The 97182-nt window shown below is 50.2% G+C and carries 99 protein-coding genes and 2 pseudogenes (1 of these 101 cut by a window edge); 66 read left to right on the top strand and 35 right to left on the bottom strand.

The window, feature by feature from the left end:
• Positions 1-123 precede the first annotated feature (123 nt).
• The 3 genes and pseudogenes from GRH90_RS16485 to GRH90_RS16475 all read right to left on the bottom strand — a co-directional run.
• A pseudogene (locus tag GRH90_RS16485) lies at positions 124-363 on the bottom strand (MobC family replication-relaxation protein); the annotation flags it as partial.
• Between the two features lie 8 nt (positions 364-371).
• Positions 372-2246 (bottom strand): type IV secretory system conjugative DNA transfer family protein, encoded by a 1875-nt coding sequence (locus tag GRH90_RS16480; protein ID WP_162367044.1) that lies wholly within the window; start codon positions 2244-2246, stop codon positions 372-374.
• Between the two features lie 1387 nt (positions 2247-3633).
• The gene (locus tag GRH90_RS16475; protein ID WP_162367043.1) at positions 3634-5001 is read right to left on the bottom strand and encodes an MFS transporter; all 1368 of its coding nucleotides are present in this window, start codon (positions 4999-5001) and stop codon (positions 3634-3636) included.
• A gap of 103 nt (positions 5002-5104) precedes the next feature.
• Between GRH90_RS16475 and GRH90_RS16470 the strand changes: the two genes are divergently transcribed.
• Positions 5105-5992 carry a LysR family transcriptional regulator gene (locus GRH90_RS16470; protein WP_246236097.1) on the top strand — a complete coding sequence of 296 codons (888 nt, stop codon included), beginning with the start codon at positions 5105-5107 and terminating at the stop codon, positions 5990-5992.
• Positions 5993-6031: 39 nt separating this feature from the next.
• On the opposite strand, the gene GRH90_RS16465 is transcribed toward GRH90_RS16470, so the two are convergent.
• From GRH90_RS16465 to GRH90_RS25955, 7 genes are all read right to left on the bottom strand, one after another.
• Complete coding sequence (locus GRH90_RS16465; RefSeq protein ID WP_162367042.1) at positions 6032-6334, bottom strand: TrbM/KikA/MpfK family conjugal transfer protein; 303 nt, start codon at positions 6332-6334, stop codon at positions 6032-6034.
• Positions 6335-6417: 83 nt separating this feature from the next.
• Positions 6418-6819: a cag pathogenicity island Cag12 family protein gene (locus tag GRH90_RS16460; RefSeq protein WP_162367041.1), complete on the bottom strand. Its 402-nt coding sequence runs from the start codon at positions 6817-6819 to the stop codon at positions 6418-6420.
• Positions 6806-7834, bottom strand: coding sequence for a P-type DNA transfer ATPase VirB11 (gene virB11, locus GRH90_RS16455; RefSeq protein ID WP_162367040.1), 1029 nt, complete (start codon positions 7832-7834; stop codon positions 6806-6808). The genes GRH90_RS16460 and virB11 overlap by 14 nt, the downstream gene beginning before the upstream one ends.
• Positions 7824-9062 carry a VirB10/TraB/TrbI family type IV secretion system protein gene (virB10, locus tag GRH90_RS16450; RefSeq protein WP_162367039.1) on the bottom strand — a complete coding sequence of 413 codons (1239 nt, stop codon included), beginning with the start codon at positions 9060-9062 and terminating at the stop codon, positions 7824-7826. Before virB10 ends, virB11 begins: the two co-directional genes overlap by 11 nt.
• A complete protein-coding gene (gene virB9 / locus GRH90_RS16445) occupies positions 9059-9952 on the bottom strand; it encodes a P-type conjugative transfer protein VirB9 (protein ID WP_246236095.1) in 894 nt (297 codons plus the stop codon). The genes virB10 and virB9 overlap by 4 nt, the downstream gene beginning before the upstream one ends.
• Positions 9949-10632: a VirB8 family type IV secretion system protein gene (locus GRH90_RS16440; RefSeq protein ID WP_162367038.1), complete on the bottom strand. Its 684-nt coding sequence runs from the start codon at positions 10630-10632 to the stop codon at positions 9949-9951. The genes virB9 and GRH90_RS16440 overlap by 4 nt, the downstream gene beginning before the upstream one ends.
• Positions 10625-10765, bottom strand: a complete 141-nt coding sequence (locus GRH90_RS25955) for a hypothetical protein (RefSeq protein ID WP_178113174.1) — start codon at positions 10763-10765, stop codon at positions 10625-10627. Before GRH90_RS25955 ends, GRH90_RS16440 begins: the two co-directional genes overlap by 8 nt.
• Positions 10766-11374: 609 nt before the next feature.
• Here GRH90_RS25955 and GRH90_RS25950 point away from each other — a divergent pair.
• From GRH90_RS25950 to GRH90_RS16425, 4 genes are all read left to right on the top strand, one after another.
• Entirely contained in the window at positions 11375-11530 is a 156-nt protein-coding gene (locus tag GRH90_RS25950) for a hypothetical protein (RefSeq protein ID WP_178113173.1), read from the top strand.
• Between the two features lie 37 nt (positions 11531-11567).
• A complete protein-coding gene (locus GRH90_RS16435; RefSeq protein ID WP_162367037.1) occupies positions 11568-11876 on the top strand; it encodes a helix-turn-helix domain-containing protein in 309 nt (102 codons plus the stop codon).
• Positions 11854-12804: a reverse transcriptase family protein gene (locus GRH90_RS16430; RefSeq protein WP_162367036.1), complete on the top strand. Its 951-nt coding sequence runs from the start codon at positions 11854-11856 to the stop codon at positions 12802-12804. The genes GRH90_RS16435 and GRH90_RS16430 overlap by 23 nt, the downstream gene beginning before the upstream one ends.
• A 461-nt stretch (positions 12805-13265) precedes the next feature.
• A complete protein-coding gene (locus GRH90_RS16425) occupies positions 13266-14039 on the top strand; it encodes a hypothetical protein (protein WP_162367035.1) in 774 nt (257 codons plus the stop codon).
• 227 nt (positions 14040-14266) lie between these two features.
• On the opposite strand, the gene GRH90_RS16420 is transcribed toward GRH90_RS16425, so the two are convergent.
• The 20 genes and pseudogenes from GRH90_RS16420 to gatZ all read right to left on the bottom strand — a co-directional run bounded on the left by GRH90_RS16420 (position 14267) and on the right by gatZ (position 31540).
• Positions 14267-15022, bottom strand: coding sequence for a DUF2971 domain-containing protein (locus GRH90_RS16420; RefSeq protein ID WP_162367059.1), 756 nt, complete (start codon positions 15020-15022; stop codon positions 14267-14269).
• 283 nt (positions 15023-15305) lie between these two features.
• Positions 15306-16355, bottom strand: a complete 1050-nt coding sequence (locus GRH90_RS16415) for a TrbL/VirB6 family protein (RefSeq protein WP_162367034.1) — start codon at positions 16353-16355, stop codon at positions 15306-15308.
• 74 nt (positions 16356-16429) lie between these two features.
• Positions 16430-16705 (bottom strand): EexN family lipoprotein, encoded by a 276-nt coding sequence (locus GRH90_RS16410; protein WP_162367033.1) that lies wholly within the window; start codon positions 16703-16705, stop codon positions 16430-16432.
• Between the two features lie 11 nt (positions 16706-16716).
• Positions 16717-17436: pseudogene (locus GRH90_RS16405) on the bottom strand (TrbJ/VirB5 family protein).
• A 23-nt stretch (positions 17437-17459) separates the two neighbouring features.
• A complete protein-coding gene (locus tag GRH90_RS16400) occupies positions 17460-20207 on the bottom strand; it encodes a VirB4 family type IV secretion/conjugal transfer ATPase (protein WP_162367032.1) in 2748 nt (915 codons plus the stop codon).
• A gap of 9 nt (positions 20208-20216) precedes the next feature.
• Positions 20217-20498 (bottom strand): TrbC/VirB2 family protein, encoded by a 282-nt coding sequence (locus tag GRH90_RS16395; protein WP_136157281.1) that lies wholly within the window; start codon positions 20496-20498, stop codon positions 20217-20219.
• Entirely contained in the window at positions 20495-21124 is a 630-nt protein-coding gene (locus tag GRH90_RS16390) for a lytic transglycosylase domain-containing protein (RefSeq protein WP_162367031.1), read from the bottom strand. The genes GRH90_RS16395 and GRH90_RS16390 overlap by 4 nt, the downstream gene beginning before the upstream one ends.
• Before the next feature lie 136 nt (positions 21125-21260).
• Positions 21261-21482, bottom strand: coding sequence for a hypothetical protein (locus GRH90_RS16385; RefSeq protein WP_162367058.1), 222 nt, complete (start codon positions 21480-21482; stop codon positions 21261-21263).
• A gap of 443 nt (positions 21483-21925) precedes the next feature.
• Positions 21926-22135, bottom strand: coding sequence for a TraR/DksA family transcriptional regulator (locus GRH90_RS16380; RefSeq protein WP_162367030.1), 210 nt, complete (start codon positions 22133-22135; stop codon positions 21926-21928).
• The gene (locus tag GRH90_RS16375; RefSeq protein ID WP_178113172.1) at positions 22125-22709 is read right to left on the bottom strand and encodes a DUF2857 domain-containing protein; all 585 of its coding nucleotides are present in this window, start codon (positions 22707-22709) and stop codon (positions 22125-22127) included. Before GRH90_RS16375 ends, GRH90_RS16380 begins: the two co-directional genes overlap by 11 nt.
• Positions 22706-22933 carry a hypothetical protein gene (locus tag GRH90_RS16370; protein ID WP_162366865.1) on the bottom strand — a complete coding sequence of 76 codons (228 nt, stop codon included), beginning with the start codon at positions 22931-22933 and terminating at the stop codon, positions 22706-22708. Before GRH90_RS16370 ends, GRH90_RS16375 begins: the two co-directional genes overlap by 4 nt.
• Before the next feature lie 22 nt (positions 22934-22955).
• Positions 22956-23141 carry an AlpA family transcriptional regulator gene (locus GRH90_RS16365; RefSeq protein WP_162367029.1) on the bottom strand — a complete coding sequence of 62 codons (186 nt, stop codon included), beginning with the start codon at positions 23139-23141 and terminating at the stop codon, positions 22956-22958.
• A gap of 142 nt (positions 23142-23283) precedes the next feature.
• Positions 23284-24186: a hypothetical protein gene (locus tag GRH90_RS16360; protein WP_162367028.1), complete on the bottom strand. Its 903-nt coding sequence runs from the start codon at positions 24184-24186 to the stop codon at positions 23284-23286.
• A 356-nt stretch (positions 24187-24542) separates the two neighbouring features.
• On the bottom strand, positions 24543-25529 hold the full coding sequence (lacD, locus tag GRH90_RS16355; RefSeq protein WP_162367027.1) for a tagatose-bisphosphate aldolase: 987 nt from the start codon (positions 25527-25529) through the stop codon (positions 24543-24545).
• 38 nt (positions 25530-25567) lie between these two features.
• Complete coding sequence (locus tag GRH90_RS16350) at positions 25568-26515, bottom strand: hexose kinase (RefSeq protein ID WP_162367026.1); 948 nt, start codon at positions 26513-26515, stop codon at positions 25568-25570.
• A 474-nt stretch (positions 26516-26989) separates the two neighbouring features.
• Positions 26990-28039 (bottom strand): zinc-binding dehydrogenase, encoded by a 1050-nt coding sequence (locus GRH90_RS16345; protein WP_162367025.1) that lies wholly within the window; start codon positions 28037-28039, stop codon positions 26990-26992.
• A gap of 44 nt (positions 28040-28083) precedes the next feature.
• Positions 28084-29466, bottom strand: a complete 1383-nt coding sequence (locus GRH90_RS16340) for a PTS galactitol transporter subunit IIC (protein ID WP_162367024.1) — start codon at positions 29464-29466, stop codon at positions 28084-28086.
• Positions 29467-29470: 4 nt separating this feature from the next.
• Positions 29471-29755: a PTS galactitol transporter subunit IIB gene (gene gatB, locus GRH90_RS16335; RefSeq protein ID WP_162367023.1), complete on the bottom strand. Its 285-nt coding sequence runs from the start codon at positions 29753-29755 to the stop codon at positions 29471-29473.
• Positions 29756-29793: 38 nt separating this feature from the next.
• Positions 29794-30252 (bottom strand): PTS galactitol transporter subunit IIA, encoded by a 459-nt coding sequence (gatA, locus tag GRH90_RS16330; RefSeq protein ID WP_162367022.1) that lies wholly within the window; start codon positions 30250-30252, stop codon positions 29794-29796.
• On the bottom strand, positions 30245-31540 hold the full coding sequence (gene gatZ / locus GRH90_RS16325) for a tagatose-bisphosphate aldolase subunit GatZ (protein WP_162367021.1): 1296 nt from the start codon (positions 31538-31540) through the stop codon (positions 30245-30247). Before gatZ ends, gatA begins: the two co-directional genes overlap by 8 nt.
• Positions 31541-31836: 296 nt before the next feature.
• Between gatZ and GRH90_RS16320 the strand changes: the two genes are divergently transcribed.
• Complete coding sequence (locus tag GRH90_RS16320) at positions 31837-32616, top strand: DeoR/GlpR family DNA-binding transcription regulator (RefSeq protein WP_162367020.1); 780 nt, start codon at positions 31837-31839, stop codon at positions 32614-32616.
• 493 nt (positions 32617-33109) lie between these two features.
• Here the strand turns inward: GRH90_RS16320 and GRH90_RS16315 are convergent, their stop codons facing one another.
• Positions 33110-34375: a tyrosine-type recombinase/integrase gene (locus GRH90_RS16315; RefSeq protein WP_162367019.1), complete on the bottom strand. Its 1266-nt coding sequence runs from the start codon at positions 34373-34375 to the stop codon at positions 33110-33112.
• 289 nt (positions 34376-34664) lie between these two features.
• Here GRH90_RS16315 and GRH90_RS16310 point away from each other — a divergent pair, with 289 nt between their 5' ends.
• The 27 genes from GRH90_RS16310 (at position 34665) to pilV (ending at position 59615) form a co-directional block, all read left to right on the top strand.
• Positions 34665-35543, top strand: a complete 879-nt coding sequence (locus tag GRH90_RS16310; protein ID WP_162367018.1) for a ParA family protein — start codon at positions 34665-34667, stop codon at positions 35541-35543.
• Positions 35540-35950, top strand: coding sequence for a hypothetical protein (locus tag GRH90_RS16305; protein ID WP_162367017.1), 411 nt, complete (start codon positions 35540-35542; stop codon positions 35948-35950). Before GRH90_RS16310 ends, GRH90_RS16305 begins: the two co-directional genes overlap by 4 nt.
• Positions 35943-37310, top strand: coding sequence for an SPI-7-type island replicative DNA helicase (dnaB-PI, locus tag GRH90_RS16300; protein ID WP_162367016.1), 1368 nt, complete (start codon positions 35943-35945; stop codon positions 37308-37310). Before GRH90_RS16305 ends, dnaB-PI begins: the two co-directional genes overlap by 8 nt.
• Entirely contained in the window at positions 37307-39043 is a 1737-nt protein-coding gene (locus GRH90_RS16295; protein WP_162367015.1) for a ParB family protein, read from the top strand. The genes dnaB-PI and GRH90_RS16295 overlap by 4 nt, the downstream gene beginning before the upstream one ends.
• Positions 39027-39278 (top strand): TraR/DksA C4-type zinc finger protein, encoded by a 252-nt coding sequence (locus GRH90_RS16290; protein ID WP_218586257.1) that lies wholly within the window; start codon positions 39027-39029, stop codon positions 39276-39278. Before GRH90_RS16295 ends, GRH90_RS16290 begins: the two co-directional genes overlap by 17 nt.
• Positions 39268-40020: a DUF2786 domain-containing protein gene (locus GRH90_RS16285; protein ID WP_162367014.1), complete on the top strand. Its 753-nt coding sequence runs from the start codon at positions 39268-39270 to the stop codon at positions 40018-40020. The genes GRH90_RS16290 and GRH90_RS16285 overlap by 11 nt, the downstream gene beginning before the upstream one ends.
• Positions 40021-40107: 87 nt before the next feature.
• Positions 40108-40689 (top strand): DUF2857 domain-containing protein, encoded by a 582-nt coding sequence (locus GRH90_RS16280; protein ID WP_162367013.1) that lies wholly within the window; start codon positions 40108-40110, stop codon positions 40687-40689.
• Positions 40689-40919: a ParE family toxin-like protein gene (locus GRH90_RS16275; protein WP_162367012.1), complete on the top strand. Its 231-nt coding sequence runs from the start codon at positions 40689-40691 to the stop codon at positions 40917-40919. The genes GRH90_RS16280 and GRH90_RS16275 overlap by 1 nt, the downstream gene beginning before the upstream one ends.
• A gap of 108 nt (positions 40920-41027) precedes the next feature.
• Positions 41028-42275 (top strand): STY4528 family pathogenicity island replication protein, encoded by a 1248-nt coding sequence (locus GRH90_RS16270; RefSeq protein WP_162367011.1) that lies wholly within the window; start codon positions 41028-41030, stop codon positions 42273-42275.
• Positions 42276-42451: 176 nt separating this feature from the next.
• Complete coding sequence (locus GRH90_RS16265) at positions 42452-42718, top strand: type II toxin-antitoxin system RelB/DinJ family antitoxin (RefSeq protein ID WP_162367010.1); 267 nt, start codon at positions 42452-42454, stop codon at positions 42716-42718.
• A complete protein-coding gene (locus GRH90_RS16260; protein WP_162367009.1) occupies positions 42711-43019 on the top strand; it encodes a type II toxin-antitoxin system YafQ family toxin in 309 nt (102 codons plus the stop codon). Before GRH90_RS16265 ends, GRH90_RS16260 begins: the two co-directional genes overlap by 8 nt.
• A 400-nt stretch (positions 43020-43419) precedes the next feature.
• Positions 43420-44178, top strand: coding sequence for a PFL_4669 family integrating conjugative element protein (locus tag GRH90_RS16255; protein ID WP_162367008.1), 759 nt, complete (start codon positions 43420-43422; stop codon positions 44176-44178).
• Between the two features lie 11 nt (positions 44179-44189).
• Complete coding sequence (locus tag GRH90_RS16250; RefSeq protein WP_162367007.1) at positions 44190-46190, top strand: DNA topoisomerase III; 2001 nt, start codon at positions 44190-44192, stop codon at positions 46188-46190.
• A 634-nt stretch (positions 46191-46824) separates the two neighbouring features.
• The gene (locus GRH90_RS16245; protein WP_162367006.1) at positions 46825-47331 is read left to right on the top strand and encodes an STY4534 family ICE replication protein; all 507 of its coding nucleotides are present in this window, start codon (positions 46825-46827) and stop codon (positions 47329-47331) included.
• A gap of 78 nt (positions 47332-47409) precedes the next feature.
• Positions 47410-47958, top strand: a complete 549-nt coding sequence (locus GRH90_RS16240) for a single-stranded DNA-binding protein (RefSeq protein WP_162367055.1) — start codon at positions 47410-47412, stop codon at positions 47956-47958.
• Between the two features lie 90 nt (positions 47959-48048).
• Positions 48049-48480: a DUF29 domain-containing protein gene (locus GRH90_RS16235; RefSeq protein ID WP_162367005.1), complete on the top strand. Its 432-nt coding sequence runs from the start codon at positions 48049-48051 to the stop codon at positions 48478-48480.
• A gap of 151 nt (positions 48481-48631) precedes the next feature.
• Complete coding sequence (gene pilL2, locus GRH90_RS16230; RefSeq protein WP_162367004.1) at positions 48632-49855, top strand: PFGI-1 class ICE element type IV pilus protein PilL2; 1224 nt, start codon at positions 48632-48634, stop codon at positions 49853-49855.
• A gap of 1 nt (position 49856) precedes the next feature.
• Positions 49857-50294, top strand: a complete 438-nt coding sequence (gene pilM / locus GRH90_RS16225; RefSeq protein ID WP_162367003.1) for a type IV pilus biogenesis protein PilM — start codon at positions 49857-49859, stop codon at positions 50292-50294.
• Between the two features lie 11 nt (positions 50295-50305).
• Positions 50306-51997, top strand: a complete 1692-nt coding sequence (gene pilN / locus GRH90_RS16220; RefSeq protein WP_178113171.1) for a PilN family type IVB pilus formation outer membrane protein — start codon at positions 50306-50308, stop codon at positions 51995-51997.
• A 2-nt stretch (positions 51998-51999) separates the two neighbouring features.
• Complete coding sequence (gene pilO2, locus GRH90_RS16215; protein ID WP_162367002.1) at positions 52000-53283, top strand: type 4b pilus protein PilO2; 1284 nt, start codon at positions 52000-52002, stop codon at positions 53281-53283.
• On the top strand, positions 53270-53776 hold the full coding sequence (gene pilP / locus GRH90_RS16210; protein WP_162367001.1) for a type IV pilus biogenesis protein PilP: 507 nt from the start codon (positions 53270-53272) through the stop codon (positions 53774-53776). Before pilO2 ends, pilP begins: the two co-directional genes overlap by 14 nt.
• A gap of 9 nt (positions 53777-53785) precedes the next feature.
• The gene (locus tag GRH90_RS16205; protein ID WP_312857193.1) at positions 53786-55354 is read left to right on the top strand and encodes a GspE/PulE family protein; all 1569 of its coding nucleotides are present in this window, start codon (positions 53786-53788) and stop codon (positions 55352-55354) included.
• Entirely contained in the window at positions 55347-56459 is a 1113-nt protein-coding gene (locus GRH90_RS16200; protein WP_162366999.1) for a type II secretion system F family protein, read from the top strand. Before GRH90_RS16205 ends, GRH90_RS16200 begins: the two co-directional genes overlap by 8 nt.
• A gap of 10 nt (positions 56460-56469) precedes the next feature.
• A complete protein-coding gene (locus GRH90_RS16195; protein WP_162366998.1) occupies positions 56470-57054 on the top strand; it encodes a type 4 pilus major pilin in 585 nt (194 codons plus the stop codon).
• Between the two features lie 6 nt (positions 57055-57060).
• Entirely contained in the window at positions 57061-57537 is a 477-nt protein-coding gene (locus tag GRH90_RS16190) for a lytic transglycosylase domain-containing protein (RefSeq protein WP_162366997.1), read from the top strand.
• Positions 57534-58202, top strand: coding sequence for a prepilin peptidase (locus GRH90_RS16185; protein WP_162366996.1), 669 nt, complete (start codon positions 57534-57536; stop codon positions 58200-58202). The genes GRH90_RS16190 and GRH90_RS16185 overlap by 4 nt, the downstream gene beginning before the upstream one ends.
• Before the next feature lie 3 nt (positions 58203-58205).
• Positions 58206-59615: a shufflon system plasmid conjugative transfer pilus tip adhesin PilV gene (gene pilV, locus GRH90_RS16180; RefSeq protein WP_162366995.1), complete on the top strand. Its 1410-nt coding sequence runs from the start codon at positions 58206-58208 to the stop codon at positions 59613-59615.
• A 98-nt stretch (positions 59616-59713) separates the two neighbouring features.
• Here pilV and GRH90_RS16175 read toward each other — a convergent pair whose 3' ends face one another.
• Positions 59714-61726 carry an acyltransferase family protein gene (locus tag GRH90_RS16175; protein ID WP_162366994.1) on the bottom strand — a complete coding sequence of 671 codons (2013 nt, stop codon included), beginning with the start codon at positions 61724-61726 and terminating at the stop codon, positions 59714-59716.
• Positions 61727-61990: 264 nt separating this feature from the next.
• Between GRH90_RS16175 and GRH90_RS16170 the strand changes: the two genes are divergently transcribed.
• The 28 genes from GRH90_RS16170 to GRH90_RS16035 all read left to right on the top strand — a co-directional run bounded on the left by GRH90_RS16170 (position 61991) and on the right by GRH90_RS16035 (position 89430).
• Positions 61991-62827 (top strand): plasmid transfer protein, encoded by an 837-nt coding sequence (locus GRH90_RS16170; RefSeq protein ID WP_162366993.1) that lies wholly within the window; start codon positions 61991-61993, stop codon positions 62825-62827.
• A 9-nt stretch (positions 62828-62836) separates the two neighbouring features.
• Positions 62837-63583: a TIGR03759 family integrating conjugative element protein gene (locus tag GRH90_RS16165; RefSeq protein WP_162366992.1), complete on the top strand. Its 747-nt coding sequence runs from the start codon at positions 62837-62839 to the stop codon at positions 63581-63583.
• Positions 63584-63630: 47 nt separating this feature from the next.
• On the top strand, positions 63631-64191 hold the full coding sequence (locus tag GRH90_RS16160) for a transglycosylase SLT domain-containing protein (protein WP_246236109.1): 561 nt from the start codon (positions 63631-63633) through the stop codon (positions 64189-64191).
• On the top strand, positions 64188-64709 hold the full coding sequence (locus tag GRH90_RS16155; protein ID WP_162366990.1) for an integrating conjugative element protein: 522 nt from the start codon (positions 64188-64190) through the stop codon (positions 64707-64709). Before GRH90_RS16160 ends, GRH90_RS16155 begins: the two co-directional genes overlap by 4 nt.
• A complete protein-coding gene (locus GRH90_RS16150) occupies positions 64706-65293 on the top strand; it encodes a restriction endonuclease (protein ID WP_162366989.1) in 588 nt (195 codons plus the stop codon). Before GRH90_RS16155 ends, GRH90_RS16150 begins: the two co-directional genes overlap by 4 nt.
• A complete protein-coding gene (gene traD, locus GRH90_RS16145) occupies positions 65290-67410 on the top strand; it encodes a type IV conjugative transfer system coupling protein TraD (RefSeq protein WP_162366988.1) in 2121 nt (706 codons plus the stop codon). Before GRH90_RS16150 ends, traD begins: the two co-directional genes overlap by 4 nt.
• Positions 67410-68162, top strand: a complete 753-nt coding sequence (locus tag GRH90_RS16140) for a TIGR03747 family integrating conjugative element membrane protein (protein WP_162366987.1) — start codon at positions 67410-67412, stop codon at positions 68160-68162. The genes traD and GRH90_RS16140 overlap by 1 nt, the downstream gene beginning before the upstream one ends.
• Before the next feature lie 643 nt (positions 68163-68805).
• Positions 68806-71877 (top strand): anti-phage protein, encoded by a 3072-nt coding sequence (locus GRH90_RS16135; RefSeq protein WP_162366986.1) that lies wholly within the window; start codon positions 68806-68808, stop codon positions 71875-71877.
• A gap of 540 nt (positions 71878-72417) precedes the next feature.
• Positions 72418-72726: an integrative conjugative element protein, RAQPRD family gene (locus GRH90_RS16130; protein ID WP_162366985.1), complete on the top strand. Its 309-nt coding sequence runs from the start codon at positions 72418-72420 to the stop codon at positions 72724-72726.
• The gene (locus GRH90_RS16125) at positions 72726-72971 is read left to right on the top strand and encodes a TIGR03758 family integrating conjugative element protein (protein ID WP_162366984.1); all 246 of its coding nucleotides are present in this window, start codon (positions 72726-72728) and stop codon (positions 72969-72971) included. Before GRH90_RS16130 ends, GRH90_RS16125 begins: the two co-directional genes overlap by 1 nt.
• A 16-nt stretch (positions 72972-72987) precedes the next feature.
• Positions 72988-73350 carry a TIGR03745 family integrating conjugative element membrane protein gene (locus GRH90_RS16120; protein WP_246236093.1) on the top strand — a complete coding sequence of 121 codons (363 nt, stop codon included), beginning with the start codon at positions 72988-72990 and terminating at the stop codon, positions 73348-73350.
• A gap of 9 nt (positions 73351-73359) precedes the next feature.
• Complete coding sequence (locus GRH90_RS16115; RefSeq protein WP_162366982.1) at positions 73360-73734, top strand: TIGR03750 family conjugal transfer protein; 375 nt, start codon at positions 73360-73362, stop codon at positions 73732-73734.
• Positions 73731-74390: a PFL_4703 family integrating conjugative element protein gene (locus GRH90_RS16110; RefSeq protein WP_162366981.1), complete on the top strand. Its 660-nt coding sequence runs from the start codon at positions 73731-73733 to the stop codon at positions 74388-74390. The genes GRH90_RS16115 and GRH90_RS16110 overlap by 4 nt, the downstream gene beginning before the upstream one ends.
• Positions 74387-75277, top strand: a complete 891-nt coding sequence (locus GRH90_RS16105) for a TIGR03749 family integrating conjugative element protein (protein WP_162366980.1) — start codon at positions 74387-74389, stop codon at positions 75275-75277. Before GRH90_RS16110 ends, GRH90_RS16105 begins: the two co-directional genes overlap by 4 nt.
• Positions 75274-76815 (top strand): TIGR03752 family integrating conjugative element protein, encoded by a 1542-nt coding sequence (locus GRH90_RS16100; RefSeq protein WP_162366979.1) that lies wholly within the window; start codon positions 75274-75276, stop codon positions 76813-76815. The genes GRH90_RS16105 and GRH90_RS16100 overlap by 4 nt, the downstream gene beginning before the upstream one ends.
• Before the next feature lie 14 nt (positions 76816-76829).
• Positions 76830-77243, top strand: a complete 414-nt coding sequence (locus tag GRH90_RS16095) for a hypothetical protein (RefSeq protein WP_162366978.1) — start codon at positions 76830-76832, stop codon at positions 77241-77243.
• The gene (locus GRH90_RS16090) at positions 77230-77637 is read left to right on the top strand and encodes a TIGR03751 family conjugal transfer lipoprotein (RefSeq protein WP_162366977.1); all 408 of its coding nucleotides are present in this window, start codon (positions 77230-77232) and stop codon (positions 77635-77637) included. The genes GRH90_RS16095 and GRH90_RS16090 overlap by 14 nt, the downstream gene beginning before the upstream one ends.
• Positions 77634-80459, top strand: a complete 2826-nt coding sequence (locus GRH90_RS16085) for a conjugative transfer ATPase (RefSeq protein ID WP_376766089.1) — start codon at positions 77634-77636, stop codon at positions 80457-80459. Before GRH90_RS16090 ends, GRH90_RS16085 begins: the two co-directional genes overlap by 4 nt.
• Positions 80456-80854 (top strand): hypothetical protein, encoded by a 399-nt coding sequence (locus tag GRH90_RS16080; RefSeq protein WP_162366975.1) that lies wholly within the window; start codon positions 80456-80458, stop codon positions 80852-80854. Before GRH90_RS16085 ends, GRH90_RS16080 begins: the two co-directional genes overlap by 4 nt.
• A 157-nt stretch (positions 80855-81011) precedes the next feature.
• Positions 81012-81521: a TIR domain-containing protein gene (locus GRH90_RS16075; protein WP_162366974.1), complete on the top strand. Its 510-nt coding sequence runs from the start codon at positions 81012-81014 to the stop codon at positions 81519-81521.
• Between the two features lie 51 nt (positions 81522-81572).
• Entirely contained in the window at positions 81573-82376 is an 804-nt protein-coding gene (locus GRH90_RS16070; RefSeq protein WP_162366973.1) for a macro domain-containing protein, read from the top strand.
• The gene (locus GRH90_RS16065; protein ID WP_162366972.1) at positions 82376-82822 is read left to right on the top strand and encodes an HIT family protein; all 447 of its coding nucleotides are present in this window, start codon (positions 82376-82378) and stop codon (positions 82820-82822) included. Before GRH90_RS16070 ends, GRH90_RS16065 begins: the two co-directional genes overlap by 1 nt.
• 389 nt (positions 82823-83211) lie before the next feature.
• Complete coding sequence (locus GRH90_RS16060) at positions 83212-83616, top strand: TIGR03757 family integrating conjugative element protein (protein ID WP_162366971.1); 405 nt, start codon at positions 83212-83214, stop codon at positions 83614-83616.
• On the top strand, positions 83613-84587 hold the full coding sequence (locus tag GRH90_RS16055) for a TIGR03756 family integrating conjugative element protein (protein ID WP_162366970.1): 975 nt from the start codon (positions 83613-83615) through the stop codon (positions 84585-84587). Before GRH90_RS16060 ends, GRH90_RS16055 begins: the two co-directional genes overlap by 4 nt.
• Positions 84588-84598: 11 nt before the next feature.
• Positions 84599-86008 carry an integrating conjugative element protein gene (locus GRH90_RS16050; RefSeq protein WP_162366969.1) on the top strand — a complete coding sequence of 470 codons (1410 nt, stop codon included), beginning with the start codon at positions 84599-84601 and terminating at the stop codon, positions 86006-86008.
• Entirely contained in the window at positions 86005-86355 is a 351-nt protein-coding gene (locus GRH90_RS16045) for a hypothetical protein (RefSeq protein WP_162366968.1), read from the top strand. The genes GRH90_RS16050 and GRH90_RS16045 overlap by 4 nt, the downstream gene beginning before the upstream one ends.
• Before the next feature lie 10 nt (positions 86356-86365).
• Entirely contained in the window at positions 86366-87871 is a 1506-nt protein-coding gene (locus tag GRH90_RS16040) for a conjugal transfer protein TraG N-terminal domain-containing protein (protein ID WP_162366967.1), read from the top strand.
• 45 nt (positions 87872-87916) lie between these two features.
• Positions 87917-89430, top strand: a protein-coding gene (locus GRH90_RS16035) for an IS3 family transposase (protein ID WP_162366966.1) whose coding sequence is annotated in 2 segments (ribosomal slippage) — positions 87917-88370 and positions 88370-89430 — 1515 coding nt in all. Because the reading frame shifts where the segments join, the coding sequence is not laid out codon by codon here.
• 113 nt (positions 89431-89543) lie between these two features.
• On the opposite strand, the gene GRH90_RS16030 is transcribed toward GRH90_RS16035, so the two are convergent.
• A complete protein-coding gene (locus GRH90_RS16030; protein ID WP_162366965.1) occupies positions 89544-89804 on the bottom strand; it encodes a hypothetical protein in 261 nt (86 codons plus the stop codon).
• A gap of 353 nt (positions 89805-90157) precedes the next feature.
• The gene (locus GRH90_RS16025) at positions 90158-91279 is read right to left on the bottom strand and encodes a GPW/gp25 family protein (protein ID WP_162366964.1); all 1122 of its coding nucleotides are present in this window, start codon (positions 91277-91279) and stop codon (positions 90158-90160) included.
• A 915-nt stretch (positions 91280-92194) separates the two neighbouring features.
• Here GRH90_RS16025 and GRH90_RS16020 point away from each other — a divergent pair.
• On the top strand, positions 92195-93085 hold the full coding sequence (locus GRH90_RS16020; RefSeq protein WP_162366963.1) for an integrase domain-containing protein: 891 nt from the start codon (positions 92195-92197) through the stop codon (positions 93083-93085).
• 264 nt (positions 93086-93349) lie between these two features.
• On the opposite strand, the gene GRH90_RS16015 is transcribed toward GRH90_RS16020, so the two are convergent.
• Positions 93350-94675, bottom strand: a complete 1326-nt coding sequence (locus GRH90_RS16015; RefSeq protein ID WP_246236091.1) for a hypothetical protein — start codon at positions 94673-94675, stop codon at positions 93350-93352.
• A 716-nt stretch (positions 94676-95391) separates the two neighbouring features.
• On the opposite strand from GRH90_RS16015, the gene GRH90_RS16010 reads away from it, so the two are divergent.
• From GRH90_RS16010 to GRH90_RS15995, 4 genes are all read left to right on the top strand, one after another.
• A complete protein-coding gene (locus tag GRH90_RS16010) occupies positions 95392-95751 on the top strand; it encodes a hypothetical protein (protein ID WP_162366962.1) in 360 nt (119 codons plus the stop codon).
• 140 nt (positions 95752-95891) lie between these two features.
• Entirely contained in the window at positions 95892-96254 is a 363-nt protein-coding gene (locus tag GRH90_RS16005; RefSeq protein WP_162366961.1) for a hypothetical protein, read from the top strand.
• Between the two features lie 81 nt (positions 96255-96335).
• A complete protein-coding gene (locus tag GRH90_RS16000; protein ID WP_162366960.1) occupies positions 96336-96644 on the top strand; it encodes a hypothetical protein in 309 nt (102 codons plus the stop codon).
• A gap of 73 nt (positions 96645-96717) precedes the next feature.
• Positions 96718-97182: the 5' portion of a hypothetical protein gene (locus GRH90_RS15995; protein ID WP_162366959.1), read on the top strand. It continues 141 nt past the right edge of the window; 465 of the gene's 606 nt are visible here — the first part of the coding sequence; its start codon is at positions 96718-96720; the stop codon falls past the right edge of the window.

The following is a 97182-nucleotide window of genomic DNA, read 5'->3' as shown; positions in this document are numbered from 1 at the left end:
CTACGGGAGCCGTTACGCCAGTTGGTGGGCTTTTCCACAAATAGAGCTCTTTCTAAATGAGACGGAGCTCTAACCTACCCACCTTGGAACATAGATAACAGACGGCGCTGGCTTTACGCTTACGTCATTGGTTATTCCCCACAATGAAATTTTCATCGTCCGTGATTCCAGCACATGCTTTTGTATTAACCCCATGCCCTCGACTTTTGACAGCAGCGTATACAGCGATTTGTGATCCCTGAAGCCGAAAAGCAGCATCAGCGTTTTAAAATCGCTATAGGTTTCTTCTTTCAGAAAATTCAGCAGTCTCTTTATTTTCTCGCTGTTGCGTGCGGTGCGCTCGCTATGCGTAGCGATAAGCATTTAGCCTCCTAAAAATTGAGCAGGGACAGTTTTTCTTCTTCGTCAGGCGTCGGCTTTGTGGCTTTATTGTCTTCATCCGTGAAGAAAAGATCGGGCCGGGTTGTCATGATATTCGGCGTTGATGTTGTGGGTACGGGTGTTTTTTCTTCCTCGCTGAAATCCAGTGCGATTCTTACCGATGCTGCTGATGCGGCAATATCGGGGGAAATTGCAAAGATCTCAAGCTCACGTTTTTTCACCTTGATCGGTGAAATTAATGATGCTGACGGGAGTGTTTTTGTCGTAAAGATGAAGCTGACAAAATCAGGCAGATTTAGGATCATATTGCTGTCAATAAAGAAACGCTCCGCCTGTCTGATTGTGCGTTCACTGTCGATGGTCTCTGTCAGCACGGCATCGGTTTTCGCTTTGCGGACTTCATCATCGACTAATATGGTGCCTGACATTCTTGCCACCCATTCAGCCGTATCGGGGTCCATGACACGATAAACCAGTTTGAACTTGGCATTCTCAACAACTGCGCCGACAACGGCTTCACCCTTTAAATCTGCCGGGCAGTCTTTTAGATCGGCGACGGACTGATGCGCCATAATAATATGCACACCTTTATCCCTTGCCGCCCCCAGTCCTTCGAGTGCGGGTTTGGAAAGATGGTATTTCAGTTCATCAAGGAAGATGGCAATGGGGCGGGGGATATCATTTACCCGGTCACGCCGTTCAGCCAGCTGATAAAGACGCACCAGCAGCATTCGTTGTGCGGTAATAATCTTGCTGTTTCGCATGGAGCCGATGACATAACAGCAGCCACCCTCATCAAATATTTTATTCAGCGAAAATCCCGTCGGCGCGTTGATGGCATTTAATAATGCCAGTTCTTCAATCTTGCCGAAAAAAGCTTTGATGTTTTCCGTAATGCCCTGAACATACTCGCCGTTATAAATATCACGGACGGTTGAGTCTGGACGGTGACTGACGAATTGCGCCGCCATGCGTGCCGCCTTTCTGTCGTCAATGCGGTAAAAGTCAGATTCCTGGCCTTTTTCCGCCAGGCTGAAGCCGGCGACAAAAAGTTCTTCTAGTTCATCGGGGGTAATATATTCAATCAGGTTTAACTGGTATTGCTGTTTTCGCAGGTCGATTAAGGCAAAGGTTTTGCCTGCATCCTCACAGGCTTTCCGGTAAAGGTGCGGTGCCCACTCATCATCTTTGGGGTCCATGACAAAAACTCCTTCACCGGCCAGGATACTTTGATAAAGTAATATCCCGGTAGCCACCCCCTTACCGGCACCGGTTGTGCCGATAATATCCGCGTGTTGTCTTTGCCAGTCTTTTAATGGGAGGTACATCGGCAGTTTATCCCGGTCCATCCCGATAAAAATACCTTTGCTCAAGTCGATGTAATCCAGTGGATCATAATGCAACGTTTCCGGCAGTAACGATTTCACCGTGCGCACATCGGTGCGTAATTCCCGCTCAAGCGTTGACTTTTTGACGAGCCGTTTCTTTATTTTGTCCAATTCTGGCGTTAATACCCTACGCAGCAGAATATGGAAAATAAAACCCGCTACGGTAAAAGCAATCAGCACCGACCATGCCATAACGCGAATGCTGGCGACTATCCGGCCTTGATAAAGCCACTGAAAAATCCCGATAACAACCGGGGCCATCGTACCGAAAAGAAAACACAGCATGGCAAAAGCAATAATCAACTTTTGCCAGAACGGGGCTTTTTGCCGCTCATCGCTTTTCATCGACGCGAAAAACGGCATGGTCAGCCCCGATAGCAGAGCCAGCATCAGTTGATGCTGTTGCATAAAAGCAATGAAGGCCAGCGCGCCATTCACTATCGGCGACAGTGAAACGGCCAGCTTATTTAAGATCATCGTGCCTCCTTCGTCAGCCACTCACCCCAGCGCATCGCCCCATCAATTCGCCCCACGGTGTTGGGCGAAAAGGCGGGGCGAAAGCCTAGGGCTCGTGAGGTGGCCGCGTTGCGACCATGCGCCGGGAGGTAGACTTCCCGGCCCCGAACGGCGTGCGCCAGTTCAAGCGGGCTGGACGCCCTTATGAACTTGCGCATGGGGGTAATGTCGTGGCTGGACGCCGCGCCAAAACCCCCAAAGTCAACGGCGGCACACCGTCGCCCGCTACGCGCGACCACCCCCTTTGAGACGCCGTTTTTCGCCTATTTTTTCTTTTGTCCGTTCCGGCCAAGCGAAAAAATGGGAAAACGCCTTCAAAGAGGGTGGTCGCGCCACGCTACCGGCTTTTGGCCGGAGACTTAGCCGCGACGGTGTGCGGGGCTACGCCCCCCAAATAAACCGCTATCGTGGGCGATAGCTTTTCGCTCGCTGGGGCGGCGAAATTTATTCGGCTCCCCCCGGCCAGCTCGGTTCCCCTGGGGGTGAACGCTCGCCGGTGGGTTCGGGCGACGCAAATTAGCAATTTTTTTCAAAATTGAATTTACTCGCCTCACGACACTTGTTAAATCCTGCTTTCGCATGAATTAACAAGCCTAAAACCCATTTCTTTTTGTATTGCTATCATCTTTAGCAATCGATATGTTGATATATTGAAACTAACAATCTTCCAGATTGAATTTCAATATTTATAGTGCTTGAAACAAAAAACTAAATGCATTTTAAAATGAAAAGTATTTCAATGTATGAAGGTGTAATCCCTCTCTCACTTATATAAGAGATGTTTTTATATTAAAAATATGGTGTATATTTTTCTAATATTAATGAAAACAATCATTAATATAGAAACTTTATCTCATTTTTTTTAAGAAGTGGGAGCGGAACATTACTTGCGAGAAAGGTCTTTTCAATCGATGCTCTATGCTTTGCCCATGAAAATAACGGACCACTACTTTCCATTTTGCGTATTAGGCGCTGAAGTTATAAAAAAAGGTGGTCACACATAGTAAAGTTGTAAATAAGCATCACTTGGGAAATACTAAAAATTTTATTTAAAGAATGCCGGTATTGCCTTAAGCACCCGGCGCATTAAAAAGCTTAAAGAAAACGTCGGATTTTTCATTGTGTCATCTGCGAGTCTTAGAAAAAATCAAAAAATCTTGGCAAGATCACTAGCCCGATGTGGACACCTGATACCTCGTTAGTAATCTATTGAATGTGGGTAAGCGCCCTCGGCAAACTGATCCCCATAGGGGCGCATTTAAAGCAGCGACATAATGATAAAGTATGTGAATAAGGGCAATGAGCGGCAGCCGGGCTATCATAGCAAAACCAGCATAGCTTAAGTTCATTAAAGCTTTTGGCGCGACAGGGAAAGGGTTAATCCAATCCCGATTGCCAGCAAGAGATGAATCAGTGCCGATATTTCCATCAGTAACGTCAAAGGAGAGTCTGCCAGCGAAAATATCAAACCAGCCAGGGCAATGCCCACTAAAGAACCTGTCTGGCGAAATGCAGTATGGATTGCTGAGGCGGTGCCTGCTGTGTCCTGAGTTTTTCCTGATAGCACCGTTGCCGTCATTGGTGGTACGACAAATGCCACACCTCCAGCCAGTAACGCCATAGCGATAATCACCGCTAACGTGATCTGTCTGTCTAACGCAATCATTCCAGCGTATCCCACAGTGCCCATAAGGAGTCCCCCAATCATTTGCGTTTTCACGCCCCAGCGGGACATTAATCGTCCGGCAGAAAAATTGCCGACGAAGAGAAAAACCGCCAGCGGCAGAAGCGCCATCCCTGTCTGAAAAGGGGTATAGTGCCACTGTTTCTGTAAAACCAGACTGAGAGCATAAAGACTGCCAAAATAGCTGACGTTAATAAAAAAGCCGGTGATGTTAGCAAGATTGAAGGCACGACTGCGAAAAAAATATAACGGCAACATAGGTGAAGTGGTCCGACGTTCAACCGTGACAAATCCCGCCGCGCATAACAACGTTAACAGCGTGATAAAGGGCAACATACTTTGCGTCCACCCCTGCATCGGAAGTTCGATCAATACCCAACTGATACCTCCCAGCGTGGCGATCGCCAAAATCTGCCCGATCATATCCAGTCCTTTCGGGTTTTTCCTCGGGGAGCAGGGCAGTAGCCGGTAACCGGAATAGATCCCATATAACCCAATTGGCAGATTGATGAGAAAGATACTGCGCCAGCCCATACCGCTCACCAGGAAACCGCCGACTACCGGTCCCGCCGCTGCCGCAACCGATACAAGCCCGCCAAACATGCCTATCGCCCGTTGTCGCGATCCACTTTCCGGCCAGATAGCAGACAACAGAGAGAACGAGGCAGGAATAAAAAGTGCTGCACCAATTCCCTGAACCAGGCGCAGGGTAATTAATTCCAATATTGACCCGCTTGTACCACAGCCTGCTGATGCGCCGGTAAATAGGGCTATACCAAGTAGCCATATACGCCGGGCTCCAAAGCGGTCGGCCAATACGCCAGATGAAAGCATCAGACCAGAAAGCGACAGATTATAGGCGTCCACGGCCCAGGTTATCGCGGTAATTGAAGAATGGAACTCAGACTGAATGTTAATCGTGGCGATATTTATCACGTTGACATCAAGGATCGCCATAAACATACCGACGCATAGCGTTATCAAAAGAATCATTTGACGCTGAGTGTTTATGACTAAATCGGGTTGTGACATGGTTTTTAACCTGTTGGCGAAACATGGCTTTGAGTGTAAAAAGTAAGAGTAGGGTTGAAAACGCAGCGAAAATACGCGTAGGTGCAGCAAAAATGCAGAGGGGATGATGAACTGGGATAATACCCGTTACCTACTGGCGGTTGCCCGCACCGGTAGTTTGCGTGCCGCAGCCGCCAGTTTGGGGGTTGATCAGGCGACGGTAGCCCGTCGATTGCGCACGCTTGAGCAGGAGCTGAATGCCTCGTTATTCAGACGCTCACCAGAAGGCTATATGCTGACTGACAGCGGAAGAGAATTGCTGCCCGATATCGAGCAGATGGAAGTCATTGCTACTACTATCGAACACAAAAGTACCGGCATGAACGCCTCTTTATCAGGTAACGTCCATGTTGCCTCCACTGATTCACTGGCGCGGTGTTTTTTGCTGCCAGCTTTGTGTGAGCTCAGGCAAAGCTACCCCGATATTACGGTAAGGCTGACCACCTCTCCGGACATTATGGATATACGCCGCGGTGAAGCCGATCTGGCTATACGCAGTGCGCGGCCTTCAGATAACACTCTTATTATCCGCCGTCTGGCAACATTTAGGCTTGGCCTGTATGCCTCAGAAGACTATGTGTCCCGACGAGGACTACCGAAGCAGGGCAACGCTTTTTCTGGTCACGATTTAATTATGTTTCCTCAGGAGACTGTGCCTCAATATTGGCAGGTGCTGTGCGGAGAGCCTCTGACTGGGGGGCATATCGTGCTTGAAGCCAGCTCGCAGTGGATGTACATCGAAGCCCTTCGGCAAGGACTCGGCATTGGGATGATGGCCCGGGAAATGATGCAACGATGCTGCCCAGAATTGAAAAACGTTATGCCTACCCGAAGTGAATCTGCGGATATCTGGCTGGTCGCCAATCCCGATGTCTGGTCCGCAGGACGTGTTCAGGCAGTTATAGCGGCCATTAACAAAGCTTTTCATTGTGATGAACTCAGGGGAGTTTAATACCGCAATCTGGTGTCAGTGAACTGAGATGCTGTTCCGCTAACCGCGCAGACGGCCAAATTGACGGATGATCTGGCTGATGATATCCGGGTCCGCTGATTCGCATTCGAGCAGAAATGCTTTACGGGCATCGGCGGTGTGATCAGGAAGAAAACCGTGTTTGTTCTTTTTCACAATATCAAAGAAAGAATGTTCAGCAGAACTGCATTCTTTTCCTCCGCCGTTTCCTGTCGTTTTCCCGTACATACATAAAACGACTTCACAGGCATCGGCAGCCATCACAGTGGATGGCAATAACGGAGCAATACAGAGAAAAAATGCAGGCAGCATGATCGATTTCATGTTGATTACCTCTGGTTGGTAAGGATCTATTGAATGTTGGGTCGTAGGGAGGGGTATCTGGAAAACCTGGGATGTGGATAATGTTACCGATGTAACTCAATTTCGGTTGTATTGCAGGTCAGGCAATTATTCAGTTTTGGCTGGAAGGAAATGACGCCGGAGTAACCGTTTTTTCGTAGCCAGGCTTTCGCCCTGAAATAACGCTCACCTTCCGGTGTGTTAACGATAACCTGATTGGAATGTACCACGGCATACCAGAGATTCGGCGGGTAAACCGCATCAGGGTTGAAGGCCATGTTTATTGACCAGTGGCCATCGGCTGTGGGATACGGCAAAATAACTTGGTTCTCTGACCACTGTGGAAGACTTGTATTCATTTCCACGCCGGGTTTATCCCATTCGGGCTGAGCGGGCTCCTGTGGGGATGAACAGCCAGAAAGGATAACCATCACCGCGCTGGTTAAAAACAGGTCAATCGTTCGCATCGTTGAAGGTCTCCTTCATTTTATCCAGGTGAATATATTTGTAATAGATATCACCCATCCGGCGGATATCGCCGTGAATATCAATACTGACGATAATATCCACGCTTTTAAGCACCTTGCGCAGCAGCACCGCAAACGGGATATTCTGGCAATCAGGGTTTTCAAAACAGCGGTCAATAATGCCTTCAATACAGTCTTGCGGGCTGCCCGCATGCAGGGAGGTGATAAGTCCTTCATGACCGGAGCCGACGATTTTCAGCGCATCCCAGGCTTCCCTGCCACGAATTTCCGCCAGCAGAATTCGGTCCGGGTTCATCCGGTAATTGGCCCGGATAAGCCTGCCGGGCGTGACGATGGAGTCCTCCCCGGCATCCGCCGGATAAAACAGATGAACATAGTTGGTGTGGTGATAAAACTGGATTTCGGGGTTGTCTTCAATGGTGATGAGTCTCAGGTGTTGCGGTATATAATGCAGCAGCGTTTTCATATAGGTGGTTTTGCCAGACCCGGTTTCCCCCACAATGAATATCGTCCTGCCATACTCAACGGCCTTTTCAATAAAGCGGGGGACATCCCCGCTGGTATAATATCGGGCCAGTTCATCATCCTTACTTTCAGTCCGCTCCTTACCGGTCACCCGGTTATAAAAACCGGCATCAATCCAGGACTGATGCGTTTTCTGTTCGAATGACGGCTTGCGCAGCGTGATGGAAACTGTATTCCGCTCACAGGCCGGGGGAATAACGGCCTGAATACGTTCGCCGGATTCAAGGGTGGCGGAAAGAATGGGCGACGTATCATCCACGTTGTCCTCATTCCAGGAAGCCAGCGCTTTGGCAAAAGCGTAACACTGACGCAGCGTGACCGGGGAATCGTGCATCTGCCATTTACCTCGTATTTTGGTGTGGATCTCGCCGGGACGGTTAATGGCGATTTCGGTCAGACCCTCCAGCGGCAGGAAATCACCGAAAAGCTGATTTTTCATAAAATCGAGAGACAGGTTTTCAGTCGTCATACACCCCTCTCTGTTTTATACGCAGTCGATAGACGGAGGAAAAATCAATATCGGTGCCGGTCATGATGCTGATAACGTCGCCCTGGTTCAGATACATCGTGGGCGGGATATTGATGCTGTTCTCCAGCGTCGTTTTCGCCATTTCCGACGCGGCGGCGCGGGTGTTTTCGGTATAGTCGGTGTTGCGGTCTTTTCCCGGTGCTGAATCCGCCGCTGCCGCAGCCACATCCTGCACGGTGCTCAGCATTAGGGCATTACCGAAACGCGCCCAGAAATGGGTATCAATCCAGCCCGAAATACCTGCCTCACCCAGCGGGCCGGTGGCCCCGGTATCCGTGAGCGGAATTTGCAGACTGCCGGGCTCCGGCGTGCGTAACTCCGTCCAGATAACAAACATCCGGCTACGTCCGTGTTGCAACGCCCCGGCGCGGTAAACGCCCCTGGCGACGGTGCCCGCCGAGATCAGCTTTACATGGTTGCTGGCGCTGTAGACATCCTCGCTGATCAAGCACGAAATCGCGCCGCCCACATCGGAGACAAACCGCCGCATCATTGAGCAGGGGATATAGCGGTCAACCGGGATGTAGAGATCAGGATCGAGGTTCAGCCGCCTAACGCCGGTGACCTTAGCCACCCCCGGACTGTCATTGTTGCCACGGGTAACGGAGGCGGTTGCCTGACCGCCGGTCGTTCCCGCGCTGTCGCGTGGTTCGCTTCGGGTGGTTCTCGTATTTCCACTTTGAGCTGTCCCTGTGGCGTTGCTCAACCCGTCAGCTAGCGCCGTTACCTTGTTCAACGCGGGTGGTTTCGGTGGTGAGGATGGCGCGGCGTTTTGCGCCTGGTCCTTTTCCGTCGTTATTTCCGGTTTGTCCTGTCCGAACAGACCGAACGGATTGCTGTCCATGCCAAGGTTGGTTCGTGCATGTTGCCCCGCGCCGGTCGAAGGCGGTGGCGCGGTGTCGGCCTCCTTTTCGTCACCTTTTTTCAGCCCCCCGAGCAAGCGATCGCCGCCGAGCGCCAAAGCAATCAGTAAGGCCACGCTAATCAGGCAGACCAGCAGCGTCCGGCGACCGGATGTTTTTCGAAAGCGGGTCACTTCGGGCTGACCGGGAGGCGTTTTTTGTTCCGACTCCGGGCTCGCCATCGCCAACCGGGCGCGCTCGCGGGCCTCTGACTCCAGCTCTGCTGTGGTTTTTTCTGTTGCTTCTGAAAAGGATGGGTCTGTCATTTGGCCTCCAGAGTGACGGCGGGTGACACGGTGTCACCACTGGCGACCGTGGCTTGCCCGTATGCTGCGTTTTCAATCCCGACCACGGCATTGCCGTAGCGCAGTACCAGGCGCGGCGACAACATCCGTACCACCATCACGGTGTAATTGCCCTGGCTGACAATTCTGGGCGTGACAGCCTGCTCCTGACCGTTAACCCTCAGAAAGGGAGAGGGCAGGATTTTGACCGGTGAAAAGCCGATATAGGTAAAGCGACCATCATCGTAAGTGAAGTCCGGCGCTATGGACGCTGAGCCTGCCGCCACACGTTTGGTATAGCGCCAGTTACGGGGTGTGGTGGCCTGTTTAAATGCCGCTGCGATCTGCTGCTTTTCCTGCGTTTCGCGCAGCATTTTCAACCGGGTCGCGCTGGCAGCGTCTGATTGCCGGCGGACCTCATCCGGATAGCGATAGCGGATAACGAATGCCTGCGAGGGCGAGTCGTTATCCAGCACGTTCAGCTCCAGGCTGTAATCTCGTTTTGACGTCACGACAAAGAGGTTGGTTTTCCAGTCTTTCGCGGTCGGGAGAAATACCTGACTGACGTTATTGCCGCTGGCGTCCGTCACTGGCTGGGTAATGGGGTTCGGGCTGACGCCCACCCGGTTATCGCTGCGGGTCACCGTCCAGCCTTTGGGAAAGCCCGCCTGCGCATCAATAACCTCCTCATCATCGTCGAACAGCAGCGTGGTGAGGTAGCCGGGGCGGGTATTGACGACCGTGGCGTTCTGGCTGTTGTAAGTAACGTTCTGCATCCGGCTGTCCCAGGTACTTCCACGCGGCATGGCGGCCCCCCAGGACACGCATGACGCCAGGATAAGGGTAAGGCCCAGACTTTTTTTCAGCATCATTCAGTCCTCAATTCTTTATCGCGCTGGTAGCTGGTGACGATGAAGCCCATCGGGTTCATTTCACGCTGGCTGTCGGTGAGTTGTTTGCGGGGGAGGTAGCGGTACGTCAGGCGAATATTCCAGACATCCGTTTTGACCGAGTTATCCGCAATGCGGCGAATGGTGCGTCTGATGCGCAATGTCGCCAGATGGTCGGGCGCTGTGGCGGAGGCGTGAACGTTGGAAATAATGTCAATATAAACGACATATTCCGCTTTATTGAAAATGACATCCGGTGCCTGGTCGCTGTTAAACCCGTCCAGATAATCTTTATTCACGCTGTTGCTGTTAAATAACTGCACATCGTCATAATCGCGCTGGAGCGAAAAATAGTTATACCCTTCGCGGAGCTTGACGTAGTTTGCCGCTAAGGCATGCGCCAGAGATTCTTCAGAAGAAATATCCCGCTCTTTTATGCGGGTCATATATTCATAACGTCCGGTCTGTTTATCCACCGACCACAACTCAATTTCAGTGGTTTTCAGTGGCAGCAGGATAATCAGGGCCACAATGGCCATCGCGGCAAGAATAAAACCGACCGCTGCCATCAGCCAAGCAACCTTTTTTTCACGCGCATCCTTTTCCAGAATGACGGTTTCAAACGTTCGGGACGACGCAAGGACTTTTTCTGCTTCAGACATGGCTTGTCAGCTCCTGGATGATGGCCGGAGTGTTCACCGGTTGTGGTTCGCCGGATACCGGCGGGAGGGTGACGTTATGCTGTGTGCAGCCCATGAGTGCGCACAGCATCAGAAGGAAAATGCTGAGTTTCATATCAGGCCTCTTTATTTAACGGATGCAGTGGCGTCAGTGTTATCGCCACGACGCGATACGAATTCGGATGTGATGAGCGGGGAAGAGATTAGGTGTAGTAACCCATCCTCGATGTGACAGTTTCTAGTTGTGAGCGTAAATCTAATTTGACAGTCGACACCGTGCCATAGGCAGACACGATTAACCTAAGGGTGCGTGATTAGCGGGAAGCAGGTTAGGCAGGTCGACTTGGTTATTCATTATTGTTATTATTGCTAAGTTCTTATAAAAAAAAGGTATACATTATTTTAGTTAAGCGAAGCGTGAAACTTGCTAGTATCTGATCATTGGTTAGTTAGTGAGATATACCGCCATCAATTGGGTTAATAGCCCGAGGAAAGCTTTGTGCTTTCTACCATTTATCCCGCGCAACGCCCCTGTCGGCTGTGGTGTCCTCGGAAAGCTGGGTCATCGTAGAGTAGGTGGTATGGCGCATGGGTATTCGAAGCATTGGGCGACCAATGCTTCGTGGAGCTGGGAGCTAGTGCTGTTCAATCTCATCCTTATGAGGGCGAACTCCGGTGTTTAAGTGGGCGATCGTTCACACATCGGGGGCATAAGGAGAAAGTCATGCTTAATGATAAAGTAACCAACGAACAGCAGGCACAGAGCAAGTCAAACCGGAAAAAGTGGATGGGTTATGCTTGGGAGGCGTTCAAATGGGGTATTCGACTATTTGACCTAATCACAAGATTAATCGATTACTTTGAAGGGGGCGATCTGTAATGTGCCCTCCCTCGTTTCAATTAGTAAGGAGTTGCGGGTGCTACATAGAGCTCTACGTCTTGTAAGGCAATATCACAACGAATCTATCGTTGGGTTATCTATTGCACTAAACATCCCGAAAGAAACAATAGCGCAACTTGAAAGTGGTGAGTCGTCTCCGTCTGTTGATGTACTCCAGCGTTACTCTTCTCATTTTGACATCCCTGTGCCTTCATTTGTTTTTTTTTCTGAAACACTTGGTACTCAAGGACGCTTATCTAAACGACTACGTTTAAACTTGGCTGGTAAAGTATTGGATGTATTAGAATGGGCGAGCAAAAAAAATGAAAAAACGGAAAAAGCTTAAAATCTCCACTAAAAATAAAAGTTATAGCCTTAATGATTCTCCTTTTTTTATGCTCAAAAGCAAAAAAAAATTAGCGACATTACTTGGCATCACAATTTCTGATTTGTCTTTGTTAAAAAAAGATGACGAGAATTATTCTATTTTTGAACAGCTCTCCAAGAAGGGAAAACCTAGAAAAATACAAAAACCCTTAGATGCCTTGGATATTGTACACACCAGAATAGCTAGCCTGTTATCAAGAATTGCTTTACCAGAGTATTTACACTCAGGTAAAAAAGGTCGTTCGAATATCACAAATGCTCATGCTCATTTGAATACATCAAAAACGATGACAAGCGATATTAAGGCATTTTTCCCATCGACGACACGACATATGATTTTCTCATTTTATTTTTCGGTAATGAAAATGTCGTCGGATGTGGCTGATGTTTTATCACATATATGTACGTGTTATGGACAACTCCCAACAGGCAGTCGGATTAGTATGCCATTAGCTTTTTTCGCTAACTCTCGTATGTTTGACGAGCTAAATGCTCTGTGCAACACGTTAAAAGTAAAAATGACGGTATATGTGGATGACCTGACCTTCTCAGGGGATAATGTAAATCGTTTATTTTGTTCGGTTGTGAGAAGAATTATATACAAACACGGACATATAATGCATCCAACCAAGACGAAACTCTACAGCGAATACATGCCAAAATTAGTGACGGGTGTTATTGTTACTGCTGGGTGTATGAAAGTGAGAAATGAACAACATCGTTTAATGGCTCGCGATATTGAGTATTGGATGTTGATTAAAGATGCAGATAGAGCAAGAGAAACATCGGTGGTAAAAACTTTATTTGGTCGATTGCATTCAATGGGAGTCATTGAGCCACGCTATAAATCAAAGGTGTTAACTTTGAAAATGAATACGGCAATATAAGTATTTATATTCGAAAATAGTTCTTTGTATCTAACATATACTGGCACCTATTGGTAATCTGGGTGTAATCAGATCTGACAGTCGGTTCAGCGCCCAGGCTGTGTGAAAACGTTTTGGTAGCAGAAACTGCCAAATACAGAGCTGAAAACCGCGCTCATACGTAAAATTCGGCCCTGACTAACCAGTCGATCAATTTCAGATTTTGCGTAGTCGCGCGCACTTTAGTTTTTGGTCAGGGTTTTCATACAGCCAGCGCCAGAAGCTGACGTTGCTAACATCACTGATGTATTATCTAATGGGGAGCAGGTCACTATGACGATAAGAAACAGAGGCGACTTGCCGTAGAATATTGGGTTTTTGGTTTTATAAAACTGCTCATAAATGGCACAATCATCTATACAGGTTTCTGTTTTATAGAGTCATTTATTGACTCATCAGATAAAAAATATTGGAGAAGAAGCATGAACATTCGCTCCTATCTGGAAAGATTTGAAAAGCAAAAGTCTCCAAATCGCATCAGCCTAAATTTTGAAAATGCAATTAAGTACAACATGTACTCGGTCTACATTACTGCTCCGGATACAGGCGAACAGTTCCTGTTTGAGGACTACCAAAACGACACGATACTGGCTAAAAAGTGGAGCGAAGAAGAAGAAGTATTTAAAGACATGGTTCAACTAAATCCGGATGATTATACGGCTGACTCGTTCTCCGGAATTTATTACTATAAAGCACATGAGGCTGCGTTTTCTAATCTCAGGGACATAACTTTCCTGAAGGTGTCGTGGTATCAGATAAAAGTAAATTTGGATAACTGGAGAAAGGCAAGGCAAAAGCATCAATACCGAATGGAAAGTCATAATGTCAAACAACAGATGGATGTGCTTAAAGCAGTGGTGGATTTGTACATGCAAGCAAACTCAGATGACCCAATTCATTTCGTTTCGATAATGACAAAACTGCACAGTTCGTTATGGTTCTATCATGACAATCGTAACCAGATGAAAAAAGAAGTAGAGCTATACCTCAGCGCCTTTGTCAGTAACGGCAATTTATCTACAACGGATAGATCAACTTACAAACCTACAGGCACAGCCATCTTAACTCTGCAAAATAGCTTTACCGAGCAAAGAAAGTACTACGAAACTAAGTACATTCAATGGGGAATGCTCACAACGGCTATATTTTCGTTTATTGCTGCGGCTATGAGTGCATACGGAACACTACATCACTAAACGAGACTAGCATTACAGGTTCGCATAAGAATGTTATGGTGAATTAGTTTAATTCTGAACTGCTTCTCATATTCAAAATTAATAATATTTTTAATGCAATATAACTGTTTTGAATATGTGAGACTAATTCCGCTTTTCGCTGAAAACAGCCTAAAGTTCTTTTGAAAAATCCTAACATGTCATCCCCCATCCATAACATCAACCGGTTATAAAGTTAATTTACCAGTTTATACATCCCCTTGGAAATAACCGTTTTTTTTCAAAGGTATCTTTTTCAACGAATAAGTATCTTGAGATAGTCCCATCTTGCTTACTCTGATATCAGTGTCTATTAATTCACTTACGTAATCTTGGAGTTGAACTGGTGCTCGGCAGCCTATCACTATTTCTTTAATTAAAGATTTATCGAACTTCTTTATACCCCACTTATCCGTAACAATCCTAAATTCCTTTTCATATGCCCACGGTAAGCCTTTATGGAGAAACATAGCCACAGCGAAATTCTCTAAAGTTTCGGTGAAGTAATTGAAGCCTGGAACAGCCTGACTATAATTGACGTCACCAAAGACTGCATAATCCTCTATACAATCTGCAATGCTGTCATCAAAACCTATGCAGAAGCCTGTATGAGAACGGGCGTAGTGCGACCACATGAGATAGTTATCACTATCCCTTGTTAAGCAAATTGTACCGTTTTGAGTAAGATAGATTTCTCTGGTGGAATACCCCACATACCATTGAGCATGTTCGTCAAAACTGTTATACCAATTTTTAAAATCTGTCTCTGTATGGGTGGGGTGGTCTGAAAAATATTTTTTCTTTACAACGTCAGGTTCAGCATCAAAACTAAATATTATTTTAAACTCTGCCGGATCATTAAAAGTGATGGGCTTGCTTGCAAATATAGTGCCTTTTTCAACAAAGCATTTTAAATATTCTATAACCTGCTCAATACTCTCATGACCTACATATTTATAAAGCATTTTCACATCCATTCATTGTAATTTGAGGTAAATATTTTTTGGAGTTTCAGACAGGCCGCAACCTGATAAGCAAACGTGGATTTACTGGACTACCCTTTGTGCAGCCTACCACAATGGCATTAGTCAGTGGAGAGTTTCATTGTAGCGGTCAATCTAGACATCTCCAAACCGTTCCTGCTAAGAATTTATTTTGTCCTATCTCGCTCTTAGCAGCCTGTCAGGTCTAGTCATGCTCTGCTATTGGAAAGTGTCGGGTTGAGTGGTGGCTTAATCCAGATAGGGGTTAGCGGTTACGCTGCTGATTAAAACGTTTCATATTCTCGATAGCGGCGGCGCGTTTTTGCCATGCAGAGAGGGCTTTGCCGGTGCCGACGGCGATGAGTTTGCCTGTCGCTCCGGCAGCACTGACACCGCCTTTCGCCGCTAGTTTGGCTCCGGCTGCTCCGACCTTCATCGCCGGTTTGGCTGCGTCAGAGGATTTTTTTACCAGTCCGCCCAGTCCGCCCAGTCCACTCATCACCGCGCCCTGTAATGTGGCCTGGACGGCTGCGCCACTCAGCGCACTGGCAATCTTCGCGGAGAAATAAACGACAACTCCCGACGCGATCCCGGCCAGCAAACATTGCGCCGCCAGCGTCACCATATTGCTATTGCTGGATGTGCCTATAGAGGCATCCAGTATTTTATTCAGGTAATTGATGGCGATCCTGATGGATAAGGCAGAGAACATTATCGTCAATATCGCCGTAAAAATGGTTTTTAGCCAGTTATCAAACATGGGTTTCAGGAAACCGTACAGCAGACAGAAAATAAACAGAGGTGCAGTTGTGGTCATTAACAGTAGGGTGATTTCGGCGAGCAGGTTGACAAACGTTGCGGCGAGTAAAAGCACGATTGCGCCACCCCATACCAGCACTTCGGCGAACCCCCCGCTCAATTGGACATAAGTGGAGGTATCCAGATTAAACAATGTCTGCCCCAGCGTCTGCGCCTTCTCCCATACGGTATCGAGCAGGACCCAGACATTATCATCGCCGCTTACTCCATCCTTAAGTCCTTCGATGGCCGCAATCACGGCATCCAGCCAGCTATCGCGATTTAGTACAAAGGTGGTAATGAGTAACATCCGGCCCACATCCCAGACGACATCTTCAACCGGGGTCTGTAATTTTCCTCCCAGCGTCTGATATCCCCGATAAACGATGAATAAGGTGAATGAGCTGACAACTATAATGCTTATCATCGAGCCGTAGGTGGAAGACTGACCTTCTAAAACGGCGTTGAGTCCATCCATGATGTTTTTGTCCATGCCAACAAAAATACCACCGGACATAATGCCTCGCTTGATACAGTAATGGACAGGGAATAAAAAACAGGGAAGCGTCCCTGTTTTTACTGGCGGGGATATTACTCGGTAACGGATTTTATTTTTTTAGCTTCCAGCTGGAACAGTGCTTCGAATTTTTCCTTTATCCCTGGCTTGCCTATTTGCGCGTACATAATGGCTGCCCTGTGGGCAAATTCGCAATTATCACTCGCCTCGCCATCTTTAAGACATTTTGTATAGACTGTATATGTCTCATCTGGATGTTGTTTATACCAGGCTTCGGACTTTGTCTCTTTACAACCGGATAATGCGATGACGCCTGAGGCGACGAATAAGGTTAATAAGGATCTAGACATTTTTAAGCTCCCTATATAGTGTTCAGATCAGCAACCGGTGCTGTTAATTGCTGCTGCTCAAAGGCTTTCTGTCTCTGCTGCTCCAGCAGTTTTGTTCGCTGTTCAGACTGCTTGACTGACATCTCCCACTGGCTGGTCAGCGCATTTAATTGTACGCTTTTGGCCGCTACGGCGTTAGCCAGGTCCTGGGACTCTTTCGAGTCCTGCGCGTTGGTTATGCGGTCAGATAAGTCTGATATATCGCAGAGTGTGCTGTTGATCCTGTTTTCCACATCGCTGGTGTCCTCAATGGACACCGCCTGATTGAGAACGATTTGTTTGCAGCTTGCCAGGTAACTCTGTGACGTGCTGGACTGATTGCAGACATCGAAAGATTGGTATTTATTGTAAAGGTTTTGCAGTTCAGATGAATATGAACCGCTCTGGTTCGTGAGCAGGTCATCCAGCGAAATGCCATTCTTGCGCAAAGCATCAATATCGGTTTTCAGGCTTTTGGCATCGCTGAGGAAACCCTGAATATCCCGCACGCCCGTCGCCGTGGCTAATTGTTGCTTATAGGCGTTAAGCTCGCTTTTATAGTGCGTCACCGTTTCTTCCCATTACTTGAGCTTTTCAGTCCACTGGGTAATGGATTCCGCATTCTGCACGGCATCGAAAACCGGTATTCCGGCGCTTATCGCTTGGGTGGAAATAAACAACGATAACGCCAGGATGTTATATCGGGTGCGCATTGATTTTATCTCCGGTGTGAATGTTATATTGCTTGTTCAAGAAATGACGCTTTCCATTCCTCAGGCGTCATGCCGTCCTGATAAAGGGCGTCAAATATTTTTAGGTTGTCTTCACTCCCGCTCAGCAGTTTGGTGATTTTCCCGAGACCCGACAGGTCCATTTTTGCCATCGACACAAACGGTCGGGTTTCGCCGGCTCGCAGGGGCGTTTTCAGTACCACCATGTAGTGCTCGCCCGGATCAAGATTGCGCACGATGTCATACACGCTGTCCGGCACTTTCATTTTTTCCACGTAATCCGCATGGCTGGCCTTCGGGTTGGCGAGGAATATTTGTGTGCCGCACTGCTCAATGATTGCCGGGGCGATGGGATGCTTAACGATTTCATCGGGCGACTGGGTGGCGGGGACAAAGATGCCGTTGAGCTTGCGAATGACTTTAAGCATATTGAGCGAGAACCGGGAAAACTCGACGTCGGCCAGCCACTTCCAGAATTCGTCCATAAACATCACCAGACGGCGTCCGTCCAGCAGGCTGGTCACGCGGTACAACAGGTAAAAGGTGATGGGGCCGCGGATGTCGTCGTCATCCAGGAATTCTGTGCTGTCGATACCGAAGTTATCGATATCGCTGATAGTGAAGGTATCTTCTTCGTTATCAAATACCCAGCCGAATTCGCCACCCTGCGCCCACTGTTTCAGCCGGATGCGCAGCCCGTTGGTCCGGGCGTCTTTGGTCGGCGGCTCCGGCAGCACTTCCAGTAGTCGGGTAATACCATAACGGCGGTATTCCGGCGGGTAGTCCAGCATGATGGTATCCACGGCGGTGCTGATACGCTCTTCGTCGCGTGGGTCGAGCGGCTTGCCGTTACGGCGACACAGCATCCTGACCAGCCGTTTAATAAAGCTGATGTTTCGCCGGCTCGGCGCCAGTGAAAACGGATTAAACCCGCTGGGGACGCCGGTCCGGATGCGGAAGTAACGCCCGCCCATCTGGCGGATTGACATCTCTGCCGCCCGGTCCTTGTCAAAATAAACGGTGGTCAGCCGTTTAATCGTGGCGGACGCGGCAAACGTCGCCGGGTTGCGGTACTTCTGCATCAATTGTTGCATCATCGCCATCAGCAGCGTCTTGCCTGACCCCGTTTTGCCGATAATCGCCGTATTGCCCGGCGTTTTTTCATTGAAATCATTCCGCCCGGCCTGACTGTCGTGCAGGTTCAGGTAATAACCGCCGCCGCCCGGTGACGTCAGGATGGCGATGGCCTCACCCCAGGGATTGCCGTCCCGTTTACGAGGATGGAAGTTATGCAGGCTCGCCATATCGGCAAAGTTCTGGCTGCTGACCGCAACCAGCCGGGGGCGTAGCGTGTACGCCCCCGGCAGTTGCGCGAGGTACGCGGCGGGTAACGATAGGGTGGACAGGGCCGTCATGATGCCGAGGTCGGCAAAGGGCTGGGCCAGCGCATTGGTGTCTTTTACCACCTGGTCGGCGCTGTCTGAAGATACCAGCAGGGAAAAGTGGTATTTCCCGCACGAGATATGCCCGGATTGGAGCAGGTCACGCAAGACAATCAGTTCTTCGCGCTGCGAAAGGGCGTCATCATCCGCTGAGTTCAGGCGCTTTTCCGCCAGCCGGATGTGATTTTGCGCTTCATCCCGCGCCATGCAGGTAAAGGATTGCGTCAGCACATACTCGCTTTCAGCATACAGCAGCGCATCCAGTAACCCCGTATGGGTTTGGGGCGAGTAGTCCTTGATTTCCAGACTGCGGAAAAAACGGGAGCCGCCGACCGTTTGGCACTCGGCGGTATCGGTGCTAAAGAAAACATCCGGTGTGCTGAGCGTGTTGTAAAACGGTGAGCGGGTCACCGCCACCTTCTGCCATTTGCCGGTCATCAGACGGTGATAAAAAGACAGTTGCGAGGAATACACCCGTCCTTTTTCTTCATAAACGCCTAATGGCGTTGCCATATAGCGGGATAGGGCGGACGTCAGCGCCTCCTGATGCTCTAGCATCGCTTTCAGGGCGTCATCCAGCGCGGCGTGCCTTTTCCCGACCGGCTGTCTCTTCATGACCTTTTTCTCAAGCCGCGAGAACGGTGCATAACAGACGGTGAAAAACAGCCGGTGCCGCCAGAACGGCTTATCCTTTATCGGCCGATAATAACGCGCTGATACTTCATCCGAAAAGGGAATACCCGAATGGGCCTCAAACGCATCCCGGTATTGCTCCCGAATGCGGTGAATATAGAAAGTGACCGGCAGTCCTTCATACGAACGAATAACATTGTTGAGATGGGTGGACAGAAAGGTCAGGTGGTGTTCATCCTCGCATTCAAATACGGCTCCAGCCAGCTCCCAGGTGGCAACCAGGTCGCCATGGCGGTTCCTTATCACCTGGGGGTGAATATGCGAGGAATACGGAATGTATTTATCCAGCGTGATGCGCTCGTTTAACTTCATCTTAGTGGTGAACTCCGAAATATCGACGGCATCATAGCGGTTGGCCAGCATGGCGTTCGCGCCGTAATGCCGGTTGGTGGCAAACCGGCCACGGGTTTTAAACGCCAGCCAGAGCAGACCGAAATAATGGATATCCGTTCGCGCTTTGGCTTTCATTTCTATCCAGGCCGGTATGAGCAGCAATGCCAGGTAATAGCTGAGATAGACCGACAGCAGGACGATAGTCCCGCTGACGATAACGAACGGCACGATGGGAATGCCCATGATGGCGGCGGGGCGCGTCAGCGCCTTGTTCAACGTGGTCATTCGTTCCTCCTACGCCGCCCAGTAGGCCCCGAAGCCCGAGGCGCCGACAATCAGGATGGCGCCAATAATGACGTTACGCATGTCAGAAAGACTCTTGCCGTCGAAAAGCACCTTGTAACCAATCCACATGGTGGCCAGCGTGATGGTGACGGCGGCCAGCCCCAGCAGACCGGTGGAGGTGTTGCTCAGCGTATCGCTGGCTTTATCAAATCCGCTGTCCGCCGCCAGCACGCGGGAAGCGGGTAACAGGTAAGCGACCGCAGGCCAGTATTGACGTTTTTGCATGGTCATTTCTCCTCTAGAGCAGGGACGAGTAAATCGCCGCGAATAACGGCGTTGGGGTAGCGCAGGGAAGTCAGAATCGACGGGGTTGTATCGGCCATGTCACCGCGCAGGACGGTGGCGGGATAACGCATCTCCGGCCCCGCTTTTACGGCGGCATGGCGTGGTTTATCTTCCTGTGTCGACGGGACGACGTAGCCGATACGCTGCACATAGCTGGACTGGTTAAAGGCAGACTCCGGCTGTTGGCCGGTATCGAAATTGCCGGAGTAGTAGCAACTGAGCGCGCGTTTCAGAGAGCCGCCCCGCCGGTAACAGTCGGTGAGGATGCGCTCAAAGACGGAAAGATTGGTGCAGGGGTCAAGCAGGTCACCGGCGGTCACGCCGTAATGGCGGAAATTGGTGCTGGTGAATTGCATCAACCCGACCGAATAGCGGCGGCCCTGTGCCGCCAGCCGTTTGACGACGCGAAGAGCGTCTGCCCTGTTATCGGGCTGGTGAGAAATAACGCCTTTGCGGCCGTGGAGGCGCTCATTCTTCGGCACAATTTCAGCGATGGCGTAAGGGTTAAAACCTGATTCGACGCGGGCGACATCGAACGACGTGGACGGATGAACGCTGGCGGCGCACTGCATGGCCGCCGCCAGAAAGGCAGTGGGTAAAGCATGGTGGCCTCGGTAAAAAAAGCCAGGCAAAGTGCACAGCTATCTGATGTGCAATGCCGGGTGAAGGAAGAAAAACGTAGGGATGTGGGGTGATCCTGTTCCGGTGTTAGCCGGGCTGAATTTCCTGCGGTGTATCGCTATCGTCTCTGGGCTCAAGGAGGACCAGCTTGCCGGAAACGGCGATACCGGGCGTCAGCACAATGTTAAGACCGGGTTTGCCGTTATGAGCAAACGCCACGCCGACTTTTGTCCAGTACGTGGTTTTTTCACCCAGTGGATCAGGTTGGCTTTCCTGTGTGACATACACGTTATAAGTGGGTTTTCGCATCTCATTTTCCTTGAATGAAAACAGCCGTGGATTAAATAAGTGAATCACATCCCGATCCTGCATTCCGATTTCAACGGGTCAGCGAGGACATTCAGCGGCACCCTGAATTGTGGTTACGTGACAGCCCGACCCATGTTGTCAAAGAGCGAATACCCGGCCCGGACGAATAAACGTCCATAAGGCCTGCCAGCGAATGATGGCGTGGTCAGGGTGCGCTTTCTGATTCAGGTGGGTAACAATAAAATCAAACGGGAAAATAAAAAGAAAAACAGCGGGAAATTAATGGTGTTTGGATTTGATTTAATACTTGAGTGAAGGGGTTGTCTGAAATATTCTGGCGGATTTATTTGTATTTAAATCAATGAAAACAGGTATGGTAATTTAGGCAGATAATAAAAAGCGTGCGGATAAGAATATCGCTCCGCACGCAAGGCGTCGTATTCTCAGCGTTGACGGCGTTCGAGTACTGTCTGGCATTCAATACAGGTTGTCACGCCCGGCAAAGTCTGACGCCGCTTATCGGGAATGGACTTACCACACAGGCGACAGTAGGGCAATGATGGCGTTGCAGTTGATTTGAAACGGTTCTGTTCAATCATGTCCTCCAGACGCTGTTCATTAAATTCCTGATCGCGATCGATTTCATCCGGCATGCGATGCCCTCCTGTCCGACGCTTCTTTTTCGCAAAGCGTGATACGGTTACAGATAGCGGTGAGGGACGGACCATCCTGCGGTGAGGACAACTCTTCAGTGATCTGCATCATGACATCCAGCGCGTCGAGCGATGCGATATTTCCCGGATGGCGTTTCTGCCATCGTCGCCAGATCTCGGCATCGGTCTCTTCATCTGGTATGGGCGTCCGGCCATGAGGGATAATGATCCCCAGCAACCGGCGACGGATACAGACTTCATTGGAGGTGAGGCCAAAATACTGGTTCAGCAGCGCAATCGAACCGCCCAGCGCCATGGCCCGGTTAATCTGTTGCTGGCGCTGAACTTCCTGACGCGACAATGCCAGGATCTGGTGTAAAGCGTCATGATGGACAGTGACAGCCATAAACTGCGCTGATGCCCGGCTGATGATAAACAGCTCATCCAGTGACAGCTGATTGAGGGCGTTCATTTCGTCGAAAGTGAAACCCAGCGCTTCGCAGTGACGAATGTTGCCTTCCTTAAGGGCATGCAGGGCGTCGGTTAATACGGCGTAATTCAGGGATGGGATCATAATGGCGCCTCCTCCCCCTGTTTTTCGTGAAGTTGCCGCAAACGGGTGATCCAATGGGATTCACTAGTACGTAGGAATTTTTTCGCAGGATAAACAGACCCGCGGTTTTTGATTAATGCCCTGATTTCACCGCCATCAGCCTTACGGATGATTTCGGAGTTAAACTCAAAAACCATTTGCGGGTTCGGACTGACAGGCAAAAGTGTGCCGTGATTACCTTTCATAATCATTCTCTCTCAAACGGTTTCAGCGGTTGGTCAATTTCAGGTTAATCCATTCATCAATCTCAGATTCGAGCCAGGCTACACTGACCGGGCCAATTTTAATTGAACGGGGAAAGATGCCGTTGTTCATATACAGGTAGATCTGTGAGCGTTTCAGACCGGTTTTTTCTTCAACCTGCTTTAGACGTAATAACTGATGAGATGTCACGGTTTCCTCCTATGGCAGAAATGGGATATGATCGGAGAGAACAAAAAAACACAGACAAGGGCGGAGAGAAAGTTGATAAGCCCGTATTACGGGTTTTAGAGTACTTAATACGGACTTTCAGAACGAATGGGGAAATGCCATTTTAATTTGATGCCGAAACGGAAGTGGGTGAGCCGCGCTTAAGTGCGGTTTTCAGTGTGTCGCCGCTCAACCGATCGGTAATGCCCTCGTCAGATGCCCATTGCTCGAAAATGGAAAGCAGCTTATAAGGTTGTCTGATTAACGGGCTTATAGCTTCATTATGTTTGCATGCAAGCCAGAACAAGCGCGATAAAGGTGAGGATATCCGTGTTGCGGATATAGGGCTGATCTTACCTATTGTGGGCATATTCAGTAATTTCTCAAGTTCCGCATACCGGATGACAAAACAAGAGTCCTTCGGTAAGTCATGAATAGGAAAATAGCCTTTTTGGTTATAATCATACACTCCATGTAGTGAATTTTTTTTATAAATACCAGATGAGATATTTTTAGGCAATCTTAGGACTTGCTGTTTTATTCTTTCCTGCCATGTAAGCTTTTCGAAAACCTGAAACATTTCTCCAGATTGGATGACTGAAATGCCGTAATTTATATCATTTGCTCCGGTTATGGGTAGTGGTATGCTAAGGGAACGAGCGAGTAAACGCTGAACTAAAACATATTCATACCCTGTCAACATTGTGTCAATAATCTGCTGAGCAGGGGAGATATATTCACCTTTAGTACTGACGATTAAATTCCGCTCACTTAGAAAACAGTTTTTGTCAAGAAAACAAAGTCGGTGGATAAATGAATTTTTTGCCGACCTAAATTTCACTTTATGGTCTGACATTCGAACTTTTTGTAAAACTATCGGGGACTGAAAATAGATTGAAAGATAAATGCTTCCATATAAGGCGTGGCGATATATGTCTCTGTTTTTTAATTTTGTGCTCGTTAGTTCATTCGCTAATCCAACGGCCTCTTGTATCGTAACCCATTCTGGCATATTGTTTTTTTGCATAATATTATCTCTTTTTACATGGTTGAATATCCTATGATATAATCTGAAGTTGAGTTTGTTACTTGCGGTAACTGCAAACTTATGCTAGTTAAAATTATAATCAGACTGTGTGATACATTTCGATGTCAACAAGTTGCTGGCTGTTTTGTAATGCGCACTTTTCATAATTCTCTATAGTTAATAGTTAAGATATTTTCTGTTCCCGTCCAATTATTTGGTCAAACCATTCATCACGGTTTTAACTTGTCTCATATTCTGATCAGAAAATTTTTCTGGAGGAGATCAAAAATAACGAGGCTGAATTACAACGGCCTTCAAATCTAGAAGACCGTCAGAGCTATCTTGCGAATATGAGGCTATACCTTATCAAACCAAGAAGATGCAGTTTCTTTTAAAACCTCATTAAGTTCATTAATGTTCTTCTTGCCTTGTGTCTGCAACCATTCTCTAGCAGCTTCTTCTCCCTTTGTGATTGCCGGCTCGACCGCTTTAGCCCACGTAGCTCGTCCACACAGTACACCGTTGAAAGTTGAACCAGAGGTTTTTGCAAAACGAAGAGTCTGCTGAAAAAGATCGGCACTTACTCCAGCACTTAAAAAGATGAAAGGTAATCGCGTTGATTCAGATTGTTCTTTGAAATATTTTTCAGCTTCTGATTTTGTATAAACCAAATCATTATCTTCCGTATATCCTTCAACAAAATTCATATTAACCGGAACTTCAACTTTTAGTACATCTACACCGTACTGTGACTTTGAAAATTCTTTTATCATTTCATTGACTTTATGAGGCTTCACTTTTGCATATGCTTTACTACTTGTGTCTGCATTTAAGGCATCATACGATATTAACTCGAGATAAAATGGAATATCTTCAGCAGTACACTCAGATCCCAAACGTTCAATAAAAGCATGTTTTTGGTCATTAATTTTCTGGCTTTCATCGATATCATAATAAAGTAAAAACTTGACTGCATCTGCACCGGCTTCCTTCAAACGTTTGGCAGACCATATATTCAGCAAATCTGGAAGGCGCCCTTGCTTACTGGCATCATAACCTGTTTTTTCGTATGCCAATAGTAGACCTGCATCGCTGTCCCTGGCAGCAGCTGCAGGCAAACCATATTCTGGGTCAAGAAGAATAGAGGAAGCATAAGGAGTAAGTTCTTTTGATACTAAAGTTTTGAAATCGATAATGTCTTTATCTTCAGCACCTTGCGGCTTGAAAACGCCGATCATTTTTTTTAATGCACCACGCTGGTCTATTGCCAATGCGGCTATAATGCCTGATTCGTTCGATAGTCTCAGCATAGCTTTCTTTTTTTGTTCACTTAATTTGGTCATGTTTATTATTCCTCTTTGCTTAAGGAGTATATATAATGTTATCTTGTGAAATATGGGTAAACCTTTACTTGACTAAAAATATCCGTGTATTTAATCATATTGATATAACCTGTTTTAGCCTCCATTGCATTCAAAATTCCAAATGCCATGGCTCTTTTTAAAGTATTTTCCGGCGTTTCAATGTTATTAATGCCAATTGCTAAACCTGCAACTGTGGCATCACCTGAACCAACAGGATTAATTACCTTAATTTTTGGAATCGCCACAGCAAAATAATGGCCGCCAACTTTTGCAAAGGCGCCTTCCTTACCAAGTGAAACAACAATCCAAGGAATCTCGTACAAACTTTTATGAGTGTCAATCATTTCTACAAAACTTTTTATTGAACCAGTATCTAAAGACATTCCCGTGAGTTGTTCTATTTCTTCTTTGTTTGGTTTTATTAGATACGGAAGCCATGGTCCACTTGTTGCTATTTCTAGACATTTACCAGAACAATCAAGTAGTACTTTCTTGTTTTTTTTATTGGAGATATCAATCAACTTCCTATAAAAATCCTTTTCTAGCCCGGATGGAAGGCTGCCCGAAATGGTAATGACCTTGGCAATGTCCGTTAGAACTGAAAATTTACTTATAAAGGCAGTCCCCTCTTCTACAGAAATAGTAGGCCCTTGCTCAAGGATTTCAGTTTGATTCCCTTCATGTAGTATTGCAATGCAATTTCTTGATTCCTGCGCTATATCGAAAAACTGATGTTTTATGTTAATAGCATCCAGCCTTTTAACTATATAATCACCTAAAACACCACCTATAAGACCAGTTGCTATTACCTCTTCCTGAGCTTGCTTTATCACTCTCGTTACATTGAGCCCCTTTCCTCCGGCCTCTTTTCTAACATTAGCTATCCGATTGACTGAGTTGATCTTTAGGATTTCTAATGGATAAGAAATATCTACAGAGGGATTCATTGTTACTGTAAGTATCATTTTCTCCACCTATTAGGGAAAATTTCTATTTCATTCAGCTGTTAAATAATTGAATATGAATCAGAAGAATGTATTTTATCAATAAATAATTCCGCCTTATTTTTATTGATGCAGCGCAAATGGTTTAGACAACTATGATAATTATATTACGATGCATAATAAGTTAATCGTCTCTGAAAAAATTAACATTAATTTTTATGGTAACTTTTATCTCAAAACTAGACAAATCTGGCGTCGTCTAAAATTAGATTTTAAACTCATTCAAATGTCAGGATTATCAGGTTATTATTTGTCGGATGTTAGCCTTTGATGCATAAGAAAGCCTACTATCAACACATTGTAATATACGTTGATAGCTCATATAACATAATGAAAGTTAGAGCCTGACCAATATATTTTCTGTTTTTAAACCACCAATTTTTATGACTATATTGACATCGAGAACCACCATGAATTGCATTATTATTCCACTTATTACTCTTGAGAAAAATCAAGAACAATCTTTCCGTTCATTGGATTACCTTGCAGCGCATCCACCGCCTCAACATATTCTTGAGGAGATCCCTTGATAGCAATAAGAGACGGCAGGTCAATCTTACCTTGCATAAATAGTTGTGTTGCTTGCTTCCATTCAACGCCTGGCCATTGACCAGAATAGTTCATCCAGCTCCCCAAAATACGAAGCTCCATACGTAAGATCAAACCAAATGTGTCGCTTTTGAGGTTCAAATCCTGATGCAACGTGCCAATTAGACCAATCTGTGCTTGAGGCCCAGCAATTTTAATCGCCAGTTCAACTGTTTGAGGGCTTCCGGCAGTTTCAAGTATGAGCTGGTCAAAACGGCGCTCGTCTAAAGAGCTCTTAATTACATCCGTGGTCATTTCTGCACTGTTATAAACATAATCAGCAACTAACTTTTTCGAAAGCTCTAGACGTTCTGGATTTATATCAATAGCAGTGACGGACCGTGCACCTAATGCCTTTGCACATTGCATGGCGAGTAAACCAATCGTACCTGCCCCGATAATTATTACTTCCTTGTCTTTACAACCCCCGGCCAATTGTATTGTGTGAAGGCTGACCGTCATCGGTTCAAAGAATGCACCTTCTGTTGGAGTTGTTCCTTCTGGTAAGCGGAAGAGATTTTTGTATGGAACAACGATATATTCACAATTGCCGCCATTACTACGTGAACCGATAAACTGATAGTTTTTGCACTGGGACCACAACTGCCGATGACACTCCGAACAATTGAAGCAGGGTTGTAATGGCACACATGAAACCAGATCATTAATATTAAGATCGGTGACATTTGCTCCCATCTTTTTTATCCGGCCACTAAATTCATGACCTAATGTAATTGGATAAAAATGCGCACCATTGTGAAATATTCTAGGAATATCTGAACCACATAGACCAGAACAACTTACTTCTACCAATACATCATCACCATGAGTAATTTGAGGCAACGGTTTTTCTTCAAGCGTAACGCTGCCCCCAGCGTTTATAACGACAGATTTCATTATTTGTAACTCCGAATTGAGATGGGGGGTATTCCCCCCATCAATTATTTAATCAAAATTTTACTTTCAGGTAAATTAGCTGCTGTTTCTGAAGTTTCTTCTGGAGCTTGACGTGCTCGCCGCCAAGTCAGGAGCACGGCTAGCAGATAAATTATGCCAATCACGGCCAATGCCGTAACGTTTTGCCAAGTCAATAATTGAATTAACAGATAGGTGATAGGTGATCCACCCTGATCCATTGATGCAACCATTCCACCGGCTTTAAGCGATCCAGCATTGGCAGCCAACTGGGTATGTAGTCCGATGGTCTGCGTGGCAATCCAAAGGGTCATACTCATGATAACAATGCCGGAAATCAAAGTACGGAACAAATTCCCCTTATGGACGGCTACAGCCATAGCAACAAAGAAACCAATCGTTGCGAGATCTCCAAACGGTAGGACTTTATTACCAGGCAATAATACGGCGATTAAAATAGTTAATGGAATAAAAATCAAACTGGCGGATATCACCGAGGTATTTCCAAGGAGTAATGCAGGATCAAGACCAATCAAAAAATCTTGGCCAGCAAACTTTGCCTGCAGGCGTTTTCGGGCGTGCTTAGCGATCGGGTTAAGTCCGTCCATGATAGGCTTAATAACGCGTGGCATCAGAAGCATAACTGCAGCCGTTTTCACCGCCAGTTGCAATACACCTTTTGCGTCATAATGCGCGAGTAACCCGATGATAATGCCTACGATAAATCCAACAGTGACAGGTTCGCCAAATGGACCAAAGCGCTTTTGCACATCATCTGCGCTCAAATGAATGCGACGCAAGCCAGGTATTTTCTCAATGATGTAATCAACCAGTACCGCAATGGGGCCCATATAGGCAGAGGTGCCATGAGGAACGGCTATGCCGTCCAAGCCAAAGAAATTTCTCGTATCACGAGAAAACCAATCCCCTAACTTGTAGGCAAAGGCTGCATGAACCACAACTCCCAGGATACCCAACCAGTAAGACCCGGTCGCCAGGTGAACCAACGCACCCGTGAATGTCATGTGCCAAATGTTCCATATGTCAACGTTGACAACCCGTGTCATACGCGTTATCAGCATTAAGATATTGACACCGATAGCGACAGGGATAGCGATAAGGGCAATTTGTGAAGCCCAAGTCATTGGCGATGACCCTGGCCAACCGATGTCGATGACTTCAAGGCCAATTTGAAAGTTTGCGGCCATTGCTTTAGCCGCAGGCCCAATGGAGTCAAGCATCAAGCCGATAACGAGACCGATACCGACAAAACCAATACCTATGTGGAGACCGGATTTGAACGCATCTCCAACCTTCATTCTCAGGCAAATCGAGAAGAAGATGATTACGATAGGCAGCATGACTGTCGGACCAAGATCGAGGATATAACGCATAATTTCTGTGAACATACGATTACCTCTGGAGGATAGTCAGGATTTCTTGCCGTAAAACATCAATGCCGACACCAGAAATAAATGGCATGCCATGAACGACAGGAATATCACCGTACTCACGATCAATACGGGCCGTCGTGCAGATTAAATCGACTCCATCAATATATGTTTCTATTTCATTGATGCGACACTGCACTATTTCAAGGATAATTCCGTTCTCCTCACACAGTTCTTTAATCTCTTCTGCAGCCATGGTTGATGTGGCGACAGCACCACCGCAGGCAACAATTACTTTACGCTTCATATAATTTCCTTCTTGTAGGGTCTAGGATCAGATTTTCATTAAGCGACTGGTGCCAAAATATGATTGTTAAAATATTGAGCAATAGCGTCCTCAGGGACTGTTAGTAAGCTTTCAATAAACTCAGATTTTTGGAGCTGGCCGAAAAGTGTCTTCAGAAGTTGTAGTTGTTCACGCGGATCTGTAACAATAAGTGCTATGATCAGCTCGGCGGCTACCGAACCATCATCATCTGACCGTAAAAACGCCACCGGGAGCGTTGGGCGGATAAGATAAATTGCGGGTTCTAAGGCATGCATGGCTTCACAATGGGGAATTGCGATTGAATGCTCTTCTAAAGCAATCCCAGTTGGAAAAGACGCCTCCCTCTCAAGTAATGCGGCAGGATAAGTGTTCTTTACAACGCCTTTGCTGACCATTTTCATACCAATGTGATTTAGAGCCTCGGTGGAATCACTAAAGCTCAATCCAGACGATACGAAAAGACGATAATTATGCATTTGATACCTCCTTAACAATTGAAGATTGAGGTATACAACCATATCCGTAATTGCGCAAAACATCTTGAATCTTATCGATAATTAGTACGCGCGGCTCAATGGGCAAAGTTCCGGCCAGCACACGCTCGAATTGCTTAGGAAAGTACTGGCTCAACAATCCAAGCGGGATATTCGCAGCGCTGAGATTATCCAGCATTTTATCCAATGCACTGCTGATCCTGCTATTTGGCCAGTAGTAACGGATGCGGTCTGATAGACTGTAATGAATATCAATTAGCGCTTGGGTGAACTCAGGACGGTAATACTTCTTCCAGTAACCGGGTTCATCGAGCATAACTTGATCAATAACAGCAAGGATCTGGCTCTGATCTTCAGGAAATACCATTTCTTGTTCAATCTTAGCCAGCGCGAACACAGCCTCACGCAAAGCGAAGGTTAAAGCCGGTCCCACCTTCAAAATAGCAAAATGATCCTTCACCAACGCGCGGTATGCTTTGGGAGTCTGATAATCAGTAGAGTGTGCTTCGAAAACTATAGGGGTGGATTCAATGAAACGGCTGAGTTGACTGGCTTTTGTCGGGTCATAATGAATGACACTGCTATGGTCGAACTCAACGCCCGGTTGTACAACTAATCCGATGATACGTTTAATGGCATCTTTCAACCCGGCCTTCAGAAAAGCTTCGTGGTGGATATTGATGGTATGCGCCGCATCTTCAGGACGGGTAATGTGTACCTCATTAATGGAAGATGCTTCCCCACCAGGAACAGGAACCTCGGTGCCGATCACATATGTCAGGGCGAGTTTCTGCTCATTTGTCGCCACTTCCTCAGCAATACGACAAAGTTCAGCAGCCCGCGTCGCGATAGTTTCAGGTGGTAATGGGATAGGGTCATCTGCACAAGACATTGATGCATCTAAATGGATCTTACTGAAACCAGCCTTGACATATTCGGCAATGAGTAAGCGTGATTTTTCCATCGCTTGTACCGCGGGTTCGTTCTGCCAGCAGTTGGGACCTAGATGATCACCGCCTAGAATTAACCTCTCTTTCGGAAATCCTACCTTCTCAGCGATACCGAGAACATAATCGCGAAAGTCAGCAGGTTTCATTCCGGTATATCCCCCATCTTGATTTACCTGGTTTGATGTTGCCTCAATTAAAACCATACGGTCATTGTTCAAATCGAACTGCAAGGCGGCTTCAATCACAAATGGATGCGCTGAACAAACTGAGCAGATACCAATGTCGAGACCTTGTTTATGTTTCTCTATTAAGCCTTTCATAATATTCCTCACGTAATGCCTGTCACATACAATCGAACACTTTCGTATGATGCACAATTCCTTTCTTATTGTTATGTGATCATGATCAACGTTTTTCTTCTATATCTTTCGAATATTTTCGTTTCAAGTTGATGAGGTATCATGAAATTTTTAAGTTAAAATATTTTATTATAGATCAATGAGATGAGATAACTGTTAAATCCACAAATAGCAGTTCCTAGATCACAGAATCGCTATTCGTCTTTTACTTTCTTTCTCTTTCGTTTTAAAATGAACTAAATCGATAAGGAGCGGCTATGAACACGTTTGAAAGACGTAGTGAGATTGTTGAGATGGTGAATGCAGGTGGTAGTGTTTTGAACGCTGATATATCCGCGAAACTAGGGGTATCTGAAGTGACAATTAGGGCAGATCTGCGTTTACTTGAAGAACGGGGATTACTTACTCGTTTTCACGGTGGGGCAGCAAAACTTTCAACTACACAACATGACCTTACAACAGCTAACCGTGAACTCAGTATCCATGATCGGTATAAACTCGCAGCAGATCCCAAAAAGCGTATAGCGATTGAAGCGGCCGGCCTCGTACAAGATGGTGATACCATCATCCTGGACAGTGGCAGTACAACTAAGCTTCTGGCAGAAGAGCTTATGAATCGCAGCAACATTACTGTAATAACTAATAATCTTCCGGCGGCGTTCCTACTTTCAGAAAATAAAGATATTACTCTTGTCGTATGCGGTGGCACGCTCAGGCATAAAACTATCTCACTTCACGGTAGTATCGCGGAATATGCACTACAGGAAGTATCTGCTAATTTGATGTTCGTTGGCGCTGACGGCCTTGACTGTGTAAATGGCATTACAACCTTCAATGAAGGTTATGCGATTAGTTCTGTCATGGCAGCAGTAGCTCGTCAAGTAATCGTTGTCACTGACTCTTCTAAATTTGGACGTAAAGGATTTAACTCTGTCCTGCCGATTGAAAAAATTGATATGATCATCACTGATTCTGATGCACCGGAAATAGAAGTCAATACGCTCAAAAAAATTGGGAAAAAAGTTGTTCTTGCTTAATTTCTAATCAGTAATACTCTTATGAATTTTATAGCTAATAACTACTATCACATTGTAAAACATCACAAAAAGCATGAGTGTGTTGGATCATTTTTTTATGGCGATTTTGATTTTTTTCCCAGACTTAAACTTATTTATATTGTGTTAATGAGGTTGTTACATCCAGCTGAAATATTCCTCTCATAGCTCCTATTCTGGATGTCGCATGCATAATACATAGAGGAAAAACTCCTTGTTAACACACTTTTACATATAATAATAATTTTCTCGTGATATTCTAATTATGCCATGAGATCTCTAAATACGAATGGTACGATTATATGGGATGGTTACACTATCGCCAGTGTCTTTAGCAAGGTTTAAATATATAGTTCATGGATTTTGGGACTTTTTAATAAAAATCCTATGGGTCCATAATAAAAAAATGGAAACATCTTATAAAGCAAAAAAGCAGATCCTGATGAAAAAGATCTGCTTTTTTTCACGCTAATTGTCATTTGGCCGCTTTATGCTGCCGGGCATAAATATACGGTGCAACATAACTCTCACGGTTTACGTCCAGATAATCCGACCACCATTGCATCATTTCCATCCGTGCTTCCAGATGTTCCGCTTTGTGTACATAGGCCGCCCGTACACCGTTTCGCTCCTTATGGCTCATCTGTCGCTCAATGGCGTCCTTTGACCACCGCCCTGACTCGTTTAGGGCGCTACAGGCCATCGTTCTGAACCCGTGGCCGCAAACCTCGATTTTGGTGTCATAGCCAATGACACGCAGCGCCTTGTTGATGGTGTTTTCACTCATCGGTTTTTCCAGGGTATATGCGCCCGGAAAAACGAATGCCGACTCTCTGGTGATTCCCTTGATTTGTTTCAGCAGGGCTACTGCCTGCCGTGACAGCGGCACAAGATGCTCATCTTTCATTTTTGCGCCACGCTCTGAAAATCTCACGCCCTCTACAGCCTCGCGTTGCGCGGGCACTGTCCAGATACGCGCTTGCAGATTGAACTCATCCCAGCGGGCAAGCCTTAACTCACTTGAGCGCAGAAAGACGTGCAGATTCAGTTCCAGCGCTAGGCGAGTTAGCATCCGGCCTTTGTAGTTATATAAGTTCCTCAGCAATTCGGGTAGACGTTTCAGAGGCAGGGCAGGAAGATGTTGGGCCACGATCGGGGTCACAACGCCACCCAGATCGAACGCGGGGTTGTATTTGATTAGGCCCTGTTGCACGGCGTGGCGCATGATTTTGGTCAGATATTGCCGCATTCTCCCGGCGACGTCATGGACGCCCTTGTCATCAATGGCTTTGACGAGCTGCGCCAGATGGCGGGTTTCGATCTCTGCGATATCCATTTCGCCAATGTTGGGAAAGGCATAGCGTTTCAGGCAGGTAAGAATTTTAACCGCGTGGCTTTCCGACCAGAGTCTGAGGCTGCTGGTGTGCCATGCGGTAGCGATGTGTTCAAAGGTGCGGATTTCGTCTACTGCGGTTTTTTCTGATTCGCGGGGCAGGGAAGGGGGGATGCCGGATGCCGGCAGCTTACGGGCCGCGTCGCGTTTTTCGCGAGCCTCCGCCAGCGTGACCTGCGGATAGGCGCCTAAGGCCAGGCGGGATTCTTTGCCGCCGAAGCTGTAGCGGAAATACCACAAACGTGAGCCGCTGGTGGATACCAGTAGATACAGACCGTGGGCATCGGTGATTTTGTAGGATTTTATGAAGTTTTTTGCAGCGCGGATTTTGCTGTCAGTCAGAGCCATGTGAGGGTCACTCCATTCATCGAACTGAATGACCCGCAATTTGACCCCACATTTTCCGGATACCTAGGGATAAATCAAAACGTATCGGAAAGGGTTCTTACGCCAACTTATTGAATTTAAGATATATAGGGATTCATAAGCAAGCATAAAAAAGAAATGGTGGTGCCCGGACTCGGAATCGAACCAAGGACACGGGGATTTTCAATCCCTTATCCCAGTTGTTAGTTAACTGCAATGGTAGTTAACATGCCTGATATACATCTGATTTTTTTCTCATTCAGGTGTGTAAATGCATATAATTCCAGTAATTTCAACCAAAGGCGGAGAGGGTAAATCCACCCAAGCCGCAAATCTGGCCGGTTTCCTTGCCGACTCAGGTGTTAAAGTCCTCCTCATCGACGGTGATTATGCGCAGCCCACGGCAAGCAGTATTTTCGCTCTACGCTATGAAGCCCCCTGCGGTCTGTTTGAACTGCTCATGCAGTCTGTCGATCTTACCCACCCCGAACAGATCATCTCGCATACCGCAATTAATAATCTTGATCTGATTATCTCGAACGATCCGCACGAACAGTTGAAAACCGCCATGCTGCACGCCCCTGACGGCCGTATGCGTTTGCGTAATGTCCTGCAGCATCCCTTATTCGTCGGCTATGACGCCATTATTATCGACTCGCAAGGCGCGCGCTCCGTGATGCTTGAGCTCATTCTGCTGGCCGCAACGCAATCTGCCCTGGCGGTAGTTAAACCGGTGTTGCCGGATGTACGAGAATTCCTGCGCGGCACGGTAGGGCTGCTGGAGGAGTTGCTTCCCCTGACCTGCTACGGTGTCAAAATTCCCTGTGTCGAGATCCTGGTGAACTGCATGGATTACACCTTGCTGTCCCGGGAAACGCTGGGGCAACTGAGTGACATTATTTCCGCGGGACGATACAGCGATCGCGCCGGTGATATCCCTATCAAATTGCTCAATACGCAGATTTATGACCTTGAAATTTACAAGGTGGGTCACCGTACCGGTCTGCCGGTACACCGCCTTGAAACCCGAACCGATCGTCGCAGCCTGCCGGCAGCGCAAACTATGTTTGAACTGGCTTGCGAATTATTCCCTCAGTGGCAGGCGCGTTTTGATGACTTCATGAAGAGCTCCGTTAAGGAGGTGTCATGATGGAAAAGATCTATCGGGCTTTTTGTGTTTGCAATACCGGCACTTTTCAGACTTTGGATGAGCGCATGGTGTTTTTTGAAGCTCATTCCGACGAGGAAGCCTCCGGCAAACTGACTAAATTGCTATCGGCTGTCTGGGGTGTGCCGGAGTCGGCAGTCGATTTTCACAATCTCTACAGTGAATCGGAACTGCATAAAAATGCTGCCTTTCCAGTGGCCAGCGGCACACCGTTGTATAAACAGCAGCTTTTTGAAATCGGCTGGAGCGGGGGACCGAGTGGACATCCGGTATATGCCGTTTTGAGCGATTACCCCCTATTTTTGGTTTCTCCCATTAATCATCTTCGCTTAACCAAAGCATTCATCGGTTGCCAAACCCTAACCTCAGCAGAGGTTCCCGATGAATAACCATCAGCAACGAAGCCCCAGTTACCAGTCGTATTCGAATGAGGCTGAACAGAGTGTGCTTGGCGGACTGATGCTGGAAAACGATCGCTGGGACGATATCGCGCCCATGCTCGTTTCGGATGATTTTTACTATGCGGCGCACCGCTTAATCTTCATTGAAATTTCGCGTCTGGTCTCAGTCGGTCATCCTATCGATTTGATCACCCTGAGCGAGTCCCTGGAGAAACAGGGGAAACTGGATCACGCCGGCGGTTTTGCTTATCTAGCCGAGTTAAGTAAAAACACGCCAAGCGCCGCCAATATTGAGGCCTATAGCCAGATAGTTTCTGATTACAGCCGCGCGCGGCAGTTGGTGGCATTGGGCAGTGATATCAGCCGCGAGGCGGCGGAGCCGCGTGCGGATATTGCCGAGGTGACCGAACGCGCGGAACAGCGCCTTTTTGCCATCGCTGAGAAAAATGAAGACGGGCAGCCCATTACCTTGATTGAAGGGCTGGAGAACCTGATGAATCAGCTTGAGATCCGCAATGGCTCGGTGGACGGGATCACCGGTACGCCAACGGGTTTTACCGATTTGGATACAAAAACCTGTGGGTTACAAGATGGTGATTTAATCCTGTTGGCCGGGCGCCCCTCGATGGGAAAAACAGCGCTGGCACTCGGGATTGCCCAAGGCTCGCTGGAGGCAGAAGGGAACAAGCCGGTGCAAATTTTCAGTCTGGAAATGCCAACCGACCAGCTCCTGATGCGATTCGTCTCGATGCTGGGCAGCGTGCCGCTGCAAAAATTACGCAGCGGCCAAATGGATGATGAAGACTGGGCTAGGGTCGGTTTGGCCACCGGCAAAATGATACAGGAGTGGCAGAACCGGCTGATTATTGATGATACCGGCAGCTTGACTCCCGCCGTGTTGCGCTCCCGTGCCCGTCGCAATGTCCGTAAATACGGGCAACCTGGTCTCATTCTGGTGGATTACCTGCAACTGATGCGTTGCCCTGGGCAGGAAAATCGCACTCAGGAAATCGCTGAAATTTCCCGCTCATTAAAAGCGCTGGCAAAGGAGCTGCACTGCCCGGTTGTCGGCTTGTCCCAACTCAACCGCGGTCTTGAAAGTCGTGCGGACAAACGCCCCAATAATGGCGATTTGCGGGATTCAGGCGCATTGGAGCAGGATGCCGATATCACGATGTTTGTCTATCGCGACGAGGTCTACAACGAAAACACGCAGGATCAAGGCATCGCTGAAATCATTCTGGGTAAGCAGCGTCAGGGGCCGATTGGCACCGTCAGGCTTAGATTTGATGCACGTTTTACCCGCTTTGAGAATCTATCGACCGATGCAGGGAGAGCTTATTCATGAACATGAAAAAAGCGCCTGATTTGTCTGAAGCACTGCTGATGCGGGGAAAAAAGCCAATGCAATCGGCCGACCCCAGCGGCCTGGCGGTACTTCCATTAAGTGAAATAGCGATGGTACTGACGTTGGATCAGTTGCGCCCCAATCCAGACAATCCGAGAACCTCACGTAATTCGAGGTATGAGGATATCAAGGCCTCCATTCGCACTCGCGGCCTGGACTCTATTCCCAAAGTGACGCGGGACCCCGACGGTGATGATGTTTATATTTTCAGCGACGGCGGCAACACTCGTTATCAAATCCTTTGCGAACTGTGGCAGGAAACCGGTGAAAACCGCTTTTACCGGGTTCATACCATTTTCAAGCCCTGGCCTGGGCGGCTGCAGTGCGTTATCGGCCATTTGGCAGAAAATGAAGTGCGTGGGGACTTGGCCTATATTGAAAAAGCCCTGGGTATTCATAAGGCCAGAGGAATTTGGGAGGAGCAGCTAAACCGCAGTGTTTCGCTTAGAGAGTTCTCCGAGCTGTTGAATAACAAAGGTTATCCCATTCATGCATCAAGCATCAGCCGCATGGAAGATACCCTTAAGTTTCTGTATCCCTATTTACCTGATTTGCTGCAGTCTGGGCTAAGTCGTGCTCAGGTCATGCCTCTTTTAGCTCTGCGTTCAGCTGCAGAAAAAACGTGGTCGCAGCATTATATTGCTGTCGAATCCAGCATGACATTCGACGAAGTTTTTAAAGCGGCTTGCTTAACGTTTAACAGCCCGGATGTCTATTCCTTGGAAATGTTTCGCGATGAGCTGATTGGCGCGCTGCTCAACGCGTTACCCCATCCGTCACTGAACTACGATCGCTGGCTGATTGAGCTTGATCCCAAAGAGCAGCAGCGCCGGGAACTGTATGGTGAACCCTTGCCGCCACCCCCGATGCCGGCACCTGCGACAGAAGCACCGCCGGTTGTACCCCCTGGACCCGTTCCAACCCATATCCCGCCCCATCGGGATGGCACCGTCCCGGTTACCGGGCTGCGCGCCGGCGCATTGACCGGTCAGTCTATGAAACCTGAGCCAGCGTGTGACACGCCTTCCACGTCGCATGTTCCCTCTATGCCATCGGGCATTGGCAGGCCGAGCCTTTCGGATGGGGACGACTCGCGCATTTACCCACGAACTGAGTCCCAGCCGGATCTTTACGGTGGCCCTGCTGTACTTAGCGGCGAGATCGGCAGTACAGAGAACCTCAGCGGGATGAACCTGTTTTCTGCATTAGGTGAATCCGCCGACGAGGATCCCGTACGTGTCTCATCCGTCGCATTTGCGGCGACAGGTTTGGAGCCGGTCAACGATATCTGGCATATCCCGGCCCTGCAGGACGATATCGAACACCTGCAGGATATGGCTTACCGGCTGGCTTTCGAACTGGCAGAAGCGATGGGCGACAAAAACGGTATCTGTGAAGACAAACATCCCGGTGCGGCAGGGTATGCGGCATCTTCTGGCAGTATCGATGCGTTTGTCCTGTTTCTCAACGGGATGGCCGGTCACGTCAGCAATACCCCCTTCAACATGTTTGCATTCTGTCTGAATTTTTTTGGCTCTGCGGCCAAAAACGATACGCCGGTGTTGGCCGATGTGCATGTAGTGAAAATGATGCGTCTGTTTCGCGTACTTCGTCGCCTGCGTGAGCTGCAGCGTGAGGGTGCTAAGGGAGGTCCCAATGACGAAGACATTTGAACTCAATGATGAAATGGCGCAGGCGGCGACTGAGCTACTGCTCACGACGAGTCTGAATAGCATCCTGCGCGAAGTCCGCACCAGTAAACCGTCGCTGCATTTCTGCGAAGACTGTGGCGCCGACATTCCCGAAGCGCGACGCAAGGCGGTGCGTGGCGTCAGGCTGTGTATTGGCTGTCAGGAAGTCCATGAGCATCATCAACGTGCGGGTACAGGGGTGACATATGACCGGTAACGATCGGGAAAAACTGCTGCGCCGTATTCGTAAGCTGATGGCACTCGGTTCCCGTAATAACAACGCCCATGAAGCGGCCCGTGCGCTGCGTCTGGCGCAGGTGCTGATGCAGCGACATAACCTCTCGGAGGATGACGTCACGCTGTCGGCTGTCTGTGAAACAGAATGCCGGCAGGTCTATACCGATGCCGCCAGTATCCCAAGCTGGCTAAATGCGCTGGCCACGGTGGTCTGCATGGCCACCGGGTGTCGCTGCTGGTTCGGCTGGTATTGCACGGTAACACCCGAGGGGCGGCAGCGCGATCGTCGTTCTGTGCATTTTTACGGGCTGAATGAGCGACCTGATGTAGCGCTGTATGCGTTCACGGTACTGGCCCGTCAGCTTAAGGATGCGACAAAAGAACACATGCACACCGCTTATCGGTTGAAGCGTCTCAAGCTGCAAACCAAACGTAACCGGGCCGACCAGTTTCGCGAGGGGTGGGTTATGGGCGTATGGAAAGTGCTAGACGCTTTTGCGCCCTCAGATAAAGAGGCCGGTGTTCTCAGAAACTGGCTTTCTCGCCGCTGCGGTAAAAATGAACTGGCCGAAATCAGTGTACGAGAGGCAGGGCATTGTCGTGGGGATGCTAAGGCGCGTTTGTCCGGCTGGTTGGCCGGCCAGCGCGCCGAGCTGAACCAGGGGCTTCATGGCGCGCAGTCGGCGGCACTGGCACCGATCGCAGGGGGTAACGATGAATAATATGCTGATTATGATGGCCTGTATCGCTGGCTGGATGACCGATGTCTGGTTGCTGGCGGATTTGGGGAATAGCGTAGGAGGTTTACTGTGAGCCAGAATTTATCGCAGGCAACAAACGCCATACTGACCCACCTGTTGATGGAGCTGAAATCCGGCAACATTCGCCGCTGTGAAGCGTTGGGCATGACGATTGACGAGGTGCGCCAACTCAGCCAACTGACCGTTGACGATCTGCATTACCTGATGCAAAGCAGCGTATCGGTACTGAATTTGAGTATCAACCACGACAATTTCTGGATCATTGTGCAACAGGCGCGCACAGAGCAGAAACGCATGCAGCGTATCGATCGCGCGCTGGCGCTGGGGGGCTCTATTGAACTGATGCAGACCTACTTTGGCCTCAGCGCCGCTGAAGTCAGTGCCCGGCGCCGCCTTAACGGTATCGATACCCGACAGGGTCGGACGCAGGCTCCCGACGAAGAGGCGGATGCGGGCATTTGGGTCCAATGGAACGCCTCTGGCCTGGGGACCCCCGATTCACATGAAGCGCTGGACGTGATGATGCTGGCCGCAGAACAGCATGATGTGTCGCTCACGGCGGTGTGGACGCGGGTAACCGGTTGGTGTCGTGAGGCCAGGCGTAAGGGCAGTCAGAGGGAGCGGGCTTGATGGAGATTATTGATTTCAGCCCACGGCAATACGTTACGCCAGCCATCCGCCGCAAGGCATGCAGCCTGATTTCCTGCCAAAAGAATGGGAAAAAGGTGTGTAAACGCTTGCGGAGTAATGGGTATCTCAAGATGGATATCGGCCCGTTCTGGCGCATGCTCAGCAAGGATGGCGGTCGTCACTGGCTCCTGATGGATCACCAGACCTATAACCGTGAAATCAGGAAATAGCGCTTGGGGCAGACGATTGCCTTAGAGCACAGCACGCCGGGATACCGGTACCGGGGCCGCACAGGCCCCGGTGTGCTGTTTTGTCAGGCTTACTAGAGGTAAAAGGCGATGGGATTACCGCCAGACAGCATCGTAGCGTTCACGCTGTCCCGAATGCAGAACAGCCTCGCAAGACGAACGTCAGAAAATGATGTCACCAGCGAGCGCAGTGGCTTACTTTTTCTGGGGAACGTGCATGACGCCTTTCCCCGCCGGTTGTTTATGGATACCCGGCTTTCCCCGTTGGATAAAACGGCCTGGGTCATGATCCGCCTCTACGCCCAGCAAAACGAGGGGGCGGTCTTCCCGACCTATGACGAACTGCAATTGCAGTTGGCGTCCCCCCATGCTGAAAGGGCTTCGCGGGAGACCATCAGCCGCGCACTGTTGATGCTGCGCATAACCGGCTGGCTGAGTCTGTGCAAGCGGGTTCGCGATGCGCACGGCCGCGTCAGGGGCAATATTTATGCCCAGCACGATGAGCCGCTTAGTTGCCATGATGCGGAAACCTTTGACCCTGGCTGGTTGGATCTTGTGGCGACAAGCTGTGAGCACAAGAACAAAGCGGTGCGTATGACCGCGTTGGCGGTACTGGAGGAAATTCGCAACGACCCGACCATGCGCCACCGTCACTCTCGCCTGGCCATGATTGAAAATCGGCTGGGTGCTCCTGCCACGCCAGTGCAAATGGCGGTCCTACGCCGGGCGTGTGTACCGAGTTCGAATTCCGAACCCAGTAAAAAAAATGCTGAACATAAGCAAAAAGTACCGAGTTCGGAATCCGAACTCAGTCATAACTCGGGGAATGAACCACCGAGTTCGGATCCCGAACCCAGCCTAAAATCAGCTACTTACTCCGGAGTTCGAAAATCGAACCGCAACGTACGTAATTTCACACAGAGTGTGAATAAAAAAACGTACGTACCGGAGGTGAGCGGTGGTGAGGGCCAGTCAGCGCCCGTACTGCCCGAATCGTTGTTAGGCAGAATATCCGCCGAGGATGCCGACATGCTCACGGGCCAACTGGCAGCCCTGCCTGAAACTCACTCATCGGCGCTGCTTGAGATGCTCACAGCGCAGTTGCGCCGCGGTCAGTTGAGTAATCCGGTGGGCTGGCTGCTGAGCATGCTCAAGCTGGCCCGTGAGGGCAAGATGGTCATACCTGAAACGGCTGCTACGCCGTCGCCATCTCAGCATCAACCACCACCGATTTCAGCTTCCGACGATAGCCCTGCACAACCTGTAAAACGGGCTTCCCCCGAACAGGTCTCCAGCATTATTGCTGATATTCGGCGCAAATTGCTCAACAAAAAATAAGCGTGAGAACAAAAAATGAGCGGTGTTGCGGGGCGCAACAGCGGCTAACTTTTCTACAATGTTGCGGGCCAATAGTGACTTTAGTGTAAGGAAGTTTCTGAACTCCACGCTGACAATGCCATTGCTCCTGATTTTATTTGTGGGTACAATGTGTGCACAAATGAAAGGAGAAAATTATGCAGACTAGCATCAAGGCCAGAATTTCCGACGAACTGAAGGACAACGCCAGTCAAGTCCTTAGCGATTGCGGTCTTAATGTCAGCACCGCTATCCGCCTTTTCCTAGAACAAGTTGTTAAACACCAGGGCTTACCTTTTGAGATCAGTAATAAACCTTCAGCGAAAACAGCCGCTGCACTTAAGGAAGCAACTGAAATTGAACGGGCGGACGATCTGCACCATTCATCCATAGAGAGCATGCTGGGATCTATGCGGCGTGACTAATCCTAAAAGAAAAAGGATCCCTCGCAGGATAGATTACACCCGAACATTCCAGAAATCATGGGAGCGTTATAACCGGGCTGGCCGCCGTGATATGAACGCAATGGCGGACGTAATGGCCTTGCTATTTCGCAATGACACCCTTGCGCCTGAATATCTGGATCATGAGCTGTCCGGTGGCGAATGGGGCGGAGCCAGAGAGCTTCATGTTGGTGGTGATTTCCTGCTCATCTACCGTATCAATGAAACTACCAACCTGCTGACATTCATCGATCTGGGGACGCATGCAGAGCTCTTTGAGTAATGAATATAAAGTACAGCGCAGTGACTAAGACGGGATCCGAGCCAATATAACAAACGACGACACCCGTATGGCGGCGCTTCTTTTAATCCTTATTGAATTGCGCACGAGCTCAACCTTGCCGAGAGCGGTGTAGTCCTTGCCCAACCCCATGTGGTGGGGTACATCAGTGCCTATTTTTTGTACAGTGTTGCGGGGCGCAACAGTGCTTACTTTTCGTACAGTGTTGCGGGGCGCAACAGCGTCTACTTTTTGTACAGTGGCGCAGACTGCATTAGTGAAATAGTGACGCATGATTGAACGTTAACAATCATTTCAGATTGGATGATGAGTTTCACATTGTTGATACCCCTGCCATTTCACGAATATTTGTCCTCTGATAACTGATGAGCAGGTGGCAACGATGGCAGACAACACTGGAAAAAATGAAGCAAAACGTACCGGCGCATTGCACTCTGACCTTAAGATTGAGCTCCACACCCATTATGCGATAGGTCTGTGGCAAGGCCGACGCGCTGAAAAAGCGGATAAAGGTGCCAAAGAGAAGCCGGCGATCATGGGTATGCCTTTGTTTCTTCATTTGGCCTCCCGTATCAATCAGGATTCTTTAAAGAATAATCCCTGGGCCGATGCGGCAATGCTGGCGCTTGAGGAAAAGATTGGCGATGCCGGCGAGAAAATGTCGCAACTGATAGCCAGTCTGGATAAGGCCATGCAGGTGCTACCTCCCGGTGTCAGCGTCAGCGATGTTGTGGTGCGAGAGCCGCTAGATATTCGCGTTTTCAGCAATACTCCCCTGGGTTACCGATGTGTGTATTTACTGATTGGCTTCGATCAATTTGCCAAGAAGGTCTTGCAGGCTTTTCATTATGGTTTGGTTTCCCGGACCGCGCGAGACCAGTTACTCAGCGATGGCGGGCGCCTGATCCGCCAGATTTATGGCAGCGTGGTGGGGTACCGCTCGTTGGCGGTTTCCCGTCAGGATGCGGCTGAAAACAATGAGACCTGGCGCCAGGCCTTGGCAGAACTGGGTGAACCGGATAGGGCCGTTTTATTGGGCACTCGCCGCTCAGTTTTCTCTCCAGCGGCCCATGAGCCCAGTATTAATCTGCTGCGTATTCGTTATCGGGCGCAGGCAGGCGATGACGGCATGGCCCAGTAATGGGGAGCAATATGCGTCTTTTTCTGTGCGAAAAGCCTTCCCAAGGGCGTGATATTGCGGCGGTGCTGGGCGCCACCCAGCGCGGGCAGGGTTTCTTGCATGGCTCGGGTGTCACGGTTACCTGGGCCGTCGGGCATCTGCTCGAAACCGCTTCTCCGGAAGCCTATGGCTCACAGTTTGGCCGCCCCTGGACTCTCGGTGCGCTGCCCATCTTACCGGCGCAGTGGCAGATGGTGGTAAAAAAGGAGACGGCGGATCAGTTTGCGGTGATTGCACGCTTACTTAAGCAGGTCGATGAAGTGGTGATTGCCACTGATGCCGATCGCGAGGGGGAGGTCATCGCCCGCGAGCTACTCGATTTCTGCCAGTGGCGTGGCCCGGTGAATCGGCTGTGGCTCTCAGCGCTTGACGAGCAGAGTATCCGCACGGCGTTGGCGGCTATTAGGAAAGGAGAGGAGACGCTCTTTCTTTATTATGCGGGACTGGGGCGCTCGCGGGCGGATTGGCTCAACGGCATGAATCTCACGCGTCTCTATACCCTGAAAGCCCGTGAAAAAGGTTACGACGGCGTGCTGTCAGTGGGCCGGGTGCAAACGCCGACGCTTGCGCTGGTCGTGAAGCGCGACCGGGATATTGCCGTGTTTGTTCCCAAGCCTTACTGGCAGGTCAAGGCCATTCTACGGGCTGGCGGCGTGACGTTCGCGGCGCAATGGGTGCCGGCGAAAATGTATACCGATGAAGAAAAACGCTGCGTCCATCAAGCCATTGCACAACAGGTGGCCCAGCTCTGCCGGCAGGCAGGTCAGGCCCAGGTTATCGAGGTGGAGAAAAAGCGGGAGACCGAAGCCGCCCCGCTGGCTTTTACCCTGGGAACGCTGCAACAGGCCTGCGCCAAGCGGTGGGATATGTCACCGCAACAGGTTCTCGATACCGCGCAAAGCCTGTATGAAACGCATAAGGCGACCACCTATCCCCGTACCGACTGCGGTTTTCTACCGCAAACCATGCGTGAGGAGATACCGATAGTGCTGGCGGCACTGGTAAAAACCGACTCTTCCCTAGCATCGCTTGTGGCAGGTTTGGATACGGGTTTTGTTTCCCGTATCTGGAATGATAAGAAAATCACCGCCCACCATGGGATAATCCCGACCAAACATGCCTGCGACATGAGCAAAATGAATGATATTGAAAAGCGGGTGTATGAGCTTATCCGCCGTCATTATCTTGCCCAGTTTCTGCCTGTTTTCGAATCTGATGTCACGCGCGTTGACTTCAGTATCGGCGGACAGCTGTTTCGCACGACCGGGCGTGTGGTGGTGGTTACCGGTTGGAGAACCTTGTTCAATTCGACGCGGGAAAAGGACGATAACGCCAAAGAGGATAACGTTCTACCGATGCTCGGTAAAGGGGATGGCTGTGTTGTCACCGGCGCCGAAGTGAAAGACCTAAAGACCACGCCTCCTCAGCATTTTACCTTCGACACGCTGATAGCGGCCATGATGAACGCCGCCGCCTATGTCGCGGACCTGCAACTGAAAAAGGTGCTAAAAGAGAACGCCGGGTTGGGTACCGAAGCCACCCGTGCAGGCATAGTGGAAACGCTGCTGACGCGCGGATTTATGGTCAGAAAGGGACGAGATCTGCGCGCGACCGATATTGCCATGGATTTGATAGACGCGCTGCCGGCACCCTTGAAAGAGCCTGGCATGACGGCGCTGTGGGAGCAGGCGCTGGATGAAGTCGCCGCCGGCCGGATGCGGCTTGAAGACTTTATGGCCCGTCAGACACAGTGGACCGGCCAACTGGTGGCACAGGGGCTGCGCCAGGACGTGGTGATTCGTGTGCCGCCCTCACCACCGTGCCCCCTTTGTGGCAATAAGACCCGCTTACGCCGGGGGCCCAATGGCGCATTTTACAGTTGTGAAAAATATCCGGGCTGTAAAGGCATCGTCAACCTGCCGGGACAGGAGAAGAGAAAAACGGTTAAGTTACGTAAGTCAAAGCAGAATTAACCGATTGCGGGGATAGGTCCTATTTTGCTATGTTGCTGATGGCTCTGAAGCCGCACTCCGTGACTGCGGTCTGCTGGAATGCTACATGCATTGCGTTTCAGCGGAACAGTCCGACAGGCTGCTCCCACACCTGAGAGATGAGTCTGTAAGGCACATAACCTCCGTGAAAACCGTGCCGGGTCTTGAACACACCACCGGAGCGCCTGCGAAAGCAGTTTTACCTCAGATTTATGGTGCAAATCGCAATGGCGGTGTCGTAAAGGCGCCGCCGTTTATTTTTCGCCGCCGCGTACTGAATTTTTTTTAAATTTTTCTTATCCGGAATATTGACTTCTCTTTCATGCGGTTTAACACTGGACAGGCTACTCGTTGTCTCCGACAACTGCCAATGTTCCGGTGATTTGAGAGGAACGCCTTCGGGTGATCACCTGCCAAAACCATCATGACCTGAGAGATGGTGCTTTCGAGCGGTAAATCTGTTTAACCTTTGAAAACAGAGACCTTCGGGTTAAGGCACACTTCACAATCACAGTTAGTCAGTGGCCTCGTCGCTGACTCCCCTGCGGGAAACATTCTCCCGCACGGGATAAATGTTTCTCCGCACCGTATTTATGTTCACCCCGGAGAAATCATCATGGCTGCAACCCCTAATGCGACACCCAGCAACCCCAGCAACGCTTCCAACTCGTCTTCTCAGCCCAAGGCTGAATTTTTCAACCTGAATGTTACCGGCATTGGATATTTAAATAATATCCGTAAGGTCCAGGGCAATAATGGTGAATTCACCTGCGCTGTGATCAATGCCCTTTCCGGCCCGACCGATAATGCGTCTTACACCCGTTTTGACGTGACCATCGCCGGAAAAGAAAGTGTTTCACTCATCAACCGCTGCCAAAAGTCCGTGGATGAAGAGAAACAGGTGCTGATTGGTTTTGTGCTTAGTGGTCTGGTTGCCGATGTGTTCACCCTGTCTAAAGGGGAGCATGCCGGCGAAAGTCGCCCTTCGCTTAAAGCCCGATTGATTGCGGTCGAGTGGATAAAGATTGGCGGGCAGATCGTGTTTAAATCAGAAAAACCAACCTCAACGCCGCCGGCACAGAGCGCGGAAGCTCAGAGAAGTTACGCTGAGAATTCATTCTAAGCCGACACGGATACACACCCAATCGGAACACGCCCGATGGGTGTGTTCCTCTCAACTCAATGCAAAGAGGGAATGATTATGTCCGCTCGCGGCGTTAACAAAGTAATTTTAGTCGGTTTTCTGGGGCAGGATCCTGACATCCGCTATTTACCTAACAGTACGGCGGTAGCCGGTCTTTCCTTGGCCACCTCTGAAAGCTGGCGTGATAAACAAACCAATGAGGAAAAAGAACGCACCGAATGGCACCGCGTGGTGATATTTGGCAAACTCGCTGAAATTGCGGGAGAATACTTGCGTAAAGGCTCTCAGGTTTACATTGAAGGTCAACTGCAAACCCGTAAATGGCAGGATAACAATGGTGTCGATCGCTGGACGACCGAGATAGTGGTCAAACAGCAAGGTACCCTGCAGATGCTCGGTGGCCGCGCCAACAGCAGTGGGCAAGGTCAGCCAGCCGCCGGTAATAAACGAGGCCAACAACCGCCTACAGCGCCTAGCCACAGTGGGATTCCGCAGTCACAGCCTCAATCAATGGGCAATGAACCGCCGATAGATTTTGACGATGACATCCCGTTTATGGGGTTTGGATATGGCGTTTGCCGCCAGGCAATTCATGCTATTTCGTAAACGTATACGCCGGTCTTTGACTGGTGCTTTTTTCTCTGACAGACTATTGTTCAATAAAGGTCTGACAGAGATGTCACTGGAGGTCAACCCATGAGTACACGTTATGAAACTGATGTTGTTGCCTGGTCGCAGGAACAGGCAGCTTTACTGCGTGCTGGTCGATTCTCCGAGATTGATATTGCAAATATAGTCGAGGAGATCGAAGACGTGGGCAAAAGCGAGAAACGTGAACTTGCCAGTAGAATGGCAGTTCTGCTTGCTCATCTTCTCAAATGGAAATTTCAGCCTGAACGCCGTGGTTCAAGTTGGCAACGTACCATTAAAGAGCAACGTAAGGCTCTGGCCTTACATATCAAAGGCACACCCAGCTTAAAGGTCGCTCTTATTGACCCTGATTGGATTGCCGCAACCTGGTCTGATTCCGTTTCTATCGCAGCCCAGGAAACACAATTGGATATTTTTCCCGAAGATTGTATCTGGAGTATGGTGCAAATATTATCTCCTGATTTTTATCCTGAATAATAATATCTTAGCGCTAAATGAAACACCGGCTTGTCCGGTGTTTTTTTATTTCTTTTTTCTTCTTTTCCCAAAAAGAGTTTAACGTTGTCCCTGTTCTCGCCGCCGTCAGAATATCCGTCTCTGATTAAGATTATTCCGACGGTGAACTTTGATGGCACAACCGATTTTGCATCCAGGCACACTGGCGTGGTTCACGCTGTCATTGCTGACTGCCGGGTGCGTCGATCACGGCACGTCTTCTGCCGACACGCTTTCCCGTTTACCCGCCACTCCCAGGGTAAGCGATATTTACCAGAATCGGTCGCCGGAAGTGGTTCGTTATGACCGCTATACTCTGGTCAGCACACATCCGGCTGATGCGCAGCGCGATCCACTTAACCAGATGGTGGACATCAGCATGCCGGTGCAGATGGTGCGCTCGGTGGGGGATGGCTTTCGTTATCTGCTGCTGGAGTCGGGGTATTCGTTGTGCCCGGTATCGTCTGCGGTATTTGCGGAACTGCTGAGCCGGCCGTTGCCGGCCGTGCAGCGTTCTATCGGCCCCGTTCGACTCAGCGAAGCATTGCAAATCCTCGCCGGCCCGGCCTGGCGCCTGCGGGTCGATGACGTTAATCGTGAAGTCTGCTTTGTCTTACGCGATGCCTATCGCGACGCTGTCCCCGTTCGTCAGACGGTTGCACCCGTTATCGCTAGCAATATCATGCCGAAGACAGCGCAGAACCAGCCGGTGCGTCAATCAGGCAATCCCTTTTCTGCTCCATCCGTCAAAACCTCGGCAGCATCGCTGACAGCTGCGCAGCCCTTGGTTTCCACTCCGGCTTCACCGCTTAAACCGGAAAACGTTCCGGTACCGTCACCGGTGATAATTGCGACGAAGAATCCCCCTTTAAAACCGGTTTTAACCACACCCACCGCCTCTGCCGTGGTTCAGAAATCTACCGCGCTGACCGTCGCTAAACCGGTCGCGCTGACCAAAGCCCCGGTAACATTAAAACCCACCACGGCAATTATGCCTGCGCCTTCCGCTGTGCCGGTCAACACTGCACCGGTGAATAAACCGGTATTTACACCCGGAGCGCCGGTAGCAGTGGCACCTTCCGGTCAGCTGTGGCGCGCAGAAGTCGGTTCTACGCTGAAAGAGACCCTGACCCGCTGGGCGAATGAAGCCAAATGCGACAGCGGCGGCAACTGGGTGGTTATCTGGCCGGTGACGCTGGATTACCGCATCGATGCGCCGTTGGCCTTTCACGGCAATTTTGAATCGGTGCTGGTCCAGGTTTTTGGCCTGTATCGCCAGGCGGATAAACCGCTCTTTGCCTCAGCCAGCCGTTTGCAATGCCTAGTGTCCGTCAGCGACCAGCCAGGGCGTAACTGATATGGGTTACGCGATTGTCGCCATTGCCATGATGTTTTTCCTGATGGTGGGCAATGTGCAGCTCCATCCCTCATCGCACGCGTTACGCCAGGACGTTAGCGTCACCGCTGACCCGTTGGCCACCGACATGCTGCGCCTGGCCAACGCGATAAATGACTGGCGTTATTCCCGATCTCTAACCGAGGGGCCGCTGACCCTGAGTCAGTTCGGTATGGTGCCCGCTGTAGATAGCCGCATCCATGCCGCCGTCAGCGGTGGCCGGCTGTGGATCTGGTCAACGGATACGCCCGGTCTGGTCGCGTCTCTTGTCCGTCAATCAGCGGGCTCTGCGCTGGCCTGCTCCGTATCCGGCGGGCGGCTGACCATGGCGGACGGCACCGATATGAATCTTTCCCTTCCTGCCGGCGTGGCGGAAGGCAACGTAGTTTATCTCAATTGAAGGAGTGCCGGATGCCGATATGTCCACAGTCCCGGCCGGTGCGCTACGCCGCTATTGCCATTGCGGCGGCGGTGATGTTAGCCGGATGTTCTCTAAAAGAAATCAACCGGATGGATGGCCAGGCGCGCGACAACGCCGATACCGCACAACGCATAACCCAAAGCCGCACCGAGCTCTCGCAGCAGCCGGTGACCTGGACCGACAAGCCCTGGGTTAACCTCAAACCGGTGGCGTCGGCGGTGGCGACGCCGGAAGACAAGACGCTACCTTTGTGCCAGATAACCCTCAATCGGCCCGATGGCATGACGTTACCAGAGCTGGGTCAGCGCATTACCGCGCTATGCGGCCTGCGTGTGACTATTACGCCTGATGCGCTGCAGTCGCTGACCACCAATATCGGCGGTGCGGTTGCCACGCAACAAATGACCGGCAACCTGCCGGCGCCGGATGACAATGGGCGTGTCCCGTTAGCGCAAATCGGTGGGCAGGGGGCTCAAAGTGCGCCGGTAGCGCTTTCAGGCACGACCATCACCGGACTGAAGTGGCAAGGAGACCTGCGTGGATTGTTGGATATTGCCGCCAGCCGGCTGGGGCTGTCATGGCGCAGTGACCAGGGAAACATTGTCTTTTATCAGTTGGACACTCGGACCTACCAATTGGTCATCCTGAATACCAAAATCGACAGCTCAGCGACGGTGAACTCCGGTTCCGGCAACCAGTTGGGCACCACCGGCGGCTCCAGTTCAGGCGTGTCCGGCGACATCAATTCGGCGCAAAAAACCGCTTACGACCTCAGCAGCAACCTGTATGAAGATATCCGTAAAACCATTGAGAACATGCTGACGCCGTCAAAAGGGCGTTACTGGCTGTCGTCGGCCAGCGGCACCCTGACGGTGACCGATACGCCGGTGGTCCTGGACAGGGTGGGGCGCTATATCGACTACCAGAACAAGGTGCTTAACCGCCAGGTGCAGCTGAGCGTGCGGGTGCTGAGTGTGACCCAGACCCGTAACGAGCAGTTAGGTCTGGACTGGGGACTGGTTTATAAGTCGCTACATAATGCCGGCGCCACATTGTCGGGCAGTTTCACCAACGCGGCGGATAACGCCGGGTCGGCGGGGTTCTCCATCCTTGATACGGCCAGTGGCAGTGCGGCGCGTTTTTCAGGCTCGCAGCTGCTGATTAAAGCGCTCTCTGAGCAGGGCAATGTCAGCGTGGTGACCCAACTCAACCGCGCCACCACCAACCTGACGCCGGTGCCTTACCAACTTTCCAACCAGAAAGGCATTCTGACCAGCTCAACATCAACGGCCACCGCCAACGTCGGCGTGTCGTCCTCAATGCAGACCAGCATTCTGACCACCGGCCTGTTTATGACCATGCTGCCCTATATCCAGGAGAACGGCGACGTACAGCTGCAGTTTGCCTTTAGTTACTCCAGCCCGCCAAAGGTTGAATCCTTTGTCAGCAAGGACGGGAACACCCGCAATGATGTGCCGACCTTTCAGCAGGAAGCGCTGACCCAAAAAGTGAATATGCGCGCCGGTGAAACGCTGGTTCTGACCGGCTCCGATCAGGCGACTACTACGGCCGATAAACAAGGCACGTTCACGCCGGGCAATTTTATCCTGGGGGGTGGTCAGAACGGCAATACCACCCGCACCACGCTCGTTATTCTTGTTACGCCGGTTCTGCTGAGGTGATCATGAAACAACCAAAACGCACTGCCCCACAGGAGAGCCTTTCGGTTCTGGTTATCAGGCGCACCGGCTGGGTGGTGGGTTTGCGCTGGGTGGAGGCGGCTGACACCCGTATCCGCCTGCGCCGCAATAACCTGGGGGATACCCATCGGGTACAGGTGGGCAGAAAACCCGGGCGCATGACCGGGTTTGCCCGGCCGACGAAAGTCAAGCGGGGCGTCAGACTCTGTTCTCTGGCGGCCGCCTTTCTCGAACGGGAAGGCGGCAATAGTTATGGTGTTTACCAGCTTGACGAACAGGATGACCGTTGGCTGTTTCTGGCCACTGCGCGCGGCCGGCTGTCAGTGATGGGGGACGTAGTTGGCCCGCTGCGAGAGGTTGAAGCCGCACGAGAGCGTTTTCTAGAGTTCAACGAACCCGGGGATACGCAGGCTGGGTGGCACGACAGCGCCACCCCGGAGCAGGCCCTGTCATGGCAGGTTCTGACTCGCGGGCTGACACGCGCCCAGCGCCGTCGTGTTCAACTGCGCGAGATCCCCTCGGTAACTAACGTGGGAATACTGGCTCTGCTGATGGTGTCTCTGGTGGCAGCCTTGTTTAACTGGCGAGATGATGCGGCGCTGACCGCGCAACAGGCGGCGGCGCTGGCGGCGTTTCGTGCCCGCCAGGCGGTGACGGTGGATAAACCAGCGGTACGCGCATCGCACCCGTGGGCAACACTCCCACCGTCATCGACATTTTTGAGCCAGTGCTGGTTCACCCGTGAGCCGTTGCCGGTCTCTGTCGCCGGCTGGCGGCTGACGGCAGGCGAATGCACGCTGGACGGGCTACGGTTGCGTTATGTGGCAACCGCCGGCAGCACGGTGGAGGATTTCGCTAAGCGCTCAAAAGAGCTGCTGGGTCAGAATGCCGGGTTTGATCTGACGGAAGGTGGACAGAACGGCGACGTGTATATCCCCTTTTTAACCAGTAGATCCCCCGTGCGCGATGAGGTTGTTCCGGCCAAGGACCCTCAACTGATGCGATTTGTCTCTCACCTGCAGCGGCGCAATATTCGTGTGCAGTTCACTGAAGTCAAACCCCCGCAGGCGGCTCCCGGAGCGGCCAATGCCCCGCTGCCGCAGGACTGGCGGGAGTTTACCTTCTCGGTTAACGCCAGGCTGGCGCCAGAGTGGTTACTGGCCGGCTGTGACGATACCGGTCTTCGCCTGACCAGCATTGCGTTTACGTTAAGTCCGCAGGGGCAGTTTGACTACACCATCAAGGGGAGTCTTTATGCACAACGTTAACGCCATCTGCCTGCTGTGGCTGCTGGGCGTGACCGCTGTTTTCAGTCAGCCAGTTTGGGCCGCCGAGGTGCCAATATCGGCCGGTACCGACAATGTCACCATCGGTCAGCTTGAGGCTATTCAGTCGCGAAATTTCCTGTTGGAGCAACAGGTGCAGACTGCCCGGCTTAAACGTCAGCTACGCGAAAGCGAGAGTATCGCCAGTGAGACTGCTGCCTCCACTACGCCGCTGCCCTTTATTCCGTCGCGCCCCGCCGGAGAGAAGTCGGATGCTAAGTTCGCCGCCACAAGCTCTCAGAAACAAGCGTCGAGCCCTGTTCGGTTGCAGGAAATCTATGGGCGGGGAACCCAGTTACGAGCACGCATCCTGCTGTCGCAGGGCGGCGTTACCGAGGTAATCGCCGGTGACCAAATTCCCGGCAGTCAGCTGCGTGTAACCGCGGTGACACCAGCGACGGTCAGGCTCAGCGACGGCAGCGAACTGTCATTTTGATAAGGGGGAATGATGCAACCTGATAAAGAGATCATGGATTTTGTGCTGGCGGAAAACGTCTCGGAGGGAAAGGGCGGCGTCAGACTGGTTATCGATACCAACCGCCGGATTGATCCGCGCGTACAGCGCTGGGTGATGGACATGGTCTCGACCTTTCCCAATGCGGTTAAAGAATTTGTCTCCTTAAGTGAGCTGAATGCCCGCCGCGAGCAGCAACAGGATAATCCGGACGTCGCGGTGATGATGGCGCATCCGAAAGATATCAGCGCTAACCAGCAAAAGGTGGTGTCGTATATGACTCTGGCCAGCCAGCTTGGGTCGTCGGATATCCATTTTACCGTGAGCAGAGACAGTAATATCACCGTGATTGAGATGCGCATACACGGTGACCTGGAAGTCATCGACGAACTGACCTGCGAGGAAGGCATGTCGTTGGTGACGACCATTTATCGCTCGATGTGCGATTTGAGGGCCACCGATTTTCTCGAAACGCGTGCCCAGCGCGGCCGGATCGCCTCGAACTTTGCGCGCCGGGCCGGACTGTTTGGCGCCCGTTACCAGCATATGGGCACCCCTGACGGCCTGTATGTGGTCCTGCGTACCATCCCCGATGACAGCCACAAGGTGCCGACCATGGCGCAGTTGGGGTTTCTTCCCGCGCAGCAGGCGCTGATTGAACGAATTCTTAGAATACCCGAGGGGAAGTTTACGCTGTCGGGCCCCACGGGATCGGGAAAAAGTACCACGCTGCGCACGTTCAGTCGCCACTGGCTGGATCGCACCCGGGGCAAAAAACGGTTATTGACCATCGAGTTTCCGGTGGAAGGCGATATCGCGGGGGCCATACAAACGTCGGTGATGCCGGAAAAAAACACCAAAGAGTCCGTGACGGAAGCCTGGGAAGACTCGAATGCGGCCGCGTTACGCTCGGATCCTGACGCTATTATTATCGGTGAGCTGCAAGAGCTTAATGCGGTGATGTCGGCGGTGCATGCGGTGGAGTCGGGCCATATGGTGTTAGATACGCTGCATGCACCCAGTGCGACCGGCATCCTCTCGCGTATGGCCTTAATGGGGGTCAACATCCAGCTGTTAGCCGATCCGCAACTAATGATTGGCCTGCTGAGCCAGCGTCTGGTCCAGACGCTGTGCCCCCATTGTCGCATTCCCTGGGAAATAATGGCCCCGCGGTTGCCCGCTCCGGTGAGAGCGCGGCTCGAAAAATACTGCAACGAACCTGAGGTTTGCCGCCCTGAACAACTGTGGTTTCGCCACCCGGACGGGTGTGAGTTTTGTCAGCAAAAAATTGAGCTGACCGGGCGCATTGTGAGTCGTGGCGTGACCGGACGTACCGTTCTGGCCGAAGTGATCCGCCCGGATGCGCGGTTTATGACGCTTTACCTCTCCCATGGCCCGGCGGTGGCGCGTCAGCATTGGCTGAATCATCTCGGTGGCATCAGCCGTCGTATGCACCTTCTGCAGCGCCTGGCGGATGGGGTGGTCGATCCCCTGGACGGTGATTCGGTCTGCCCCCTGGATGAGGATGAGCTGTTGCGCTGCGAGGTGCCCCATGTCTGAGGAGATTTTTCGCCCAGCGCGTGACATGAGCCTGGGGCAACGCCTGCGTTATGAACTGGTGCGCCGCACCTTTACCGGGCGTTACCGCCAGCCGTTCTACGAAACGCTGCGTTTCCTGCTGGAAAACAAAAAACCGCTGGAAGATGCGTTGCGCATGATAGGTGAGGTGCACTCCGACTTTGGCCGCCGCTGGCATCCGTACTGTGACTTGGTCGACGACTGCCTTGAAGCGGTCGCCGACAACCGGGCCGGTCGTTCAATGCAGGACGTGCTGGCGGCTTGGGCGCCACGGGAAGAGGCGGCGCTGATTAGTGCGGGCATGCAAAGCGGCAATTTACCGCGCTCGCTCGAACAGGCGGACAAGCTGATTGTGGCGCGCCGACGCATTCTGGGGCAGGTCATTAAGGCGTTGGTTTATCCCGCCGCGCTGCTGCTGCTCGGCGGGGGGCTGCTGGGAGTCAACAATACCCTGCTTATCCCCACGCTCAGCAAGCTGACCGCCCCTGATAGCTGGACCGGCGCCCTGGGTTTTATGAACCACGTCTCGGTCTTTACCGGGCAGTACGGCCTGCTGTCCGCTGCGGTGTGCGTGGCGTTGACCACAATGGCGTTTTGGTCCTTACCCCGCTGGCGTGGACGGCTGAGGCGTCTCGCCGACCGGCTGATGCCCTGGTCAGTGTACAAAGACTTGCAGGGCACCGTGTTCCTGATGAACATCGCTGCGCTAATCGGCGCCGGCGTGCCGGAGCTCAATGCGCTCAAGACTCTTCATTCGTTCGGTTCCCCCTGGCTGCAAGAGCGGCTGGAGGCGGTTATCGACTGCGTGAACATGGGCGACGGTCTGGGTAAAGCGCTGCGCAAGTGCGGCTATCAGTTTCCCAGTCAGGAGGCGGCGAACTACCTGTCGTTGCTTGGTAAAGGGGACGGCGCCTCTGTTCTTATCAGCCATTATGCCGACCGCTGGCTTGAGCAGGCGCTTAAGTTGGTTGCCGCGCGGGCCAATGTGGCCAAAATTTTCTCTTTGCTCCTGATAATCACTTTCTTCTTACTCATGCTGGGGATGGTGATGCAAATTCAGGACATGGTCCAGTATTCACCTCATTAAGGAACTTGACATGTTACCTACCGTTTCACCTCGTCGTTCGCCCCATCGGGGCTGGGCTGTTATGGAGCACGGCACCATTGCCATACTGATCGTCATCGTGGTTGTGGTGGTCGTTGGTATGCTGTGGGGACTTTGGAGCAAGAAAGACGTGGCCGTGGAGACCAGTAATATCCAGAGTATCGTGTCTTCTACCCGGGGGTATCTTAAGGGCAATAACGGCTACAGCTTTACCAGCGGCGCCACTATGACCGGGACGCTAATCCAGATAGGCGGTGTCCCTAAGGGCATGACCGTCCAGGGCGATTCGACCTCGGGTACGGCAACCTTGTGGAATAGTTGGGGTGGCCAGATCGTGGTGGCGCCGGTGGCGTCTAACGGATTTAATAACGGGTTCTCCGTTACTTACCCGCAGATACCCCAGGACGCCTGCATCGCGATGGCCCAGCAACTGGGTGCCGGCGCGTTTTCGTCTATCACCATCAACAGCACACAGCACAGTGATGGCATAGTGACCGCCGAGACGGCGGGTAAGGAATGTACCAAGAACAGCGGAACCACCGGCCAGAATACCCTGGTCTTTACGGTGAACGGTTAACCTGACATGGCGCGCGGACTGTTATTGCTGCTGTGGGTGGTGTGTCGACCGGCGATCGCATTTTGTTTTGACGCGGCCGGGGAAAAATATCATGTCGATCCTTTGCTGGTCAAGGCTATCGCTATCGGTGAAAGCAGTCTCAATCCTGCCGCCATTAACATCAACCGAGATAAAGCGGCCCGGCGGGAAGTCAGCCGGGATTATGGTTTGATGCAGGTGAACTCGACGCATCTCCCCGAGCTCGTTCGTGACGGCGTCATCAAAGACAAAAGCGAACTGCTCACCCGGCCTTGTCTTAATGTACAAATCGGCACGCGGATTTTAGCGTCGCATTTTCAGGTGTGCGGTATCAACTGGAATTGCCTGGGCTCGTATAACGCGGGTTTTCGCCAGGATCGGCATGAAACCCGCGAATCCTATGCCAACCGTACTTATGCCATTTATAAACGACTGCTCAAACAAGAAAGGGGGATAGCGCTATGACGCTAGTTACCCTGATCGGACCGTGGCAACTGGCGCTGCCGGTGTTCTACGTCGCCCTTGTGGTGGTGCGGAGCCAGATCCGTACGGTTGCCGCACTGATGGTGGTTTACGGTCATCCTCGGCCAGCCGAACCAGGGATGGCGACCGTAAAACGACATACCTGGCTGCATGCCGGCGCCATGACCGTTACCGTGATGCTGTCATCCGCTGTCCAGCCGTTTGAATTGATGTCGGCGGTGCTGTTTGTGATTCTCATATTCAGGATGAGCCTGATAGACCGCCTGGCCGGCTGGTTGCCGAAAGAATTTACCGTGTACTTTCTGCTGGCCGGCCTGCTTGTGGCCATCGGCAAGGGCGACTTGTTACACCCGGCGTTTACGTCGCTGGGTATACTGCTGGCCGGTGTGGCAATAAGGGTGGGGAGCAAGTATTACACGGGCCGGGAGGCGCTGGGACTCGGTGATGTCTGGTTGATGACCGGGCTCGGTGCCTGGCTCGGTTTTTCTCTCGCATTGTTCGCACTGTCGAGCGGGGTTGTTGGTTTTGCCCTCTGGTATGCCGGTGCGCGTGAGATGTCCCATGGTGGTCCATTGGGGCCTTGGCTGGGTTACAGCGCTCTGCTGGCCATGTCGGTTAGTCTCTCCAATCCTCTTCTGGTATGGTGAAAAATGTCACGCAACTATAAGCAGCCACACCGTGGCTGGGCGGTACTCAGTACCGGCGTCAGCCTGATTATCCTGGTGATGGTCTCGGTCTGGGCGATGACGGTCTTCAATGATTATCTATTGCAACGCGGATGGCAGGTGACGGCGTCGCAGACCTCGCGCTTTAGGGCGGCGGTTAAAAACTACGTTGGCCGGTATTATGACACTCTTTTAGCCTCGGCCGGCACCACGTCACCGGTGGTGGTGACGCCGGCCATGCTGAAAAATACCGGCTTTCTGGAATCAGGTTTCAGCGAGACCACCACCGACGGACAGACCTTCCGCGCTGCTGTCACTCGCAATGCCATCAATACCGATCAGCTTCAGGGGCTGGTCATCACCCAAGGGGGTTCAGACCTCCCGTACAAGGCCTTGAGGAATATTTCGGTCGATATTGAGGGCCTGGGAGGTTATGTCTGGAAAAGTGCCAATGTGACCGGCGCGATGGAAAGCTGGAGCGTGCCGCTGGTCAGTTTTGGTGTGAGCACCACCAGTGGGCATATCGCCGCGCTGCTGCCTGCTGACGAACTGGGCGCGGCCCGGGAAGAAAGCGACCGTCTCTATCGCTTTTCAGTCACCGGTAAACCTGACCTGAACCGCATGCATACCAGTATCGATATGGGTGGCAACGATCTGAATAATACCGATAGCGTTAACGCGCAAACCGGTAACTACAGCGGTGACGTGACTGCGGCGAACGTCACCGCCGGCAATGGTGTGACTGCTGGGGGTGATATTCGCAGCAATAATGGCTGGCTGATATCTCGCGGCAGCAAGGGCTGGATGAACGAGACCTACGGCGGAGGGTTTTATATGTCCGACACCGATTGGGTCCGCGCCATCAACAACAAAAATATTTTTACCGGTGGGCAGGTGAGAGGGGGAAGCGTCAGGGCGGACGGGCGGCTCTCGGCCGGTGAGTATTTGCAATTAGATGGACAGGCTTCTGCCGGCAATGGCTGTAGTCCCAATGGGTTAGTAGGGCGAGATGGCGCTGGAGCCATACTTTCCTGTCAAAATGGTGTGTGGGTTTACGTCGGAAAAAACAATGGTAGTTATGTCAATCTGGGGTATCACACGTCGCAGTATAATGGCGGGAATTCGGGGCAAAATACCTTGCTCATTAACGTTTGGGGAGGGTATTCGACTATCACTAAGGGAGTAAAAGATGGAGCATGTTCGAATAGTTGGGCTTTAACGGCTTACGTTGACGGCATGATCGTAGCTCAGGGGGCAGATAATAACGTCGAATGGGCGAAAACCGGTTACATCAGTTTTCCCGTCCCTGCTGGTGCAAATTTTACAGTTCAGTCTAATCCTCTACCAAACGAGGGCTGTTCTCCGGGGGCTTTTAACCTAGTCGGCTATCAATAAATTACAGGTTTTTTCTTTCTCTGTTTCCTGATCCAATTGATGTGTTTCACGAGCCTCAAGCAGCCATACGTTCATGGCTGCCTATTATCATCTATGCATTATTTTAGCGGATTTCCTGCCTGTTTCAGGTAGCGCTCGCCAAAAACGTATGAAGCGTAATCGGTGATATGCCCTACATCGCGGTATATGCCAACTCCACCCAATTCAGTGACGCATTTTCCCTCCGGGCATTGCACTAATTTAGGATCTATGAACTTCAGCGGAGGAAAGGATTCAGACATTTTTTTGAATAAATCCAATGTCCATTCATCCTCTGTACTCCCCGTTGGCGTTGCATCACATGTTTGTCTATTAAACGAATGGCGAAGTACCGCTTCCCTGTTACGACAAGCCATATATCCCGTTGGCATCGGAGCAATAGTGCGCATTATCATGGGACGAGCTCCACTTTGAGTAACATTGTCTAATGCCTTACGCAAAGCATCCTCCATGCGATCTTGGGAATGCGGTTGGCTGCGGGGGTCATCTAATGAGTTGATTAACCAAGGGCCTCGTGCATATTGTTCCCATATCTCCCCTATAATAACGTAGTCATAGTGCTGATTTTTGATAAGCTCATAATAGCGCTGCGCATTGTTATAGCATTTTTGGTAAGCCTGGTTTTTATATTTCCACCAGTCAAATTGATAAATACCGGGCAGGGCCAGACAGGAAGGTGTGCTGAGGGCTGTTATCTTGACATGTGCATCATTGCCCATAATATCCCAGAATCCCCAAAAGTGATTGGAATTGGAATCACCGATTAACAATGCCGTTTTAGTGGACGTCAAATCCCCGAATTCACATGCGGATGGGTCTTGTGGCCCATCAAGGCAATCAGCGCGGTTGCCGGCTTTTTGCGCGTACTGGGCCTGAAGTGTAAACGTGGCATCATACTCAGGACCCAGCCGTATAGCGTATCCCTCGTTGCGTTCAACAACCTTATTTGCCAAGGAAGAAAACAGGGCCGGTGCCAGCAATAAAATAACCACGGATTTGACAAGTGGCAGCTTCGCTCTCCTGAGCGGACGTTCTACTACATAATAAGATAACAGTGACAGTGCTACGCTAATCACCAGACACAATGCAATCCTGATAGCGTCAATTTCGCCGCCAATGTAATGATTGATGGCAAAAACAGGCCAGTGCCAGAGATACAAGGAATAGGATAATTTTCCTATATAAACTGCAGGGGTGCTACTCAACGATCCTGTAAGGAGATTTTTTCGTTGTGATACGCCAATAAAAATAATCGTGCAGGTCGCAAGGGTAACCACTAGTGCATAATGATTGGGGTAACCATTGAACGCATTTGGCGTTAATGCGACGTAGATAATGCCGATAGCAGATAACGCAGCGACAAGGTTGTTGATAATAAAATTATTGACTTTCAATCTGTACTTTTGCTCAAGAAATATAACGCAGGCGCCGGCCAAAAACTCATAAACTCTGGTGGAAAGAAAGTAATATCCTCCTGTAGATTTAAAATACATGACGCTAAGGGATGTCGCTAGCGCAACAAACAAAGCGATGTAGGATATCTTTTCAACACCAAAACGAGGAATGAATTTCTTTATCCCCATCAGTATCAGTGGTAAGAAAAAATACCATTGCCATTCCACCGCCAGTGACCATGTGTGTAATAGAGGAAAGGTTGCAGAGTCTGGCGAAGCGTATTCCGCCGTTTGCCGGGAGAAAAAATGATTCGCCAAGAGAAGACTTGAATATTTTTGGCTGTGTAGATATTTAATGTAATCGTCTGGCAGATACGTCAGGCTGATAAAACCTAATACGACAAGCCACATGGCTATCAGGGCAGGTTGAATACGCCACAACCTTCTGCGGTAAAACTCCGTAACGCTAAATGTATCTTTTTTGATATCTGATGTGATGATATTCGTAATCAAGTAGCCGGAGATGACAAAGAAAATATCGACACCAATGAAACCTGATGGAAAAAGGGTCAATCCACTGTGAAAAGATAAAACAAGAAGTATTGCAAGAGCTCTTAAACCATCGATGTCGCGTCGGTAAAATCCGGGTGAGGTTCTATCTTGTAACAAGGTTGCCATGTAACGAAAGCCTTGAAATATCGAAAAATGATAAGAGGTTTTATCGGCACCGCGGGGCTAAACTTGAGATTCGGTCTCATTACCGTAAAAGCCATCTCGTATCATTTTTCATCCCCAGAATGTGTAACTGCCATCCAAAGGCTTAATCATCACCAGGGACAGTGGCCCATTAATTTTCGACGGGCGATGTTGAGTTAACCGTCGCCTTCTTCCCTCTGTTTTTGCACCTTATACCTTTCTGAACCGCTGATAGGATAACGTGCAATGACCGCTGAAACGTCGCCGGATAACTCCATCAATGCCGGCGATATGCCTCCTCAAGAGGCCAACCCCGAAACCGTGTCTGAGGTCCGGCGCAAGAGGTTTCCCTTCGTAACCGGTACGTTGGTCAAGCGGCTTGTCATGGCGGCGATGACCGTGGGTATTGTCGTGCCTACCGTGCTGTGCATCGTGCTGACGATACAAAATAATAAAATGGCCATCCGTGTCGATTCCCTTGAAGCCGCCTTTCGCAGTGGCCAGTTCAGCCAGCTGTCGGCCTCGGTTGCCAACCTTGAAAAACAGCTGGCGGGGCTAGAGCAGCGTTTTGCAGTGAAAGACGACGTCACAGCAGAAATGAATACATTAGCGGAACAGATATCGGCTCAGACAGATAAAAACGAGCAGCTTTCCCAGGCGATGGCTGACGACCGTCAGACCCTTTTGCGTCAGGGAGGCCAAATGACCACCCTACAGTCGGTTATCGACGAGCTCAAGACCCGTATTCCGGCATTAATTGATCAGCGAGAGCGCTTGGAAAAAGCGGCTTCAGTGAGCGATCGCCCTTCTGCCGAAACCCAAAAGGCCAAACGGTCATCCGCAAAAAAATCCCTACGGTCAGCCAGGACTGTGCCACTGGCTGCGCCGTTTATCCTGACCGGCATTGAGCGTCGTGGCGGGCAGGTCTACGCCGTGGTAGCGCCTAACGGGGCGTCTTCCTTATCGCAGATGCAATTGCTGGCCCTGGGTGATTCTGCCTGGGGCTGGACGCTGCGCAGTGCGCAGGGCAATGAGGCTATTTTTTCCGTTAATGGCATTCAGCAGCGGCTTACCGCTCAGTAGAGGCTTTATATGAAAATCATTAGCAGCAGGTTCTTTTTGGGTTTACTGCTTATCTCGAATGTAGCCAGTGCCGAAGTGGCCAGCAGTGGCACCAATAACAGAGTTACGCTGCAAACCCTACAGGAAAAATCCCTGCAAACCCTACAGGAAAAATCCACGCAACTTCAGTCTCGACAGAGCGCTCAGCAGTGGGGCCTGAGCGATATCGAATGGCAAAAGTATCAGCAACTGATGCAGGGTAAACGGGGTGTGCAATCACCGGGACTCGATCCGCTGACCTCGCTCGGTGTGGAAAGTGATTCTCCCGCAGAGCGCCGGCGGCTGGCGGAGCTGTGGGTGAAAGAGGAATACCAGCGGACCGAAAAAGAGCTGGCGTTTCAGCGCGAGGTCAACGCCGCCTGGAGCCGACTCTATCCCAATGCGTTATCCGTCAGCATGGGCAATGCGACCGGCATTGCGCACGATTCTAGCGGACGATTGGCCCTGTTTGTCCGTGAAGACTGTGCCCGCTGCGACGCCCGACTGGCTGCCGTTTTGGCCGACAACCGGCCGGTGGATATTTACCTGGTGGGCAGCGACGGAAAAGACGACACGGTCCGTCAGTGGGCCATCACCCACGCTATCCCGGTGGATCGGGTACGTAGCCGGCAGGTCACGCTGAACCACGATCGCGGTCTGTGGTTGCAATACGGTCAGGGGCAGATGCCGGTTATTTTGCAGCAGGGAGAAAATGGATGGCACATTGCGGCATTTTAATTCGGCTGTCCATGGTCTTTATCCTTGGTGGCGCCGGTCATGTGGCGATGGCGGCGAAAATGCATTTGTCCCCGCAGCCGATCCCGCAGGCCTATCGCCAGATTGCCGCCGAGGCGCGCGTGCCCGCCGAGTCCCTTTATTCCCTGGCGTTGACCGAAAGTTCGTTGCGCCTGTCGTTTGGTGAACGGCCGTGGCCCTGGACGCTGAATGTGGCGGGCAAAGGCTATCGCTACGCCACCCGTGAGGCTGCATGGCAAGCACTACTAAAATTTGTGCGCATTGTACCGTTGAAGCGCATTGACGTGGGCATTGCCCAGGTCAATTTGGGCTGGAACGGCCATCTGTTCCCGTCTTTCTACGACGCGTTTGATCCCTATACCAACCTGCGCGTCGCCGCCCGTATTCTTCGTACCTGCTACGACGCCCGCCCCGGCAGCTGGATAACCGCCGCCGGTTGTTACCACCATCCGGCAGGCGGCAAAGCCGCCGCCACCTATATCGCCATTGTTCGCCGCAAACTCGACACCCTTGCACCGTACTCCGCCGAAGGGCGCCAACGCGACGTTGCACTGGCCAGTAATCAACTCACCTGGATCGAGCCCAAATGAAAAAAACCTTGGTAGTGTTGTCGTTTACCTTAACCACGCTAACCTCCGTAGCCAGCTACGGCGCCCTGACGGTGGTAGGCGATCTCGGTGGGGCATCGACCGCGCCTTTTTTTGATGCGATCAACGCGTTGCCTGGAGAATTTACGCCGCCTGAGTCGCTATCCTCTTCGGCGCCGCCGGCGGAGGTCACTGTCGCGTCCGCGCTGCCGGTTATCACCCCAGAGCTGACGCCGGGGCCGGTGGCTGCCAGGCCGTTAAACCTGCCGGGTATGCCGCCAGTATTTATTGTCGGCGATGATGACCTGTCCAGGCAGTGGCTGTTGCGTCGTGCCGCTGAGCTCACGCGTCTGGGCGCGACGGGATTTGTGGTTAACGTCGCGGACCTGGGGCGTTTGCAAAGCCTGAAAGCCCTTTTACCCGGCGCTGAAATGGCGCCGGTTCGCGGCAGCGATCTGGCTCGCCGGCTGCAGCTGGCTCATTACCCGTTGCTGATAACCGACAAGGGGCTGGCACAATGATTGGCGCCGAACTTGCCGGTGAACTCCTGCGTACCCTGAGCCAGGGATCGCCTTGGTTATGGCTGAGTGTTCTCCTGCTGCCAGCGTGCTTATATTTCCTGTCCGCGACATTCGGAACCGCCAGCCAGCGGCGGCATCGTCGCTATCAGCGTCAGGCGCTTCGTGTGCTGAGCCGACTGCCGCAGTTACGTGATGATGCGGCGCGCATCACCTACCTGCGTAAGGTTGACCCGTATGTGTTCGAAGAGGTGCTGCTGACGGCGTTCTTGCGCCAGGGGAACCGTATCAAGCGCAACGCCAGCTACAGCGGCGATGGCGGGAAGGACGGCCAGGTATGGGTTAATGGCCAGCGTTGGTTAATTCAAGCCAAGCGCTTTGCGGGCAATATCCAGGCGCAGCATGTGCGAGACTTTGGGGCGTTGGTTCGTCAAGAACACTGCCATGGATTCTTCGTCCATACCGGCAGGACCGGCGACGTCAGCCGTGATGTGCTGGACGCCTACCCGGAAATCGCGCTGTTAAGCGGCGGCCGGCTGTTAAAACTTCTCAGCGGTGACGCTGGCTGGCAAACGAGGGACCGATGAGCGATCGTTATGTCATGGAGTCCCTCCTGCGGCCTGCCGTGGAGATGTATACGGCCGGGACGGCGTGGTGTGCGACCTACATTTGTCTGACGGCGCCCTGGGCCGTCGCGCTGGCTCCCTCTGTCAGTTGGGTCACTGCGGCAGGGTTTGGTCTGCTGGCCTTGACCCGCACCCGCCAGGGGCTGCGTATTCTGCGTTACCGGCGCAATATCCGCCGTCTCCCGCGTTATGAATTAAGCAGCCGCCAGATCCCGGTCAGTCACCGTTATCTGTTTCTGGGGCGCGGTTTTCAATGGACGCAAAAACACACCCAGCGCCTGTTGGAGGCCCGTCGCCCGGAGACGGAGCAATATGTCCAGCCCCGCGTTATCTATCGCCTGGCCCGTGACCTGGAAAAACGCCTGGAGTACAGCCAGCCCCGGTTATGCAAGCTGCTGCAGGCCGACACGGTACTTAATCCGGCACGCCCGCTGCCCCCGGTCGGGGGGAGCCCGGTTTACCACGGCGTTGAGTTGGATGAACGTGATGTGCTTTATGATCTGGGTGAGCGCGTGGGGCACACGCTGGTTATTGGTACCACCCGCGTCGGGAAAACCCGCCTGGCGGAGGTGCTGGTCACCCAGGATATTCGGCGCGGGGACGTCACGGTGATGTTTGACCCAAAAGGCGATGCCGACCTGCTGAAACGGATGTGGGCGGAAGCGCGCCGCGCCGGCCGGGAGCATGAATTTTACGTGTTTCACCTCGGCTGGCCGGATATCAGCGCCCGCTACAACGCCATTGGGCGCTTTAGCCGTATCTCCGAAGTGGCGTCGCGCGTCGCGGGCCAGCTGTCGGGCGAAGGCAACTCTGCCGCGTTCCGCGAGTTCGCCTGGCGTTTTGTGAATATTATTACCCGGGCGCTGGTCGCGCTGGGCCAACGCCCCGATTACGGCCATATCCTGCGTTATGTGACTAATATCGGTGAACTGTATGAGACCTACGTTGAAAATCTGCTGACGGTCCGCGCGCCCCTGCTGTGGGAGCGCGTCCAGAGTGTGCTGAGCTCCGGCATGCTGAAAGAAAAAGACCTGCCGCGCAATATGCAAGGGCAGGCCAACGCGATGAAGGTCTGGGCCATCGAGATGGTACTGAGCTCTGATGAGGGTAAAAAGCTGTGGGACCCGGTGCTGGACGGCCTGCGCAGCGCCGTTCGTTACGATCGCACCTATTTTGACAAAATCGTGGCTTCCCTGCTGCCGCTACTGGAAAAGTTGACCACCGGCAAAACGGCGGCATTGCTGGCGCCTGATTACAGCGACATGGAAGATACCCGGCCGATCTTTGACTGGCAGGAGGTGATCCGAAAAAAAGGGATTGTCTATGTCGGCCTCGATGCGCTGTCCGACGCGGAGGTGGCGTCGGCCGTGGGCAACAGCATGTTTGCCGACCTGGTGTCGGTCGCTGGCCATATCTATAAATTTGGGCTGAATGATGAAACCGGCGCCACAATGCAAAAGAAGGTGCCGATTAACCTGCACTGCGACGAATTTAACGAGCTGATGGGCGATGAGTTTATACCGCTTATCAACAAAGGCGGCGGGGCGGGGATCCAGGTCACGGCGTATACCCAGACGCTGTCAGATATCGAGGCGCGGGTGGGCAGCCGCGCCAAGGCCAACCAGGTGGTGGGTAACTTTAACTCCCTTATTATGCTGCGGGTGCGTGAAAACAGCACGGCCGAACTATTGACCAGCCAGTTACCGGAAGTAGATGTGTATAACAAAACTCTGACCTCGGGTGTGACCGACATATCCCGTCCGGGCGAAGGCACGGATTTTAACAGCAACGTGCAGGACCAGGTCAGTCTGGCCAGGATGCTTATGATAACGCCGGCGGACATCATCAACCTACCAAAAGGCCAGGCGTTTGCCCTGCTCGAAGGGGGCCGGTTGTGGAAAATCCGCATGCCCCTGCCGGGAAGCGGTAACGATGCGCTGATGCCTGAAAGTATTGGCCGCATTGCCGAGTATATGCAGCAAAATTACCGCACTGGCGAGACCTGGTGGACCGGCAGCGCATTGCCCTCAGATGCGCTGCCGGCATCGACATTGAATAACGGCGAGCCGGGGGCATAATGGCTGAGGAAAAAACGCCGCCCAGGCAACCAACCACGCCTCAGAAACAGCCTGGCCTATTTATGTCGCTGTTTTGGCACCTACCATGGAAAATCATCGGCATTCTGTTCGCGTCGCTGTTGGTCAGCCTGTTAATTGAGTACGTCGGCATGACATTTCTGTGGGCCAGCGAAGGGGCTGAGCACAGCCGGCAGGTGATGCTGACTGAAAGTGGTTACCTGTCAGCCGGTTTTACCCGCAGCCTGTTACTGTCAGAGCCGGTCACGGTGATTAATGGCTGGGTCCACCAGGCTTATCAGTGGTTGTTTGTGGACAGCGGTTTTACCCGCTGGCTGAATGAGGCCCGACAGATGCGGGCGCAGGCGGGAGTGGCCCAGGCGCTTAACCGCGTTGGCGGTTGGCTGGCCATGGCGTTATGGGACTATCTGCAGGCGACGGTATACGTGACGGTGATTTTTGCCATTCGCGTGGCCATCCTGGTGTTGTCTATCCCGTTATTTGTGTTGGTCAGCATCACCGGCATCGTGGATGGTTTGGTGCGCAGGGATTTACGCCGCTATGGCGCAGGTTATGAGTCCAGTTTTGTCTATCATCATGCCAAGCGTTTTGTGAAGCCCGCCATGTATGGCCCCTGCATGATATACCTGGCATGGCCGATGGCGGTGTGGCCGAATTTACTGCTATTGCCGGCTGCGGTGATGCTGGGAGTGGTGCTGTCGGTGGTGACAGGGGCGTTTAAAAAATACCTCTAAAATGAAGCCTCAAGGAAAATGCGATTAAGTAGAGACTTGTTAGAAGATAGCAACTTTATGCTAATGGACCACCCTGATGCCTGTGGTTTCTGGTTATGTTTCCCTAAAGCATATTTTCTTTCCCATATGAACTCCATGGTTTCATAGCAAGCTAAAATGATAAGCTGATACCCTATTTCTCACAAATCGGTAACGAACGACGGCCTTGCCCTCTATCTATCTATCTATCTATCTATCTATCTATCTATCTATTACTTACTGTCTGCTTTTTTTTTCAACCTCCGTGATGGTTCGGCCGAAGATGCCATGTAAGACATACTGCCGCTGTACACTTTTGCCGGGATAAGTGACAGAACTGCCGTTATTGAGTTCAAATACTTTCTTGAGAAACATGAGGCACGGGAAAAGTTCTAACCACCGATAAACCAGCGGCTCAAAAACTTATGACTGATGTTTTTAATTTTTTATCGCTATTTATCAATGTGTTAATTGTTTTGGTTTAACCAATGCTTAGTCAAGTTATGATCGTTGTTCATCGGTTCTGTAAGTTATCTAACGATTGTAAAATTATATAAATAATTTAGTTTACCATCTGTTCATTATTCCTTAAGATTACTCTTAAAAATCAGAGAAGGGCAAGAGTATGAACAAGACTTTATTTGTTAATCTCAGTGACATTCATATAAAAAATACTAGTAAAAACAATGTATTAGAAAAGCTAAATGTTTTTGTATTTACTTTGAAAAGCTTGAAAGAGATGGGAGGGTTTGAAAAAATAATCTTATTAGTATCTGGGGATTTAGCATTTAGTGGATCTAAAGAAGAGTATGATCTCTTAGTTCCTATTTTTGAAGAGTTGGCAACATGTTATGACTTAATAATGTGCCCTGGAAATCACGATCATAATTTTTCCAGTTATAAGTCCAGTGTGACACGAAATACTTTGATAAAAATAGATCCAGAACTCCAAGATGAGGAAAGCATTGATATCATAACAAAAGGAATGAAGGATTATTTTGAATTTGAATCTAATTTTGAAACATTGAAGGTCATAAATAGTACGCCACTGTCAAAACAATTTGAAATAAAGTCAGGCGAAGGTATGTATCTTATAAGTACATTAAATACAGCTTGGTGTTCCCAAATTCATGAACATGGCGGTGATATATGTTTTCCTCAAAAATTTATCCCCAAGACAAATAAAAAAACTAATGGGATATTATTTTTTCATCATCCTTTATCATGGTTTTCACCAGACAATCAAAAAGCAATAAGAAATATAATAAGAGAAGAATATGCTATTATATTAACTGGGCATGAACATTTGAAGGATGAGTTTACCGTTAAGGGGGAAAGTAACTCATGTCTGATGATCGAAACGATGCCATTTGATGACCCTAGTATTGTAGATAATGGGTTTATTACGTTCCATATTGAAAGCAATGACATAATATTAACTAGCTATAAATGGAGTGCTAGTAGATTTTTAGAAGATAAAATAATTAGGAAAAGTGATATTTTAAAAGCATCTTCAATTTCTAATTCCTATGTAACTGTTAATCATGATTTCAATATAAGTCTTCATGACATTGGAGTTAGCTATATTCATCCCGATAAAGAAGTTATTAGTTTAGAGGATGTTTTTGTTTATCCAAATCTAAAAAGTTTAGATGCGGATGATAAATTTGATTTGAAGAAAATATCTTCAGAAAATTTATTAGATAATGATAAAAGTAAGATAGTTTTAATAGGAGATGAGTATTGCGGGAAATCTACACTGCTTAAAAAAATATTTATAGATTCAATCGAAAAAAACAAGCTACCACTGCTAATAGATGGTGGCTCTATAAGGAATGGTGGAACGGAATACGATAAAATCATTGCTAGACATGTTGCAAAACAATATATTGATATGACAAATATTGAATTCATTTCAAGTTCTGTTGAAAAGGTATTATTATTGGACGGGTTTGATTATATAAAAGGCGATAGAAAATCGATTGAGATTTTTTTAGAAAGGTCTTCCAATATTTTCAAAAAAATAATAATTACTGTAAGCGATACGTTTGACTTTAGTGGAAGTGAATTTCTTGGCGATGGATATTTTGATAAGACATATTTTAAGTATGAAATTTCCAAACTCGGACATAGATTGAGATATGAGTTAGTAAATAAATGGAATCAATTGAAAGAAGAATGTCAAAATGAAAAAGGAAGTTTAGTTTTCAAAAACAATCATGCAGTTAAAACTATAAGTCAGGTGATTGGTAGGAACTATGTTCCATCAACTCCTTTTTTCTTACTTACTCTTCTCCAGTCTATGGAAAATGGGAATGCTCTCGAAGTAAGTGCAAATACATATGGTTATTATTATGAGTATTTGATTACGCAAAGCCTTGGGAATGCGTCAGTCAAAAAAGAAGAATTAGATGAGTTTTTCAATTATGTTAAGGAACTATCAAATTATTTCTTCAAAAATAACCTTAAAGAAGACTCCAATAATAATTTATGGGACTTTAATGCGAACTTTTGTGAAGATTATGGAGTAAAAATAGATTTCCAAACGAGATGTGGTTTATTAGTTCGTGCGAAGATTCTAGAAAAAAAAGATAATGATTATTTTAGATTCAAATATCCATACGTTTATTATTTTTTTATTGCGAAATATTTATCTGACACGATCACTCATATTAGCACTATTAGCACGGTTGATAATTTAATTGCTACGCTTGGGAAACGTAGAAGCATGAGTATTCTTATGTTTCTCACACATCACTCTCGTGATGAATCAATATTAGATAAAGTTATTGCACAGGCTAGAACCTTATTTTCCGAAACTGCGCCTACAAAACTTGAACTCGATACAAATCTTATAAATAAAATAGTGGATCAGTTATCTGAGCTCCCAGTAATATATGAGAATCAAAATAAAATAGATTTAAGAAGGAAGGTAGAGTCACAGATAGATGAATTTGAAGAAAATGATCACCATTCACTTGATACTGTATTAGATGAGGATGATGATTTTAGTAATTCTGATGAAAAAAACAGAGATAATTATGCATTGGAAACAAGCGATTTCATGAAAAGCATGAATCTTACTTTTAAATCTCTTGAAATTCTCGGACAATTATCCAGAAATTATTATGGGTCACTAAAAGTAATCCAGAAGAAAAAATTACTTGACCAAGCAATAAAAGCCCCTTTAAGATCTCTAGGCTATTTTTTTACATTGATTGAAGATAATACGGAAGCGACTCTAGACATGGTTGAAAAAAGAATTATTGAGAAATATCAAGATAAAATGGATGTGACCACATCATCAGATGTAAGAGAATCTGCAAAAAGATTTTTGTTTGAACTTACACTAAGTATAAGTTTTTTCTTCATAACAAAGATATCTTCTTCTATCGGAAGCATCCATCTTCAACAAGTGATAAGCGAAGTGTGTGATGAAATAGGATCGAACTCAGGGAAATTAATTAAGCTTGCCACTCTTCTTGAAATGGGAAACGCCGTTTCGATCGATGAATTAAGAAGATTTATAAATGGCATGGAAAGAAACCATCTCTCAGATAGATTACTTAAAAGTATCGTGCTAAATTATCTATATATGTTTGAACGTTCAGATACAGAGACGCAGCAGATTTGTTCTATCTCTGGTATAAACTACGGTAGTGTATCGAAGCAAATAGGCTTTCATAAATTAAAGTAATTATTTTAGATATTTTCTTGGCTGTGTTTTTATTTGAACACGGCCAAAAACTTCACGTAATTACATAATTTTTGCTGATGATTTAAATTAAAGTGAAGCCAAAAAAACAATTTTATGGCGAATTGACAACGTGTTTTTGGATGATGTCCTTATACTGATTACTGATTACTGATTACTGATTACTGATTACTGATTACTGATTACTGATTACTGATTACTGATTACTGATTACTGATGTCTGAAACATATCGAACGAATACTATTGATTTCCCTTAATGGAATTTTTAACGCTATCGCGTATTGAAAATATATGAACAAGAAATTGGTACTATAAATTTCCATAATATCTGTAAATTTGTACAGTTGTGTATGCTACCTTTGATTTACTCCTTTCATATCGCATATGTCTCTTCTGTAACAATAAAGTAATTTCCTTCCTTTCAGCATAATTTTTACTCCGCCATAAACAGTTTCCTACTGCTCTCCCAATCCGGTTGCGTCAGTCTTTACCCGCACCGTTAATCACGACAGGAGAGCGCTATGCGCCTATCCCCCGGACTCTGGGTTTTGCTGCTGACCGCAGCCGGCACATTCCACGTCCAGGCATCCGAAAAAGATGAACTTGCCCTGGTGATGCGCCAGCTTGACCAGGTGCAGGCGGGTCTTGACCGCGCCCGCGTGGTGGCCAACCAAAATGGCCAGGATGTTCGGTTTTATTTCGATTACCTCAGCGCCACGCGTGATATCACCACCATGAAACAGGGCATCGAGCGTTACTTAGAACCGTCCCGCGCCCAGCCGACGCTACCGATGTCGGTGACAGGACAATACCGCGAGGAGGGCCGCTGATGTCCATGACCAGTGCCCAGCAGTCTGCGTGGAATGCCGGCGTCGGCGGCAATGCTGCGCCAGCGGATCTTAACCTGTTGATCCTCGGTTGCCTGTTTGGCTGCCTGTTGCTGTTTGCCGCCTGGTCGCTGCTCCAGGCGTATCGCGGCGTGAAAAACAAAACGGTTCGAATGGACACCTTGGCCGAGACCGCCATTCGTCTGGTTCTGCTGATCCTCCTTTCCCTTTTCTTCTACGCACACTGATTTTAACAAGGACCCGATGATGAAAATTATCAATGTCATTCGCCTTACCACTGATCGCCTCACCCATCTGGCGGTACTGGGCGCGCTATACACCGGCAGCGCCTGGGCAGATTTGCCCGCCATTGAACAGCCTTCCAGCGGTGGCGGCGGTGGGGTGATCAATACGTTTAAAGGCTATATCAAAGACGGCTTTGCGTTAGGCGGATTGTTGCTGGCCGCGGCCGGTTTTATTGTCGTGGCGCTGGCCGCGTTGTCCTCGTTTCATGACGTTCGTGAGGGTAAGGCCAAGTGGGCGCACTTTGTCACGTTCGTTCTGGTGGGTGCCATTCTTCTGGTGGTGATCATCTGGCTGGCCAATAAAGCCCTGGATATTTTCTGAGGAGGACCTATGGCGGTGATCGACTTCCTCCCCGATCGTCTGAATGTCCCTCCGGTGGTGTATCGCGGTTTTACCACCGGCGAGCTGGGCCTGACCGCCGGCATAGGCGTATTGCTGGGCATTCCGTGCGGTATTCCGCTGGCGTTTATTCCCGGAGTCGGCTGGGTGGCCATCCCCACCTGCATGTTGATATTGCCGCTGCTGTTGGTGTTTATCGGTGGCCGGTGGATCAGCGGTTTTAAGCGCGGCAAGCCGGAGAACTACGTCTGGCGCCGCCTGGAAGAGCTGCGTGCCCGTATGGGGCTGACGCATGTCCTTATCATCACAAGTCGGGCGTGGGCGCTCAAACGCTCGCGTCCGATCCCCTTTGAGGGTGGGGCATGAGCCGTTATCGCAACGCGGTCAGCGCCCGCGACAATCATATTTTCTCGCTGCGCGCCGCCTGCGGGGTGCTGCTGTTTCTGTTGGTGCTGACGCTGGCCGGCTGGATGATGGCGCCGCGCAGTTTGACTATTCATAATCCGCCGGATTTACGCTCTGGCAGCACCCGCGAGTGGTGGAAGGTGCCGCCGTCCACGGTGTACAGCTTTGCGTTCTATATTTTCCAACAGCTGAACGCCTGGCCGAAAAACGGCGACGTGGACTATCCGGCTAAAATTGCCCAGATGAGTCCTTATCTCACGCCGGCCTGTCAGGATTTCCTTAATAAAGACGCGGAGTTTCGTACCAACAACGGGGAACTGAAAGATCGCGTGCGCGTGGTGTATGAAATTCCCAAACGGGGTTACAGCAACAAAAGCGTGGATATCAAATCCGATGACGAGTGGGTGGCCCGGCTCGATGTGGTGGCGGATGAGTATTACCACACCGAACCCGTCAAGCGCGCCATGGTGCGCTATCCGGTAAAAGTCATTCGCTGGGAAGGCGATCCGGAGCGCAATCCCTTTGGCCTGGCCATCGATTGTTATGCCGGCGTGCCGCAACGTCTTGAAGCCGCGCCGGTTCAGGCTGTGGAGAAAAAATCGGGGGTATTCCAGTGAAACGACACCTTATCCTGGCCACGGCGCTGATGGCGATATCGGGCATAGCCGGCGCCATAGAGCTGATGAAGTGGGAGCGCATCCCCCTGCAGATCCCGTTAAACGTTGGGCAGGAAAGGATTGTGTTTGTCGATAAAAACGTGCGCGTGGGATTTCCGCCGACGCTGAACGGCAAGCTGCGGGTGCAAAGCAGCGGCGGCGCGGTGTACCTGGATGCGAGTGAGGCGTTCCCGGTGACCCGTCTGCAGCTGCAGAACAAAGAAAATGGCGAAATTATTCTGCTGGACGTCAGCGCCACCCCCGGCAAAGCCACGCGAGAGCCGGTCCAGGTGGTGTATGAAGGTGAGGTGTCTTCCGCGTCCGCCAGCGACAAAACGCAGGTGAGCGGCAGTCATGGCAGCGGCCCGTCGTCATCCTCGCAAAACGAAACTCTATCCGAACGTCATAAGCCGGCCAAACTGAACGCCCCGCTGCCGGTGGTGTTGACGCGTTATGCCGCCCAGAGCCTATATGGCCCGCTGCGCACCGTCGACGCGGTGCCGGGAATATCCAGCGTGGCCCTCAAACTGCCGTCGCGCATCACCGCGCTGTATCCCGCCGCGTCGGTCACGGTAAGTCCGCTGGCGGGTTGGAGCCTGAATGGTTACGGCGTGATCGCGCTGCAGGTGCGTAATACCTCGGCGGCAAAAGTCATCCTCGATCCGCGTGAGCTGCAAGGGCAGTTTGTCTCGGCGACCTTTCAGCACCGCTGGCTAGGCAATGCCGGCACGCCGGAGGATACCACAGTGCTGTATTTGGTCACCGAAGGGCGGCCAGATAGCGCATTTTTACCGGAACCGGTGCTGGCCACGGCAAAAGCCACCCAGACGCGGAGATCCAAGAAATGAAAATGAAATCCAATGCCCTGGTAAAACTCCTGGTCCCGCTTGCGCTTTTGGGTACCGTGCTTATCGGCGTGAAAGCCTGCTCACCGACCGACGAAAAAGCCAGGATACCTTCCAAGACAGGTAATGTGCTTGCCGAACTGTCGCCGGAAGATCTCAAATCGATGGGCATTGAGGGGGACACGCCGCAGGATACGTTACGCACGCTGGTTGGGAGCCTGAAAACGGTCACCTCACGCCAGAATCAGCTTGATGCGGACAACAAGACGTTGGCGGAAGAGAATAAAAATCTCAAGCAGACCAACCAAAACGTGGATGAGCGCATCAACCAGGCCGTGGCCACCTCACAGTCTCAGGCTATAAAGGAGCAAGGGCAGCTTAAAGGACAGGTTGAAGAGTTGACATCCCAGGTGGGCAGCTTGTTGCAGCGTCTCAAAGATAACGGTGACCATGGAGGGAGCGCCAGCACAGGAAATGCCAGCGGCCCGGGCAGTGATATTCCGGTGGGCCTTGGTCTGGAGGGCGGCGGAGCCGGTTACGGTACGCCGTCATCCGCAGGCGATGGCCTGTTATGGGTGGAGCCCAAGGACGGCGTGGCGGTGGACGCCAGCGGCAAACCCGTCGGCACAGGGAACAGCAACAGCGCCAGCGGATTTAACTTTGCCACGTCATTTATGGAGGATAACGCCATCACCCGCCAAAAAGCGGAACTGGCCAATAAAACCGGCGGTGGCCAGACCCTGAGCGGTAATAAAGCGGCAGAGGGACCGGTCGATCCGGTTTATACCCTGCCTGAAAATGCCACCTTGATTGGTAGTCGGGCCATGACGGCCCTGCTGGGGCGCGTGCCCATTGACGGCAAAGTGATCGACCCCTATCCGTTCAAGGTGCTGATTGGCAAAGATAACCTGACAGCTAATGGTATCGACCTGCCGGACGTGCAGGGGGCGATTGTGTCAGGTACCGCCACCGGCGACTGGACGTTATCGTGTGTGCGCGGCTCGGTGACGAGCATCACTTTCGTTTTCACGGACGGTACGGTGCGCACGTTGCCGCGCCCGTCGGGACAGACCGAAACCGCGGGTAATCAGAGCGGCAGCAACGGCAGTAACGGTGGTAACAGCGGCGGCATCGGCTGGTTATCTGATGAGAACGGTATTCCATGCTTGTCTGGAGAGCGCAAATCAAACGCCTCCACCTATTTACCCACTTTGTTTACGCTGTCTGCCGGCAGCGCGGCCGGGGACGCCCTCGCACAGAACCAAAATACCTCTCAGTCGAACGGCTTTGGTGGTGTGACGTCGACGCTCACCGGCGACGCCGGTCAGGCGGTGCTGGGCAAAGCGGTATCGGGTGGCATGAAAGAAACCGTGGATTGGGTCAAGGCGCGTTACGGCCAAACCTTTGACGCGATTTACGTGCCGCCGGGTATGAAGGTGGCCGTGCATATTACCCGTCAGTTGGCGATTGATTATGAAGAAAAAGGCCGCAAGGTGAAGTACGACTTCAGCCTGAGCCAGGCCGGTACCGGGTTGGATTGATAAGAGGGGGGAGGATGATTAAGCCAATCTCAATTTCTGCGCAGGCACTGTCCCTATCATTGCTCACCCGGCAGATTACGCCTTGGCAATCCGTATGGTGCCCGCCGCCCGTGGCAGAGCCTGACTGGCAGACGTTCAGCTCCACCCTGTACTCCACGATATTGGTGCCCATGTGGTGGTGCTGTCGGGGACCAAAGCCAGTGACCTTTTTGCAAAAAGGCTCGCTGTTCTGGCTGGTTAAGCTGACACAGGATCCCACACCGACCGCCGGTCGCTTGTGGATCGCGTCGGTGAAATCACGCTATGAGTTGCAGACCGGGGAGCCGCTATTATCTGATATCGATGCATTTCTGATGCGATGTTTTTTGGATTTTTCCGCGATAGATGCGTTTTATAAAACAGGAGGTTGCATAAATGAGCAAGACTAAAAGTCGCCTGCTCTGTGTCGGTTTGCTGATATTTCTGAGCGGCTGCAGCACCCGTAAAGATGAGATGTTGCCGCCGGGCGACAGCACGATGCTGGAACTGTGGAATAATGGCGCCTCCATAACCCACACCGCCAATGAAGGGCGGGCCACGTTACGTCGCACGTTGACCGATCGCGAGCAGACCACCTCCGGGCAGGTGGCGGAAAGCTACAGCCGCACCGAGCAAAATGAGATCCAGCAGACGTTTCCGCGCCTGCCGAATCCGGACATGGTGATGTACGTTTATCCCCATATTGCCGACGGTAATACGCCGGTGCCGGGCTACAGCACCGTGTTCCCCTTCTACAGCCAGGTGCAATATGCCCTGCCGGGTGAACGCACGGAGGACTTATAATGTTTTCATTGTTTCGTCCCAAAACGGCTTCATCGGATAAACATCTGGTCGGCAGCGGCCCGTTTGCCGTTGGCGGCCACGAGCCGCTGAGTCGTGAGGGAAGGTTCATCCACGCCGATGAAGCAAAAACCTACGCGACGACGCACTCCATTATCGACTACATGCCCTGGGGTGAGTACCTCAAGGCTGAGCAGTGCCTGTTGCTGGATGATGGCCTGTCGGTGGGCGCCGTCTATAACGTGATCCCGGTGGGGACGGAAGGGCGTTCGGCCGAACGCCTGGAAGAGATCCGCGATGTGGTGGAAGATGCACTGCAGGACAGTTTGCCAGAGCTTGACGGCCACCAGTGGGTGGTGCAGTTCTACTGCCAGGATGACCCCGACGTTACAGCCTATATGGATAACCTGCGTGGTTACGTCAAACCCTGGGCGCAGGCAACGCCGTTTACCCAGGCCTGGCTGGCGGAAACGGAGCGCCATATGAAAAGCATCTCGGTGGAGCAGGGCCTGTTTGAGGACAAAATTGTCACCGGCGCGCCGTGGCGTGGCCAGACCCGCCGCACCCGTTTGGTGATTTACCGTTACGTGGAAAAACACGGACGCGATCCGCTGCCGCCGGCGGTGATGCTAAACCAGGTCTGCGATCGCCTGACCTCGGCGCTGGCCGGCGCCGGCATACGTTGCGAACGGCAGAACGGCGAGCAAATTCACAGTTGGCTGCTGCGCTGGTTTAATCCCAAACCCGAGTGGGTCGCACCGGAGATTTTGTATCGTGCCGCCCGTCACGATGATGGTGAGCCGGACACGTTGCCGATCCTCAATGACTTTAGCGAAACACTGTGGTTTACCCGCCCGCGTAGCGACGCCGAGCGCGGGGTGTGGTGGTTTGACAACGTGGCGCATAAGGCGGTGCCGGTGGAGCGTTTGCGCCGAGCGCCGCAGACCGGCCATCTGACTGGCGAGGTCCGGCGTGGGGAAAATATCAATACCCTGATGGATTTGATGCCGGAAGGCACCATGATCGCGATGACGCTGGTCGTGCAGCCGCAGGACGTGCTGGAGGAGGAATTTAACCGCCTTGGTCGTAACGCCATGGGCGAAAATATTGAATCAACCCGCGCCCGCGAAGATGCTCACAAAGCCCGTGAATACCTGGGCGAACGCCACAAGCTCTATCGGGCCGCGCTGACATTTCTGATCAAAGCGCCGGATCTGGATGCGCTGGATAGACGCTATCTGGATATCAGCGCCAAACTGCTCAATGCCGGGTTGCAACCAGTCAATCCTGAGCACGATGTGGCGCCGCTAAACGGCTATCTACGTGCGTTGCCGATGTGTTTTAACCCTGATATCGACAAAAATAACTGGTACAGTCGGCTGACGTTTGTGCAGCATTTTGCCTGTCTGCTGCCGGTGTTTGGCCGTGACACCGGCACCGGTAATCCGGGATTTTCTTTTTTCAATCGTGGCGGCGCGCCGCTGACGTTCGATCCGCTTAACAAAAATGACCGCACGCAGAACGCACACCTGCTGCTGTTTGGGCCGACCGGGTCGGGCAAATCCGCCACGCTTTGTAGCTCGCTGTCCCAACTGATGGCGGTTCATCGGCCGCGGTTGTTTCTGTTGGAAGCCGGTAACTCCTTTGGCCTGTTTGCCGACTACTGTGAGTCGCTGGGCCTCAGCGTGAATAAAATCAGCGTCAAGCCGGGAAGAGGGGTATCGCTGGCGCCGTTTTCCGATGCGCACCTGCTGCTGCAGGCCTCGCCCGACCAACTGGTGACGGATGAAGCGGCCCTGCCGGAAATCGACGAAGACAGCGGGGAAGGGGATGAGGACGATGAAAAGCGCGATATCCTGGGCGAAATGGAGATTGCCGCCCGCCTGATGGTCACCGGCGGGGAAGCGGCCGAAGAGGCCCGTATGACCCGCGCCGATCGCGGTATGCTGCGGGAAGCCATTTTGGCGGCCGCCAGGCTCTCTTACGACCAGCAGCGCCAGATGCTACCGGAAGACCTGATGCGCGCGCTGGAAAATATTGCGCGGGATATCAGCAAAGATGCGGACGGGCGTGAACGCAGAACTGCCAGCCGGCGCGCCCGGGCGGAAGAGATGTCGGAAGCGCTGAGTATGTTTACCGAAGGGTTTGAAGGGGAGCTGTTTAACCGTCCTGGAACACCCTGGCCGGAGGCGGACGTCACGCTTATCGACCTTGGCACGCTGGCCAGGGAAGGGTACGAGGCGCAGATGGCGGTGGCGGTCATCGCCCTGGTCAATACCGTCAATAATATCGCCGAACGTGACCAGTATCTCGATCGGGAAATCAATATGGTGATCGACGAGGCCCATATCGTGACCACAAACCCGCTGTTGTCGCCTTATATGACCAAAGTGGTCAAGATGTGGCGCAAATTGGGTGCCTGGCTCTGGCTGGCCACGCAGAATCTGGCTGACTATCCCCTGACGGCAGAAAAAATGCTGAATATGGCGGAGTGGTGGTTATGCCTGACCATGCCGCCGGACGAGGTCGAACAGATATCCCGTTTCAAAAAGCTGACTGAGGAGCAAAAAGCCATGCTGCTCTCAGCCACCAAACTTCCCCGCTGCTACACCGAGGGCGTAGTGCTGGCCAAACGTGTAGAGGCCTTGTTCAGGGCGGTACCGCCAAGCCTGTACCTGGCGCTGGGCATGACCGAAAAAGAAGAAAAAGCCGAACGCCGGCAACTGATGAACGAATATAACTGCAGCGAACTTGAGGCGGCGTTCCATGTGGCGCGCAAGCTCGATAAGGCACGGGGCATTATGACTGAAATGAGGCCAACATGAGACGACTGGTTATGTCATCGCCCAAGGTAGTCAATGATAACGAGGTAAGCCTGGCCGTGGTGTTTGATGTGCCGCCGCAAGGAGAAGCGCATATTGGTGAGAGCGATCATCGCCAGGTAACAAGACTCTGTGATGAGGTATGCCGTCGCCTGCAGCATCCGATCATCGTATCCGTCCGACCGCACCGGGTCGGCATGCGCAACTGCCTGTCGGTCCATCTTAGCGACCACGCAGGCAAGGCATTGGACTTGCTAATAACGCTTACCGGCAACACGGTCTGGCCGGACGATGAAGAGTATGCCCGGGGCGCCCGCTGGTATATCAACCTGCCTGATGCCACCGATATGCTGTGGCTGCTGAAGGCGCTGGAAGATATCACCGGAAAGGAGAAGTGATCGGAAACTGGCGACGTGTGCTCAAATTTTTTGGGCAGACGGCGCCAGTTGAACAAGCCGTAGGCGCGTTAGTGTTTCAATTCGTTAGTAAAGATGTTGACCTGAAAATAAAAAGGGAATTTAATGGAATGAGAATCTTCCACTAGAAGAGGTCTCTATGAGTTACAGAAATAAAACTTACGTTGCTTTTGCAAGTGAAGATATACACCTTTATCGTTTGATGGAAGCATGGCGGGATAATGATAAAATTGATTTTGATTTTTATGATGCTCATGATTTATTTATATCTAGAGACACAAGCTCAAGAGAAACTATCCGACGTAACTTACGCGAAAGATTAAAGAACGCTTTACAAGTGGTTTTGATTGGCACTGTAGATGCGCGCAAAAAAGGTGGAGATGGTTATTCTTTTTTATCTCATGAGGTAAATATTATAATGGAATTCCAACTGCCTATAGTCATTGCTAATAAAGGTGGTAGTCGTGCCGTTGAAACCTCTTTTATACCGCAGCCATTACTTGATAAATCATATTATACAATTTCGACTTCATTTCAGCCAGCTATAATTAGGTATGCCCTTGATAATTATGCCGCAGGTTTCAAATCCTCTACAAATAAAGGCGCATATTATTATAAAGATCAAAGCTATAAAAATTTGGGGCTATAATTGAATTTATTGAATGATCTATTAAAATGGCGTTTTTGGCGCCATTTTCTCATGCAATCATTAGCTTGTCTTGGTTTTTTTTCCGCAACAATGCAGTTTTTTTTGATTGTATACCCCAAAAGTTCAATATTATTCGAAGGAGGTAATTTTTTTATATTTTTAATTATTATTTCATTGTCTTATGGACTGATCAAAGCTTGGCCTAGGCCTATAGAACAAGAATATTCACAACCTAAAACAATAGTAAAAATAATAAAAGGAGATATTTTAAAGCAACAGTCACATATTGTCATCGGTATGTGTGATACCTTCGATACTGAAACGCCTTCTGTCATTTCCAATAATAGTCTTCAGGGCCAAGTCCTCCATAAACTCTTTAATGGTGATTTAACGCAATTTGATAAATTAGTCAATGAATCCCTCAATGGAAAAAAACCAATATCTACAATAGAAAAAAAAGGGAAGAAGTTAAAATATGGTATTGGTAGTACTGCTATCATAACGCACAGTCCAAGGCTATTATATCTATTGGCTTATTGCGAGATGAATGAATTCAATGAAGCTAAAGGAACAGTCGATGGTGTCTGGAGAAGCCTCATAGCTTTATGGGAGCAGATCTCTCGTACGGCTAATGGCTCTCCTGTCGCAATTCCTGTTCTGGGGGGCGGGCAGGCACGAATGTCAAATATACTTCCTGCCCAAGACTCTATAAGACTAATAATTCTCTCTTATATTTTTGCATCTAGAGATCATAAAATTTGTGACGAACTACGTATTGTAGTACAAGATAAAGAATATGATAAACTTGATAGAATGCAGTTACAGTCTTTTCTTTCATCTTTGAGAGGTTCATAATGAATTCGACTAGGATAATATTACCTGACAATAATTGTTGTGCTTTTTGTGATTATCTTAATGGAGTAAGACCCTTTAGTATCCTTCATCGAGATGATTTAGTCGCGGTGTTAATTACTAGAGAACAAAGAGGTGACCCTCATTTATTGGTGATACCTGTGCGACATGTCCCAACAATTATTGAAGTTAATTCTGATGAGCTCGCACAAATAGGTATTGCTTTAAGACAAGTAACAAAGGCGATAGTGAAATCTTACAACAAGAAAGGTGTTTCTATTTGGCAAAATAATGGTATATCTGCAAGTCAATCGATCGCTCATTTACATTTTCATATTGCAGGCACTCTTGATAATGGAGGTACTAATTGGGGAGATGTACCAGAATTGACTCTCAGTGAAACGGATATCATCTGTGACAGAATCAAGCTTGCGTTCACGATAAAGTAAAATGACAGTAAGTTAGTATTTTATATATCCCCAAAAATGGATTTTTTTTTGGCTTAATTACCGATAATTAAATTTCAAGTTTTTATCTTGTACTTAATTAATAATTTTGTATCACATTTCAAATCTTAAGTTTATTCATACATAACAATTTTCATGTAAACATTCACTATCTTCATATTAAATTTAGTTCAAAAAATATGCATGCCTAAATGATTTGTAAATTGATGAATATACAGAGAATTTATAATACTTCGTTTTCAATAAGTTCGTTTATCGTTTCCCTACATGTAAGACTTACATAATTTTTAAGATTTGGAATAGAGTTATTTGATGATTTGGAGGCTAAATGAACGCACCTTAGACGGAAACCCGCTTAAGGAGTATGAACCATGTTAAGACTTATCAGCTTTCTGCCGGCGCTGTTCCTTTCAGCAGGGGTATGTGCCAGCACGGTTATCTATACCGATGGCACCCACCTCATATCCACTTCGCCCTCAGATATCTCTATCGTCTATCTCGATGCACCTGACCGTCTGCAGGTAGAGCTATTCAGCCCTTTGCCGTCCGATGCCGAACAGGCTGAAATGCAGGCGCGTGAAACGCTGGCTTCACCGACGTTTAAAGCCCGTGAGCAGCAATTGGCCGTCGCCTACCAGGGAGTGATGAAAGCCTGGTCGCTGGGCCTGAAAAAATATCCGGCTGTGGTGTTTGACGATAAGTGGGTAGTGTACGGCACCACCGACGTCGACGTGGCCACACAGCAGATGAATGCCTGGCGGGAGGTGAATCAATGACACTGATCCCCCCGAGTACCCGGCGCGTGCTGTTAATTAGCCTGTTGACCGGCAGCGGTCTATGCCTGGCGAATATCAACACCGCCAGTCTGGTCACCAGTGCTGCCAGCGTTTCCTGCATCAGCTGGAAGGTAAAAGGTATTTGTTATTGGTTACTGTGCACACCGTTCGGTTGTTCAGTGAAAACCTCCGTCAAGGTTGAGCATTTTATTCCTGAAGCGGTGGTCTCTGCTTATAGCGGTCCCGGCGAGAACCCCTGGACGGAAATGTCGACCGTTAGCACAGCGGCCGGCGGGGCTGAAAGCAGTATCGCCGGCGCACTGGCCGGCGTCAGTACCGGCGGTGGCCAGCAGGAGATGAAGGCGCCTGGACTGCGTAAGCAGAATCTGCATTTTCATTATGCGGACGCCTATGGCCATCCTGCCGCTTCGCTGATGGGCGGTCAGATTGACGGCTACTCCTGTAAGTCTGCCGCCACGCCTTTCACGCCCTATTTTATCAGTTCGCTTGATGCCCTGGTCTGGCGCAGCGGGTTGCCGGAATCCCTGTATCCGGAGGCGCTGGTTCCAGGCCAGCGTGAGCTGGGTAGCCAGGTGGGGGCCGACATGTGGGGCAATATTTATCCCCGCAGCGGGTTTGTCACCCAGCAGGATAGCTATAAGTCCGCTGCAGTGGTGGCACAGCGCGTGGCCGATGTTATTACGCGCCAAGGGCAGCTGCATGTTTACCAGCCGCTGGTTGGCCAGCCAACGCCTGGCTATTGGCCACCCGACCCGGTTCGCGAAAACACCGGTACCCAGAATCATAAATGGCAGCGCCTGGCGCCGGCGCTCTCAACCACCTGCGCGGTTTTCCCCGATACCAACGGTCCCATCGCCCAAGACGGTAATTATGCCTGGGCGCTGTGGCAGCCCTATAGCTGCTGCAAACGCCGTGGCCAGACATTTCTCTATAGCACTGATTTTTCATGAGGCCCCTTCCCATGACACAGCATCAACTATTTCCCCTGCAGCTTATCGCTGCGGCCTTTCTGTTAAGCGCCGGCGTTTCTGCCGGCGCGGCGGTTTCAGCCTCCAGCGACGGTCTATCGGCCAGCGGTGCCATTAGCGATGGCCTGTTTTATTCCATCGGCGGCGGTTCGGTGATTTCACCTCCCTCATCACGTAACAGCATGTCGCGCCTGGGCATGACCGGCGGTTGGAGCAGTGATTTGATGTGCGGCAATTTTGATTTGAACACCACGGTCGGCAACCAGCTCAACGGGCTGACCAGCGGTTTTAAGGATTTGATGGGGACGGTGATCCAGGGCGCCACCGGCGCGGTATCCAGCATGCCGGCGATGGTTCTCCAGCGCTCTAATCCAGGCCTGTATGAAATGCTGACCAACGGTGTGCTGCAGGCGGGGTTGAGCTTTGATAAAGCGAAACTGAACTGCCAGAGCCTGGCCAACAAAATGGCCGACTACACCATGGGAAATAAATGGACGCAGGCGGCCGTCACCGAAGAATACAAAAATGTGGTTTCATCCAGCGACGGTGATGCGGTCAGCAGCGACAAGAAACTGCAAAAAGCCACCGGTAAAGAGGGATCAACCTGGATAGGGGGGCAGAAACGCGGTGGGGCGGGCCAGCCGGCCATCAAGCCCACGCACGATCTCGCGAAGGCGGGCTACAACATGATGAACAACCTGCCGGTGACCAGCAGTGGCACCGTCGGCTCTGCCAGTTGCAACGGTAGCGTCTGTCAGCGTTATCAAAATTCAGAAGAAGCGGCGGCGGCCGTGGTGAAAGTGCTTGGGGACCGCTCGATACGTACCTGTCGTGAAGCCAGTGAGTGCAGCAGCGGCGGTGACGAGAACGCCGCCGGCAGCACGGTGGCAGGCACCGGTTTTTCACCCATTCTGGAAGACGCCACCAAAACAAATCAGGAAGAGCTGGTCAAGTTGGTCGGCGGTACCGAGCAGCCGACTGCTGACAACCTGGCCAAGCTGAAAACCGGCAGCCTGGTTGTTACCCGGAGCGTTATTCAGTCGCTGAAAGACGATCCGGACAATGCGGCCCTGGTTCAACGTCTCGCAGGCGAACTGGCCATGGCCGATACGGTGGAAAATGGCTTGACCATGCGGCGGATGATCACCACCGGGCAGTCGGAGCCAAACGCGGCCGACCAGCCTGAGGCGCTGGCCGAAGGGGACCGCCGTATTGATGCGTTAGATCGTGAGCTGGCCGCGCTGCGTAACGAAATGGAGCTGCGCAAGACCATCAGTAATAACAGCCTGCTGACTACGCTGGAGCGCCAGGGCATCCGTAACCAGGACAGCCGTCTGCAGCAGCATACCGGCAGCCAGGATCAGGGTTTTAGCAACATGAGCCAAAAGTCGGGAGCGCAATGATGGTCGGACAAACTAAAAATCAACGTTGGCTCGGACGTATCGGTCGTTTTGCGCTGGGTATAATAGTGGCACTGGTCCTGGTCACCGTCCTGTTATTGCTGGTATCAGTCCTTTTCGAGCATGACCCGGATGGGCGTCAAGTACACGACTGGCTGATCGCCGGTCGTTATTGGCTGTTTGCATGGCGTCTGTTGATATACAACATGCTGGGCTGGTTATGGTTTCGCGTGGTACGGGTACAGGTGGTGAAAACCTCTGCGGGGGGATCGTTACGCCGGCTGGAGTGGATGACGGCGGCGTTTATTCTGGTTACTGAGATCGCCACCTGGCGTTCTGCATTGGCTTAAGGGGAACGCTATGACGGCAAACAGTTTTCTTGAATACTTCATGGTGCTGTTCGGCTGGATGCTGAACAATGCGCTCTGGCAAATCCTGCTGAGCACCGGTTTGTTCGCGCTGCCGCTGGTATTCAAAATACTGGGTATCTGGCTCAAGGTCCGCGAAGAAGGCGCGGATGAAGGAAATAAGGGGGTGCTGGCGTTGCCACGTATCGAGCATGCCATTTACGTGTCCTTCTGCGTCATGCTGTTTTGCTGCTTACCATTGCTGCCGGTGGATATCAGTACCATTAAATTCGACAGCTCCCGCGCAAAGCAATGCGGCATCAGTGTGCCAACACCACAAAACTCCGGCTATAAGGGGCTGGTTAACGATTTTGACGGTAAAACGGCCGAAGTACCGGTGTGGTGGTATTTATTGCATATGGTATCGAAAGGCACCACGCAGGCGATGATTGCCTCCATACCCTGCGGCAACCAGCTGCGGCAACTGCGCTTTGATGTGCAGAACACCAAAATCCGCGACCCGATCGTGCTGCAAGAAGTACAGGACTTTGCTGACCAGTGCTACTCGCGCTCTTACTTTAAGCTGAAAAGCACCAACAGCCAGCTCAGTGACGCCACCATCAACTCGGTGGGCTGGATTGGCAGCAGCTATTTTCTCAATACTAGCGGATATTATGACCAATACACCTCGGCTGAGCCGCGCAGTCAGTGGCCCTATGACAATACCCGGGACAGTGGATATCCCGACGTCGGCCGGGGCGGCTACCCTACCTGCAAACAGTGGTGGTCAGACGGCACGAACGGACTGAAAACCCGCGTGCTGGCCAACCTGAATGACACGACCAAAAAGGAACTGCAGCGGGAGTACAGTAAAGACCAGTGGGAAGAAATGGCACTACGCTGGCTGGTCAGCCCACGCAACGTTGGGCTGTCGGGTAGCGGGGATACCTATGCTGTAAGCGGCAATGATTCCACTTCAGGATTTGCAGGAAATATCACACGACTAGCCGGTACTGTAGGGCTTGGCCTTAAACAAGCGGAGGCGTTGCCCGGTTTTGATGCCATGAAGCAGGCATTGCCAATGATACAGGCATTGCTGGAAATGATGATCATTGTCGTCATCCCGGTGCTGATAATGTTCAGCGCTTATGACCCGAAAACGATCGTCACTATTTCTTTTGCGCTGTTTGCACTGGCATTTATTACTTTCTGGTGGGAGCTAGCCGGCTGGCTTGATGACCGACTGATTACGATCCTCTACAGCAGCATGCAAGAGCAGGGGTTATCTGCCAGTGAACCGATAGCCGATTTTATGAGCTCGCCAAGGGATGGATGGATCATGAATTTGGTGTTGGGGATGATGTATGTGATTTTTCCCATGTTCTGGTTAAGTATGCTGAGTTGGATAGGTCTGAAGATCGGTGATATGGCTCAGTCATTATCCAAAGGAGCTAGTATGCCGCAAGAAGCTGGGCAACAAGGTGGTGGGCTGGCAAAGGATCCCCTAGTGTCAGGATAGATGACACCCCCATCGAAAACTCTAATGGGGCGATGGGGACACGTTATGAAACGCATTTCACCGGAACGAAAGGCGGCCACCCTGGCTAAACTTCTTCCTCCGTATAACATGACGGTCAGCGCTGTTGCACAAATGGAAGGGATATCGGAAGCTACTTTGTATAATTGGCGTAGTCAGGCTAAAGCAGAGGGCAAACCAGTGCCGGGTGCAGACAAAAACAGCGAACAGTGGCCGGCGCAAGCCCGCCTGGCGGTGATTATCGAGACCGCCACACTCAGTGAAACCGACATCGCGGCGTACTGCCGTAAAAAAGGTTTGTATCCAGAACAGATCACTCAATGGAAACAGGCTTTTTTACAGGTGCCGCCGGTGGATGACCGTGCTGCACTCAAACAGGTCCAGAAAGAAAACAAGCAGTTGAAAAAGGAACTGGTCCGTAAGGAAAAAGCCCTGGCGGAGGCGGCAGCGATACTGGTGCTGCGAAAGCGGTTGCGGGATTATTACGGGGAAACGGACGGGGACGACTGACGCCAATCACCGAACGTGAAACGCTTATTGGCTATGTTCGAGAGGCCATGGTAAATGGCGCCAGGCTGTCGGTGGCGCTCAGGGAAATCAGCCTGAGCGAACGAACCTGGCGGCGGTGGCATCAGCGTGTGGAGGACGGTCGGCCCGGCGCTATCAGGCCCGTGCCCGGCAACCGGTTAACGTCAGAGGAAGAGCAGCAGATATTGGCGGTGTGTCATCGATCGGACTATGCCAGCCTGCCGCCGTCGCAAATCGTGCCGCGCCTGGCGGATGAAGGCATTTATCTGGCCAGCGAATCGACTTTTTACCGGATACTGCGGCGCCACGGCGAGGTACACCGCCGAGGACGGCAACAGACCAGTCACCAGGTCCGTCCCGCGACGACCTGGAAAGCGACCGGACCAAACCAAGTGTACACCTGGGATATTACCTGGTTGCCGTCGGTGGTGAAAGGTCGCTGGTATTACCTGTATATGGTGGAAGACATCTTCAGCCGGAAAATCGTGGGTCAAGAAGTCCATGAGGAAGAAAGCGGCGAGTGGGCTGCGTCACTGATGGAGCGCACGGTGTTGAGTGAACGCTGCTACCGGCAGCCCCTGGTGTTGCACGCGGACAATGGCGCGGCGATGAAGTCTCAAACGCTGAACGTAAAGCTGGAAGAGCTGAAAATCACGCCATCGCACAGCCGACCCCGTGTCAGTAATGATAATGCCTATGTGGAGTCGCTGTTCCGGACGGTGAAATACGTGCCGCAATGGCCCTCGGGCGGGTTCGGTACACTGGAGGAGGCGCGTGAGTGGGTGGGTGTTTTTACGCGTTGGTATAACGAAAAGCACTATCACAGCGGTATTCGCTACGTGACGCCGGCGCAGTGCCACCGAGGCGATGACCGGGAGATACTGATGCGGCGGGATGAGGTATACCGAGCGGCGCAGGCGGTGCATCCAGAACGCTGGTCAGGAGAGACAAGAAACTGGCAGCCAATAAGTACCGTGACACTCAATCCTGAGCAGGAAAAACAGGCAGCCTAAATCAGCAGGGGGTGACAACAACCTTGACACTGACCGGGATGCTGCAACAACAGCTGTTACAAAAGGAATAAAATAACAACGAGGCTAGCGACTCTTGCGTTCTGCAATAGTCGCTAGTCATCGTTTCTTATATCACCAAAATAAAATCCATAGCCACTATGCCCGTCTCTGTAGCCCTCGCCAAGATCTTCAATGTTTTTACGCTTCTTGGCGGCAATAGGTGCGATAAAGGATGCTATAAGACCAGCTGCCTTTACAGAAGCCTGGACGGCAGCTTTGATGTCAGCACTTGGTGAATTCTTGTCAAGATTTTGTAGCTCGTTGTCCCAATCAGAACCCCGACCCATATCTTTTACATCACTGGTTTTATCCATAAACACACCCGAATATGCTTACCGCCTATGCAGTAAATATAACATACGAAGTGGATGAAAAGCGAGCGTTTAGAACACCGTAATGACTGGAATGAAGACTTGCCCCAAGGAGAAATCCACACGATAAATTTTGGTACTTTTTTTATTCAGATTCCAAAAAGTCTTAGAAACAAAATGTTTCATTTTCCTATTTGTCCGACCATTTACAGCATCCTAACCATCAATAAGTAGTGATGATGAGCGGTCAGGATAGTGTTTGACCATCTCTACCACCAACCATGCGCCTGATGAATTGCCGATGGTATGGGCTTTACGGTTGCGCAGATTATCGACGAAGGTAATTATGCCTGCCGTTAGCCTACCGTGATCATCGAGTTAGGATCGAGCATGACATGTATAGATAATTTGTTTTTCCAATTCCCGATACCTTTGATATCTAGATCGAAATCTATAGGGAGCCAATTATCCTTTCTTTCTTCGTCGTGAATAAATACATTATTTACGCGTGTGACACATTTGAGAGGGGTTGATATTTCGAAGTTAATATTATCATCATTGTATGGAATCGATGCCATGCGTATTACATCCAGTTTAAATAATCTATTTAACCATGCGGTATCTCTGTAATTATCGAAAAATAATTTCAAACGTGAACCATAGTTTGGGTGAAACACACTTTCTCCACGCATTAAAGAAAGATTAATTTTAAGTTTTTGTGGTAACGCATCAAGACCAGAGACTGTTGTCAAGTCACCATTAGTAATGAAAATGTCATGTGAATTATTTAAAGCAATGTCCGTACCTAAGTCTTGGGCGGGAATTCTTGGGAAGTCATTTTTTATTGGACAGGTAATAAAATACTGGCCATTTATTTTTTTCCATTCTGGTGCAGAAGATAATTCTCTCCCGTCACCAAGTTCATTGACTAATAAGTAACGATCGTATGATCTCAGATCCTGAAAAGAGCTTATAAAATTATTGAGTGTGAAAATATCTCCAGCCAAGAAATGTTCAAGTTGTATTATCCAATTAGTGCTAGATGAACCTATCAGTTCGCCAAGCCCAATTATATTTGGGCCAATTTCGAATAAGTCGGAGACTGAATTACTTACAGAGTTCCTGCTTAATTCCTCAGCAGCTTTTTGTTCTCTCTGAATTTTCATTCTTTTCAATTCATCAGCGCTATATCGTGTTGCATCCCTATCGATTTCAATACTATGATTCGCACATAACCAGATTCCATTATTAATACTTTTTCTTTGACCGGCGGTCATAGATTCTAGATATCTTGGACCCCCTGGCGCCGCCGCATGAATATGTGCCGCAACACCAATAGAAGTTGATGATTCATCTGACTCTTCACTGGGGCCAGATGTTGGGCAATCGCATCCAGCAAAAGAGCATTTATGGCCAGCTCGAGCAGCAAGCGCTTGCCTGATGGGTTTAAGAAATTCATCCCGATTTGTTTTAGCCATTTAGTAAAATTCCTTGATAAGGATCTTGCTCGTCGCGTTATTGATGATCTACTATACCAGCGTTGTACCGTTGCTTCAGCAACATGCCAATGTCCCCGTGGTCTGAGAGGGACGCTTTCGGGTGATCACATGCCAATGCCACCATAACCTGAGAGGTGGCGCCTTCGGGCGGTAACCTCGTTTAACCTTTGAGAACGAGGATCGCAATCGCGATAAAGGTCTACTTCACTTCAATCTGCCGGCGCACAGTTCTTCTGCGTAGGCACGTCCCCGATACATTTCACTCTCTACGCTTTGATCTTTGACGTCAGCTGCCGGTTGCGAACTTTGCGGACCGTGAGTATGCCATTTGGAACATTTGGCATATTCCACGTACGCATTGAGAGCAGCGGAGCGCGGCGTCACTTGCGAACGAGTGAAACGAGTACCAAGTGACGCGCGCAGCGCACAACTGGCAGTACTGACGTACTGCGACTTCAACGACATTTCTACCATCTGACCAACACGTAGTGACGGATTCAAAACGTATAACAATACGTTTCGCCGTCATGCGGGTCATTAATCAACCAACTGTCTTACCAGCGGAAGAACCGCATGAAGACAATTCATAAATGAAAGGAGGTAAATCGACACGACATCGATGGCGACACCAGGAGACTGGTGTGTGGAGGTAGACTGATGCAAATCAGCCCGGCGTAAGCCGCGAACAGGTCTGAGACCTGGGGAGCCTCGTAATAACTCAACATTTCGCCGCCCCGATGCACAGATGCCTGTTGAGACGCTGGAAGCGCAAATTAAACCGTGACGTCGGGGTGAAATTTTTAGGGTACCTATAGCCGTGGGGAAACGGTGAGTTACGTATTCCGTTCACACAGACGGAATACGTAACTCACCTCATGGTAATCAGGAGAGATCATGGCAAAACTAAATAAAAACCTGGTGACGCTCGCCCGTCAGGCTGGTGGAAGTTTTAAAACGGTTTCCGACCGTATGAAAATTGCGGATCGGTTAGCCGACAGTTTATTAAAAATGAATATCCAGATTCGTGATGCCGGTAATTTAAAAACCAGTCATATCGCATTGTATGTGAGAAGTCGTCTGGCTGAAAAAATTTCGAAAAGAACCATGCAAAATGAAATGGCAGCGATACGTGCCGTTCTGCGCATGGCAGGAAAAACCTTCATGGCAAATCCCGCACACGAACTATTGAGCAATAACGCATTGGGTATTTCTGGGGCAAGCCGTGAAGGTACAAAAGCCGCGATTCCTAGTGATGTTTACGAAAGTGTTCTTGATAAAGTACGGGACGTTGATGCTGGGGCCGCTGTGGCAATGGAATTATCCCGCCATCTTGGGTTAAGAACTGAGGAAACGATTCAATCGGTGAAATCTTTAAAAACATGGCAAAAAGCTATCATCAATGGGCAGGAAAAAATACGCATAGTTTTTGGTACCAAAGGGGGGCGAGCAAGAGATACAACAATAATAGATAGGAATGCATTGATCAGAATAGTCAATAACGCAATAAAAATTGCCGAGGGTAACAATGGAAAATTAATTGACAAACCAGGTGTTCACCTGGCAATCGAACATTATCGTAATATTGTTAGAGATGCAGGACTAGTCGGAAAATATGCGCCTCACAGCTTACGCTATGCATACTCGCGAGACGCTACTGAGCACTATATCAAAAATGGATTTAGTCAGAAAGAGGCGGAAGCATTAGTCTCGATGGATCTTGGTCATGGTGATGGAAGAGGTCAATATGTTGCTCGGGTATATAACAAAGTGTGGGGTGAAGAGTAAAATTTCAGTCATATCATATAGATTAGCCGTTGCTTAATTTTACGGTGTTCTGGGCAAGTTACGGCTAAAACTGACCGTCGGCTAAGAGCGAAAAGCGGAAGTTAACTAATAATACCGATACAAGAGATAGACCTGTGATTCGATTAAACGTGGTGGGGGTACGTTTCCACTACATAATTTATCTTGTGAATTGGTGCCTATTTTCGGGTTTAAAGTAGGAGGATATTTAGCGAAAAAGGCCAGCCATATCTGCTCAGATAACGGTTATTGGCGCCATCCAGGCAGGTCATTGTCAAGGGTTTCGGAGTCCGTAAAAACAGCAACCCGAGGTGTGATACCAAGTCCAGGAGGGTAATTCAGAAATTCATCTGAAGTCTCATCGACCATCCAAGCTGAATCTTCATCAATTCTGGGAACCATGTAATGCACCATCGTTCGGCACATTCTGGAATCCGGCTTAAATCGAGAAATGGCCTCTATATTTTTCTGGCGACGCTTGTCGGCAACATCACCTTGCACATCCACATCAATGGCAATATGAGCAATGCCGGGTCCATAATTCATAAGCTGATCGTCGATTGTTTTCAGAAGTGAAGTAACATATTTCGAACGACCCTCAAAAGATGCTTCATTTACGCACCGCCAGGTCACAAGCGCAGCTTGGTGAACAAACTCAACGAATCGGTTGTCGCGGTCATCTGGTTCTGCCCGTGCATAGATATTGTAATATTCATCGCGCAGGGCAGTCCCCTTCATCAGACGAGCAAACTTAGTATTAAACATGATGGACCCATTAATCAGAATGTCTCTAAGCAGAGGGTAAAGACTGACGGGCCTCACTACACCCTGCCCATAAATATCATTCCAGGTGTAGATCTGTTTTCTATAGTGCTTGAGATGTTCATAAATATAATTATGGGGAACATCCTTTACCTCAGCTTTATAAGTAATATCCATCCATAGGTTGAATTTCTCAAGAATTTTCATCGTTTCTGTATGGTTTATTAATGCCCGATGATGCTGTTTTTCAATAGTCTCATATTTTCCTTTTTGTAACCTTTTACACTCGATATAAAAATCCTTGCCGCCTTGATTCCTGTATTTGAGATCCGGTGTTTTAGCAATACCTTTCTGTTCGGGTATAAATTCTACCTGATATCCCCTATTGGCATAATTTCCAGCTACAACCAGCTCAAACAAGGCAGTATCGGGGTAGACCGTTTCGTCTTCTAACATTCTCTTGGCACGATCCTTGGCACCTGGAATGGCATCAATGAGGTGGCAGTTTCTTCCAAGTTGCTTAACCCAGGGAATAATATTAGAAGCGATGCTGACGTCATAAACTCTCCGGTTGTCAAGTAATGATTTCGCCTGAGCAAAGAAGCTCGCGACAATATCATCCCCATAAAGCTTGATGTCAAAATCCTTGCCAAAATAGGCAGGATCATTTGTCGAAGTAATATATTTATATTGTGCTGTTTCAAGGCGTGATAGGAATGTACTTCTATTACCTTGCACTTGGCATAACCATTCAAGCCCAAGGGAAACGTACTCATCGTCCATGACACCAGTATGTTCAATGAATTTCATCAAAGTTCTCCATAATGATCATGCTCGGTATTATATACTTTAATAACGATTGAAGAAAATTGCTCATCGACCTACTTGAAGCAAAAAGTGGATTCTCTATCATCAAAAAACGAGAGTTAACGGCCAAAATTCAGCTGATGGTTACCTTCAATGGGGTTGAAAGTCTGATGTGGCGGAGCATGAAACCTACCTATGTACCTACGTACTGATCAGCTCTATTTAGATGAATATAGCATTAGGCTAGCAACACCCGCTTCTGGCACCTAGGTTAGCTGACTGTCCAATCTGATTTGATCCAGAGTAGCGAGGGTATCAGTTTCCCTCGGTAATCACATCAGTACATGTCGAACATACAGGGTTCCTCGCCTATAAGCGGAAAAACTTACCCTTGACGGTCTTGCCGGTTTTGCAGGAATTGTGTACGATTGATTTGCTAACGTTGTCTCCGACAACTGCCAATGTTCCGGTGATTTGAGAGGAACGCCTTCGGGTGATCACATGCCAATGCCATCATGACCTGAGAGATGGCGCTTTCGGGCGGTAAATCTGTTTAACCTTTGAAAACAGAGACCTTCGGGTTAAGGCTCACTTCACGATTTTCTCGACGACTCACCGCGGTATCCAATAGTCATACCAGTCATTTATCGTTTTACCCATCACGGGACCTAACTCCCGTGAGGAAAGGTTCCATTCATTTCTTTTGAAGGAGCCTGACCATGACATCTTCACGTTTAACGTGTGACCAACGGATCGATCTCTGCAACCACATCATCAGGCATGGTGTGGCTAGGGCATCATCAAACGTGCTGATCCCTGAGAGCGCTGAAGGCATCAGGGTGGATGAACATCGTACCGTCTGGCTGGTCGGCGGATACCCTAAATATGCCGTAGACCAAAGCAGGATGATCACTCACATCATCCACGGTGTGGAAAGTGGCTCATTCGCTCAGGCGATTGAACGCGCAGCGGTACGTCTTGGCTTGATCAAGGCATACGCTGAGCCCACTGGCCCCCAGTTGCTTATGTTGCTTGATGACATTACTCGGTTGGCGGGTATGAAGCCGTCGCTTTCCTGATTAACTCGCCCATGCGGGGAAATTTCCCCCGTTTTTTATTCTACCTCATGGCGTATTGCCATCACGTTTTTCACGTTTTCTTACCCTGCAGGGACGTTGCTCCCTATGGGCAGGTGTCCCTTTACGACGAGGATTATACTATGTCTTTATACAGCATCGACATCACCGTCGGGCGTATTCAAGCCTGTACCCGTTCAACTATCGAGTTCATCCTGCTCGTTTCCGAAATTGAGACGTCATTGCTGACGATTCGTGCGTTAGAACTGTGCGGTATTCCGGATGAGGTCGATATGGATGGTTTCACATTTCGGAGCGATGAAATAATTTGGATTGCTGAGCAGCTCGGGGAAGCCTACGAGTCCAATCTGATACCTGATTATCTTTTTCAAAAGTATGTCACTGAGCTCATTCTTCTTGGTCAAACTGTAGATGAAGATGCTTGGAATTATGGATTCCGTCACGGCGTGAAGTCTGCCTACGACTGCGATGACGGGTTTAACTGATTTAACCCACATATCACCCACGCGGGGAAATTTTCCCCCCGTTTGGGTGAAGGTTTCTCCGCTTCACTGTAGGAGAAGACCATGAGAATCATCATCTCTGCTTTACGTCACGCTGCTGTCACCCTGGATCGTCTTTCTGAGGCACTGGGGAGTCAGAACAGCGAGTGGTTCAATAATCGCACCGGTCAGCTGAGTTTCCGGCCGGAAGTCTTGCCGAATGGCAAGGGGTTGTTCACCGCAACGGTATCATGCCGAACCGGCTTTAGCTCCCGCGACTGGCAGATTCGAAAATACGCTACGTTCGGCCACTGGCGCTCTTCACGTAAGGCAATGAAAGCTGCACGTAGAATGGCACGGGAGTTGGCGTTGTATCGCTACGGTTTTAACTGATTTAACCCTCATTTCACCTACCCGGAGGAGCTGCCCTCCGGGGGCTTCTCCGCCAATTTTCAGGAGAAGTTATATGATTCGTTTTACCTCAACCAACCTGCGGCGCGCGCTCATGATGACGGGCGGTTGTCAGCGGCCTCTAATTTTGGAAAAGGCCTTTGGAATTTTTATCCGGGTGCCGGATGACAATAACCCAGGCGAGTGGCTCCGGGCTTACGCTGCAGGGTGCGATCCCCGTCATGATGATGACTGGGAAAAACACGCTAATGCACTGATCCCGGAAACGGAATATTCTTTTTTGACCTACATTTCCCAAGATAATTGGAATGCGGTTATTAACGAACATCACGATTTGTTTATGACACCCTCTGGTACTACCGTGCTGAAAGAAACCCGGCCGCCTGAAAAGGTGTGGGTTCGGGTAGCGGAATACCGCAACGGCATCGAGCGTTTGTTTGACCAGACACATCGACACTTCTGCGCCTGTGTTGGTCAACGCGAAATAGCCGCCTGGCGCCAAACGTCGTTATATGTGCTC

The sequence above is a fragment of the Acerihabitans arboris genome (genome assembly GCF_010131535.1).
Taxonomy (GTDB): Bacteria; Pseudomonadota; Gammaproteobacteria; order Enterobacterales; family Enterobacteriaceae; genus Acerihabitans; species Acerihabitans arboris.
The sequence above is the reverse complement of the archived record's forward strand: the minus strand, read 5'-3'. Positions and strand labels throughout refer to the sequence as shown.

Coding starts and splice junctions, on each gene's coding strand:
- GRH90_RS16190 (WP_162366997.1), top strand. CDS start 57,061: ATGGCGCGCGGACTGTTATTGCTGCTGTGGGTGGTGTGTCGACCGGCG.
- GRH90_RS16205 (WP_312857193.1), top strand. CDS start 53,786: ATGATGCAACCTGATAAAGAGATCATGGATTTTGTGCTGGCGGAAAAC.
- GRH90_RS16160 (WP_246236109.1), top strand. CDS start 63,631: ATGGCGGCGAAAATGCATTTGTCCCCGCAGCCGATCCCGCAGGCCTAT.
- dnaB-PI (WP_162367016.1), top strand. CDS start 35,943: ATGAATAACCATCAGCAACGAAGCCCCAGTTACCAGTCGTATTCGAAT.
- GRH90_RS16055 (WP_162366970.1), top strand. CDS start 83,613: ATGACACTGATCCCCCCGAGTACCCGGCGCGTGCTGTTAATTAGCCTG.
- GRH90_RS16150 (WP_162366989.1), top strand. CDS start 64,706: ATGATTGGCGCCGAACTTGCCGGTGAACTCCTGCGTACCCTGAGCCAG.
- GRH90_RS16235 (WP_162367005.1), top strand. CDS start 48,049: ATGAGTACACGTTATGAAACTGATGTTGTTGCCTGGTCGCAGGAACAG.
- GRH90_RS16390 (WP_162367031.1), bottom strand. CDS start 21,124: ATGCAGTGCGCCGCCAGCGTTCATCCGTCCACGTCGTTCGATGTCGCC.
- GRH90_RS16475 (WP_162367043.1), bottom strand. CDS start 5,001: ATGTCACAACCCGATTTAGTCATAAACACTCAGCGTCAAATGATTCTT.
- GRH90_RS16135 (WP_162366986.1), top strand. CDS start 68,806: ATGAACAAGACTTTATTTGTTAATCTCAGTGACATTCATATAAAAAAT.
- GRH90_RS25950 (WP_178113173.1), top strand. CDS start 11,375: ATGCTTAATGATAAAGTAACCAACGAACAGCAGGCACAGAGCAAGTCA.
- gatA (WP_162367022.1), bottom strand. CDS start 30,252: ATGCATAATTATCGTCTTTTCGTATCGTCTGGATTGAGCTTTAGTGAT.
- GRH90_RS16115 (WP_162366982.1), top strand. CDS start 73,360: ATGGCGGTGATCGACTTCCTCCCCGATCGTCTGAATGTCCCTCCGGTG.
- pilM (WP_162367003.1), top strand. CDS start 49,857: ATGGGTTACGCGATTGTCGCCATTGCCATGATGTTTTTCCTGATGGTG.
- GRH90_RS16240 (WP_162367055.1), top strand. CDS start 47,410: ATGTCCGCTCGCGGCGTTAACAAAGTAATTTTAGTCGGTTTTCTGGGG.
- GRH90_RS16070 (WP_162366973.1), top strand. CDS start 81,573: ATGCAATCATTAGCTTGTCTTGGTTTTTTTTCCGCAACAATGCAGTTT.
- GRH90_RS16295 (WP_162367015.1), top strand. CDS start 37,307: ATGAACATGAAAAAAGCGCCTGATTTGTCTGAAGCACTGCTGATGCGG.
- GRH90_RS16460 (WP_162367041.1), bottom strand. CDS start 6,819: ATGCGAACGATTGACCTGTTTTTAACCAGCGCGGTGATGGTTATCCTT.
- pilN (WP_178113171.1), top strand. CDS start 50,306: ATGCCGATATGTCCACAGTCCCGGCCGGTGCGCTACGCCGCTATTGCC.
- GRH90_RS16440 (WP_162367038.1), bottom strand. CDS start 10,632: ATGTCTGAAGCAGAAAAAGTCCTTGCGTCGTCCCGAACGTTTGAAACC.
- GRH90_RS16400 (WP_162367032.1), bottom strand. CDS start 20,207: ATGACCACGTTGAACAAGGCGCTGACGCGCCCCGCCGCCATCATGGGC.
- traD (WP_162366988.1), top strand. CDS start 65,290: ATGAGCGATCGTTATGTCATGGAGTCCCTCCTGCGGCCTGCCGTGGAG.
- GRH90_RS16285 (WP_162367014.1), top strand. CDS start 39,268: ATGACCGGTAACGATCGGGAAAAACTGCTGCGCCGTATTCGTAAGCTG.
- GRH90_RS16170 (WP_162366993.1), top strand. CDS start 61,991: ATGACCGCTGAAACGTCGCCGGATAACTCCATCAATGCCGGCGATATG.
- GRH90_RS16125 (WP_162366984.1), top strand. CDS start 72,726: ATGTCCATGACCAGTGCCCAGCAGTCTGCGTGGAATGCCGGCGTCGGC.
- GRH90_RS16265 (WP_162367010.1), top strand. CDS start 42,452: ATGCAGACTAGCATCAAGGCCAGAATTTCCGACGAACTGAAGGACAAC.
- pilO2 (WP_162367002.1), top strand. CDS start 52,000: ATGAAACAACCAAAACGCACTGCCCCACAGGAGAGCCTTTCGGTTCTG.
- GRH90_RS16075 (WP_162366974.1), top strand. CDS start 81,012: ATGAGTTACAGAAATAAAACTTACGTTGCTTTTGCAAGTGAAGATATA.
- GRH90_RS16100 (WP_162366979.1), top strand. CDS start 75,274: ATGAAAATGAAATCCAATGCCCTGGTAAAACTCCTGGTCCCGCTTGCG.
- pilP (WP_162367001.1), top strand. CDS start 53,270: ATGCACAACGTTAACGCCATCTGCCTGCTGTGGCTGCTGGGCGTGACC.
- GRH90_RS16465 (WP_162367042.1), bottom strand. CDS start 6,334: ATGAAATCGATCATGCTGCCTGCATTTTTTCTCTGTATTGCTCCGTTA.
- GRH90_RS16080 (WP_162366975.1), top strand. CDS start 80,456: ATGAGACGACTGGTTATGTCATCGCCCAAGGTAGTCAATGATAACGAG.
- virB9 (WP_246236095.1), bottom strand. CDS start 9,952: ATGATGCTGAAAAAAAGTCTGGGCCTTACCCTTATCCTGGCGTCATGC.
- virB11 (WP_162367040.1), bottom strand. CDS start 7,834: ATGACGACTGAAAACCTGTCTCTCGATTTTATGAAAAATCAGCTTTTC.
- GRH90_RS16095 (WP_162366978.1), top strand. CDS start 76,830: ATGATTAAGCCAATCTCAATTTCTGCGCAGGCACTGTCCCTATCATTG.
- GRH90_RS16165 (WP_162366992.1), top strand. CDS start 62,837: ATGAAAATCATTAGCAGCAGGTTCTTTTTGGGTTTACTGCTTATCTCG.
- GRH90_RS16290 (WP_218586257.1), top strand. CDS start 39,027: ATGACGAAGACATTTGAACTCAATGATGAAATGGCGCAGGCGGCGACT.
- GRH90_RS16050 (WP_162366969.1), top strand. CDS start 84,599: ATGACACAGCATCAACTATTTCCCCTGCAGCTTATCGCTGCGGCCTTT.
- GRH90_RS16315 (WP_162367019.1), bottom strand. CDS start 34,375: ATGGCTCTGACTGACAGCAAAATCCGCGCTGCAAAAAACTTCATAAAA.
- GRH90_RS16040 (WP_162366967.1), top strand. CDS start 86,366: ATGACGGCAAACAGTTTTCTTGAATACTTCATGGTGCTGTTCGGCTGG.
- GRH90_RS16065 (WP_162366972.1), top strand. CDS start 82,376: ATGAATTCGACTAGGATAATATTACCTGACAATAATTGTTGTGCTTTT.
- GRH90_RS16155 (WP_162366990.1), top strand. CDS start 64,188: ATGAAAAAAACCTTGGTAGTGTTGTCGTTTACCTTAACCACGCTAACC.
- GRH90_RS16020 (WP_162366963.1), top strand. CDS start 92,195: ATGGCAAAACTAAATAAAAACCTGGTGACGCTCGCCCGTCAGGCTGGT.
- GRH90_RS16430 (WP_162367036.1), top strand. CDS start 11,854: ATGAAAAAACGGAAAAAGCTTAAAATCTCCACTAAAAATAAAAGTTAT.
- GRH90_RS16345 (WP_162367025.1), bottom strand. CDS start 28,039: ATGAAATCTGTCGTTATAAACGCTGGGGGCAGCGTTACGCTTGAAGAA.
- virB10 (WP_162367039.1), bottom strand. CDS start 9,062: ATGACAGACCCATCCTTTTCAGAAGCAACAGAAAAAACCACAGCAGAG.
- GRH90_RS16000 (WP_162366960.1), top strand. CDS start 96,336: ATGAGAATCATCATCTCTGCTTTACGTCACGCTGCTGTCACCCTGGAT.
- GRH90_RS16370 (WP_162366865.1), bottom strand. CDS start 22,933: ATGAAAGGTAATCACGGCACACTTTTGCCTGTCAGTCCGAACCCGCAA.
- GRH90_RS16010 (WP_162366962.1), top strand. CDS start 95,392: ATGACATCTTCACGTTTAACGTGTGACCAACGGATCGATCTCTGCAAC.
- GRH90_RS16005 (WP_162366961.1), top strand. CDS start 95,892: ATGTCTTTATACAGCATCGACATCACCGTCGGGCGTATTCAAGCCTGT.
- GRH90_RS16015 (WP_246236091.1), bottom strand. CDS start 94,675: ATGAAATTCATTGAACATACTGGTGTCATGGACGATGAGTACGTTTCC.
- GRH90_RS16395 (WP_136157281.1), bottom strand. CDS start 20,498: ATGACCATGCAAAAACGTCAATACTGGCCTGCGGTCGCTTACCTGTTA.
- GRH90_RS16275 (WP_162367012.1), top strand. CDS start 40,689: ATGGAGATTATTGATTTCAGCCCACGGCAATACGTTACGCCAGCCATC.
- GRH90_RS16270 (WP_162367011.1), top strand. CDS start 41,028: ATGGGATTACCGCCAGACAGCATCGTAGCGTTCACGCTGTCCCGAATG.
- GRH90_RS16130 (WP_162366985.1), top strand. CDS start 72,418: ATGCGCCTATCCCCCGGACTCTGGGTTTTGCTGCTGACCGCAGCCGGC.
- gatB (WP_162367023.1), bottom strand. CDS start 29,755: ATGAAGCGTAAAGTAATTGTTGCCTGCGGTGGTGCTGTCGCCACATCA.
- GRH90_RS16305 (WP_162367017.1), top strand. CDS start 35,540: ATGATGGAAAAGATCTATCGGGCTTTTTGTGTTTGCAATACCGGCACT.
- GRH90_RS16310 (WP_162367018.1), top strand. CDS start 34,665: ATGCATATAATTCCAGTAATTTCAACCAAAGGCGGAGAGGGTAAATCC.
- GRH90_RS16385 (WP_162367058.1), bottom strand. CDS start 21,482: ATGCGAAAACCCACTTATAACGTGTATGTCACACAGGAAAGCCAACCT.
- GRH90_RS16245 (WP_162367006.1), top strand. CDS start 46,825: ATGGCTGCAACCCCTAATGCGACACCCAGCAACCCCAGCAACGCTTCC.
- GRH90_RS16360 (WP_162367028.1), bottom strand. CDS start 24,186: ATGCAAAAAAACAATATGCCAGAATGGGTTACGATACAAGAGGCCGTT.
- GRH90_RS16120 (WP_246236093.1), top strand. CDS start 72,988: ATGATGAAAATTATCAATGTCATTCGCCTTACCACTGATCGCCTCACC.
- GRH90_RS16030 (WP_162366965.1), bottom strand. CDS start 89,804: ATGGATAAAACCAGTGATGTAAAAGATATGGGTCGGGGTTCTGATTGG.
- GRH90_RS16470 (WP_246236097.1), top strand. CDS start 5,105: ATGATGAACTGGGATAATACCCGTTACCTACTGGCGGTTGCCCGCACC.
- GRH90_RS16380 (WP_162367030.1), bottom strand. CDS start 22,135: ATGCCGGATGAAATCGATCGCGATCAGGAATTTAATGAACAGCGTCTG.
- GRH90_RS16140 (WP_162366987.1), top strand. CDS start 67,410: ATGGCTGAGGAAAAAACGCCGCCCAGGCAACCAACCACGCCTCAGAAA.
- GRH90_RS16090 (WP_162366977.1), top strand. CDS start 77,230: ATGAGCAAGACTAAAAGTCGCCTGCTCTGTGTCGGTTTGCTGATATTT.
- lacD (WP_162367027.1), bottom strand. CDS start 25,529: ATGACCAAATTAAGTGAACAAAAAAAGAAAGCTATGCTGAGACTATCG.
- GRH90_RS16200 (WP_162366999.1), top strand. CDS start 55,347: ATGTCTGAGGAGATTTTTCGCCCAGCGCGTGACATGAGCCTGGGGCAA.
- GRH90_RS16415 (WP_162367034.1), bottom strand. CDS start 16,355: ATGTCCGGTGGTATTTTTGTTGGCATGGACAAAAACATCATGGATGGA.
- GRH90_RS16350 (WP_162367026.1), bottom strand. CDS start 26,515: ATGATACTTACAGTAACAATGAATCCCTCTGTAGATATTTCTTATCCA.
- GRH90_RS16060 (WP_162366971.1), top strand. CDS start 83,212: ATGTTAAGACTTATCAGCTTTCTGCCGGCGCTGTTCCTTTCAGCAGGG.
- GRH90_RS16110 (WP_162366981.1), top strand. CDS start 73,731: ATGAGCCGTTATCGCAACGCGGTCAGCGCCCGCGACAATCATATTTTC.
- GRH90_RS16255 (WP_162367008.1), top strand. CDS start 43,420: ATGGCAGACAACACTGGAAAAAATGAAGCAAAACGTACCGGCGCATTG.
- GRH90_RS25955 (WP_178113174.1), bottom strand. CDS start 10,765: ATGAAACTCAGCATTTTCCTTCTGATGCTGTGCGCACTCATGGGCTGC.
- gatZ (WP_162367021.1), bottom strand. CDS start 31,540: ATGAAAGGCTTAATAGAGAAACATAAACAAGGTCTCGACATTGGTATC.
- GRH90_RS16410 (WP_162367033.1), bottom strand. CDS start 16,705: ATGTCTAGATCCTTATTAACCTTATTCGTCGCCTCAGGCGTCATCGCA.
- GRH90_RS16045 (WP_162366968.1), top strand. CDS start 86,005: ATGATGGTCGGACAAACTAAAAATCAACGTTGGCTCGGACGTATCGGT.
- pilL2 (WP_162367004.1), top strand. CDS start 48,632: ATGGCACAACCGATTTTGCATCCAGGCACACTGGCGTGGTTCACGCTG.
- GRH90_RS16480 (WP_162367044.1), bottom strand. CDS start 2,246: ATGATCTTAAATAAGCTGGCCGTTTCACTGTCGCCGATAGTGAATGGC.
- GRH90_RS16420 (WP_162367059.1), bottom strand. CDS start 15,022: ATGCTTTATAAATATGTAGGTCATGAGAGTATTGAGCAGGTTATAGAA.
- GRH90_RS16250 (WP_162367007.1), top strand. CDS start 44,190: ATGCGTCTTTTTCTGTGCGAAAAGCCTTCCCAAGGGCGTGATATTGCG.
- GRH90_RS16320 (WP_162367020.1), top strand. CDS start 31,837: ATGAACACGTTTGAAAGACGTAGTGAGATTGTTGAGATGGTGAATGCA.
- GRH90_RS16185 (WP_162366996.1), top strand. CDS start 57,534: ATGACGCTAGTTACCCTGATCGGACCGTGGCAACTGGCGCTGCCGGTG.
- GRH90_RS16175 (WP_162366994.1), bottom strand. CDS start 61,726: ATGGCAACCTTGTTACAAGATAGAACCTCACCCGGATTTTACCGACGC.
- pilV (WP_162366995.1), top strand. CDS start 58,206: ATGTCACGCAACTATAAGCAGCCACACCGTGGCTGGGCGGTACTCAGT.
- GRH90_RS16425 (WP_162367035.1), top strand. CDS start 13,266: ATGAACATTCGCTCCTATCTGGAAAGATTTGAAAAGCAAAAGTCTCCA.
- GRH90_RS16375 (WP_178113172.1), bottom strand. CDS start 22,709: ATGATCCCATCCCTGAATTACGCCGTATTAACCGACGCCCTGCATGCC.
- GRH90_RS16340 (WP_162367024.1), bottom strand. CDS start 29,466: ATGTTCACAGAAATTATGCGTTATATCCTCGATCTTGGTCCGACAGTC.
- GRH90_RS16195 (WP_162366998.1), top strand. CDS start 56,470: ATGTTACCTACCGTTTCACCTCGTCGTTCGCCCCATCGGGGCTGGGCT.
- GRH90_RS16025 (WP_162366964.1), bottom strand. CDS start 91,279: ATGGCTAAAACAAATCGGGATGAATTTCTTAAACCCATCAGGCAAGCG.